At 62.4% G+C, this 114,997-nt stretch carries 95 protein-coding genes and 3 pseudogenes (1 of these 98 cut by a window edge); 68 read left to right on the plus strand and 30 right to left on the minus strand.

The window, feature by feature from the left end:
- The first annotated feature begins 137 nt into the window (after nt 1-137).
- Nucleotides 138-1,028: a DUF6402 family protein gene (locus tag AVHM3334_RS04330; protein WP_284409964.1), complete on the plus strand. Its 891-nt coding sequence runs from the start codon at nt 138-140 to the stop codon at nt 1,026-1,028.
- Complete coding sequence (locus tag AVHM3334_RS04335) at nt 1,025-1,402, plus strand: hypothetical protein (RefSeq protein ID WP_284409966.1); 378 nt, start codon at nt 1,025-1,027, stop codon at nt 1,400-1,402. The genes AVHM3334_RS04330 and AVHM3334_RS04335 overlap by 4 nt, the downstream gene beginning before the upstream one ends.
- A 19-nt stretch (nt 1,403-1,421) precedes the next feature.
- On the opposite strand, the gene AVHM3334_RS04340 is transcribed toward AVHM3334_RS04335, so the two are convergent.
- A complete protein-coding gene (locus tag AVHM3334_RS04340) occupies nt 1,422-2,369 on the minus strand; it encodes an IS481 family transposase (RefSeq protein ID WP_284409968.1) in 948 nt (315 codons plus the stop codon).
- A 114-nt stretch (nt 2,370-2,483) separates the two neighbouring features.
- Here AVHM3334_RS04340 and AVHM3334_RS04345 point away from each other — a divergent pair, with 114 nt between their 5' ends.
- From AVHM3334_RS04345 to AVHM3334_RS04380, 8 genes are all read left to right on the plus strand, one after another.
- Nucleotides 2,484-3,143 carry a porin gene (locus AVHM3334_RS04345; protein WP_284409970.1) on the plus strand — a complete coding sequence of 220 codons (660 nt, stop codon included), beginning with the start codon at nt 2,484-2,486 and terminating at the stop codon, nt 3,141-3,143.
- A 251-nt stretch (nt 3,144-3,394) separates the two neighbouring features.
- Nucleotides 3,395-4,975 carry an ABC transporter substrate-binding protein gene (locus tag AVHM3334_RS04350; RefSeq protein WP_284409972.1) on the plus strand — a complete coding sequence of 527 codons (1,581 nt, stop codon included), beginning with the start codon at nt 3,395-3,397 and terminating at the stop codon, nt 4,973-4,975.
- Between the two features lie 112 nt (nt 4,976-5,087).
- Entirely contained in the window at nt 5,088-6,068 is a 981-nt protein-coding gene (locus AVHM3334_RS04355; RefSeq protein WP_284409974.1) for an ABC transporter permease, read from the plus strand.
- Between the two features lie 3 nt (nt 6,069-6,071).
- On the plus strand, nt 6,072-7,292 hold the full coding sequence (locus AVHM3334_RS04360; RefSeq protein ID WP_284409976.1) for a M20 aminoacylase family protein: 1,221 nt from the start codon (nt 6,072-6,074) through the stop codon (nt 7,290-7,292).
- 58 nt (nt 7,293-7,350) lie between these two features.
- Nucleotides 7,351-8,922, plus strand: a complete 1,572-nt coding sequence (locus AVHM3334_RS04365) for an ABC transporter substrate-binding protein (protein WP_284409978.1) — start codon at nt 7,351-7,353, stop codon at nt 8,920-8,922.
- The gene (locus AVHM3334_RS04370) at nt 8,919-9,830 is read left to right on the plus strand and encodes an ABC transporter permease (RefSeq protein WP_284409980.1); all 912 of its coding nucleotides are present in this window, start codon (nt 8,919-8,921) and stop codon (nt 9,828-9,830) included. The genes AVHM3334_RS04365 and AVHM3334_RS04370 overlap by 4 nt, the downstream gene beginning before the upstream one ends.
- Before the next feature lie 181 nt (nt 9,831-10,011).
- Nucleotides 10,012-10,989, plus strand: a complete 978-nt coding sequence (locus AVHM3334_RS04375) for an ABC transporter ATP-binding protein (RefSeq protein WP_284409981.1) — start codon at nt 10,012-10,014, stop codon at nt 10,987-10,989.
- Nucleotides 10,986-12,050: an ABC transporter ATP-binding protein gene (locus AVHM3334_RS04380; protein ID WP_284409983.1), complete on the plus strand. Its 1,065-nt coding sequence runs from the start codon at nt 10,986-10,988 to the stop codon at nt 12,048-12,050. The genes AVHM3334_RS04375 and AVHM3334_RS04380 overlap by 4 nt, the downstream gene beginning before the upstream one ends.
- 106 nt (nt 12,051-12,156) lie before the next feature.
- On the opposite strand, the gene AVHM3334_RS04385 is transcribed toward AVHM3334_RS04380, so the two are convergent.
- Nucleotides 12,157-12,588, minus strand: coding sequence for a DoxX family protein (locus AVHM3334_RS04385; protein ID WP_284409984.1), 432 nt, complete (start codon nt 12,586-12,588; stop codon nt 12,157-12,159).
- A 233-nt stretch (nt 12,589-12,821) separates the two neighbouring features.
- On the opposite strand from AVHM3334_RS04385, the pseudogene AVHM3334_RS04390 reads away from it, so the two are divergent.
- Nucleotides 12,822-13,221 (plus strand): annotated as a pseudogene (locus AVHM3334_RS04390) (beta-ketoacyl-[acyl-carrier-protein] synthase II); the annotation flags it as partial.
- Nucleotides 13,222-13,307: 86 nt separating this feature from the next.
- Here the strand turns inward: AVHM3334_RS04390 and AVHM3334_RS04395 are convergent.
- A complete protein-coding gene (locus AVHM3334_RS04395) occupies nt 13,308-14,153 on the minus strand; it encodes a MurR/RpiR family transcriptional regulator (RefSeq protein WP_272551228.1) in 846 nt (281 codons plus the stop codon).
- 174 nt (nt 14,154-14,327) lie between these two features.
- Nucleotides 14,328-15,794, minus strand: a complete 1,467-nt coding sequence (gene zwf / locus AVHM3334_RS04400) for a glucose-6-phosphate dehydrogenase (protein WP_284409986.1) — start codon at nt 15,792-15,794, stop codon at nt 14,328-14,330.
- Nucleotides 15,795-15,973: 179 nt separating this feature from the next.
- Here zwf and tal point away from each other — a divergent pair, with 179 nt between their 5' ends.
- The 4 genes and pseudogenes from tal to AVHM3334_RS04420 all read left to right on the plus strand — a co-directional run.
- The gene (tal, locus tag AVHM3334_RS04405) at nt 15,974-16,921 is read left to right on the plus strand and encodes a transaldolase (protein ID WP_284409989.1); all 948 of its coding nucleotides are present in this window, start codon (nt 15,974-15,976) and stop codon (nt 16,919-16,921) included.
- A 3-nt stretch (nt 16,922-16,924) separates the two neighbouring features.
- Nucleotides 16,925-18,520, plus strand: a complete 1,596-nt coding sequence (pgi, locus tag AVHM3334_RS04410) for a glucose-6-phosphate isomerase (protein WP_284409991.1) — start codon at nt 16,925-16,927, stop codon at nt 18,518-18,520.
- Between the two features lie 221 nt (nt 18,521-18,741).
- Nucleotides 18,742-19,242 (plus strand): hypothetical protein, encoded by a 501-nt coding sequence (locus AVHM3334_RS04415; RefSeq protein WP_284409992.1) that lies wholly within the window; start codon nt 18,742-18,744, stop codon nt 19,240-19,242.
- A 471-nt stretch (nt 19,243-19,713) separates the two neighbouring features.
- Nucleotides 19,714-20,354: pseudogene (locus AVHM3334_RS04420) on the plus strand (methyl-accepting chemotaxis protein); the annotation flags it as partial.
- A gap of 48 nt (nt 20,355-20,402) precedes the next feature.
- Here AVHM3334_RS04420 and AVHM3334_RS04425 read toward each other — a convergent pair.
- From AVHM3334_RS04425 to AVHM3334_RS04435, 3 genes and pseudogenes are all read right to left on the minus strand, one after another.
- Nucleotides 20,403-20,591 carry a TniB family NTP-binding protein gene (locus tag AVHM3334_RS04425; RefSeq protein ID WP_349816608.1) on the minus strand — a complete coding sequence of 63 codons (189 nt, stop codon included), beginning with the start codon at nt 20,589-20,591 and terminating at the stop codon, nt 20,403-20,405.
- 57 nt (nt 20,592-20,648) lie between these two features.
- Nucleotides 20,649-21,435, minus strand: a pseudogene (locus AVHM3334_RS04430) (IS630 family transposase).
- 52 nt (nt 21,436-21,487) lie between these two features.
- Nucleotides 21,488-22,357, minus strand: a complete 870-nt coding sequence (locus AVHM3334_RS04435) for a TnsB C-terminal domain-containing protein (RefSeq protein WP_284409994.1) — start codon at nt 22,355-22,357, stop codon at nt 21,488-21,490.
- A 174-nt stretch (nt 22,358-22,531) separates the two neighbouring features.
- Between AVHM3334_RS04435 and AVHM3334_RS04440 the strand changes: the two genes are divergently transcribed.
- Nucleotides 22,532-23,113: a recombinase family protein gene (locus AVHM3334_RS04440; RefSeq protein ID WP_284409995.1), complete on the plus strand. Its 582-nt coding sequence runs from the start codon at nt 22,532-22,534 to the stop codon at nt 23,111-23,113.
- 43 nt (nt 23,114-23,156) lie between these two features.
- Here AVHM3334_RS04440 and AVHM3334_RS04445 read toward each other — a convergent pair whose 3' ends face one another.
- Complete coding sequence (locus AVHM3334_RS04445; RefSeq protein ID WP_284409997.1) at nt 23,157-23,453, minus strand: hypothetical protein; 297 nt, start codon at nt 23,451-23,453, stop codon at nt 23,157-23,159.
- A 14-nt stretch (nt 23,454-23,467) separates the two neighbouring features.
- Nucleotides 23,468-24,508, minus strand: a complete 1,041-nt coding sequence (xopAJ, locus tag AVHM3334_RS04450; RefSeq protein WP_284409998.1) for a XopAJ/AvrRxo1 family type III secretion system effector zeta toxin — start codon at nt 24,506-24,508, stop codon at nt 23,468-23,470.
- A 471-nt stretch (nt 24,509-24,979) separates the two neighbouring features.
- Here xopAJ and AVHM3334_RS24010 point away from each other — a divergent pair, with 471 nt between their 5' ends.
- The gene (locus AVHM3334_RS24010; RefSeq protein WP_502869852.1) at nt 24,980-25,276 is read left to right on the plus strand and encodes a hypothetical protein; all 297 of its coding nucleotides are present in this window, start codon (nt 24,980-24,982) and stop codon (nt 25,274-25,276) included.
- A 345-nt stretch (nt 25,277-25,621) separates the two neighbouring features.
- Here AVHM3334_RS24010 and groL read toward each other — a convergent pair whose 3' ends face one another.
- The gene (groL, locus tag AVHM3334_RS04460) at nt 25,622-27,274 is read right to left on the minus strand and encodes a chaperonin GroEL (RefSeq protein WP_092743388.1); all 1,653 of its coding nucleotides are present in this window, start codon (nt 27,272-27,274) and stop codon (nt 25,622-25,624) included.
- Between the two features lie 53 nt (nt 27,275-27,327).
- Complete coding sequence (locus AVHM3334_RS04465) at nt 27,328-27,618, minus strand: co-chaperone GroES (protein WP_284410001.1); 291 nt, start codon at nt 27,616-27,618, stop codon at nt 27,328-27,330.
- A 361-nt stretch (nt 27,619-27,979) separates the two neighbouring features.
- Between AVHM3334_RS04465 and AVHM3334_RS04470 the strand changes: the two genes are divergently transcribed.
- The 21 genes from AVHM3334_RS04470 to AVHM3334_RS04570 all read left to right on the plus strand — a co-directional run bounded on the left by AVHM3334_RS04470 (nt 27,980) and on the right by AVHM3334_RS04570 (nt 52,854).
- Nucleotides 27,980-28,351 carry a DUF2304 domain-containing protein gene (locus tag AVHM3334_RS04470; protein WP_284410002.1) on the plus strand — a complete coding sequence of 124 codons (372 nt, stop codon included), beginning with the start codon at nt 27,980-27,982 and terminating at the stop codon, nt 28,349-28,351.
- Between the two features lie 2 nt (nt 28,352-28,353).
- Complete coding sequence (locus AVHM3334_RS04475) at nt 28,354-29,832, plus strand: mannose-1-phosphate guanylyltransferase/mannose-6-phosphate isomerase (protein ID WP_284410207.1); 1,479 nt, start codon at nt 28,354-28,356, stop codon at nt 29,830-29,832.
- Between the two features lie 106 nt (nt 29,833-29,938).
- A complete protein-coding gene (locus tag AVHM3334_RS04480) occupies nt 29,939-31,234 on the plus strand; it encodes a nucleotide sugar dehydrogenase (protein ID WP_284410004.1) in 1,296 nt (431 codons plus the stop codon).
- 17 nt (nt 31,235-31,251) lie between these two features.
- Nucleotides 31,252-32,202 (plus strand): Gfo/Idh/MocA family oxidoreductase, encoded by a 951-nt coding sequence (locus AVHM3334_RS04485; RefSeq protein ID WP_284410006.1) that lies wholly within the window; start codon nt 31,252-31,254, stop codon nt 32,200-32,202.
- A 4-nt stretch (nt 32,203-32,206) separates the two neighbouring features.
- Nucleotides 32,207-33,022 carry an ABC transporter permease gene (locus AVHM3334_RS04490; RefSeq protein WP_284410009.1) on the plus strand — a complete coding sequence of 272 codons (816 nt, stop codon included), beginning with the start codon at nt 32,207-32,209 and terminating at the stop codon, nt 33,020-33,022.
- Between the two features lie 2 nt (nt 33,023-33,024).
- Nucleotides 33,025-33,774, plus strand: coding sequence for an ABC transporter ATP-binding protein (locus AVHM3334_RS04495; protein ID WP_092743589.1), 750 nt, complete (start codon nt 33,025-33,027; stop codon nt 33,772-33,774).
- Between the two features lie 21 nt (nt 33,775-33,795).
- Entirely contained in the window at nt 33,796-34,380 is a 585-nt protein-coding gene (locus tag AVHM3334_RS04500; RefSeq protein WP_284410011.1) for an acyltransferase, read from the plus strand.
- A 27-nt stretch (nt 34,381-34,407) separates the two neighbouring features.
- Nucleotides 34,408-35,496 carry a DegT/DnrJ/EryC1/StrS family aminotransferase gene (locus AVHM3334_RS04505; RefSeq protein WP_284410013.1) on the plus strand — a complete coding sequence of 363 codons (1,089 nt, stop codon included), beginning with the start codon at nt 34,408-34,410 and terminating at the stop codon, nt 35,494-35,496.
- On the plus strand, nt 35,493-36,587 hold the full coding sequence (gene wecB, locus AVHM3334_RS04510) for a non-hydrolyzing UDP-N-acetylglucosamine 2-epimerase (protein ID WP_284410015.1): 1,095 nt from the start codon (nt 35,493-35,495) through the stop codon (nt 36,585-36,587). The genes AVHM3334_RS04505 and wecB overlap by 4 nt, the downstream gene beginning before the upstream one ends.
- 20 nt (nt 36,588-36,607) lie before the next feature.
- Complete coding sequence (locus AVHM3334_RS04515) at nt 36,608-37,549, plus strand: NAD-dependent epimerase/dehydratase family protein (protein ID WP_284410017.1); 942 nt, start codon at nt 36,608-36,610, stop codon at nt 37,547-37,549.
- Nucleotides 37,550-37,595: 46 nt separating this feature from the next.
- Nucleotides 37,596-38,687 carry an acyltransferase family protein gene (locus tag AVHM3334_RS04520; protein ID WP_284410019.1) on the plus strand — a complete coding sequence of 364 codons (1,092 nt, stop codon included), beginning with the start codon at nt 37,596-37,598 and terminating at the stop codon, nt 38,685-38,687.
- A 30-nt stretch (nt 38,688-38,717) separates the two neighbouring features.
- The gene (locus AVHM3334_RS04525; RefSeq protein ID WP_284410020.1) at nt 38,718-39,650 is read left to right on the plus strand and encodes an NAD-dependent epimerase/dehydratase family protein; all 933 of its coding nucleotides are present in this window, start codon (nt 38,718-38,720) and stop codon (nt 39,648-39,650) included.
- 3 nt (nt 39,651-39,653) lie between these two features.
- The gene (locus AVHM3334_RS04530) at nt 39,654-40,712 is read left to right on the plus strand and encodes an NAD-dependent epimerase/dehydratase family protein (RefSeq protein ID WP_284410022.1); all 1,059 of its coding nucleotides are present in this window, start codon (nt 39,654-39,656) and stop codon (nt 40,710-40,712) included.
- 1 nt (nt 40,713) lies between these two features.
- A complete protein-coding gene (locus AVHM3334_RS04535; protein ID WP_284410024.1) occupies nt 40,714-41,676 on the plus strand; it encodes an NAD-dependent epimerase/dehydratase family protein in 963 nt (320 codons plus the stop codon).
- 39 nt (nt 41,677-41,715) lie between these two features.
- Nucleotides 41,716-44,430 (plus strand): glycosyltransferase, encoded by a 2,715-nt coding sequence (locus tag AVHM3334_RS04540; protein WP_284410026.1) that lies wholly within the window; start codon nt 41,716-41,718, stop codon nt 44,428-44,430.
- 2 nt (nt 44,431-44,432) lie between these two features.
- The gene (asnB, locus tag AVHM3334_RS04545; RefSeq protein WP_284410028.1) at nt 44,433-46,325 is read left to right on the plus strand and encodes an asparagine synthase (glutamine-hydrolyzing); all 1,893 of its coding nucleotides are present in this window, start codon (nt 44,433-44,435) and stop codon (nt 46,323-46,325) included.
- Complete coding sequence (locus AVHM3334_RS04550) at nt 46,322-47,578, plus strand: hypothetical protein (protein ID WP_284410030.1); 1,257 nt, start codon at nt 46,322-46,324, stop codon at nt 47,576-47,578. Before asnB (AVHM3334_RS04545) ends, AVHM3334_RS04550 begins: the two co-directional genes overlap by 4 nt.
- A 5-nt stretch (nt 47,579-47,583) precedes the next feature.
- A complete protein-coding gene (gene asnB, locus AVHM3334_RS04555; RefSeq protein WP_284410209.1) occupies nt 47,584-49,470 on the plus strand; it encodes an asparagine synthase (glutamine-hydrolyzing) in 1,887 nt (628 codons plus the stop codon).
- Between the two features lie 6 nt (nt 49,471-49,476).
- Nucleotides 49,477-50,631 (plus strand): glycosyltransferase, encoded by a 1,155-nt coding sequence (locus AVHM3334_RS04560; protein ID WP_284410031.1) that lies wholly within the window; start codon nt 49,477-49,479, stop codon nt 50,629-50,631.
- 331 nt (nt 50,632-50,962) lie between these two features.
- The gene (locus AVHM3334_RS04565; RefSeq protein WP_284410033.1) at nt 50,963-51,778 is read left to right on the plus strand and encodes a glycosyltransferase family protein; all 816 of its coding nucleotides are present in this window, start codon (nt 50,963-50,965) and stop codon (nt 51,776-51,778) included.
- On the plus strand, nt 51,775-52,854 hold the full coding sequence (locus AVHM3334_RS04570; RefSeq protein WP_284410035.1) for a glycosyltransferase: 1,080 nt from the start codon (nt 51,775-51,777) through the stop codon (nt 52,852-52,854). Before AVHM3334_RS04565 ends, AVHM3334_RS04570 begins: the two co-directional genes overlap by 4 nt.
- An 11-nt stretch (nt 52,855-52,865) precedes the next feature.
- On the opposite strand, the gene AVHM3334_RS04575 is transcribed toward AVHM3334_RS04570, so the two are convergent.
- From AVHM3334_RS04575 to AVHM3334_RS04585, 3 genes are all read right to left on the minus strand, one after another.
- Complete coding sequence (locus AVHM3334_RS04575; RefSeq protein ID WP_502869853.1) at nt 52,866-54,707, minus strand: glycosyltransferase; 1,842 nt, start codon at nt 54,705-54,707, stop codon at nt 52,866-52,868.
- A gap of 18 nt (nt 54,708-54,725) precedes the next feature.
- Entirely contained in the window at nt 54,726-56,723 is a 1,998-nt protein-coding gene (locus tag AVHM3334_RS04580; RefSeq protein WP_284410036.1) for a tetratricopeptide repeat protein, read from the minus strand.
- A gap of 174 nt (nt 56,724-56,897) precedes the next feature.
- A complete protein-coding gene (locus AVHM3334_RS04585; protein ID WP_284410037.1) occupies nt 56,898-57,641 on the minus strand; it encodes a TetR/AcrR family transcriptional regulator in 744 nt (247 codons plus the stop codon).
- Nucleotides 57,642-57,934: 293 nt separating this feature from the next.
- On the opposite strand from AVHM3334_RS04585, the gene AVHM3334_RS04590 reads away from it, so the two are divergent.
- From AVHM3334_RS04590 to AVHM3334_RS04620, 7 genes are all read left to right on the plus strand, one after another.
- Nucleotides 57,935-59,284, plus strand: a complete 1,350-nt coding sequence (locus AVHM3334_RS04590; protein ID WP_284410039.1) for an NAD(P)-dependent oxidoreductase — start codon at nt 57,935-57,937, stop codon at nt 59,282-59,284.
- A gap of 49 nt (nt 59,285-59,333) precedes the next feature.
- Nucleotides 59,334-60,671 (plus strand): NAD-dependent dihydropyrimidine dehydrogenase subunit PreA, encoded by a 1,338-nt coding sequence (gene preA / locus AVHM3334_RS04595; RefSeq protein WP_284410041.1) that lies wholly within the window; start codon nt 59,334-59,336, stop codon nt 60,669-60,671.
- A gap of 46 nt (nt 60,672-60,717) precedes the next feature.
- Complete coding sequence (locus AVHM3334_RS04600) at nt 60,718-62,172, plus strand: NCS1 family nucleobase:cation symporter-1 (protein ID WP_284410042.1); 1,455 nt, start codon at nt 60,718-60,720, stop codon at nt 62,170-62,172.
- Between the two features lie 34 nt (nt 62,173-62,206).
- On the plus strand, nt 62,207-63,664 hold the full coding sequence (hydA, locus tag AVHM3334_RS04605) for a dihydropyrimidinase (RefSeq protein ID WP_284410043.1): 1,458 nt from the start codon (nt 62,207-62,209) through the stop codon (nt 63,662-63,664).
- A gap of 23 nt (nt 63,665-63,687) precedes the next feature.
- Complete coding sequence (locus AVHM3334_RS04610; RefSeq protein ID WP_284410045.1) at nt 63,688-64,944, plus strand: Zn-dependent hydrolase; 1,257 nt, start codon at nt 63,688-63,690, stop codon at nt 64,942-64,944.
- Nucleotides 64,945-65,096: 152 nt separating this feature from the next.
- Nucleotides 65,097-66,224: a peptidoglycan-binding domain-containing protein gene (locus tag AVHM3334_RS04615; RefSeq protein WP_284410046.1), complete on the plus strand. Its 1,128-nt coding sequence runs from the start codon at nt 65,097-65,099 to the stop codon at nt 66,222-66,224.
- A 199-nt stretch (nt 66,225-66,423) separates the two neighbouring features.
- Nucleotides 66,424-67,986 (plus strand): methyl-accepting chemotaxis protein, encoded by a 1,563-nt coding sequence (locus tag AVHM3334_RS04620; protein WP_284410048.1) that lies wholly within the window; start codon nt 66,424-66,426, stop codon nt 67,984-67,986.
- Between the two features lie 118 nt (nt 67,987-68,104).
- On the opposite strand, the gene AVHM3334_RS04625 is transcribed toward AVHM3334_RS04620, so the two are convergent.
- The 6 genes from AVHM3334_RS04625 to AVHM3334_RS04650 all read right to left on the minus strand — a co-directional run bounded on the left by AVHM3334_RS04625 (nt 68,105) and on the right by AVHM3334_RS04650 (nt 75,152).
- Nucleotides 68,105-68,755: a DUF4276 family protein gene (locus tag AVHM3334_RS04625; RefSeq protein WP_284410049.1), complete on the minus strand. Its 651-nt coding sequence runs from the start codon at nt 68,753-68,755 to the stop codon at nt 68,105-68,107.
- Nucleotides 68,749-69,978, minus strand: coding sequence for an AAA family ATPase (locus AVHM3334_RS04630; RefSeq protein ID WP_284410051.1), 1,230 nt, complete (start codon nt 69,976-69,978; stop codon nt 68,749-68,751). The genes AVHM3334_RS04625 and AVHM3334_RS04630 overlap by 7 nt, the downstream gene beginning before the upstream one ends.
- Nucleotides 69,979-70,002: 24 nt before the next feature.
- Nucleotides 70,003-71,043 (minus strand): bifunctional nicotinamide-nucleotide adenylyltransferase/Nudix hydroxylase, encoded by a 1,041-nt coding sequence (locus tag AVHM3334_RS04635; RefSeq protein WP_284410054.1) that lies wholly within the window; start codon nt 71,041-71,043, stop codon nt 70,003-70,005.
- Between the two features lie 228 nt (nt 71,044-71,271).
- Nucleotides 71,272-72,975, minus strand: a complete 1,704-nt coding sequence (locus AVHM3334_RS04640; protein WP_284410056.1) for an NAD+ synthase — start codon at nt 72,973-72,975, stop codon at nt 71,272-71,274.
- A gap of 76 nt (nt 72,976-73,051) precedes the next feature.
- Entirely contained in the window at nt 73,052-74,242 is a 1,191-nt protein-coding gene (gene pncB, locus AVHM3334_RS04645; protein WP_284410058.1) for a nicotinate phosphoribosyltransferase, read from the minus strand.
- A gap of 46 nt (nt 74,243-74,288) precedes the next feature.
- On the minus strand, nt 74,289-75,152 hold the full coding sequence (locus AVHM3334_RS04650) for a cysteine hydrolase family protein (protein ID WP_284410061.1): 864 nt from the start codon (nt 75,150-75,152) through the stop codon (nt 74,289-74,291).
- A gap of 179 nt (nt 75,153-75,331) precedes the next feature.
- Here AVHM3334_RS04650 and AVHM3334_RS04655 point away from each other — a divergent pair, with 179 nt between their 5' ends.
- Nucleotides 75,332-76,015, plus strand: coding sequence for an NUDIX hydrolase (locus AVHM3334_RS04655; RefSeq protein ID WP_284410063.1), 684 nt, complete (start codon nt 75,332-75,334; stop codon nt 76,013-76,015).
- Nucleotides 76,016-76,060: 45 nt separating this feature from the next.
- On the opposite strand, the gene AVHM3334_RS04660 is transcribed toward AVHM3334_RS04655, so the two are convergent.
- From AVHM3334_RS04660 to metK, 4 genes are all read right to left on the minus strand, one after another.
- Nucleotides 76,061-76,507 carry a hemerythrin domain-containing protein gene (locus AVHM3334_RS04660; protein WP_284410065.1) on the minus strand — a complete coding sequence of 149 codons (447 nt, stop codon included), beginning with the start codon at nt 76,505-76,507 and terminating at the stop codon, nt 76,061-76,063.
- Between the two features lie 13 nt (nt 76,508-76,520).
- Nucleotides 76,521-76,706, minus strand: a complete 186-nt coding sequence (locus AVHM3334_RS04665; protein WP_092743319.1) for a DUF1328 family protein — start codon at nt 76,704-76,706, stop codon at nt 76,521-76,523.
- A gap of 158 nt (nt 76,707-76,864) precedes the next feature.
- Nucleotides 76,865-79,750: an ankyrin repeat domain-containing protein gene (locus AVHM3334_RS04670; RefSeq protein ID WP_284410068.1), complete on the minus strand. Its 2,886-nt coding sequence runs from the start codon at nt 79,748-79,750 to the stop codon at nt 76,865-76,867.
- 167 nt (nt 79,751-79,917) lie between these two features.
- Nucleotides 79,918-81,099, minus strand: coding sequence for a methionine adenosyltransferase (metK, locus tag AVHM3334_RS04675; RefSeq protein WP_284410070.1), 1,182 nt, complete (start codon nt 81,097-81,099; stop codon nt 79,918-79,920).
- A gap of 131 nt (nt 81,100-81,230) precedes the next feature.
- Here metK and AVHM3334_RS04680 point away from each other — a divergent pair, with 131 nt between their 5' ends.
- Both AVHM3334_RS04680 and AVHM3334_RS04685 read left to right on the plus strand, forming a co-directional pair.
- Complete coding sequence (locus AVHM3334_RS04680; RefSeq protein ID WP_284410072.1) at nt 81,231-82,085, plus strand: lysophospholipid acyltransferase family protein; 855 nt, start codon at nt 81,231-81,233, stop codon at nt 82,083-82,085.
- Nucleotides 82,082-82,954 (plus strand): lysophospholipid acyltransferase family protein, encoded by an 873-nt coding sequence (locus AVHM3334_RS04685; protein WP_284410074.1) that lies wholly within the window; start codon nt 82,082-82,084, stop codon nt 82,952-82,954. The genes AVHM3334_RS04680 and AVHM3334_RS04685 overlap by 4 nt, the downstream gene beginning before the upstream one ends.
- Before the next feature lie 56 nt (nt 82,955-83,010).
- Here AVHM3334_RS04685 and AVHM3334_RS04690 read toward each other — a convergent pair whose 3' ends face one another.
- Together AVHM3334_RS04690 and yihA are read right to left on the minus strand one after the other, a co-directional pair.
- Entirely contained in the window at nt 83,011-83,934 is a 924-nt protein-coding gene (locus tag AVHM3334_RS04690; protein ID WP_284410076.1) for an alpha/beta fold hydrolase, read from the minus strand.
- A gap of 50 nt (nt 83,935-83,984) precedes the next feature.
- Nucleotides 83,985-84,740: a ribosome biogenesis GTP-binding protein YihA/YsxC gene (gene yihA / locus AVHM3334_RS04695; protein WP_284410078.1), complete on the minus strand. Its 756-nt coding sequence runs from the start codon at nt 84,738-84,740 to the stop codon at nt 83,985-83,987.
- A gap of 84 nt (nt 84,741-84,824) precedes the next feature.
- On the opposite strand from yihA, the gene AVHM3334_RS04700 reads away from it, so the two are divergent.
- From AVHM3334_RS04700 to msrQ, 5 genes are all read left to right on the plus strand, one after another.
- Nucleotides 84,825-85,472 carry a c-type cytochrome gene (locus AVHM3334_RS04700; RefSeq protein WP_284410080.1) on the plus strand — a complete coding sequence of 216 codons (648 nt, stop codon included), beginning with the start codon at nt 84,825-84,827 and terminating at the stop codon, nt 85,470-85,472.
- 117 nt (nt 85,473-85,589) lie between these two features.
- Nucleotides 85,590-87,767 (plus strand): cytochrome c biogenesis protein ResB, encoded by a 2,178-nt coding sequence (locus AVHM3334_RS04705; RefSeq protein ID WP_284410081.1) that lies wholly within the window; start codon nt 85,590-85,592, stop codon nt 87,765-87,767.
- Nucleotides 87,764-89,125, plus strand: coding sequence for a c-type cytochrome biogenesis protein CcsB (gene ccsB / locus AVHM3334_RS04710; protein ID WP_284410083.1), 1,362 nt, complete (start codon nt 87,764-87,766; stop codon nt 89,123-89,125). Before AVHM3334_RS04705 ends, ccsB begins: the two co-directional genes overlap by 4 nt.
- A gap of 71 nt (nt 89,126-89,196) precedes the next feature.
- Nucleotides 89,197-90,192, plus strand: coding sequence for a protein-methionine-sulfoxide reductase catalytic subunit MsrP (gene msrP / locus AVHM3334_RS04715; protein WP_284410085.1), 996 nt, complete (start codon nt 89,197-89,199; stop codon nt 90,190-90,192).
- 85 nt (nt 90,193-90,277) lie between these two features.
- The gene (gene msrQ / locus AVHM3334_RS04720; protein WP_284410087.1) at nt 90,278-90,898 is read left to right on the plus strand and encodes a protein-methionine-sulfoxide reductase heme-binding subunit MsrQ; all 621 of its coding nucleotides are present in this window, start codon (nt 90,278-90,280) and stop codon (nt 90,896-90,898) included.
- A 67-nt stretch (nt 90,899-90,965) separates the two neighbouring features.
- On the opposite strand, the gene AVHM3334_RS04725 is transcribed toward msrQ, so the two are convergent.
- From AVHM3334_RS04725 to lptM, 3 genes are all read right to left on the minus strand, one after another.
- Nucleotides 90,966-91,808: an oxygen-binding di-iron domain-containing protein gene (locus tag AVHM3334_RS04725; RefSeq protein WP_284410089.1), complete on the minus strand. Its 843-nt coding sequence runs from the start codon at nt 91,806-91,808 to the stop codon at nt 90,966-90,968.
- 87 nt (nt 91,809-91,895) lie between these two features.
- A complete protein-coding gene (gene lysA, locus AVHM3334_RS04730; protein ID WP_284410093.1) occupies nt 91,896-93,179 on the minus strand; it encodes a diaminopimelate decarboxylase in 1,284 nt (427 codons plus the stop codon).
- Nucleotides 93,176-93,421, minus strand: a complete 246-nt coding sequence (gene lptM, locus AVHM3334_RS04735; RefSeq protein ID WP_284410095.1) for an LPS translocon maturation chaperone LptM — start codon at nt 93,419-93,421, stop codon at nt 93,176-93,178. The genes lysA and lptM overlap by 4 nt, the downstream gene beginning before the upstream one ends.
- A 12-nt stretch (nt 93,422-93,433) precedes the next feature.
- Here lptM and cyaY point away from each other — a divergent pair, with 12 nt between their 5' ends.
- Nucleotides 93,434-93,769, plus strand: a complete 336-nt coding sequence (cyaY, locus tag AVHM3334_RS04740; RefSeq protein WP_284410097.1) for an iron donor protein CyaY — start codon at nt 93,434-93,436, stop codon at nt 93,767-93,769.
- Between the two features lie 128 nt (nt 93,770-93,897).
- On the opposite strand, the gene AVHM3334_RS04745 is transcribed toward cyaY, so the two are convergent.
- Complete coding sequence (locus AVHM3334_RS04745; RefSeq protein WP_284410099.1) at nt 93,898-96,294, minus strand: penicillin-binding protein 1A; 2,397 nt, start codon at nt 96,292-96,294, stop codon at nt 93,898-93,900.
- 261 nt (nt 96,295-96,555) lie between these two features.
- Between AVHM3334_RS04745 and AVHM3334_RS04750 the strand changes: the two genes are divergently transcribed.
- The 14 genes from AVHM3334_RS04750 to AVHM3334_RS04815 form a co-directional block, all read left to right on the plus strand.
- Complete coding sequence (locus AVHM3334_RS04750; RefSeq protein ID WP_284410213.1) at nt 96,556-97,635, plus strand: pilus assembly protein PilM; 1,080 nt, start codon at nt 96,556-96,558, stop codon at nt 97,633-97,635.
- Nucleotides 97,632-98,258 (plus strand): PilN domain-containing protein, encoded by a 627-nt coding sequence (locus tag AVHM3334_RS04755; RefSeq protein WP_284410101.1) that lies wholly within the window; start codon nt 97,632-97,634, stop codon nt 98,256-98,258. The genes AVHM3334_RS04750 and AVHM3334_RS04755 overlap by 4 nt, the downstream gene beginning before the upstream one ends.
- 2 nt (nt 98,259-98,260) lie before the next feature.
- Complete coding sequence (locus tag AVHM3334_RS04760; RefSeq protein ID WP_284410103.1) at nt 98,261-98,932, plus strand: type IV pilus inner membrane component PilO; 672 nt, start codon at nt 98,261-98,263, stop codon at nt 98,930-98,932.
- Nucleotides 98,929-99,468: a pilus assembly protein PilP gene (locus AVHM3334_RS04765; protein ID WP_284410105.1), complete on the plus strand. Its 540-nt coding sequence runs from the start codon at nt 98,929-98,931 to the stop codon at nt 99,466-99,468. The genes AVHM3334_RS04760 and AVHM3334_RS04765 overlap by 4 nt, the downstream gene beginning before the upstream one ends.
- A complete protein-coding gene (locus AVHM3334_RS04770) occupies nt 99,465-101,606 on the plus strand; it encodes a type IV pilus secretin PilQ (protein ID WP_284410106.1) in 2,142 nt (713 codons plus the stop codon). The genes AVHM3334_RS04765 and AVHM3334_RS04770 overlap by 4 nt, the downstream gene beginning before the upstream one ends.
- Nucleotides 101,607-101,640: 34 nt before the next feature.
- Nucleotides 101,641-103,227 carry an Ig-like domain-containing protein gene (locus AVHM3334_RS04775; protein WP_284410107.1) on the plus strand — a complete coding sequence of 529 codons (1,587 nt, stop codon included), beginning with the start codon at nt 101,641-101,643 and terminating at the stop codon, nt 103,225-103,227.
- Between the two features lie 22 nt (nt 103,228-103,249).
- A complete protein-coding gene (locus AVHM3334_RS04780; protein WP_284410215.1) occupies nt 103,250-103,786 on the plus strand; it encodes a shikimate kinase in 537 nt (178 codons plus the stop codon).
- Nucleotides 103,787-104,032: 246 nt separating this feature from the next.
- Nucleotides 104,033-105,208: a 3-dehydroquinate synthase gene (aroB, locus tag AVHM3334_RS04785; RefSeq protein WP_502869854.1), complete on the plus strand. Its 1,176-nt coding sequence runs from the start codon at nt 104,033-104,035 to the stop codon at nt 105,206-105,208.
- A 57-nt stretch (nt 105,209-105,265) separates the two neighbouring features.
- Entirely contained in the window at nt 105,266-106,435 is a 1,170-nt protein-coding gene (locus AVHM3334_RS04790) for a deoxyguanosinetriphosphate triphosphohydrolase (protein ID WP_284410217.1), read from the plus strand.
- Between the two features lie 87 nt (nt 106,436-106,522).
- Complete coding sequence (locus tag AVHM3334_RS04795) at nt 106,523-107,146, plus strand: DUF1415 domain-containing protein (protein ID WP_284410111.1); 624 nt, start codon at nt 106,523-106,525, stop codon at nt 107,144-107,146.
- A gap of 53 nt (nt 107,147-107,199) precedes the next feature.
- A complete protein-coding gene (locus AVHM3334_RS04800) occupies nt 107,200-108,075 on the plus strand; it encodes a class I SAM-dependent methyltransferase (protein WP_284410219.1) in 876 nt (291 codons plus the stop codon).
- 210 nt (nt 108,076-108,285) lie between these two features.
- Nucleotides 108,286-108,987 (plus strand): transposase, encoded by a 702-nt coding sequence (locus AVHM3334_RS04805; protein ID WP_284410113.1) that lies wholly within the window; start codon nt 108,286-108,288, stop codon nt 108,985-108,987.
- Nucleotides 108,988-109,170: 183 nt separating this feature from the next.
- On the plus strand, nt 109,171-113,925 hold the full coding sequence (locus AVHM3334_RS04810; RefSeq protein WP_284410115.1) for a glutamate synthase-related protein: 4,755 nt from the start codon (nt 109,171-109,173) through the stop codon (nt 113,923-113,925).
- Nucleotides 113,926-113,975: 50 nt separating this feature from the next.
- A protein-coding gene (locus AVHM3334_RS04815) for a glutamate synthase subunit beta (RefSeq protein ID WP_284410116.1) crosses the window boundary here: on the plus strand, nt 113,976-114,997 show its 5' portion. The gene runs 457 nt beyond the window's last position; only the first 1,022 of its 1,479 coding nucleotides appear in the window; its start codon is at nt 113,976-113,978; its stop codon lies off the right edge, out of view.

Raw genomic sequence — 114,997 nt, forward strand, 5'->3', positions numbered from 1 at the left:
TTCTGCTGCACCAGGCTGGCCAACGTCACACGGTCTTCAGGCTGAAGTTGCTGGTAGTGTCTCGGGGAGCTTTGCATCTGCGGACCTTACAGGGTTGCAGGTGTTGCACTTCACTTTTGAATCCGCCGAGGGTATTCATGAGCGGCATGGTGAAAGTGGATCAGGAACGTCTGAAGGCGCAATTGGAGAAGAAATTGCCTTCGAAGATGCGCCTGTTTCAACTAGAAGATATACCGGGGGTGATGCGCTCGCGGATGGGGTGGCCTGTCGCGGCGGTTTTGATGGAGCGGTGGTTTAACGGGGCCGCTTTTCGCATGCCGGCAGAAATGAAAGAGAGCCGCTCTCCGCATCGTTTGAATCAACTCAGTTCTGTGCACCTGGAAGAAAGCATTGTCACGATGTCCTGGGCCCTTCGGTTCGCCCGTGTCCAGACCGCGATGGCCACACTGCAAAGCGGATGGGCGACCGCCAAAGGCATTAAAGAACTGAGGCAAAAAATCAAAGATCAGAGCTTTGGAAAAACGCTGAAGCTGTGGAGATTTGGCGATTTCAATCAGTCTGCGAAGGTGCTGGATGCCACTTGCCAAGTGAACTATTTGACGTTCGGGAAACTGAGTGACCCCATGGATGATTTCTACGGGGCGATGGGCGAAGCTCAATTAAAAGTGGCAGCGTCTGGGTTCGTTTCAACGGGAAGTAACGGCTCCAGCACTGTCGATATCGATGAGTTGGCTTTCTATCTGCGAGATTCCTATGACTTCAACGATAGCACCCCTTTCATGTCACAACCTTTAGGATTTTGGGGTGCAACGGGAGTGGAGCGCCATTTCCAACTTCGCAGAGATATACCAATTTCAGATCAATGGGTGCATACGGACGCGGCCGATGTCGCAGCGACGAAATACGAAGTGCAGAACAACGATTTCCGGCGTTGGAGTGCTCTGCAAGGTAGAGGTGGGGATTTCATGGTGCTTTCCGATGTCCACCGTGTCCGCCTTGCATTCCCTTTGAGGTTTGACCTTCAATGAAATCGCGCATCAGGGGCCATCAAAAACGGATTTTTTTCTGGACGCTGCTTTTTGCCTGCTTGGCCGGAGCAGGCTGGTTGCTTTCCAAGCCTGCATTTAAGGGAAGCGATTTCAGTCCTCGCCATGTGTACCGCGTGGACTACTACGACGCTTCGCTTTTCCAGCGCATGCTTCACCATGACCTGAAAATTCCCTCTTTCGTGCGTCTGTATCGCGTAGAGCCCGAAATTCTTCTGGGGGAGAGTGGAGTGGTTGATCTGTGGCTGAACGGGGATGCACGGTGGTACATGAATTCATCATCAACAGTAGCGGTTGGAATGGACATCGTCTTTGAGAATATTCCTCCTGAATGTGGCGCGCCTTGCCCGCGATAGGCTTTGTGGCTCGTGGACGCTAGGTGTGAACCGTCAAGAGGTTGTTTGCGGGGATGAGCCTGTCCATCGGGGCAATCGATCCGATGCCGCTGTGCGGTCGGTGCCAGTTGTAGTGGTGCTGCCAGCTCGCCAGGGCTTGGGTTCGCTGCGCTGAGTTCTGATACGTCCAGCCATAGGCCCACTCGCGCAGTGCCGACTGGATGAACCGCTCGGCCTTGCCATTGGTTTGCGGGCGGTACGGCCTGGTGAACTTGTGCTGAATCGCCAGAGCTTTGCAGGCTGCAGCGAACTCCTTTGATCGAAACGCTGCGCCGTTGTCCGTCAGTAGCCGTTTGATACCCACACCCAGGCCTGCGTAGTACGCCACGGCGCTGTGCAGGAACGCGACTGCCTCGTGCTTCTTCTCGTCTGGGTGCATGGCTGTGAAGGCGATGCGGGCGTGGTCATCTATGGCCACGAACAGCGTCTCCCAGCCAGCGCCATCGACCGAGTCGCGCCGGTTGCCCGTCACGCGATGGCTGGGTCTGACGATGCGCCCGAGCTTTTTGGTATCGATGTGCAGCAGGTCTCCAGGCGCGTCGTGCTCGTAGCGAAGCACGGGCTCTACGGGCTGCAAATCGCTGAGCCGGGACAAGTTGGCCCGTGCCAAGACTCTGCTGACGGTGGATGCCGAGACACCTGCGTCGCGAGCAATGCGCGACTGCAGCATCCGGCGTTTGCGCAGCTCCACAATGAGCAGGGCCTTGGACTCGTCGATGGCTTTTGGCGACCTTGCATGCCTGGAAGACGCATCGGCCAGGGCGGCTTCTCCGCCACTCAGATACCGGCCAAGCCACTTCCTGGCGGTCTGCGAAGTGACGCCATGAGCTTGGCCCGCTTGAGTCGTATTGAGGCCTTGCATGGTCATCTGTTTGACCATCTCGATTCGACGGGTGAAGGTGAGTCGGGCATGCTTATGGCTGTTCATCTGGTTGGGTGTCCTGAGCGGATTGGGTGTTTGGCGACTTCCAGTCTCTCAAACCCAATCCGGATGAACACCGGATACAACCTATTGAAACTTCACACCTAGATCGGTTTTGCGTTGGGTGCGCGGGCCGACACCATGCTGAAGTACATGGCCGAGGTCGGCCCCTGGAGGGGGGCGCTGCAGTATTCGTTCGATGAGAAGAGCCCCACTGGCGGCAAGACCGCAGGTGGCTATTTGCGTTACGCGGCCGGTGGTCTCGCGGCCGGCCTGGGTTACCAGAACTACGAATTCGCCTCCGGCAAGAAGGTCGACGCCTGGACGGTGGGCGGCTCCTACCGCATGGGCGACTGGTACTTCAATGCCGGCTATGGCCAGAACAAGGTGGACGATGGCCTGACCGCAGTGGATCGCGCGGTGCTCGGGGCCATGTGGCAGGGCACGATCAATGGCGGCTTCGGCGGTCCTGCGTTCCTTGCTGCCAACAAGCGCACCATCTACAAGATCGGCGCTGGTCACCAGATCACGCCTCAGCTGAACATCGGTGCGCACTATTTCCGTGCCGATCAAAAGGGCAACACACCTGCCGCCAAGGGCAAGCCCGACTTCTTCACCATGGCGTTCGACTATGCGTTTTCCAAGCGCACCGATGCCTACCTCGAACTCGATCACACCAAGCTGAAGGGCGACCAGATCAGCCTGAGCAATGCGGCGGGCCAGGTCAACGGCGCCAAGAGCCGCACGGGCTACACGATCGGCCTGCGCCATCGTTTCTGATCGCGCCATGCACTCGCCGCATACCTCATGCGGCGACATGACCACAGCCTCTCTCGGGAGGCTGTCGGTGTTGTGCGATGCGCCAGCATGCCGAGGCATTCCGTCCTTGCGGTATGCAACGGCTGGCACCTTCCTTGCATAGCTTCATCGTCCACGCCATCTCCTGGGCCGGCCAGACGCCGGCTTGTCAGTGGCTTCCGCAGTCCTCACGAAGGATGCGGCACGTTCCACGCTTTATCCAAGAGGTTTCCATGAAGTTCATCGCTTCCATTCTTTCGGGCGCTGCTGCCTGTGCGTTTCTCGCGTCGCCCGTGGCCCATGCCAAGCCTTTCAGGTGGGCCAGCCAAGGCGAAATCTCGACCTGGGACATTCACTCGCAAAACAATGCCTTGCAGAACGGCATCCATGCGAACGTGTACGAAAGCCTCACCTACTACAACAGCCGCACGTTCGAGGTCGAACCGGTTCTGGCAACCGCTTGGCGCGAGGTGAGCCCGACCCAGGTGCGTTTCACGCTCCGCCAGGGTGTCAAATTCCATGACGGCTCGGCATTCACGGCAGACGATGCGGTGTATTCGCTCACACGGGCCATGGCCAAGACATCCAACTACACGCCCTTCGTGCAAGGGTTCGACAGGATCGTCAAGGTGGACGGCCAGACGATCGATATCTTTTTGAAGGCTCCGAATCCCGTTCTGCTGCGCCAGCTGACCGAGCTGCGCATCATGAGCAAAGCCTGGGCCGAGAAGAACAAGTCCGTCGAGCCCAAGGACATCAAGGGCACCGATGAAAACTTCGCGCACCGCAACGCGATGGGCACGGGGCCGTACACCCTGGAGTCCTGGCAGCCGGACGTGCGCATGGTGTTCAAGCGCAATCCGAACTGGTGGGGGACGATGGAAGGCAACGTGACGGAGATCGTCTATACGCCGATCAAATCGGCATCCACGCGCGTGGCGGCACTGCTTTCCGGCGAGATCGACATGGTGCTCGATCCCTCGCCGCAGGACCTGGCGCGGCTGCGCTCCGGTGCCGACCTCAAGGTCATGGACGGCGTGGAAAACCGCACGATCTTTTTGGGCATGGACCAATTCCGCGACGAACTGGTGGGCTCCAGCGTGAAGGGCAAGAACCCGTTCAAGGACGTTCGCGTGCGCCGCGCGCTCTACCAGGCCATCGATGTGAACACGCTCACCCGCAGCATCATGCGCGGCCTGGGCAAGCCCACCGGCACGCTGGTGGCGCCACAGGTGGCGGGCTGGACCGAAGCGGTGGGCAAGCGCATGCCCTACGACGTCGATGCCGCCAAGAAGCTGATGGCCGACGCCGGCTATGCCGATGGGTTCGAGGTGGATTTCGCCTGCCCCAACAACCGCTACATCAACGACGAAGCCATCTGCCAGGCCGTGACGGCCATGTGGGCGCGCATCGGTGTGAAGGCCAAGCTGCGCACGCTGCCGCAAGTCACTTACTTCCCGATGATCCAGCGCAGCGAAGCCAGCATCTACATGCTCGGCTGGGGCGTGCCGACCTTCGATTCGCTCTACAGCCTGCAATCGCTGGTGCGCACCGTGGGTGCGGGCGGCGACGGCAACTACAACGTGGGCCGCTACAGCAACGAGCGCATGGACTATCTGGTGGACCGCATCAAGGCGGAGACGGATGCCCCCGTCCGCTCGCGCATGCTGACCGAGGCGCTTCAGCTCTCCAACGACACCGTGTCCCACATTCCGCTGTATGACCAGGTCATTCCCTGGGCCATGAAGAAGACCGTGGAAGTGGTGCACCGCGCCGACAACCGTGTGGACATGCGCACGGTCAAGATCAATTGATGCACCCGATGGGCCGGGGCCTGAGTCCCCGGGCTTTAAGTTGTCCTGGGGGGTATTGCGCGCAATGGCGCATCCCCCCTGCTAGCATGCCCGATTCACTCACGGTTCACTGATGCTTGCCTTTATTCTGCGACGCCTGATCCAGGCCGTCATCGTGATGATCGCGGTGGCTTTTATCTCCTTCATGCTGTTCCAGTATGTCGGCGATCCCGTCACCTTCCTGCTTGGCCAGGACGCCACGCCCGAACAGATTCGCGAGCTGCGGGCCGCGCTCGGTCTCGACAAGCCGTTCATCGTGCAGTTCTGGCATTTCCTGGTGAACGCGGCGCAGGGCGAGTTCGGGCTCAGCCTGCGGCAAGGCGCCAAAGTCTCGCGGCTGATCGCGGAACGCTTTCCGGCCACGCTGGAACTGGCGCTCGTGGCCGCCGTGCTCGCCTTGGTGATCGGCGTGCCCATGGGCGTGTATGCGGCCTTGCGGCGCGGCTCGTTCGCCAGCCAGCTGTTCATGACGCTGTCCCTGCTGGGCGTGTCGCTGCCCACCTTCCTCATCGGTATCTTGCTGATCCTCGTGTTCGCCGTTTACCTGGGCTGGTTCCCCAGCTTCGGGCGCGGCCCGGTCACCCAGATCGGCTGGTGGAGCACCGGGCTGCTCACGCCCAAGGGATGGCACCACATCACGTTGCCGGCGATCACGCTGGCGATCTTTCAGCTCACGCTGATCATGCGGCTCGTGCGGGCCGAGATGCTGGAGGTGCTGCGCACCGACTACATCAAGTTCGCGCGCGCCCGTGGGTTGTCCGACCGGGCCATCCATTTCGGCCACGCCCTCAAGAACACGCTGGTGCCGGTGATGACCATCACGGGCCTGCAGCTCGGCGGCCTCATCGCCTTCGCGATCATCACCGAGACGGTGTTCCAGTGGCCCGGCATGGGCCTGCTGTTCATTCAGGCGGTGACCTTCGCCGACATTCCCGTGATGGCCGCCTATCTGTGCCTGATCGCGCTCATCTTCGTCGTGATCAACCTGGTGGTCGATCTGCTGTACTTCGCCGTCGATCCGCGCCTGCGCGTGGGCAAGGCCGGAGGGCATTGAGCCATGGCACAGGCGCCTCGCTTCAAGGCCGGCGGACGGGCCTTCGCGCACATCGCGCAGTACCACCCCGAACTCACCGCATTCCGGCGCGACCTGCATGCGCACCCTGAACTGGGCTTCGAAGAGGTGTACACCGGGGCGCGCGTGAAGGAAGCGCTCAAGCTGTGCGGCGTGGACGAGATCCACGATGGCATCGGCCGCACCGGCGTGGTGGCGGTCATCCGGGGGCAGGGGCGCGGTAGCCGCAGCATGATCGGGCTGCGCGCCGACATGGATGCGCTGCCCATGACCGAGCAAAACGAGTTCACCTGGAAGTCCTGCAAGTCCGGCCTCATGCACGGCTGCGGGCACGACGGGCACACCGCCATGCTGGTGGGCGCCGCGCGCTATCTGGCCGCCACGCGCCAATTCGACGGCACCGCGGTGCTGATCTTCCAGCCGGGCGAAGAGGGCCTGGCCGGCGCGCGCGTGATGATGGAAGACGGCCTGTTCGAGCGGTTTCCCGTGCAGTCGGTGTACGCCATGCACAACTGGCCCGCCATGAAGCCGGGCACCATCGGCCTGAACTCCGGCGCCATGATGGCTGCCGCCGATCGCGTGACGATCGAGATCACCGGCCGCGGCGGCCATGGCGCGCATGCCTACCAGACCGTGGACGTGGTGCTCGTTGCGGCGCACATCATCACGGCCGTGCAGGGCATCGTCTCGCGCAACGTGCGGCCCATCGACAGCGCGGTGATCAGCCTGTGCGCCATCCAGGCGGGCGACCTGGGCGCCTTCAGCGTGCTGCCTGGAACTGCGACGCTGGTGGGCACGGTGCGCAGCTTCGATCCCGTGGTGCAGGACATGGTTGCGCGGCGCATCCAGGAGCTGTGCAGCGCGATCGCCCTGGGCTTCGGCGCCACCGCCAGCGTGCGCTACGAGCGCATCTATCCGGCCACCATCAACACCGAAAGCCATGCACAGTTCGCGGGCGACGTGGCCGAGTCGCTGGTGGGCGCCGAAAACGTGGTGCGCGACATGGACCCCAGCATGGGCGCGGAAGACTTCTCCTTCATGCTGCAGAGCAAGCCGGGGGCGTATCTGCGCATCGGCCAGGGCACGGGCCCTGGCAACAGCGCCTTGCACAACAACCGCTACGACTTCAACGACGAGATCCTGCCGCTGGGCGCCGCGTTGCATGCCAGCCTGGTCGAGCAGGCGATGCCGCTCGCGACGGCATGACGCCCATCAACGGCACCGCGTGCTGATTTCTCTCCCCTTTTCTTCCACAGGAGTCCCCATGAAATTCCCGACAAAAACGGCGCTGGCCCTGGCACTGATCGCCATGGTGTCCGCGGCGGGGGCGCAGACCATCCGCGTGGCCAACCAGGGCGATGCCTTGTCGATGGACCCGCACTCGCTGAACGAATCCCTGCAGTTGAGCGTGACCGGCAACGTGTACGAGCCGCTCGTCGGGCGCAACAAGGACCTGAGCCTCGCCCCGGCGCTGGCCACGGGCTGGAAGATGACGTCGCCCACCGTGTGGCGCTTCGAACTGCGGCGCGGCGTGCAGTTTCACGACGGCACGCCGTTCACTGCGGACGATGTGGTGTTCTCGCTCGGGCGCACGCAGGTCGAGGGCTCGGACATGAAGAGCTACACCAACGACTTCAAGGAAGTGCGCAAGATCGACGACTACACGGTCGAGATCGAAACCCGCTCTCCCTACCCGATCCTGCCCGACGTGCTCACGCTCGTGTACATCATGAGCAAGAAGTGGTGCGAGACCAACCAGGCCACCGCGCCGGTGGACCGCCGCAAGGGCATCGAGAACGCGGCGTCGTTCCGCGCCAACGGCACGGGCCCGTTCCACGTGCGCGAGCGCCAGCCCAACGTGCGCACCGTGTTCACGCGCAACGGCACCTATTGGGGCGCGATCGAAAGCAATGCCAGCGAGGTGATCTACACCCCCATCGGCAACGACGCCACCCGCGTGGCCGCACTGCTGTCGGGCGAGGTGGACGTGATGGAGCCCGTGCCGGTGCAGGACATCGAGCGCGTCAACACCAGCCCCAGCACCCGCGCCGTGACCGGCCCCGAGCTGCGCACCATCTTCCTGGGCATGGACCAGAAGCGCGACGAGCTGCTGTACTCCAGCGTGAAGGGCAAGAACCCCTTCAAGGACAAGCGCGTGCGCCAGGCGTTCTACCAGGCCATCGACATCGAAGGCATTCGCAAGACGGTGATGCGCGGCGCGGCCAACCCGTCCGCGCAGCTGGTCGGCCCCGGCATCAACGGCTTTCAGGCCGACATGAAGCGGCTGCCGTACGACGTGGACGCGGCCAAGAAGCTCATGGCCGAAGCGGGCTACGCCAGCGGTTTCGAGCTGACGATGAACTGCTCGAACGACCGCTACGTGAACGACGGCCGCATCTGCCAGGCGGTGGCTGCCAACCTCGCGCGCATCAACGTCAAGATCAACCTGCAGGCCGAAACCAAGGGCACCTACTTTCCGAAGGTGCTGCGGCGCGACACGAGCTTTTACCTGCTGGGCTGGTCGCCCCCGACGTACGACGCCCACAACGCGCTCAATGCCCTCATGGCCTGCGTGGACGACAAGGGCGCGGGCCAGTTCAACCTGGGCGCCTATTGCAATCCCAAGGTGGATGAGCTGACGAAGAAGGTGCAGTCCGAGACGGACAAGGCCCAGCGCAACGCCATGATCCGCGAGGCATTCGAGATCCACGCGGCCGACATCGGCCACCTGCCGCTGCACCAGCAGGCCCTGGCCTGGGGCGTGAGCAAGAAGGTCAAGCTCGTGCAGATGGCGGACAACTTCATGCCCTTCAAATGGATGAGCATCGTCCAATGAGAAAAACGCTTTTCCGTTGGTTCGACAGCGATGTCGGCCACAGCTTTCGCACCTCGCCCGTTGCCATCGGCGCGGCGGTGATCGCGCTGATCTGCGTGTTCTGCTCGTTCTTCGCGGGCTGGGTCGCGCCGCACAATCCGTTCGACCTCACCACGCTCGAACTGGGCGACGCGCGGCTGCCGCCCGCGTGGAGCCCCGAAGGCTCCACCAAATACCTGCTGGGCACGGACGACCAGGGCCGCGACATCCTGTCCGCGGTGATCTACGGTGCGCGCATCTCCCTCATCGTGGGCTTCGCTTCGGTGGTGCTGTCGGTGGTGGTGGGCGTGGCGCTCGGGTTGCTGGCGGGTTTTCGCGGCGGCTGGGTGGACGCGGTGCTCATGCGCCTGTGCGACGTGATGCTGTCGTTCCCGGCCATCCTGGTCGCGCTGCTGATCGCCGGCGTGGGCCGCGCGGTGTTTCCCAACGCGCACGAGTCGCTCGCGTTCGGGGTGCTGATCCTCTCGATCTCGCTCACCGGCTGGGTGCAATACGCGCGCACCGTGCGCGGCTCCACGCTGGTGGAGCGCAACAAGGAATACGTGCAGGCCGCGCGCGTGACGGGCGTCAACTCGCTGCGCATCATGCGCAAGCACGTGCTGCCCAACGTGATGGGCCCGGTCATGGTGCTGGCCACCATCCAGGTGGCGACGGCCATCATCACCGAGGCGACCCTGTCGTTCCTGGGCGTGGGCGCGCCGCCCACGTCGCCTTCGCTGGGCACGCTGATCCGCATCGGCAACGACTACCTGTTCTCGGGCGAATGGTGGATCACGGTGTTCCCCGGCGCCATGCTGGTGCTGATCGCGCTGTCGGTGAACCTGCTGGGCGACTGGCTGCGCGATGCGCTCAACCCCCGCCTTCGATAAGGATGGAGCACAACCCCCTGAGCGGCTGCGCCGCTTCCCCCTTCTCTCATCGCTGCGCGATGGGAAGGGGGACGCCGCCTTCACTGCGGGGCGGCCCTTGCTCGGCGGCCGCTGGCCCGGGCCGCGCCGGTTTCCCGCTTCACGCGCTATGCCGATTGCAACGGATAACGGATTGATTGCCATGTCCCTTCTCGAAGTCAAGAACCTCGTCGTCGAATTCCCCAGCCGCCGCGGCACGCTGCGGGCGCTGGACGACATTTCCTTTTCCATCGCGCCCGGCGAAATCCTGGGCGTGGTGGGCGAATCGGGTGCGGGCAAGTCGCTCACGGGCGCGGCCATCATCGGTTTGCTGGAGCCGCCGGGGCGCGTCGCCGGCGGCCAGATCGTGCTGGAGGGCCAGCGCATCGACAACCTGTCGTCGCGCGAGATGCGGCACATCCGCGGCCGGCGCATCGGCGCGATCTTCCAGGACCCGCTCACGTCGCTTAATCCGCTGTACACGGTGGGCCAGCAGCTCATCGAAACCATCCAGGCCCACCTGCCGGTGAACGCCGCCGAGGCGCGCCGCCGCGCCATCGACCTGCTCAAGGACACGGGCATTCCGGCCGCCGAGCAGCGCGTGGACCACTACCCCCACCAGTTCTCGGGCGGCATGCGCCAGCGCGTGGTGATCGCCCTGGCGCTGGCGGCGGAGCCGCAGCTCATCGTGGCGGACGAGCCCACCACGGCGCTGGACGTGTCGATCCAGGCGCAGATCATTCAGCTGCTGAAAAACATCTGCAAGTCGCGCGGCGCCGCCGTGATGCTCATCACCCACGACATGGGCGTGATCGCCGAGACCTGCGACCGCGTGGCCGTGCTGTACGCCGGGCGGGTGGCCGAGATCGGCCCCGTGCACGAGGTCATCAACCACCCGGCCCACCCCTATACCGCCGGGCTGATGGCGTCCATTCCCGACATGGAGCAGGAGCGCGAGCGCCTGAACCAGATCGACGGCGCCATGCCGCGCCTGAACGCCATTCCCCAGGGCTGCGCCTTCAATCCGCGCTGTCCCCACACCTTCGACCGCTGCAAGGTGGAGCGGCCCGACCTGCTGCAGGCCGGCGCCACCCGAGCCGCCTGCTGGCTGCACGGTCTGCCCAAGGAAGCCGTCGCATGAGCGCCCACATTCCCCCGACCCCTTCCGCCAGCTCCTCCCAGCCCCTGGTGCAGGCGCACGACCTGGCCAAGACCTTCGACGTCTCCGCGCCCTGGCTCAACCGCATGCTGGAGCGCAAGCCCCGCACGCTGCTGCACGCCGTCGATGGCGTGAGCTTCGAGATCGAACGCGGCAAGACGCTGGCACTCGTGGGCGAGTCCGGCTGCGGCAAGAGCACGGTGGCGCGGCTGCTCGTGGGGCTGTACGAGCCCACGCGCGGCGGCCTGACCTTCGACGGGCAGGACGCGCATGCCGCCTTCAAGGGCAAGGACGCGCAGGCCATGCGCCGCCGCATCCAGATGATCTTCCAGGACCCGTATGCCAGCCTGAACCCGCGCTGGCTGGTCGAGGACATCATCGGCGAGCCGCTGCGCGAGCACGGCCTCATCACCGACAAGGCCGAGCTGAAGAAGCGTGTGGGCGAATTGCTGCAGTCGGTGGGCCTGTCGCCGCTGGACATGGTCAAGTACCCGCACCAGTTCTCGGGCGGGCAGCGCCAGCGCATTTCGATCGCACGGGCCCTGGCCACCGAGCCGGAGTTCCTGGTGTGCGACGAGCCCACGTCGGCGCTCGACGTGTCGGTGCAGGCGCAGGTGCTCAACATCATGAAGGACCTGCAGCGCGAGCGGCAGCTGACCTATCTGTTCATCTCGCACAACCTCGCGGTGGTGCGGCATGTGAGCGACCAGGTCGGCGTGATGTACCTGGGCCGCCTGGTGGAGCTGGCCGACAAGCGCGAGCTGTTCGCCACGCCGCGCCATCCCTACACGCGCATGCTGCTCGATGCCATTCCCAAGATGCACGACACCGGCCGTTCGCGCACGCCGGTGCAGGGCGAAGTGCCCAACCCGCTCAATCCGCCGTCCGGCTGCGCTTTCAATCCACGGTGCCCGCACGCCAACGACCGGTGCCGCACCGAGCGCCCGCAACTGTTGAACCAGGGCGGCGCCAGGGTGGCCTGCCACGGCATCGAAGAAGGCCGCATTCCCCTCGTCGCCATGGCGGCGCCCGTGGCGATTTGAACCAAATCGGCCTGCAGCGCAATCAAAACGCCGGCATGAACTCCTGAATTGATAGCAAAGCACCGGCGAAAGCCGGTGCAGTCCTTTGCCGCGGTGCGGCAGGCGTTCAGTTGAACTTGCCGTTCACGCCGCCGACGCTGTAGCGGCCTGCGCCCAGCAGCATGACGCTCAAGGCGCCGAACAGGTACAGCCCCTGCAGCTCCAGCGCCCAGCCGCCCTGCTGGTTGAGCGCCACCAGGTCGGCCATGTGCACCAGGCCCAGCGCCACCAGCATGTTGAGCACCACGATGGCCGCGCCGGCCCGCGCGCCCAGGCCCACGATCATCAGCACCGGCGCCAGGATTTCACCGACGAACACCAGATAGCCCAGGGCCCCTGGCAGGCCGGCCTTTTCCAGCATGCCGCTGATGAAGCCCACGCCGTTCTGCAGCTTGAAAATGCCGTGCAGGAGCACCAGCACGCCGACGGATGCGCGCAGGACGAGTTTGCCGGCATCGTCGGATGGGGCGGCGGTGATGGTGCGGGTTGCGTTGCTCATGGGTTTCTCTCCTCTCGGGTTCAAAAATCGGAGTATGCGGGGGCGATGGATGCGCGTCAGTGCGTTTTCGCACAATGGGCCACGATGTTGCAGGTGGATTCACCCCCTGGCGCCAAGTGGGCGGCGTCGTGCCCTCCATCGGGGAAGACGCGCAAGGTGGCTGGAACCCGGGCGCGGTGTTGAGCACCAAGGACGCGCGCAAGATGGACCGATTCATTCCGTTCGCCCTCGGCGCGGCGCAGCAGGCCCTGGCGCAGGCCGGGCTGGAGCCGGCGCAGATCCAGCACCTCAACGCCCATGCCACGTCCACCTGCGTGGGCGACCGGGGCGAGCTGGCCGCGATCCGTGGCCTGTTCGGCGAAGGTGCCACGGTCGCGATCGCCTCCACCAAGGGGGCGACCGGGCATTTGCTGGGCGCCGCGGGCGCGGTGGCGTCGGTCTTCACGGTCCTGGCGCTGCGCGATCAGGTCGTGCCCGGCACGCTGAATCTGCACCGGCCCGATGAACTCGCCCAGGGCCTGGACCCTCGTGGCCCACCGGCCCCGCCCGATGGCGCTGGAGCACGCGCTGGTCAACGGCTTCGGCTTCGGCGGCGTCAACGCCTCGCTGGTGCTTCGCCGATGGGCGACCTGAGTTGCTATAAAAATCATAGCTACATGCCCTAGTGAATATTGCGGTGGAGGCCTGAAAGGCTTGTACCTTTTTGGCAGCTTGCCGGATCAGGTGTACCGCTTGGCGCGCAGGTTGTCCTTCATCTGCTGCAGGCGGGGCTGCAGCGGCTCGCCGATGCGCAGGGCCACGCAGGTGGCGAGCACGTCGATCACCAGCAGGTGCAGGAGCCGCGAGACCATCGGGCTGTAGCGGTCGTAGCCCTCGGGGTGGTCGGCGGCCAGATGGATGTGGCAGGCCAGGGCGAGGGGCGAGCCGCTCGCGGTGATGGCGATGGTCGTGGCGCCGTTCTTGCGCGCGATGTCGGCCGCATCCATCAGGTCGCGCGTGCGGCCGGAGTTGGAGACGATCACCGCGCAGTCGCCCGGCCCGAGCAGCGTGGCGCTCATGACCTGCATGTGGCCGTCGCTCGTGCTGATGCTGGTGATTCCCAGCCGAAAGAACTTGTGCTGCGCGTCCTGCGCGACGATGCCCGAATTGCCGGCGCCGTAGAACTCGATGCGCCGGCCGGTCTGCCAGGTGTCCGCGATGGCCTTGGCGGCGCGCTCGATGGCGCCCGTGCTGGCCGCGTTGCGGTACTGCAGGAAGGCTGCGGCGGCGTTGTCCACCACCTTCACCAGCACGTCGCCGGTCTTGTCGTCGGCATCCACGCTGCGGTGGATGAAGGGAACCCCTTCGCTCACGCTGCCGGCCAGCTTGAGCTTGAAGTCGGCCAGGCCGTCGTAGCCCATGCTGCGGCAAAACCGCACCACGGTGGGCTTGCTCACGCTGGCGCGGGCGGCCAGTTCGCGCACCGGCAGCCGGGCGAAGGCCCGCGCGTCGTCCAGCACGAGCTGCGCCACGCGCTGTTCGGCAGGGGCCAGCGAGGGCAGGGATGCGGTGATTCGTTCAAGCATGGCTGGGGGCCTTCATCGCCGGACAGCGCGCGCGCTGCAAGCCACCGACGCGGCCTTGACCGTCACAAGGCCGCAGAGCAGGCCACGCCAGCAGACGCCGTGGAACTGGCTTTGCCAGGCCACGGGCGTCGTCTCCCTCCGGGAGGGGGCGCCGCAGGCGGCACAGGGGGCGACTCAAGTCTCTTCCATCCAGCTGTGGCCGTCGCGCGCCACCATGGCGCTGGCGGCGCTGGGGCCCCAGCTGCCGGCGGCGTAGGGCCGAGGGCCGTCGTCGGAGTCGCGCCAGGCCTGCATGATGGGCTCCACCCAGCGCCAGGCGGCTTCCTGCTCGTCGGCGCGCACGAAGAGGTTCAGGCGCCCGCCGATGACGTCCAGCAGCAGGCGCTCGTAGGCACCGACGCGCTCGGCGCCGAAGCGCTGCTCGAAGTCGAGGTCCAGGTGCACTGGCACCAGCGCCTGTGCCTCCGACACCCGGCTGCCGCGTTTTTCCTGCCCCGCGGCGAACAGGTGCAGGGCCACCCCGTCGCGCGGCTGCAGATGGATCACCAGCCGGTTGGCCGCGCCCAGCGGCGAGCGGTAGATGGGGTGGGGCGTGGGGCGGAAGTTGATGGCGATGTGCGCCTCGTGCGAGGCCAGGCGTTTGCCCGTGCGCACATAGAACGGCACGCCGGCCCAGCGCCAGTTGGCGATTTCGGTGCGCAGCGCCACGAAGGTTTCGGTGCGGCTGCCCGGCGCCACGCCGTCTTCGTCGGCATAGCCCTTCACGCGTTCGCCGCTCAGGCTGCCCGCCGTGTACTGGCCGCGCACCACGTCGCGGGCCAGGGTGGCGGGCGTCCACGGCGCCAGCGAGCGCAGCACCTTGAGCTTTTCGTCGCGGATGGCGTCGGCGTGGGCGTTGATGGGCGGCTCCATGCCGATGGCGCACAGCAGCTGCAGCGCGTGGTTCTGGACCATGTCGCGCAGGGCGCCCGTGCCGTCGTAGAACGCGCCGCGCTTTTCCACGCCCAGCTTCTCGGCCATGGTGATCTCGATGCTGGCCACGGTCTCGCGGCGCCACAGGGGCTCGAACAGCGCGTTGCCGAATCGCAGCGCCAGCAGGTTCTGCACCGATGGCTTGCCCAGGTAGTGGTCGATGCGGAAGATCTGCCACTCGTTGAACACCGTGCGCACCGCCGCATTGATGGCGCGGTTGGATTCGAGGTCGTGGCCCAGGGGCTTTTCCAGCACCACGCGCGTGTTCGGCGTGGCGAGCCCGGCAGCGCCGAGCTGTTCGCAGGCGGTGGTGAACAGGCCCGGCGCGGTGGCGAGGTACATCACCACCGTGTCGGCTTTGCGCTCGCCCAGGCGCGCCGCCAGCCGCGCGTAGTCTTCGGGCTTGGACAGGTCCATGCGCTGGTATTGCAGCAGCGAGGCGAACTGTTCGAACTCCTCGGCACTGGGGCGCTTGTCGTCCACCACGGCGGCGAAGCGGCTGGCGATCAGTTCGCGGTAGGCGGCGTCGGTGAGGTCGTCGCGCGCCACGCCGATGATGCGGCCGCCTTCGGGCAGCGAGCCGTGGCGAAAGGCCTGTAAAAGCGCCGGCAGCAGCTTGCGCCATGCCAGATCCCCCGTGCCGCCGAACAGAACCAGATCGAAACTCATCGTTGTCGCATCCCCAGTAGATTGGTAAGTAAGCTGCCGGGCATGTTACCGAGTTTCATCATGAGGCGGCGACTGACAGGAACCCCGGTTACCGCGCAATACACTCTTCGGTTGCCGTGCCGCTCGGCCCTGCCTGAGCGCTTTCGCACGCCATCTCACGCCATCCCCGGGAGCATTGCATGAACCAACTCGACGCCCTCAAACAGGTCACCACCGTGGTGGCCGACACGGGCGACTTCCGCCAATTGAGCGCCTACCAGCCGCAGGATGCGACGACCAATCCTTCGCTCATCCTGAAGGCGGTGCAAAAACCCGATTACGCGCCGCTGCTGCAAGAGGCCGTGACCCGCTGGAAGGGCCATCCGGTGGAAGAGATCATGGACCGGCTGATCGTGCGGTTCGGCTGCGAAATCCTTTCCCTCATTCCCGGCCGCGTTTCCACCGAAGTGGATGCCCGCCTGTCGTTCGACACCATGGCCACCGTCACGCGGGGCGAACGCATCATCGAGCTGTACCAGGCCGAGGGCGTGGACACCGCCCGGGTGCTCATCAAGATCGCCGCGACCTGGGAAGGCATCGAGGCCGCCCGCATCCTGGAAGAGCGCGGCATCCACACCAATCTCACGCTGCTTTTCTCCCCCGTGCAGGCCGTGGCCTGCGGCCGCGCCAAGGTCAAGCTCATCTCGCCCTTCGTCGGCCGCATCTACGACTGGTACAAGAAGCAGGCGGGCGCCCAGTGGGACGAAGCCGCCATGGCCGGCCCCAACGACCCGGGCGTGCAGTCGGTGCGCCAGATCTACCAGTACTACAAGCACTTCGGCATTGCGACCGAAGTCATGGGCGCGAGCTTTCGCAACGTGGGGCAGATCACGGCGCTGGCCGGCTGCGACCTGCTCACCATTGCGCCCGACCTGCTGGCGCAGCTGGCAGCCAGCGAAGCGCCCCTGACCCGCGCGCTCGACCCCGATGCCGCAAAGGCGCTGGATCTGCCGGCCATCGAATACGACGAGCCTGCCTTTCGCTACGCCTTCAACGCCGACGCCATGGCCACCGAAAAGCTCGCCGAGGGCATCCGCGCCTTCGCGGCCGATGCGGCCAAGCTCGAACAGATGATGCAGGCCGCCTGACCCATGACCATTCCCCAACGCATCCGCTGCGACCACACCACCGCCTGGGCCGCGCTGCAGGCCCGCTACGACGAGAGCGGCCGCACCTTCGACGTGCGCCAGGCGTTCGCCAACGATCCGCTGCGCTTCGAGGCCTTCAGCCAGGAGGCGCCGCACCTTTTCGCCGACCTGTCCAAGAACCGCATCGACGGGCCGACCGAAGCGCTGCTCATGCAACTGGCGCGCGAATGCGGGCTGGAGGCCTACCGCGACGCCATGTTCGAGGGCGAGGCCATCAACCACACCGAGCAGCGCGCGGTGATGCACTGGTTGTTGCGAAATCCGGCTCCCGCCCTAGAGAATCATGCGGTGAGTGCTCCTGAATTAATAGCAAACAGCCTGCGCGACGTGCACACCACGCTCGATGCGATGCTGGCGCTGGCCGAGCGCGTGCGCGCCGACGCGGGCATCACCGACATCGTGAACATCGGCATCGGCGGCTCCGACCTGGGCCCGTCGATGGTGGTCAAGGCGCTGGAAGACCTGCGCCAGAGCGACAAGCACCTGCACTTCGTCTCCAACGTCGATGGGCAGGAACTGGGCACGCTGCTGCACACGCTGCGGCCCGAGAACACGCTGTTCCTCATCGCCTCCAAGACCTTCACCACGGCCGAAACCATGTCGAACGCGCACGCCGCGCGCGACTGGTTCCTGTCGCACGGGGGCAGCCCGCGGCAGGCGGGGCGCGTGTGCGTTTCGCGCCATTTCGTCGCGCTGACCACCAACGTCGAAGCCGCAGCGGAGTTCGGCATCGACACCACGCTGGGCTTCTGGGACTGGGTGGGCGGGCGCTACTCGCTGTGGTCGGCCATCGGCCTGCCCATCGCCATCGCCATCGGCGCGGCGCATTTCCGCGATCTGCTGGCCGGCGCCCACGCGATGGACGAGCACTTTCGCCATATGCCGCTGGAGCGCAATCTGCCGGTGCGGCTGGGGCTGCTGGACGTCTGGTACCGCAATTTCCACGGCTTTTCCAGCCGCTGCGTGGCACCCTACAGCCACGGCCTTCGCCGGCTGCCGGCCTACCTGCAGCAACTGGAGATGGAAAGCAACGGCAAGGGCGTCGATGGAAAGGGCCAGCCTCTGGCGGTGCAGACCTCTCCCGTGGTCTGGGGAGAGCCCGGCACCAATGGCCAGCACGCGTTCTTTCAGATGATCCACCAGGGACCGGACGTGATTCCGGTCGAATTCATCGCCCTGCGCAAGGGGGGGCGCGACCTGCCCCACCATCACTCGCGCCTGGTGGCGAACGCCCTGGCGCAGGCCAAGGCGCTGATGCTCGGCCGTCCGGACGAACCCGGGCACCGCCATTTCACCGGCAACCGGCCCAGCACGTTCCTGGTGATGGACCGCCTGGCGCCGGCCTCCCTCGGTGCGCTCATCGCGCTGTACGAGCACCGCGTGTTCGTGAGCGGTGCGATCTGGGGCATCAACAGCTTCGACCAGTGGGGGGTGGAACTGGGCAAGGTGCTGGCCAAGGAACTGGAACCTCGGCTGTCCTCGGGCGATGTGCAAGGGCTGGACCCCTCGACGGCTGGCCTGCTGCGGCAGTTGCTGTGATCCAGCAGCCCCGCAGAAATCTGGCGGGCGGCTGCTGGTCTGACCAGCGCGCCCGGATGGGGCAACTGGCATGCCGTCGCGCTGCAGCGGGAGAAGGGGCGGGTGGCGCCGGGGCGCCCTGATGTAACGCCGGGCAGATAAAGCCCAGCGGTACCGCGTCGGTGCCGATAACGGAGAGAAACCGCGCGTTTCTCTCTTTTATCTCCATCACGGGGCCGCCCATGATCCGTACCTCTTCCACCCAGACACGGTTCACACTGCTGATCTGCAGCTTCTTTCTGCTTTTGCTGCTGGGAACCTTCGCGGTCATCCAGCTGTCGGTCAAGCCGGACCTGTCCACCCTCGAAGGCCAATCCCGCAGCATCACCCAGACGGTGGCGTTGCTGGCCAGCGACCAGATCGACGTCCTGCAGCCCGGCCTGGTGGACCAGTACGGCGATCCCAACGTCTTCGGCGGCGGCATCTGGCCCTTGCCCAACAAGCGGGAGCAGGGCCGGGACAAGTTCAGCACGTTCTTCGCGCGCGATGCCAGCAACAAGCTGGTGGTGAACACCCACTGGAATTCGCCGGAATCGCTCAAGTACTGGGAGCAGCCCTGGTACGAAAACGGAAAGACGGCCGCCAAAGGCACCTGCAAATGGGCCAAGGCCTACCAGGACGCCGCCAGCCCGCAGCCGCGAACCAATTGCGCCATGCCCATCTACAAGGGCGACGAGCTGTAGGGCGTATCCACCATCGACGCGACGCTGGGCGTTTTCAATCGCCTGGTGGCGGACATGGAAAGCAAGGTCCAGGGCCAGATCCTGATCGTGGAGGGCGACGGCAAGATCGTCAGCAACTCCACCAAGATCTAGGGCAACGTCGTTCTCAAGAACGTGTCCGACATCGCCTCCACCTCCCCCATGGCGGCGGAAATCCAGAAAATGCTGCCGGCCCTGCAGGACACGGCTTCGGCCGAGAGCTCCTACCAGGACGGGCAGGGCACCCAGGTGTTGTTCCTCAAGCCCATTCCAGGAAGCCCCTGGTTCATTGCCACGGCCCTTCCCGCGTCTTTGCTGGCAGTCAACAGCCACGGCATCCTGACCAAGCTCGCCGCCGTGCAGGTGCCCATGGCCGTGGTGCTGCTGGGCCTGATGGTGATGGGCGTGCGCCTGTTCATGAAGCGCCTGGCGGTGCTGAAAGGCAATATCGACGCGCTCTCTGCCGGTGAAGCCGACCTCACGCGCCGCCTGCCGCAAACGGGCGGGGCGGAGTTCAGCGAAGTCGCCGCCAGCTTCAACGCCTTCATCGCGCGCCTGCAGGGCGTGGTGAGCCAGGTGGTCACGGGTGCCTCGTCGATCGGATCGGCCTCCGGCGAGATCTCCAGCGGCAACCACGATCTTTCGGTGCGCACCGAGGAGCAAGCCGCCTTCCTGCAGGAAACCGCCGGCTCGATGGAACAGATCACCAGCACCGTCAAGCAGAACGCCGAGAGCGCCAACCAGGCCAACCGCCTGGCCACCGATGCCTTTCAGGTGGCGTCCAGGTGGCGTCCAGGGGCGGCCAGGTGATCGGCAACGTGGTGGAAAACATGGACTCCATCAGCAGTTCGTCCAAGAAGGTCGTGGACATCATCGGCGTGATCGACGGCATCGCCTTCCAGGCCAACATCCTCGCGCTGAACGCCGCCGTGGAAGCGGCGCGTGCCGGCGAGCAGGGGCGCGGGTTCGCCGTGGCGGCCAGCGAAGTGCGCAGTCTGGCGCAGCGCTCGGCCGAAGCGGCGAAGGACATCAAGAACCTGATCGCGGATTCGGTCGCCAAGGTGGAGTCCGGCAGCGCTCTCGTGGTCCAGGCCTGTGACTTTCAGCGATAAATGGCGGGGAAATTCCAGCGCTATTTGTCGCTACGTGACGCCGATGACCAGTGTGCTGCGAGCGGCCTCCACAACATCCTCAGTAATCACCGTCAGGTCATTGATGCGTAGGATGCGGTCGATCTGCACGAACAAGCGATGTAGCAAACGGAAGTTTCCACCCGTGATCCGCGTGATCGCGGCAATCGCCTGGCTGTCAGTGAAATCCGCCTCGTCCATGGTGAGGCCGAGTCGCCGCCAATGCCGCGTCAACACGAAAGACAGTTCGTTGTTTACTCAAAAGTCAGAAATATAGGCGACAGATGGGTGTCTGAAGAATGACCTGACCTGATGAGTGCAGGATCTTCAGCCACCGACTGCAACTGCGCATCCACACGCTCCTTGAGCTTGTCTCCCTTTCGCAATGGACTGCGCGCCACCCCTGTGCGCTTGGCGTGGCTCCATACCAGCTCATCTGGATTGAGGTCTGGCGCATAGCCGGGCAGGAAGTGCAACGTCGATGCGCCTGCCGTGCTTGCCACGTATTGCTTGACGAGGGCTTTCTTGTGAGCCGGCAAGCCATCGATGACCAAGTGCACGGGTTTCTCACGCTCGGCCATCATGTTCTTGAGCAGTTGCACGAACAACTCGCCTGTAAGCGCTCCCTGGTAGGTCTCAAACCAGAACGCCCCTTTGGAGTTGACGGCTGAGGCCGCCGAGATCGACTGGCGCTGGCCCGGGCGCTCCACGACCGGGGTCTGGCCCTTGGCTCCCCAGGTCTTGCCATGCACGGCATCAGCGCGAAAGCCCGACGTGGGTTTTTGCCGTTGACCCAGCGAAAAACCTGGCGCTCCTGCACGGGTGTGAGGCTGCGCGGGCGGCCTGTGCCTTTGGTCGAGCGCAGCGCGCGCAGCCCATTTCCGCGCCCGCTGGCAGCGGCTTTGCACTTGTAGGCCCAGCCCCTGTGCATGCCCAAGGAAGCCGCCACCGCTGCTGGCGACTCTCCTTCGCGCATGCGCTGTACGGCCAGCATGCGCATTTCTTCCAACACATTGTGGGCCAGGGTGCGTCCGTCTCGTTTCATGCCGTCAATGAAAGCACCGATCGCCGCTCTGCGCAAGAGAGTGTTCTCTAAGTTACTGACTTATGAGTAACGTCCCGAATAGTCGCTCTACTTTGCCTCGACCTTGCGGCCGGCCGACAGTCGAGTACACGATTTGGAAGTGCAGGTCCGCTGCAACCTGGTCAAGGTGCGTGCTGGTGAAATCGCTGCCGTGATCGACGTAGAGCACATCGGGGATGCCGCCGACGGACCATTGCGAATCCGACTTTCGCCAGATCGCCTGCCGCAAAGCGAGCGACGTTTGTAACGAAGAAGGCGCGCCGAGAAAGACCGTGTAACCCGCGACAGCTCGCGAATGATCGTCAATGACGGTTGTCAGCCAAGGGCGGACCGGCCCAACGTTCGAGTCCAGAATCAGGATGTCGAATTCGGTATGGTCGGCCTGCCAGATCGCATTTGGACGCTCAGCGCGGTGCCGATAAATCATCTCGAACTGGTTACTATACGCGGCGTGCCCCTCGTGCGCGAGGGTGACAAGTGCGGGGTCCAGTGCAGCGACAATCGAATGGATGCTGCTGTAAGACGGCGGTGACCATCCTTGTTGTCGCGCGACGGTGACTATGCGGCGATGAAGTGTCGCCGTCGATGGTCGCGGGTTTTGCAAGGCCATGCCTTCGATCAGTTCGACGATCTCAGCGCTCAATTTCCGCAAGCCGCTATCAGACCGCGCCGACCGAGCAAGTCCCACCAGGCCCCCGTCCAGGTATCGTGCGAGCCAGCGCTCGGCGGTCCGGATCGAAACATCGGCGTCCGCCGCTGCTCGTGACAGGGGCACGCCATCTTCAAGATGCCGCTTGAGCACAGCGACTCGGGCCATTGCCTCTTCGATCCGATCGGTCGCTAATCCTGTCAGATCGGATTTCCCTCTGCCGCCTGAAGTCATGTCGCTCACTCCATGCTGAACCGTTCGCCGCCTTGCGTCAGTGTCCGTATGAGGATCGTTCAACGGACATCCAAATTTCGAAAACAGGGCAACGAAGGTATGCCGCTCTTCGCGTCTCATAGAGATGGTACGATATAAATCTCTTTCAAGGCCCCTTAATCGTACACCTTCCTCATGCCGAAGACACTCATTGGCTACGCGCGCTGTTCTACCGACAAGCAGGACCTGGCTGCTCAACAGGGTGCACTCGTTGAACTTGGCGTCGCGCCCGACCGGATTTACACCGATCATGGCTTGACTGGCACCCATCGATCCCGACCGGGACTGGATCAGGCGTTAGCTGCCGTTCGGCGCGGGGATACGCTTGTTGTGCCGAAGCTCGACCGGCTGGCGCGATCAGTTCCGGATGCGCGTGATATTGCGGATTCGCTCGTAGCACGCGGGGTAAAGCTTGCCCTTGGCTCAAGCGTGTACGATCCAACCGATCCGATGGGCAAGATGTTTTTCAACATCGTGGCGACCTTTGCTGAGTTCGAAGCTGACCTGATCCGTATGCGCACCCGCGAAGGGATGGCCATTGCGCGCGCAAGAGGAAAACTCCGAGGAAAGCAACCCAAGCTCTCCGTTAAGCAACAGAAAGAGTTGTGCCGGATGCACGACGGCGGCAAGCATTCGATCAGCGATCTGGCCGAGCTATTTTCGGTGTCGCGTCCCACCGTGTACCGGACGCTTGCACGGCATCCAGACACTACGTAGCCGTTTGGACAAGGCCAAGAACGCTTGGCTTCACAGTTTGGCACTAAGACCAGGACGCGAGCGTCGTCACAACCCGTGCGAATTCCTGCAACGTGCAAACATTTTTGTACTCGACGTAATACATGTACTCGTACGTGGCCTGCCGTTCCTTCACACCAGCAAGGCGGCCTGCTTGACTCGTATCGCAAAGGATCTCCAGTTTTTCGAGATCAAAACGCTCTTTGCCGTTCTTGTCCGCTAGTTCCTTGGCCGCATCAAGCTCCGCATTGCGTAAAACGGCATTGCGTTCCTTGAGTTTTTTATGCAAGAGGAGCGCATCTGCGCCTTTCAGGCCTGTCATAGTCTTTTCTCGGGTCAAGTCAGTGAACTGTGGGCCGCTAGAGCATCTGACCATGTCATGCCCGCGTAGCGCTCCAATGCGACGCGGGCATCGGTTGCACGCGCAGGGTCGTCGATACCCTTGGTCAGATGATCGATCAGCGCAGCGTCGATTACCTGGCCGCCGGTATGGCCCGCTGTGACGCCTTGGGGAACTGTAATACTCTCATATAGCTGAGGGTCATGGATGCTCAGCTCACCGTTGACGACGCTAGCAACCGTCACTTTGCTGCCGCTCTCAACGGTGCCGAATAGATGATAGCTCCCCAAGGCCGGGTTCGAGACAAACTTGTCGATGACATCCAATCGATTGCCCCGAACCGCCGAGAACCCGTTTGCAACTGCGACGTAGGGCGGTCGAGGAGCGTCACCTTCGGGCGTCCGCTGGAGAACGCCCATTAGCGATCGCTCGAGTGAAGCATCAATATCACACAACTCGACCTTGCGACCGGTCTCCTGGGCCAACTTGATGTAAGCATCGATTTCGTGCGCTCCTGCCAGTCGCTTGTCGACCAGCATGCTGGCCGTCGCGCCGCTCGCGGTCTTCTGCAACCGGAGTTCGTCTTCGAGCCGGTCGGCGAGTACACACGATTCGGCGTGTACCTGCGCCGAGCTGAGTTTCGCCTTCCCTGGAGTTTCGGCTAGCGAACGCTTGAAGAGGTCGGGATTAATACAGCCGACGCCACCACTCTCTTTGAGAGCATTGGCGAGCAAGGGAATTGTCTGCGTCGCCATGCGGGTCTTTCCCGTAGCAGTATTGCCTCGCAGCGCAAACAACGTCGGTTGGTGGCCGCCGCGCTCAATGACCTCGGCAAAAGTCTGGGCAGCAGCTTTCGCATCGCCGATCAGCCGGTCGTGTAATTGCTGACGCTCGGGACGCCAATTTTCCGGTTTGGCCAGATAGTCCCATCGGGCCGGGCCGGGAGCAGGAAGTTTCCCCAAACCGAAGATCTCGTCCGACGGTTTGGGTTCGGGCGGCAAACGTATCGTAAGTTCGTTGGCGGATGTCTCCAGCATCGACGCCCCCGTCGGCAGGGAGGTTCGACACGGTGAGAGCGATGACCTGTGCAAGCTCCGCGGCTGGGCCGGGAGGTCGTCTAGCAGCGTATGCACTGGACGAGACGTTCGGTGCGGTGGTGTTCCTTGCCGGTTTATCGACGGGGCGTCGCCAGCAATTGGAAGGGGCGTTGAATCTAGTGGGCTGAGATTTCTGATGCTGTCTGTCATTGAGGGGCACCATCCCGATTTTCTAGCTATGCGCGACGTTGTTAAACGAACCTTGAGGTCAACCCGGCTCGACGGAATGACTCATCTATCGAAGGGCTAGGGAGCCACAGCTAAGTCACCCTCAAATTTATGCGCTTTGCAGCCCCGCCCCGAGCCACACACGAAAACAGTGACTACGGAGCGACATTCAGGCTTGCGTCAAATAACCGTAAAAAACACCGTCATTTATCGCTGAAAGTCACAGTCCAGGCCGGCACCACCATGAGCGAAATCATCGCCACCAACACCAACACCAACACCAACACCAACACCAACACCAACACCAACACCAACACCAACACCAACACCAACACCAGCGTCGCGTCCATCATGGGCGAAATCATGGCGGCCAGCGGCGAGCAGAGCCGTGACATCGAACGCGTGAACCAGGCCATCGCCCAACTCGACACCACGACCCAGCAGAATGCGGCCTGGGTGGAAGAGGTGTCCGCTGCCGCACGCTCCATGCAGGAGCAGACCGACCTGCTGCGGCAGGTGGTGGGCGCCTTCAAGGTGTGATGGGTTTGGGGCTTGAGGGTCCAGGCGGGGGCAGTTGGCGCTGGTGCTGACGCTGACGCTGACGCTCAGAATCGGTTGCACCCTCAAGAACCCCCGCCAGTCTGCGGCTGGCGGGGGTTTCTTATTTTGTGCGTTGGTCGGATGGTTGCGTGCCGTGCTTTTCAGTGGCGCAAGCGGTCTCTCCGTGAGGGAATGCGGCCATTCCCCAATCCCTCCTCATGGAGCCTTGGCGAATGAATCGCACCGGAAGGCCCACAAAGAAAAACCCCGCAGGCTTCGCAGCCTGCGGGGTTTTTATGGAGGCGCCGGGCAGAAGAGTCTTCAGCCCGGCACGGCCATCGGCAATTACATGCCCATGCCGCCCATGCCACCCATGCCGCCCATGTCAGGCATGCCGCCGCCAGCAGGCGCGTCATCCTTGGGGGCTTCGGCGATCATGCATTCCGTCGTCAGCAGCAGGGAAGCCACCGAAGCTGCGTTCTGCAGGGCCGTGCGGGTGACCTTCGTGGGGTCCAGAATGCCCAGTTCGAGCATGTCGCCGTACGTGTCGTTGGCAGCGTTGAAACCGTAGTTGCCCTTGCCAGCCAGCACGGCGTTCACCACCACCGAGGCTTCGCCGCCGGCGTTGTTAACGATTTCGCGCAGAGGGGCTTCGATGGCCTTCAGCACCAGCTTGATGCCGGCGTCCTGATCGGCGTTGTCGCCCTTGATCGAGGAACCCACGGCTTGCTTGGCACGCAGCAGGGCCACGCCACCACCAGCCACAACGCCTTCTTCCACCGCTGCGCGCGTGGCGTGCAGGGCGTCTTCCACGCGGGCCTTCTTTTCCTTCATTTCGACTTCGGTGGCAGCGCCGACCTTGATCACTGCAACGCCGCCAGCCAGCTTGGCCACGCGCTCTTGCAGCTTTTCACGGTCGTAGTCGGACGTGGCTTCTTCGATCTGCACGCGCACTTGCTTCACGCGGGCTTCGATGTCTTCGGCAGCGCCGGCGCCGTCGATGATGATCGTGTTTTCCTTGCCCACTTCGATGCGCTTGGCTTGGCCCAGATCGGCCAGCGTGACCTTCTCGAGCGTCAGGCCCACTTCCTCAGCGATGACCTTGCCGCCCGTCAGGATGGCGATGTCTTCCAGCATGGCTTTGCGGCGGTCGCCGAAGCCAGGGGCCTTCACTGCCACAACCTTCAGGATGCCGCGGATCGTGTTCACCACCAGCGTCGCCAGGGCTTCGCCTTCGACTTCTTCGGCAATGATCAGCAGGGGACGGCCGGCCTTGGCGACTTGCTCCAGCGTCGGCAGCAGGTCACGGATGTTGCTGATCTTCTTGTCGAACAGCAGCACGAAGGGGTTGTCCAGAATCGCGGATTGCTTTTCGGGGTTGTTGATGAAGTAGGGCGACAGGTAGCCGCGGTCGAACTGCATGCCTTCCACGACGTCCAGCTCGGACTCGAGGGACTTGCCGTCTTCCACGGTGATCACGCCTTCCTTGCCGACCTTGTCCATGGCGTCAGCGATCAGCTTGCCGATGGTTTCGTCGGAGTTGGCGGATATCGAGCCCACTTGAGCGATTTCCTTGGAGGTCGTGGTGGCCTTGGAAGCCTTCTTCAGCTCTTCCACCAGAGCCGTCACGGCCTTGTCGATACCGCGCTTCAGGTCCATCGGGTTGATGCCTGCGGCCACGTACTTGAAGCCTTCGCGCACGATGGCCTGTGCCAGCACCGTGGCGGTCGTCGTACCGTCACCAGCGTTGTCGGACGTCTTGGAAGCCACTTCCTTCACGAGCTGGGCGCCCATGTTCTGCAGCTTGTCCTTCAGTTCGATTTCCTTGGCCACGGACACACCGTCCTTGGTCACGGTGGGGGCGCCGAACGAGCGCTCGAGCACCACGTTGCGACCCTTGGGGCCCAGGGTGACCTTGACCGCGTTGGCCAGGATGTTCACGCCTTCGACCATGCGGGCGCGGGCTTCGCCGCCGAAAACTACGTCTTTTGCTGCCATTTGATTTCTCCGGATTCAGTAAACAGGATGTTCAGGAAAAGGGCCTTGAGGGCTTACTTTTCGACGACTGCGAACAGATCGTCTTCCTTCATCACCAGCAATTCGTCGCCATTGACCTTGACGGTCTGGCCAGAGTACTTGCCGAACAGAACGCGGTCGCCGACCTTCATGTTCAAGGCGATCAGGTCGCCCTTGTCATTCTTCTTGCCGGGACCGACGGCCAGCACTTCACCTTGATCGGGCTTTTCAGCAGCGTTGTCGGGGATCACGATGCCGGAAGCGGTCGTGGTTTCGCTTTCAATACGCTTGACGATCACGCGATCGTGCAGGGGGCGAAGGTTCATTGCATCTCTCCTGGTTCAAAAAAGGATTTCGACATCAACAACGTGCCCGCAAGAGCGGGCGCTTTCTGACTTGAGCGGCTGGTGCCGGCGTTGCTAGCACTCGGTCGCATCGAGTGCTAATGATACGGGCATTCTTTCGCATTTCAAGAGGGGCGGTTGCTGTAAGAAGGCAGCTTCCTGTGGCGAAGGTGGTCGGCTGGAGCATGGACGGGGCATGCACCTACAATACCGACCTCCGTGAGGCCGGAGGTGATCCGGCGCCTGATGCCAGTCTGCAGTGCCAGGCAGGCAAGGCGCCGTCTCGGCGGTGCTCTCAATCAAACGTCCGGGTGGCGGGCAGCTCAATCGATTCGGGAGTCTGATGGCGTCTTTGCAAGCAACCACCGCGCTGATGGGCATCGGCCTTGCGGTGCTCATCCTCTACCTGATCCGCAGGGACCACCTGTATCTGATGCATGGCCTGTTCTGGGTCGTGGTGGCGGCTGCGGCCGCCATGCTGGGGGCATGGCCGGGTCTGATCGATCGCCTGGCCAGGCTGCTGGGCATCAGCTACCCCCCCGCGCTGCTGCTGCTTCTGGCGAGCATGGTGCTTTTGGTGAAGTCGTTGCATACCGACATGGTGAACACCCGCATCGAAAGAGATGTCCGCCGGCTGAACCAGCGGCTGGCCCTGCTGCAGGCCGATAACGAAAGCCTGCGCGCGCGCGTGATGGGCGAGGGCCCCCAGCCATGACCATGGCGCAGCCGTTATTGCCGGTGATCCTGTGCGGCGGGTCGGGCACGCGCCTGTGGCCCCTGTCGCGGGAGGCGTATCCCAAGCAATTTCTGGCTCTGGCCGGGGCCATGACCATGCTGCAGGACACGGCGCTGAGGCTGCAGGGGTGGGCGCCCGAGGTAGGCGTCGCCACCGATCCCATCCTTGTCTGCAATACCGAGCACCGCTTCGTGGCCGCCAGCCAGTTGCTGGCCGTCGGCATCCGCAAGGCACGCGTCCTGCTGGAGCCGGTCGGACGCAACACGGCGCCAGCGCTGACCCTGGCTGCCCTGCAAGCAGGTGCCGAAGGGCACGATCCCGTCATGCTGGCCATGCCGGCCGATCATGTCGTGCAGGATCTGCTGGCATTTCATGCAGCGGTCCGGCGGGCTTTCTCCATCGCCGAAGCCGGCGGACTGGTAACGTTCGGCATCGTGCCGGACCGGCCCGAAACGGGCTACGGCTACATTCAATGCCACCCGGCGGGCGAGCAAGGCCAAGGCATCCATCGGATCGCCAGCTTTGCGGAAAAGCCCGACGCGCCGACCGCGCAGCGTTATCTGGACGCAGGCGACTATTTCTGGAACAGCGGTCTTTTCATGGTGCGCGCCAGCCAGTGGCTTGCCGCCATCCGCGCATGCCGGCCCGATATTCTCTCGGCTTGCGAAGCCGCCATGCAAGGTGCTCAGCGAGACCTCGACTTCATTCGGCCCGACGCTTCCGCCTTCGAGGCCTGCCCCCCCGACTCGATCGATTACGCCGTCATGGAGCGGCTGCCCCTGATGCCGGAACTGGGTATTCCCACCTTCGCGGTCGCCATGCAGGCCGGCTGGTCGGATCTCGGAGCCTGGGACGCCTTGTGGAACGTGCTGGAGCGAGACGGCAATGGCAACGCAACGGTGGGCGATGCACTCTTGGAAAACAGCGAAAACACGCTGCTGATGTCCACGCACCGGCTTGTGGCAGGCGTGGGGCTCGACCACATCGTCGTCGTCGAAACACCCGATGCGGTGCTGGTGGCCGACAAGCGGCGGACTCAGGACGTCAAGCACATCGTGGCCCGGCTGAAACAAGAAGGGCATGCCCTGGCCCACCACCACCGCAAGGTCCATCGGCCCTGGGGCTGGTACGACGCCATCGACAGCGGCGAACGCTTTCAGGTCAAGCGCATCGTGGTCAACCCGGGCGCCCGCCTGAGCATGCAAATGCATTACCACCGTGCCGAGCACTGGGTGGTGGTGCGAGGCACGGCAGAAATCACCAATGGCGATGACACCTACCTGCTGGCGCAAAACGAATCCACATTCATTCCCGTCGGTCGGCGCCACCGTCTGGCCAATCCGGGAAAAACGCCCCTCGAGATCATCGAAGTCCAGTCCGGAGACTATCTGGGCGAGGACGATATCGTCCGGTTCGACGACATCTATGGGCGGTCCACCAGTGCTGAGGGCCTTTCGTGATGAGCCGCCGTTTCGTCTGCTTGAGCGCTCAGCCAGCCTATCTCGAACGTGACTGCCCAGGTTTCGTCTGCGCCTGATCAGGCTCTATTTTTTCCGACATAAAAACATGAATCTAGAACAAGCAAGCATTGCCGTGATCGGTCTTGGCTACGTTGGATTGCCCCTGGCAGTGGAGTTTGGCAAGCAGCGCCAGGTCATCGGCTTCGACATCAATGCGGCGCGCATCGCCGAGCTGCAGTCCGGCAAGGACAGCACCCTGGAGGTGAGCCCGGAGGATCTGCATGTGGCTCGTCATCTGCAGTACAGCGCCAACCCTGAAGACCTGCGCCATTGCAAAGTTTTCATCGTCACGGTGCCCACGCCCGTGGACAAGGCCAATCGCCCGGACATGTCGCCACTGGTCAAGGCCAGCGAAACCGTCGGCAAAGTCATGCCGGAAGGCGCCGTGGTCATTTATGAATCCACCGTGTACCCCGGTGCCACCGAAGAGGTGTGCGTGCCGGTACTCGAACGGTTCAGCGGCAAGACATTCAACGTGGGCTTCTTTTGCGGCTACAGCCCAGAGCGCATCAACCCGGGCGACCGGGTCAATACGCTGACCAAGATCAAGAAGATCACCAGCGGCAGCACTCCCGAGGTGGCCGATGCGGTGGATGCTTTGTACGGCAGCATCATCACCGCCGGAACCCACAAGGCCAGCAGCCTGAAAGTGGCCGAGGCCGCCAAGGTCATCGAAAACACGCAGCGCGACCTGAACATCGCGCTGGTGAACGAGCTGTCGGTCATATTCGAGCGGCTGGGCATCGACACGCTCGACGTGCTGGAGGCGGCGGGCAGCAAGTGGAACTTCCTGCCCTTCCGGCCGGGGCTCGTGGGTGGGCACTGCATCGGTGTGGACCCCTACTACCTGACCCACAAGGCTGAGGAAGTGGGCTATCACCCCCAGGTCATCCTGGCCGGGCGTCGCATCAACGACAACATGGCCCGGTATGTGGCCCGCAACACCATCCGCCTGATGCTCAAGAATGGCATGGACGTGCCGCGCTGCCGCATCGGCATCCTGGGCATCACGTTCAAGGAAAACTGTCCCGACATTCGCAATAGCAAGGTGGTGGACATGGTGCGGGAGTTTCTCGCCTGGGGCGCCGACGTCGTCATTGCCGACCCCTGGGCCAGCGCCGAAGAGGTAGATCACGAGTACAGCCTGCCTTTGGGGCGCGTCGATGCAGACCACCCCGTGGATGCCTTGGTGGTCGCGGTGGGCCACAACGAATACCGGCAGGCAACGCCCGCCGAACTGCGCACGTACTGCCGTGGTGCGCAGCCGGTGCTGGCCGACGTCAAGAGCCTCTACAACCGCCAGCATGCCGCAGAGGCTGGCTTTACCGTTTTTCGCCTGTAATTCTTTTCGGATCCGATATGAAAAATTTCGCCCTCATCGGCGCTGCCGGCTATATCGCGCCGCGCCACATGCGCGCCATACAGGACACCGGCAACCACCTGGCCGTGGCGTATGACATCAACGATTCGGTCGGCATCATCGACAGCATTTCTCCGCAGAGCGACTTCTTCACGGAGTTCGAGCGCTTCGCGGAGCATGCGCATCAGCTCCAGCGCAACGCGGCTACCGCGCTGGACTACGTGTCCATCTGCTCGCCCAACTACCTGCATCATGCCCATATCGCGGCAGGCCTGCGCCTGGGCTGTGACGTCATCTGCGAAAAACCGCTGGTCCCCACGCCCCAGTTGATGGACGAACTGGCCCAGGTCGAGCAGGAAACGGGAAAGCGTGTTTTCAACATCCTGCAATTGCGCCACCATGACGCAATCTTGAAGCTGCGGGAAAAAGTGGCCGCAGCCCCGACAGACACCAAGTTCGACGTCGAGCTGACCTACATCACCTCGCGCGGTAAGTGGTACCTGGAAAGCTGGAAGGGCGACCCCCGCAAGTCATTCGGCGTGGCTACCAACATCGGAGTGCACTTCTTCGACATGCTGCATTTCATCTTCGGCAAGCTTCAGGACAACCGGATTCATCTGAGCGAGGAAACAAAGGCCGCCGGCTATCTGGAATACGAACGCGCCCGGGTGCGATGGTTTTTGTCCATCGATGCCAACGATCTCCCGGACGAAGTCAAAGGCAAGAAGCCCACCTATCGCAACATCGATGTGAGCGGTGAGCAGCTCGAGTTTTCCGAAGGGTTTACCGATCTGCACACCACCAGCTACCGCGAGATCCTGGCGGGCCGGGGGTATGGGCTGGTGGATGCAAGGCACTGCATCGAAACGGTGGATGTGATTCGCAGCGCTTCCATTGCCCAAGATACGGATGAGCGCGTGCATCCCTTTGTGCGTCAGAAGGGGTATTGAGAGCATGCAAGCGTCTGGTCTGAAGCCGCTTTCTCAATTGCAGTTGCTGCTGTCTGATGTGCAGGGTGCGTTGAAGCTATGGCGTTTCTGGTTGCACTTGGGGCTTGAAGATATTCTCAAGCAGTACCGAAGGTCCTTTCTTGGACCGGTATGGATATCGATCAACACCGCGATTTTTATCGGTGCGTTCGGCTTGATCGGCTCGCAGGTTTTCAAGATCGACGTGCAGACTTACCTGCCGTTTTTCTGCGTCAGCCATGTTCTGTTTTTGTTTATTTCACAGTCTATTTCAGACAGTTGCCATACGTTCACTTCTGCCGGCGCTTTCCTGAAGCAAACGCCTTATCCCAAGTCTGCCTTTGGTCTTCGGGTGATATGGCGCAACCTGCTTATGCTCGGGCATAACATTCCCATCGCCATCGTCGTATTGCTTGTATTTGGTGGTTTGGGAAAAGTTCAGGTGCTGCCTTTTTTGTTGGGACTAGTGTTTACCGTAATCTGCGCGGTATTGGTGGCATGCGTTCTGGGGTCGCTATGTGCTCGATTCAGAGACATTCCCATGATCGTCACTAGTTTTATGCAGGTAGCGATGTTTCTTACCCCGGTGATGTGGCAACCCTCGCAACTCAGCGAGCGAGCCAAGCTGATCGTGCACATCAATCCGCTCGCGGCTTTTCTGGACTTGATCCGAGCTCCAGTCTTGGGGCAGGCAGTCGATCCTCACAGCTATTTGATGGCGGGGCTGACCTTCATCGCGCTGGTGGCCGCATTTTTCACCATTTTTCTTAAGAGCCGCCGCAGGCTCGTGTATTGGCTCTGAACATGGCAAGTATCGAACTCGACCAAGTGAGCGTCGATTTCCCATTGTTTTCTTCACGCTCGCGTGGCCTTCTCAATACCTTGCTGGGCAAGGCCCAAGGACACAGAGGCCGAATCGAAGATATCGGCGGTGGCGCGATTGCAGTAAGGGCGCTGCGAAACGTGACTTTGTCGTTCAAGGATGGGGATCGTGTGGGGCTGATCGGGCGCAATGGTGCGGGTAAGTCCACCATGTTGCGGGTGTTATCCAGCGTCTATGAGCCTACCTCTGGCGTTATGCGCTCTTCCGGGCACATCTCCTCGTTGATCGACCTGATGCTGGGTATGGATCCCGAGGCAAGCGGGTATGAGTTCATTGCGACGCGGTGCGTCGTCATGGGCATCAATAGCAAGGATGCGAAAGCACTGGTGCTGGACATTGAGGAGTTCACGGAACTTGGCGATTACCTGCATCTGCCAGTGCGCACCTACTCTTCGGGAATGATGCTGCGACTTGCCTTCGCTGTGTCCACTGCGGTGGCGCCCGACATTCTTTTAATGGATGAAATGATCGGTGTAGGGGACGCGCAGTTCATCGACAAAGCCCGGATTCGCCTGGAGAACATGATGAGCCGCGTCAAGATATTGGTGTTGGCATCTCACAGCGATCCTATTCTCAAGACCTTCTGCAACCAAGGCATCTGGCTGAATGAAGGGCAAATTCGCATGCACGGCAACATTGATGACTGCCTTGCGGCATATCACGCCAGCTAGCGAAACATCAGGAGCAATGGCATGAGCGAGCCTATATATACAGCCCATCCAACAGCCATCATCGACCGGGGCGCGCAAATCGGGGCCGGAACTCGCGTGTGGCACTGGGCACATATTTGTGCCGGCGCGCGCATTGGAGAAGGATGCTCATTCGGGCAGAACGTTTACGTGGGCAACGATGTGGTCATTGGCAATAACGTCAAGGTCCAAAACAATGTCAGCGTCTACGACGCTGTCACTTTGGAAGACGACGTCTTTTGTGGCCCGAGTGTCGTTTTCACGAACGTCTATAACCCCAGAAGCAGTGTCAAGCGCAAGCATGAGTACCGTGCAACCCTCGTTCAGCGTGGCGCAACCTTAGGTGCCAATGCCACCATCGTGTGCGGAAGCACCGTAGGCGCACATGCTTTCATTGCAGCAGGTGCGGTGGTCAATCGCGACGTCAAACCATATGCCTTGATGGCTGGCGTTCCCGCTCGTCAAATTGGCTGGATGAGCGAGCACGGCGAACGACTGGATTTGCCCCTGGACGGTGACGGTGACGCGGCCTGTCCCGATACCGGTTTGTACTACTCCTTGCGAGATGGCCAGCTCCAGCGCGCGTGACTCCTGTAAACACAAAAAAGTCCACACATGGAATTCACAGACCTCAAGACCCAATATCAAAAGCTTCGACCTGATATCGACGCCCGCATTCAGAAGGTGCTGGAACACGGTCAGTACATCCTGGGCCCTGAAGTCCATGAACTGGAAGAGCGGTTGGCTGCGTACACCGGCGCGAAATATTGCATCACAGTGGCCAATGGCACGGACGCGCTACAGATCGCTCAGATGGCCCTGGGCATCGGTCCAGGGGATGAAGTCATCACGCCTGGTTTCACATACATTGCCACGGCGGAAACCGTTGCCTTGCTCGGTGCACGGCCCGTCTATGTGGATGTCCGGCCTGACACCTACAACCTTGATGCGTCTAAGCTTGAAGCAGCGATCACGCCGAAGACCAAGGCCATCATTCCAGTCAGCCTGTATGGTCAATGCGCGGATTTCGACGCGATCAATGCGGTTGCTGCTCGCCATGGCATCCCCGTCATCGAAGATGCAGCCCAAAGCTTTGGCGCGACCTACCATGGCCGAAAAAGCTGCAATCTCACAACGGTGGCGTGTGCAAGCTTTTTCCCAAGCAAACCTCTAGGCTGCTACGGCGATGGTGGCGCCATTTTCACCAACGATGAAGCGCTCGCGCGAGTGATGCGCCAGATTGCCCGCCATGGGCAAGATCGGCGATATCACCACGTACGGGTTGGGGTGAACAGCCGTCTGGACACCTTGCAAGCCGCTGTGCTTCTGGCCAAGCTGGATAGTTTTGACGAAGAAATAAAGTTGCGCCAACAAGTGGCGGACCGTTATCACCAATTGCTGAAGTCAGCGGGTATTTCCACCATCCCGCTCATCGCAGCCAATCAGCAGAGTGCCTGGGCTCAGTACACCGTTCGTGCGCAAGGGCGTGATCGCGTCCAAGCCTTGCTGAGCGAGGCAGGTGTGCCTACCGCCATTCATTACCCACTTCCTTTGAATAAGCAGCCTGCTGTGGCAGACCCGGATGTGCAGTTACCCGTGGGTGATCGTTTGGCTCAAGAGGTGCTGAGTCTGCCCATGGGCCCCTTCCTGACCATTTCCGACCAGGATCGGGTAATCAGTGCATTGACGAAAGCCATGGAATGACCAGACGCAAGATTCTCACGATCGTGGGTGCCCGACCCCAGTTCATCAAAGCAGCCGCAGTGTCGCGGACCATCCAGTCTGGTTTTGCCGATCAATTGGAAGAACTGATCGTTCATACGGGCCAGCACTTTGACGACAACATGTCGAAGGTGTTTTTCGACGAGTTGGAGATTCCTGCACCCCATGTGCACTTAGCGATATCCGGAGGCAACCATGGTGCGATGACCGGCCGCATGCTGGAGGCAATAGAGGCGGTACTGCTAAAGGAGCGGCCAGATTGGGTGCTGGTCTACGGTGATACCAATTCGACACTGGCCGGCGCATTGGCGGCGGCCAAGTTGAACATTCCCGTGGCGCATGTGGAAGCGGGCTTGCGATCATTCAACATGCGCATGCCGGAAGAAATCAACCGGATTTTGACGGACCGTGTTTCGACACTGTTGTTGTGTCCTACGTCTACCGCCGTTGGGCATCTTGCCAACGAAGGCCTTACCCGCGGGGTTCATTTGGTGGGGGACGTCATGTACGACGCATCGCTGTTTTATGGCAGCCTTGCCCTGCAGCGGAGTTCCATCCTTGACCAGCTGCAACTGTCTCAGCGCGGCTATGTGCTTGCAACATGCCACCGCGCCGAAAACACAGACGACTCCTCACGTCTTACGCAGATCGTCGAAGCGTTGGTAGAAGTCGCGCAGGACATGCCCGTTGTGCTCCCTTTGCATCCGCGCACAAGACGCCTTATCGAGGCAACGGGCTTGCAAGCCAGCTTGGCGAAGTTGCATGTGGTTGAACCGCTCTCATATCTCGATATGGTGGCGCTGGAGCAAGCGGCAGCAGTCATCATGACGGACTCTGGCGGTGTTCAAAAAGAAGCCTATTTCTACAGGGTTCCCTGCATCACCCTCCGCGATGAGACGGAGTGGGTTGAAACTGTCACGCTGGGTTGGAACCGCCTGACAGGGGCGACGAAAGATCGCATTCTCTTGGCTTATCGGGACGTCGTAGCTTCGCCCCCTCCTGCGGCCGGTAACGAAAATCCCTACGGAAATGGCGATGCATCCGCGCGCCTGCTGCAATTCCTCGCTTCATAACTCTTCACTGGAAAAATCACATGAAAGTTTTTGTCACTGGTGGCCTCGGCCAAATTGGCTCTCACGTCGTTGAAATGCTGCTTGCTCGCGGCGACGACGTGCTAACGATCGATAACCTTGCCACTGGCAGGCGTGAGCATTTGGATGAGCATCCACAATTGAAGGTTGTGATTGGCTCTATCGCAGACAAGCCACTGGTGGACCAACTGCTGGGTGAGTTTCGCCCGGACGCGGTGGTCCACACCGCAGCCTCTTACAAGGACCCCGATGACTGGTACAACGACACGCTGACGAACTGCGTTGGAGGTTCGAACGTCATCGACGCAGCGAAGCGCAACGGAGTGAAGCGGTTTGTATATTTTCAAACCGCTCTTTGCTACGGCCTGCGCCCGCAACAGCATCCCATCCGCCTGGACCATCCGCGCTTGCCGGGTGGCAGCAGTTATGCCATCAGCAAAACCGCAAACGAGTTGTACCTCGAGCTGTCCGGGCTGGACTTCGTAACGTTCCGCCTAGCGAACGTGGTGGGGCCGCGCAACGTGGCTGGTCCGCTGCCCATTTTTTATCAGCGACTCAAGGATGGAAAACGTTGCTTCGTCACCAAGGCACGGCGCGATTTCGTCTTTGTCGAAGATCTGGCTCGGGTCGTCCTCAAGGCATGCGATGGCATCGGACATGGGACATACCATTTTTCATCCGGCACGGATATCGCGATTGAAGAGTTGTACAACGCGGTGGTCACTGCGATGGGCTTCACCGACAAGCCAGAAGCCGAGGCCAAAGAACTGGGCCCGGACGACGTCGCCTCGATCCTGCTGGACCCTTCTAGGACGTTCGAAGACTTTGGTCAGCTGACTTTTACACCGCTCCAGCATACGGTCGATGCGGCAATCAATTATTACAAGCAACACGGAACGCTTGGTGAGTACACGCATTTAAGAATTGAACATGGTAAGAAATAACAGTTCAATAACTCCTGCTTGGTTTATTTTTTATTGAACATTTTTAATGATTCTAAATCCGCCAAAAATTAGTGGACGTTCAGAGGGCATAGATTTGATGCGTGGAGTGTGCGCTCTCGCCGTTTTGCTTTTTGCCCATCTTGTTTTTTGGTCGGATTTGGCTCATAAGGATGTCCCTTCTAGCCTTTTAGTGGTTGGAAGGGCTTTAATATTTGTCTTCCAAAAACATGGCGAACTTAACCCTTTTGTCCTGGCATTTATTGTTCTTAGTGGGTATTGCATTCATCGCAATGGTTTACGGTCTAGCTCGGGATTAAAAGTATTTTTAATTCGAAGATTTTTCAGAATTGTCCCTGTATTTTTTCTGGCGACAATTCTTGGAGTATATTTATTTGGAGTTTCTTCGAATATTAACGGAGGATTGGCTTCTGCTTTGACTGGAACTTCTGAAATCAAAGGTGAGTGCTTGGCTGCAAAACTCCTTTTAATTCCTGCGCTATTTCCTATTGCTCATCCTTGCGACTTTTTAGGAAATGCTCCCTCATTGACGGTAATGGTGGAGTTGGCTCTTTATATTTTTTATGCTTTAGTTTTTTGGAAAATTCCAGAATATTGGCTTAGAGTATTGCTGGTGATTTCTATTGTAGTGGGAATTTTTGTGGCTTCAAATAATACAAAATATCCCACTGCCTATAATTGGTGGCAAAATAGTTCGGCGTTGGCTTTTTTGCCGTACTGGTGGGTTGGGGCGGTCTCAATTGTTCCGAATTATAGAAAACTGTTTAAGGCTCGGTGGGCTCTGGTTTTTTGTTCTTGGCTAATTCTATCGGTATTTTCAGTATTTTATGAAAGTGCTGTTGCTGCAGAATTGCGCAAGCTGGTTTTTGCTATATTGATTGCTTCAGTTGTAATTAAGTTGGATGAGGCGGTAGTATGGAAAAATCCGCTATCGATGCTTGGGAGGGCAGGATACAGCCTCTATGCAATTCACGCTCCAGTTAGTGTGTTTTTTTTAGTGTCTGGATATGGGTGGTTACAAACACTGCTCCTGACAATATTGTGCGGAATAGGTTGTTATTTTATTTTGGAACGACCGGTCGATATTTTTGGAAAACGTCTGGCTTTTAATTCGGCTTAAAATATTAAGATGTGAGACAAGGAAAATAGTATGCGTATTTTGATTACAGGAGGAGCCGGCTGTTTAGGCTCCAACCTTATTGAACATTGGTTGCCAAAGGGGCACCAAATCGCCGTGCTGGACAATTTCGCCACGGGCAAGCGGGAAGTTGTGCCGACGGTCGAAGGTCTTCAAGTGCATGAAGGCCATATCGCTGATGCGGCCTGGGTGGACAAGACATTCGACGCGTTTGCGCCAGAGATCGTCATTCACGCCGCTGCTGCGTACAAAGATCCTGAGGACTGGCGAGAGGACGCGAACACCAACGTCAATGGCAGCATTGCCGTGGCGCGCGCCAGTGAACGTCATCAAGTCAAACGGCTTGTGAATTTTCAGACTGCGCTTTGCTACGGCCGCCCTACATCATTGCCCATCTCGACGCAGGAGCGTTGCGCGCCCTTTACCAGCTATGGCATCAGCAAAACGGCCGGCGAGCAGTTCATGCTGATGAGCAAGGTGCCTTCGCTGTCTCTTCGCATTGCGAATGTGACTGGCCCTCGCCTCGCGATCGGCCCCATCCCTACCTTTTATAAAAGGCTCAAGGCTGGGCAGAAGTGCTTTTGCTCAGATACCGCCAGGGATTTTCTGGACATGCAGGATTTCCTGCGATTCATGGACTTGGCCATTCAGCAAGATGCCCCGGTCGGTGTCTACAACGTGTCGAGCGGCGAAGCGCACACGATCTTGGAGATCTTCCGCGCAGTAGAGCGTTATTTGGGACTTGATCCGACAGAAGTGCCTGTGGTGGCACCGTTGGCAGACGATGTTCCTGTGGTTTGCCTTGACGCGAGCAAAACAGAAGCGGACTTTGGTTGGAAGTGCCAGCTCGACTTTGAGCAAACCATTCAGCGGCAACTGCAGTGGTATGACCAGCATGGAGTCAACGACGTCTTTAGCCACCTCAAACCGCCCACCGCTGCTTAAATCATGAATGTGAATTCCGCTACGTTTTCTGGTCAACGCGTGCTGATCGTTGGGGGCGCAGGCTTCGTGGGCAGTAATCTGACCCACGCAATCCTGCAACAAGATCCACGAGAAATCATCGTCGTGGACAACTTGCTTTCATCAGAGGCAAGCAATATTCCAGCCGACCCTCGCGTGCGCTTTGTATTTGGGTCGATTACCGACGATCAGATCCTGTCATCGTTGCCCGAGAACCTTGATTACGCATTCCACTTGGCTTGCTATCACGGTAACCAATCTTCCATCGCCAATCCGTTGGCAGACCACGAAAACAATACGCTGACCAGTTTGAAGCTGTTTCAGCGCTTGTCTGCCATCAAAGCGCTGAAGAAAGTGGTTTACGCAGCCGCAGCTTGTGCGGTCGCAGAAAAGACTTATGACGTCGCTTCTGCCACGACGGAAGATCAACCTGTCACGCTCTACCATGACAGCCCCTATTCGATCTCCAAGATCATTGGTGAGTTGTATGGAAACTATTTTTTCCAACGAGCAGAATTGCCGTTCGTGAAAGCTCGATTTTCCAATGTGTATGGGCCAAGAGAAATCTTGGGCGCTGGTCAATGGCGTGGCACTGCCCATACCGTATGGCGCAACGTAGCCCCCACGTTTGTGTGGCGGTCGTTGCAACAAGAGGCATTGCCTTTGGACAATGGCGGCAACGCTAGTCGTGACTTTATATTCGTGGAAGACATGGCGCGCGGATTGATGGCATGCGCTCTCAACGGACAGAAGGGTGAAATTTATAACCTGGCTACCGGTCGTGAAACCACGATTCTCGAACTAGCTACTTGGATTAATGAATTCACAGGCAATAAAACACCTCTTGATTTACGGCCTGCCAGAGATTGGGATCGATCCGGTAAACGTTTTGCCTCAACGGACAAAGCCCGCGAACATTTGGGTTTCGAAGCCCAAGTGGACATACGAGAAGGTCTTCGCCGCACGGTCGAATGGACGCAAAACAATGCCGAAATGATCAAGCTTTGCATGGCGAAGCACCAAAAAATGATTAGCCAACACTGACATGTCACTGCCAATAAAAGGCCACTCGTTCCTCGTGATTGGTGGTGCTGGGTTTATAGGTTCTCATCTGGTAGAGCAGTTACTCAGCGCCGGAGCTGCACACGTCAGGATTTATGACAACCTGTCCAGGGGGCGCCTTTCGAATCTTGATGAAGCTTTGAAGGATCCTCGTTGTGAAATATTCCCCAGTGGAGGGGATATTTTGCATCGGGATACTTTAAATGCTGCAATGCGTGGTATTGATGGAGTATTCCATTTGGCAGCGTTATGGCTGTTGCACTGTAATGAATATCCACGTTCTGCGTTTGAAGTCAATGTTGGTGGCACGATGAATGTTGCCGAAGCCTGCATTTCAAATGGAATTCGCCGGCTGGTTTATTCTTCTTCAGCGTCGGTATATGGGGATGCAGTTTTTGAACCGATGGATGAAAGTCATCCGTTTAATTGCGAAGAATTCTACGGCGCAACTAAAGTGTGTGGTGAGTATCTTCTGAAGGCTTTATATCGCCGTCCTGCCAGCCGTGATAAAAACTTGAGTTATGTTGGGCTCAGGTATATGAACGTATATGGGCCGCGCCAAGATGATAAGGGTGCCTATATTGGCGTAGTCACGCGGATGATCAATTCTTTAAAAGAGGGGGAGGCACCTGTTATTCATGGTGACGGCTCTCAATCTTACGATTTTGTGGATGTGCGTGATTGCGCGCGCGCTAATATTCTCGCGATGCAAGCTGAGGCTGGAATGCGCTGTTATAACGTCGGGACCGGCATTAAGACAAGCATTAAAGAGTTGAATCTTATGCTACAAGGTGTCTTCCCGTATGCCCCACCTGCGATTTTCCAAAATGTAAACCGCCCATTCGTTAAAAATCGAATCGGGTCCACTGATAAAGCTAAGCAAGATCTAAATTTTGAGGCGTCGATTCCCTTGCATCGGGGATTAATAAACCTTTGCCAGCTTTGATTTGAATGAATGGGATTCGTCCCAAGAAAATGAGGGGGGATGATGATTGAACAGCCTGGTTTTATATTTGACCAACGGAAAAAAAATAAGAAGAAGTTTCTGTTGGTTTGTTATTATGATCCAGCAGGTATTTCTACGGTGCCTGAAATAATTGCATATATTCAAAAGCTATCTGCTTTTCCGGTTGTTGTTGCCAATATATTTGAGTGCAGGGATCCGGCGGGCATTAATTCCCTTCCCTCAAATATTAATTTGTCTGAGTTTTCTGGAATTATCATTCATAATTCCATTTCTTATGATGTCGTAAATTTGCGCGTGCTGGATGCCAGATTGTCAATAAAGCTCAAAGACTTTAACGGCTTAAAAATTTTATTAAAGCAGGACGAAAATCATAAATTTCGTGAACTTGCAGAATATGTGGGGCAGACAAGGTTTGACCTGATTCTGACATGTCTACCATCCTCAGAAATTGAAAAGATTTATCCTAAAGACGTTGTTGGAGAAGTTAAATTTCAACGAATGTTCACTGGCTATGTGACGCCAACTTTGCGAGCTATCAATGCGAAACCTCTCAATCAGCGGGAAATAACTATAGGGTATCGAGGCTCAATTCAACCACTCTCATTCGGAAGGTTGGCATATGAAAAGCGATCTATCGGTGAAAAAGTTATATGTGATTTGAATGGGGTTGCAAATATTCGATTGGATATTTCGAGCAAATGGGAAGATCGATTAGGAACTGATGCTTGGTTTGATTTTTTAGGAAATTGCAAGGCTACTTTAGGTGCTGAATCTGGGGCAAGTGTTTTTGATATAGATGGATCTCTGAAAAGTAAATGTACTTTAGCGGAGCAAACACTAGGCGTTTTTCGAGAAGACGCTGATTATGCGGAAAGTTATCTAAAATATATTGTCGACCTTGAGGGGACGGTAAATTACAATCAAATTTCACCTAGGCATTTCGAGGCGGCTGCCACCAGAACACTTCAATTGCTATACCCAGGTGAGTATTCCGGAATATTTTTACCTGGAATCCATTATTTAGAATTGGCGCGAGACCATTCTAATATATTAGAAGTTATTTCATTCCTGCAGAACGATGCTGCAGTTATGGAAATTACAGAGCAAGCGCATAAAGATATTGTGATGAATCCATCCTTCTGGATAGAGGGATTCGTTGCAATGCTGGATAAGTGCATAGAGGAATTGCTTTCAGTCGAGGCTGATATCTCTCAGCTATCAGTATCTGAAAATGAGAAAAAGCAGGTGATGCTGCTTTGTAGTCATCCAGCTCAAATTGACCCTCGTATCGACTGGGTAGAAAAATATGCGCCTGATAACATGTTAATTCATGTTGTCGATATATTGAGGGACGGGGAGTTAAACTTCTCAGTCGTTACTCACGAAGATGGATCCAAGAAAATATCTACTCCAAGGATCAAGTTCACATCTCAGTTGTTCTTAAAATGGCAACGTCTTCTGTCAGGAAGCAGTGCAGGTACTAATGCGCTGTTTCAAATGACACGAATTGAAAAATTGGCTAGCTCTTCTGATTCTGAGTTAGCCAAGTTTATGGGAATGCCTGATAATGCAAAAAGACTTAACGATTTCAGATGGTATTTGAGATTTGTATTAGAAATTAATACTGGTTTGTTAGAGTCGTGTTTGGCTACCAGCAATGTGCAATGTCTAATTGCTACAGACTTGGTAACCTTGCCCGCTGCAGTGCTTTATGGCGCCATTGAAAATATTCCAGTTCACTATGATGCTCATGAATATTGGCCTGCTTCTGACACTAGGCAATTTCAAAGTGAGCAAGAGTTTTGGTTGGATTTGGAAAAGAACTTAATCAAATACACTACGGATCGTTCTACAGTTTCCCCAGGTTTAAAAGAAGTATTTGAAAAAAGTTACGGCTTGAATTTTCGTGTGGTTCCTAATTGCGAGCCGTTGAAAAACTCTTCTGATCAGAAATTTCGGGCAAAAATAATCGGTAATGAGATTTGCAACTTCTTATTTCAAGGATCTTTTGCGCCACACAGAGGTTTAGAAGAGTTAATTAGTATTTGGGTGGAAACTGACCCCAGCGCTAATTTAATTCTTCGTGGACCAGCTAACAGTTTCAAAACTGAGATGATTAATCTGGCAAAAAGTACAGGGCTTTTTGAAAGCCGAATTTTTTTCCCGGATGCAGTTTCAGAAGGCCAACTGGTAGAAATGGCAAGTGCCGCTGATGTAGGAATTATTCCGTATAAGGCACACGGATATAACTATGCCCATTGCTGTCCAAATAAGCTTTCTCAATATATGGCGGCAGAAATTCCTATTTTGGCAAATAACACATCTTTTGTTGCGAATGTTATTCGAGAGGCTAAATCGGGATTGGTTGTCGATTTTTCTAATAAAAAATCTTTATTGAACGCAATTGCTGAATTTGGATCGGACGGTGTTGCTCGTCGGGAAATGGGAAAAGCTGGAAAATTGTTTCACGAAAAGAAATTCAATTGGCAGAACGCTTCTGCTAATTTGTATGAGGCGCTTGACAATTTAATTCTAAAGCCGACAAAGCGAGTTGAAATTTTTACAGCTTCCCTAAGCGGGTCAATTGAAGAGTCAAATAAGGTGAAATGTGTTCAAGCTGTTGAGGTATTGGAAAGAAAATTTTTACGCAGCTTAATGCCTTTCTGGTTGGCATTGCCATTACGTGTTCGTGATCCAGTTGCTCCCATATTGAAAAGAATTTTAGGTGTTTAGCTATGTGTGGAATTTTTGGCGTCCTGCAAAAGCAGGCTTCTACTAGTCAGCTGATTTCCGACGTGGAAATAGGGCTAGAGAGAATTAGACATCGCGGTCCTGACGGGAGTGGAGTCTGGGCTTCAACGTCTGGAAAGGCAGGTTTAGGACACGTCCGTCTCTCTATCATTGATGTTGAAGCGGGTGCTCAACCGATGCATAGTAGAGATGGGCGCTTTACCATAGTATTCAACGGCGAGATATACAACTATATAGAACTCCGCGAAGAACTTGGAACAGATTGCTTTTCAACGCACTCTGATACTGAAGTTATTTTAGAAGCATATAGGAAATGGGGCATAGCATGTACCACTCGTCTGCGTGGCATGTTTGCTTTCGCAATTTGGGATGCAAAAGATAAAAAATTATTTATAGCTCGGGATCGTTTTGGTATAAAACCGTTGTATTGGACTCAACAAGGCGATAAGTTCTTATTTGCGTCTGAGGCAAAAGCTTTATTGCCTTTTATTTCACGTCGAGAATTATCTTCTTCTGCGATATCTGATTATTTCACATTTCAATTTTGTTTGGGTGAAAAGACTTTAATATCTGGTGTATATCAAGTGCCGGCTGCTCATTCGGCCATATTGACTCCTGGTCTACCTCCTGTATTCGAAAGGTACTGGGAAGTGCAATATGAGATCGATTATGATCATACAGCTAAATGGTTTGAAGCTAAACTGCGAGATTTGCTCGAGGACTCCGTAAAAATTCATCTAAGAGCTGATGTTGAAATTGGGAGTTATGTTAGTGGTGGAGTTGACTCAAGTTTACTAGCGGCGATGGCCAGGAAATTCAGTTCCCAAAAGAATTTTTCAGCCTTTAATGGTCGTTTCCTTGAAGGAAATCGATTTGATGAGTCAGAGTATGCTAGCGCACTAGCTGCTGAGCAAAATATGCAATTGCATATTGCGGATATTGGAGAAATGGATTTCGTCAAAAACATTTCCAATGTGATATGGCATTTGGATCAGCCTGTTGCCGGACCCGGGGCATTTCCTCAATACATGGTTTCCAAAAAGGTGGCAGAACATGTAAAGGTGGTGCTGGGCGGTCAAGGAGGGGACGAGATTTTTGGTGGCTATGCTCGATATCTCATTGCTTATTTTGAGCAATGCATTAAGGGCGCTATCGAAGGTACCTTGCACGATGGGAATTTTGTCGTTACCTATGAATCGATAATTCCTAGTCTGCAAACATTGCGGCAATATCAGCCAATGATGCAGGAATTTTTGGCTGAAGGTCTTTTTGGCGAACGGGATGCTCGATACTGGCGACTTGTCAATCGGTCAAATACGTTTGGTTCGATATTATCTCCAGGGGTGATCGATCACGCTGCTACTTACTCTGAATTTGCGCAGATATTTAAGGGGGAAAATGTCGGGAGTGGTTCATATTTCGATGCGATGACACACTTCGACTTTAAAACTTTGTTGCCAGCGCTACTGCAAGTCGAGGATCGCATGAGTATGGCGCATGGTGTCGAAGCACGTGTTCCATTCTTGGACCATCCACTGGTTGAGTTCGCCGCGACCATCCCTGCAGATGTTAAATTTCGCGATGGGGAGCTGAAGCGCCTACTGAAATCTGTTTTCTCTGACTTACTTCCGTCCGAGATAAAAAATCGTAAAGATAAAATGGGATTTCCTGTTCCATTGAATCTATGGCTTTCAAAAGGTGGGCCGGCTCGAGATTATATTGGTGATGTGTTGGGGAGCGCACGTGCGCGCCAGCGTTCGTATTTAAACGATGGATTCACTGTTGATCAGGTTCTCAACTCTCAATCTGTTTATGGGCGGAACTTGTGGGCGTTACTAAGCTTGGAGCTTTGGCAAAATCAATTCATTGACGCATGAATGTTCTGATTATTTACGACCACTTTGAAACCTATACCAATACGGTTTTTGAACATCTTTGCGCCTTTAAAAAATACTCGAAAAACAATCATTTTTACATGCACGCGGGATTGCACGATGTGCAATTTGACTTTGCTGTTTTTGAAATAATTTTGATTCATTACAGCGCGAGGGTGGCTTTTGGGCATATCTCAGCTGCGCTCAGGTTAAAAATTTCGAAGCATTCAGGGCAAAAAATATTATTTGCTCAAGATGAGTATGATCTGACATCTAATGTTTGGGGAACTATTGATGAATTAGGTGTTTCAATAGTTTTTACTTGCGTTCCGCCCTTGCACAGGGAAGAAATTTACCCATCCGCACGTTTTCCCAATGTCCGCTTTGTCACCACGTTGACCGGTTATTGTCCTGAGCAGATTCAAGAGACATCCTCACCTCCCTCAGCAATAAATAGGCCCATTACCATTGGTTATAGAGGACGGGCATTGCCGTATTTTTACGGGGATCTTGGTCAAGAAAAGCTGGAGATTGCAAAGGGTATGCAACTCGACTGCAAAAATCGCGGTATTCCTTGCGACATCGAATGGGATGAAGAAAAGCGTATCTATGGCAGCGATTGGCCTCGTTTCCTGATGAATTGCAAAGCCACTCTGGGGACTGAGAGTGGTGCCAATCGATTTGATTTTGACGGCAGCCTGCGTAAAGCAGTTAACGAGGCACTCGCTGAAAATCCGGAATTGAGTTACGGGGAGTTCAAGCAGCGGATGGGTTGGGGGGACGAACAACCCATCATGAATCAAATTTCTCCCCGTTTTTTTGAAGCAATCGCTTTCCGCACGGCATTGATTCTCTTTGAGGGAAGGTATTCCGGAATCTTGCAACCATGGGTCCACTACATCCCTTTGCGCAAAGATTTTTCCAATGTTGACGAAGTAATAGTTGCTGTGTCCGACGACGCTTTGCTGGACCGATTGACAGACAAAGCCTACTTTGATGTTGTTCAGTCCGGCCGTTATACCTATCAGAAGTTCATCGCTGAGTACGATGCATTGATCCAGTCATGCGAGCCTGCTCAGCGCAGCGGCTCGCCTTCTGGGTTGCCCGCAGAAATCACCGAACATCCTGTGAGGAAATCCCGGCTGCCTCCGGCGCCGGGACCTTTGCTGGCCGTATGGCATTCGATCCCGTGGGCCTTGCGCCGCCCTTTCAATGACGGTGTCAACCGGCTTTGGGCAAAGCTGCATTCAAAGTAATCTTTATGTGCGGTATTGCTGGACTGATTTCCCATCGCCCTGCGGCAGCGCTACAGAGCCATTTGGCGCCCGCCTTGGCTTGCCTTCGCAGGCGTGGTCCCGACGATCAGGGCGTTGAAATCTGGCAGGGCCCTAATCACGGCGTGGTGTTGGGTCACACGCGCCTGAGTGTCATTGATCTGACGGAGGCTGCCCACCAACCCATGACCAGTTCAGATGGTCGGTTTCTGCTGGTCTTCAACGGTGAAATCTACAACTACCGGGAGCTGCGCCAAGCGTTGGAAGCTCTGGGTCGCCAGTTCCGTTCAGCGTCTGACACCGAGGTGTTGCTTCAGGCTTGGATTGAATGGGGCGAGGCAGCATTGCCGCGCTTTGTGGGCATGTTTGCCTTCGTACTTCTGGATCGACGCACAGGCGATCTGCATGGCGCACGCGATGCTTTTGGAATCAAGCCGCTGTATTACCGCGCAGATGGTGAAGGATTGGCGTTTGCCTCGGAAGTGCCCGCTTTGCTGGCCATGCTTCCTCATCCCGCTGAGCTCGACTGGCAGACTTCCTACGATTATTTAGTTCATGGCCGTTACGAAACCGGTGAGCGAACTTTTTTCCGGGACGTTTTGGCTTTACCTCCCGGTCAATGTTTTCGTTATTCGTTTGAGTCGCGACAAATGACGCTTCGCACATGGTGGCGACCCACCATCGCAGTAGCGCCGCGTTTGTCATTCGATGACGCGGCGGAAGCTCTAAGAAACCGGCTTCTCGATAGCGTACGGCTGCATCTGCGCAGCGATGTGCCGCTGGGGGCCGCTCTATCTGGGGGCGTGGATTCGTCCGCCATCGTCGGTTGCATGCGCCACCTGGAGCCCGATGCGCCGATCCACACGTTCAGCTTCATCGCTTCGGGCAGCGCGGTCTCTGAAGAGCAATGGGTGGATCAGGTGAACACTGAAACAGGTGCTACTGCCCACAAGGTGTTCATTCAGCCCAGCGAGTTGGTTGCCGACCTGGATGACATGATTGCCACCCAAGGCGAACCCTTCGGCAGTACCAGCATTTATGCCCAATACCGGGTGTTTCAATTGGCACGAGAGCATGGTGTGACCGTGACACTCGATGGCCAAGGGGCTGATGAACTGTGCGGAGGCTACGTGGGCTATCCAGGTCCGCGTGTGCACAGCCTGCTGGATGATGGCCAGTGGGCAGGTGCCGCCGCATTCTTGCGTGAGTGGGGGCGCTGGCCGGGCAGGGCAGGGCTCGAAGGCTTGAAAGCGGCAGTGGCTGAATACACCAGCGATTCCGCCTACCAAGCGCTGCGCCGCATAAACGGTGCCGATGCTTGTCCGCCCTGGCTGGACGGTCGCGTGTTGGGCGACGCCGATGTGGCGCTGCGTTTTCCACGCGAAGTACCCACCCAGACTGCCCCAGGCCGTCGGCTGGTGGCAGAGTTGGCTCGCTCGCTGCATGGCGTCGGCCTGCCTGGACTGCTTCGCCACGGCGACCGCAATTCCATGCGTTTCTCGGTAGAAAGCCGCGTGCCTTTTCTGACGACGGAGCTGGCCGACTTTTTACTGACGCTGCCTGAGGAATATTTGGTGTCGCCTCAGGGCGAAACCAAGCACCTGCTGCGCCGCGCCATGCGTGGTCTCGTGCCGGACGAGATTCTCGATCGCCGCGACAAAATCGGTTTTGCCACGCCCGAGCAAGCATGGCTTCTGCAGATGGCGCCACAGGTGCGGGAGTGGTTAAGGTATCCGTTGAATTTGCCGTTCTTCCGCCAGGACGAAGTGCTGAAGGCGTTCGATCAGGTCGTTGCAGGGCAGCGTCCGTTCAGTTGGCAAGTGTGGCGCTGGATCAACTTCACACGCTGGCACGCGCAGCATTTCGCAGGTTGATTCGCTGTGGCCCGCCTGCTGTTGTTGTCGCTTTCGCCCATTGCCTCCGATCCCCGCGTAATGCGCCAGTACGAGGCGCTGGAAGAGGCGCATGAAGTCCATGTGATGGGCTTTGGCGCATGCCCGCCCGGAGTCCGGCATTTCATCCCCGTGGATCAGCCGCGTGCGGGCCCCGTGGTGGTTTTGCGCAATGCGCTCCGTTTGCTTTTTCGGCGCTACGACGCCTATTACTGGCAGCACCCTCAGATCCGAGGGCTGGAGAGGGCTGCGGCGCAACTCCCCTTTCGATTCGACTTGGTACTGGCCAACGATGTGATGGCCTTGCCGATAGCGCTGCGGCTTGCGGGCAATGCGCCTGTGTGGCTCGACGCGCACGAATACGCCCCCCGCGAATTCGAGGACCTTTGGGCATGGCGCATGTTGCTGGGACCTTTCTTCGATGCTACTTGCCGTGACGCGCTGCCACGCGTGGCGCGCATGAGCACTGTGTGCGCAGGCATCGCGCGCGAGTACGAGCGGTGCTACGGCGTGCCCGTGTCCGTCATGCCCAATTGCCCGGAGCCCCAGGCTTTGCCCGTGCAGCCGACGCGCGCAGACCGCATTCGGCTGATCCACCATGGTGCCGCCATTGCCTCCCGCAAGATCGAGGTGATGATCGATCTCATGGACCATCTGGACGATCGTTTCAGCCTCGACCTGATGCTGATGGAGCAAGATCCGGCATACCTCGCCACCTTAAGGCAACGGGCTGCCCGGCATGCGCGCATCCGTTTCATTCCGCCCGTGCCCATGCGCGATATTGCGGCGCACACCAACAGCTATGACGTCGGCCTGTTCCTGTTGCCGCCCACCAATTTCAATTACCTGCACGCGTTGCCCAACAAGTTCTTTGAATTCATGCAGGCACGCCTGGCCATTGCCATCGGACCTTCGCCCGAAATGCAGGCCCTGGTGACGGAATTGGGCTGTGGCGTGGTCAGCCGCAGTTTCGAAGCGGCAGACCTGGCTGCTCATCTGTCGCGACTCACCCCTCAGGACATCGATGCCATGAAGCGCGCTTCGGACGCTGCCAGCCATCGCTTCAATGCAGCGGCCACCCGCCAATGGCTTCGTGATGAGGTCAGCAGCTTGCTGGCTTGCCGCTCCGCCACGGTCCACTGACGCCATGCGTGCTCTGGTTTTAGGCACCCAGTCGTTCATTGACGGCGGCACCAAGGTAGGTTCGCAGCATTTGGCGCAAGCGTTGGCGGCGGCGGGTTGGTCGGTGGACTATGTGCCCACGCTCTCGTCCCCCGTTGACGTGGTGGGCCGCCAGCGCCATGCCAGGTTGGGCCGGGCGTGGAGGCATGGGTTGAGGCAGCGCTCGGCGCGCATTTCTTCGGGCCTTACCGAATGGAGTCTGCAGTCGATGTTTCCTGCGCATCGGCTTTTTTTGCGCTGGCCCTGGCAGTTGGCGGCGTACGGGCAACGGTGTCCGGCGCCCCTGCGCGATGTGACTTTCGACGCCTGCATTGCCGATGTGGCCCCCAACATGTTGCTGATGCACCAGATCACGGCCCGCGCCAAGGTCTGCCGGCTCAACGACTGGCCGCAAGGGTTCGCTCACGATCTGCATCCGGTGGTCATCCAGGCACTCGAATCCATGGTGGGCGGCCCCGGTTTCGATGAAGTGTGGGCCGTCTCTGAACCCCTGGCCGAATATGCGCGTGCGCTGAATCCGCCGGGTGAGGTGGTGCACCTCCCCAATGGAGTGGAGGCCCGGCTTTTGATGCCTGACACCCACCGCCCTGTAGCGCGGCAGCCGCGCAGCGCGGTCTATGTTGGCGGGCTGACGGCTTGGCTGGATATCGGCTTGTTGTGTCAGGCCGCAAGGTTGCTGCCCGATTGGACGTTCTCGGTGTATTCACCCGGCGTGCCGACTCGGCAGGAATGGCCCGCCAATCTTCGATGGCGTGGCACTGTGGGCCGAGCAGAGCTGCCCTCAGTTCTGCAAAGCCATGAAGTCGGCCTGATCCCCTTTTGCGAGGCCGATGGACGCATGCGCTATGTCGAGCGCCCGTTGAAGTTCTATGAGTACATTGCAGCCGGATTGGGCGTAGCCAGCACCGACCTGGGCGCGCTGCGTCATGGAATGGGCGATCTGGCCTGCTATGGCAGTGATGCGGTGACATTCGCCCGTGCCATCGTTCAAGCCCGTGAGCAGGCGCAGGCCCGCACTGCGGACTTCGCGAAAGACTTCGTGCAAGCCCACGACTGGAATGCTCGGGCACAAACGATGCTGGCCCGGTTAGAGGTGCTGCTCGCGTGAAGAACTACCTTCTCTACGATTTCATGCAGGTGGCGGGAGGTGCGGAGCGCGTCACGCTCACGCTGGCCGAGGGCTTCCCGGACTTTCAGACGCTGGTCAGCCGTTGCTACCCAGACGCCCAACCGCTGCTGGATAGCTCCACTGCCGAAGTGCAGGAACTGCGGGGTGGTTGGTCCACTTGCCTTCCGCGCATCCTGGAAAGCATGTGGTGCTTCCGGTTCCGGGCCGGGCGGTTGCACGATGCACAAACCGTGCTCTACAGCGGCTTCTATGCGCCCTTGGCGGTTTACCACCAGCGATCCGGCCGGCGCCTCTACTATTGCCACACGATTCCCCGTTTCGCCTACGACCTGTACGACAGCACACTGGCGGGCTTTCCGTTCTGGCTCCGCCCGTTCTACGCGGTATTCGTGCGCTGGTTCCGAAAGCAGTACGAAGCGGCAATTGGCCGGATGGACCGGATTTTCGTGAACTCGGAAAACGTGCGTGAACGGCTTCGACGTCACACGGGGTTGGACGCAGAGGTGATCTACCCCCCGGTGGCGACACAGCATTTTCGATGGCTGGGCGACGACGGCTATTACCTCTCCACAGCCCGGCTGGTGCCCAATAAGCGTGTGGATGTGATCGTGCAGGCGTTTCTGAAGATGCCGACCCGCTCGCTGGTGGTGTTGTCGGGCGGCCCTGAGCTGGAACGGTTGAAAGCAATCGCGGCAGATGCGCCCAATATCCGCTTCACTGGCTGGCAGACCGATGAGTCGCTGCGGCGTTGGGTGGGCAATGCCCGCTGTGTGATCTATCTGCCAGTGGATGAGGACTTCGGCATGTCGCCGGTGGAGGCCATGGCTGCAGGCAAACCGGTGATCGGCGTGGCCGAGGGGGGACTTTTGGAGACGGTGGTGCCCGGAAATACCGGCGTGCTCCTTGCACCCAGCCCCACCCCGGATGCTGTGGTGGAAGCCGTGACGCAGATCGAGCAGATGCACGGCGCACCTTTGTCGGCGCTATGCCTGCAGCGCGCTCAGCAATTCACGGAAGAGGCTTTCATCGCTCGGATGGCATCCGTCCTGCGATAGGAAGCTGTGGGTCACTCCGTCGAGCGGTGGCCGCGCCAGTGGGCGATGCACAGCAGCGATGACACCGCCACGTAGCGCAGGGCGTTGGCCCACGACTGGAAAATCTTCGAGCGGTCCAATTTTGCGGTGTGCATGGGCAAGACGATTTCCTTGATGCGAAGGCCCTGGCGCCGCATCAGCAACAAGGTGCCGATGTCCTGATAGTCCAGCAAGGTCGCTTCGGTAGAGGCAGCCACTTCAAGGGCCTTGTGGTTGTAGAGCCGAAAGCCCGACACGAAATCGTGCAGTGCAAAACCCGTCAGAAACCGGAACCATCTCCAGGCCAGTCGGCGGGCCCAACTGGTCCGTGTGGAAAAATGGCTCACCACCACATCGCCTTCCTGGCGTCGGGACAGCAGGCTTGGAATCTCTTCCACCTCGTAACGGCCTTCCGCATCGATGGTGATCACCGCGTCGTACCCGCGCGCCAGCCCGTAGCGAAGCCCTGTCTGCAGGCTGCCCCAGGTGGTCATTGCCAGCAGCGGGCGCAGCACGGTGGCGCCCGTGCTCTCTGCCAGATGGCAGGTGCCATCGGTGCTGCGGTTGTCCACCACCAGCACGTCGGCGCCCACCAGCGACCGCACGCGCTGGATGAGGTGCTGGATGCCAGCCGCGTGATTGCGTGTGGAAATCACCACCAGCACGCGCGGGTTGGGCGCGGCCGGCGTGCTGCCAAGGGCCAGGTATTGGTACTGGTGCGCCAAGGCACGCTCGCACTGCGCAATGTCGAAATACTTGAGCAACGCCTGGTGGCCCGCCTCGCCGAACTGGGCTCGCAGACGGGTGTCGTGCTGCAGGCGGGCAAGGGTGCTGCGCCAGCTCTCCACGTCTTCGATGGGCACATGCAGTCCGGCATGGGCATGCGCGACGACCCAAGGCATTCCGGAACCGGGCAGGTCCGTCACCACGCAAGGGCGCTTGTGCATCATGGCTTCGAGCAACACGATGCCGAAGGCCTCCGTGCGCTCTCGCGATGCGAGGCAGAAGACGTCGCAGCGTTCCAGCAGTGCGTGTTTTTCGGCATCCAGCACCGACCCGACCAGGCGCACGGCGGGCTCGCGGCCTGCAGGCGTGGTGTCGCGAATGAGCGATTCCAATGGGGCCCGCAATTCGCCTTCGCCGGCGATCACCAGCTCGACGCCGGGCATCGCTTGCACCGCCTTGATCAGCGTCTCGAATCCTTTGTAATAGGTCAGGCGCCCGATGGACAGCAGCCGCAACTGGGTGTCCGGCCGCCATTGCAACTCGCTGCGCAAGGCCGCTGGCGGCGGCGGTTGGCGCAGGTTGATGCCCAGGGGAATGACCTCGCACTTGCTGCGCCAGGGCTGCAAAGCTCTGCTGGCTTCCAAATACGGGGGCGAGGTGGCAAAAATCAGCTGGGCCCGGTCGAGCACGGCATGCTCGAAGGGGCGGTACAGAAAATAAGCCAGCGCCACGGACAGTTTGATGTCCGACACCACGATGTCCGAATGCCAATGCACCACGCACGGCACCTTGCGCGCGGCAGGCAGCGTCAGTGCCCACAGCGCTGAATTGTTCGGCAGATGCAGGTGCAGCACATCGGGCTGAAAGCGGCGGATGGCGCGCCCGAGCGCCGAGCGAAAACCCAGCGCGATCGGGGCGTACACCAGGTTGAACTGCACCGGCACCCGCTCCAGCCAGGGCGGGTCGTCCGGCAGGGGCGTGCCGTGTACCAAAGCCGATGCATCGATGCCTTGCGCCCGCTGCGCCTCGATCAGATCGGCCAGAAACACTTCCATGCCGCCCAGGTAGGGCGGAAAGAATTTGCCGATATGCAGAACGCGCAGTGCCACGGTGGTCTCGCTGCCCGCTTATTTCTTCGCGGCGGCGATTTGCGCCCGCACCTGCGGATATTGCGGATTGCGCGGGTCCAGCGCAATGGCTCGGTCCATGTCTTTCAGGCTGTCGTCCAGGCGGCCGGCGGCGCGGTGGGCCATGGCCCGTCCGTAGTACGCCGGCGCCGCATTGGGGGTGCGCGCAATGATCTGATCGAACAGCGTTATGGCGGCCTTCGTGTCGCCCTTGCCCACCTGTGCCATCCCCAGCCCCAGCATCAGGCGCTGGTTGTTGGGGGTGGCTTTCAGCAGGGTGCTGAAGTCGCTGATGGCGTCGTCGTACCGCTGCGCGCCGATGGCGGCTTCTGCACGGCGCATGCGCATGGCTTCCCGCATGCGCTCGACTTCCTTGTCGGTAACGCCTTCGGCAGCGCGCGTCATGCCCTGGGTGAAGCTGTCGTACGCCATGGCGAATTGGCCCAGGGCGAAGGCGGATTCGCCTCGGTGGTAATACAGCGGCAGGTCGGTAAAGCCCTGCTTTTCGGCCTCCGCGAATGCGGTCAGCGCTTCGGCATGTTTCTTTTGCTGTTGCAGCGCCACGCCGATGTTGAACCGCGCCGAGCCCTGCAGCGATCCGAGCGCTTCGGCGGTGGCAAAGCTCTTCTGCGCCTCGGCCACCGAGCCGCGGTCCAGGTGGTAGGCGCCCAGGTTCAAAAACGGCCGCCAGCGGCCGACCGCGCTCGGAGAGGCTTGCAGGTCGATCTTTTCGGCGGCGTCGCCCCAGGCTGAGTAGTCATCTCGCAGCGACTGCACGCGCTCGAAGGCCAGCAGGCCGAAGACGATTCCCACGATGCAGCCCAGCACATAGATGGCCTTCGGCTTGAACCCCGTCAGCACGATGGCGAGCAGCATTGGCACTGCAATGGCCCAGAGGTAGCTGCGATACAGAACGAACGGATCCTGCACCCAGACGGTGGCGAACTCGGTCACGTACAGCATCAAAGGGAACATCAGCGCCACGCCCACCAGGCTCAAAGCCCCGCGCCGGCGCAGCACCGCCCAAAGGGCGCCTGCCCAAAGAGCCACGTAGCCGACGACGCCCAGAATCTGCGGGAAGGCCAGGTACGACAGCGGAAACGCCGGCCGCAAGTCCACCGACATCCACATCACGTTCGGGACGAACCAGAGGAAGCCGTAGGCGAAGAAGAGCGCCGCTTCGTTCAGGATGCTGAGCGGGTACATGCGCTGCGTGATGCCGGGACTCAGGCGCTCCAGCTGTTGGGCGAAGTCCAGCGAGCGCTGGTCGAACAGCTTGCCGATGAATTCGCCATAGATGCCGAAGAAGATCACGGCGGCCACCGCGATCATCGCGGCCGATGCGCCTGCCAGCGTGGCGACCGTTTTCCAGCTGGGGCGGCGCACATGGATGTACAGCGGTACGCTCATCGCGGCGATCATGACCGCATGCTCCTTGGACAGCACGGCCGCCACGTAGCTCAGCAGGGCCAGGCCATACCAGAGCACGCCACGACCTGAGAGGCCCCGCACGAAGCACCAGCAGGCCAGCACCGCGAACAGTGTGGCCATGACGATCGAGCGCTGCACCAGATAGCCCACGGCATAGACCGCCATGGGATTGACGGCAAACAGCGCCACCCCGACCCGCACCGCGGCCAGGCGCGACAGGCCGAAATGCGGCTGCGATTCGAATTCTTCCGGAAAGCGCGTGCGCGCCAGCAGGTCGCGCACCAGGGCGTACAGCGCCGCCACGGTGGCCAGATGCATCGCGATGTTGACAAGCCGCTGCTTGCCCCAGCCGGCCCCCGCCAGCGAATCCACCCAGATGAAGCTGCCGTATGACAGCATCCGCTGCTTGAAGGTCAGCAGGCTGCCGTAGCTGCCGAAGATCGCGCCGTCCGTCAGCCGCAAATCGTCGAACAGCAACGCATGGTTCCAGCCGGGCAGGTAGATGGCCAGCACGGCCGTAAGGACGGCCGCGCCGAAAACAGCAAGGGATAGAGACGGTTTGGCCATGGGCGGGTAGGGGCAGGTGGACAGGTGCGGCGGCTGGCGGTGCGCGCAAACAGCCCGGAAGTCTAAGCGATGGAATTTTCGCACCGGCATGCACCGCCAGTGGCCGCCCCTCTGTGCCGATCGCTGCCTGGCAAGGCCTGCTGCAATGTCGGCAGCGGCCCGGCAACCCTGGGATCAGGCCACCGACGGCGCGTCTTGCGCGGGCTCGAGCCCGCGCATCACCAGGTGGCAGAGCAGTTCTTCCGCCTTGTCATAGTCCCGCTCGGTCAGCGCCGGTTTGCCCAGCAGCAGGGCGAACTGGGTCTGCTGGTCGGCATAGGCCTGGGTCACGGACCAGATGATGAACATGAGGTGGGTGAAATTCACCTTGGCGATGCGGCCCTCGCGTGCCCAGCGCTCGAAGGTTCGCACGTCGTTCTTTAGCACCGGCCCCACGCGCTGGGCGATCACCTGCGCATAGCGGGGCGCGCCAGCGATGACTTCCTTGGCGAACACCTTCGCGGCATTCGGCCGCTCCAGCGAGGAACGCAGCTTGGCGCGGATGTAGCGGCGCAGCGCTTCGTGCGGATCGTCGCCGTGGGACATTTCCTCCATGCCAGCCAGCCATTGATTGAGCACGTCGTCCAGCACGCGAAGGTAAAGCGATTCCTTGCTGGGAAAGTAATACAGCAGGTTGTGCCGGCTGAGGCCGATGGCCGCGGCGATGCTCTCCAGCGAGGCGCCCTCGAAACCGAACTGCGCGAACTGCGTCTCCGCCTCGGAAAGGATCGCCTGCTCTTTCCTGAGGCGCGATGCGCTGGGCGGTCGGGACGGCTCCGCAGGGTCGGTGGGGTCGGGGGGCACTGCCGGTGTCTTGGCGGTGCGTGCGCGCACTGGTGCGGGGCGGGAATGCGAGGCGGAAGAACTCATTTGCACCATTGTGGAACGACTGCGGGGTGCTGGGGCTGGCACGGTGTTTGCACTACGGGATTTTACCGATTGGTAAATTTTTACCGATTGGTAAATTGGAAAAAACGACAGGATCCGGCGCCGCCGAGGACACCTGCCCACGACAGCGAGGCCCCCGATGAAACCTCTGCAGACTGTACCGATGTGCGACCGCCCTGTCGCCTGCGCCCGGCCCCTCCAGCGGCGCCGAAGGCATGCCCACGCGCCTCACCGCGTGCGCACCCCCGCCTCCCACCCCTGACCCTCTGCCGCAAGGACCTCCGATGGAAACGACCGCAAGCCGCGCGTGCGGCATTCATGCCGCACGCCTGAACCTGGCCGATTACGCCGTGAACTTCGGCGACGCGCACCCGCCGCTGACGCGCCCGCAGGCGCTCGTCGAGGCCGAGCGCTGCTATTACTGCTTCGATGCGCCCTGCGCCACGGCATGCCCCACGGGCATCGACATCCCCTCTTTCATTCACCGCATCGCCCAGGGCAACGACCGCGGCGCGGCGCGCGCCATCCTGGAGGCGAACCCGCTGGGCGGCATGTGTGCCCGCGTCTGCCCGACGGAAGTGCTGTGCGAGCAGGCCTGTGTGCGCAACGCCCATGACGACAAGCCCGTGGAAATCGGCGCGCTGCAGCGCCACGCCACCGATGCGTACTTCGCCGACCCCGGTACCCCCTTGTTCACACGCGCCGCGCCCACGGGCCGCCGCGTGGCCGTGGTGGGTGCCGGGCCTGCGGGACTGGCCTGCGCCCACGGCCTGGCCGTGCGGGGGCACGACGTGGTGCTGTTCGACGCCCGGCCCAAGCTGGGCGGGCTGAACGAATACGGCCTGGCCAGCTACAAGACCACGGGCGGCTTCGCACAGAAAGAGGTCGAGTGGCTGCTGTCCATCGGCGGTATCGAGGTGCGGTGCAACCAGGTGCTGGGCCGCGACATCACCGTCGACAGCCTGCTGCAGGGGTACGACGCCGTCTTCCTGGGCCTGGGGCTGGCCGGCGTGAACGCGCTGGGCATCCCCGAGCCGCAGGTCGAGGGGCTGCGCAATGCGGTCGATTTCATTGCCGACGTGCGCCAGGCACCGGACCTGTCCACCGTTCCCGTGGGTCGCCGCGTGGTGGTGATCGGCGGCGGCATGACGGCGGTGGACGCTGCGGTGCAGGCTCGCAAGCTGGGCGCCGAAGAGGTGACCATCGTCTATCGCCGCGGCGCCGACGGCATGTCTGCCTCCACCGTGGAGCAGCAATGGGCGCAGACGAACGGCGTCGCCATCCGCCACTGGTCGTCTCCGAAGGAACTGCTGAGCGAAAACGGGACGGTGCGCGGCATGCGGTTCGCGGCCACCGCCCAGCAAGGCGGGCGGCTCGTGGAAATCGGCGAAACCTTCGTTCTGGAAGCGGACATGGTGCTCAAGGCCATCGGCCAGAGCTACCTGCCCGAATACGCCGGCACCGCCATGGCCTTGCAGGCCGGCCGCATCGCCACCGACGACGCGGGCCGCACGAGCGTGGCGCGGGTCTGGGCCGGCGGCGATTGCCGCGCCGGCGGGCGCGATCTCACGGTGGAGGCGGTCGAGCACGGCAAGGTCGCGGCCATCTCCATCAGCGAAGCCCTGCGCGGTTGACGGCCGCAGCTCCTCCTTCCGAACACCCCGCACCTACGGAGTTATTCCCATGGCAGACATCCGCAGCCGCTTTCTCGGCATCCAGAGCCCCAATCCCTTCTGGCTGGCTTCCGCGCCCCCCACCGACAAAGAGATCAACGTCACCCGCGCGTTCGAAGCCGGCTGGGGCGGCGTGGTCTGGAAGACGCTGGGCGAAGATCCGCACGTGGTCAACGTGAACGGGCCGCGCTACGGCACGCTGATGTCGCAGGACCGCCGCGTGATCGGGCTCAACAACATCGAGCTCATCACCGACCGCCCGCTGCAGACCAACCTGGACGAGATCCGCCGCGTCAAACGCAACTGGCCCGACCGCGCCATGATCGTCTCGCTCATGGTGCCCTGCGTGGAAGAAAGCTGGAAGCGCATCCTGCCCATGGTCGAAGACGTGGGCGCCGATGGCATCGAACTGAACTTCGGCTGCCCGCACGGCATGAGCGAGCGCGGCATGGGTGCTGCGGTGGGCCAGGTGCCGGAATACATCCAGATGGTGACCGCCTGGTGCAAGCACTACAGCCGCCTGCCGGTGATCGTGAAGCTCACGCCCAACATCACCGATGTGCGGCAGCCCGCGCGGGCTGCCAAGGCGGGCGGGGCCGATGCGGTGTCGCTCATCAACACCATCAACTCCATCATGGGGGTGGACCTGGAGCGCATGGCCATGAGCCCGAACACGGGCGGCCTGGGTTCGCACGGCGGATACTGCGGCCCAGCCGTCAAACCCATCGCGCTCAACATGGTGGCCGAGATCGCCCGCGACGCGCAGACCGCTGGCCTGCCCATCAGCGGCATCGGCGGCATCTCCACCTGGCGCGATGCGGCCGAATACATCGCACTGGGCTGCGGGACGGTACAGGTATGCACTGCCGCCATGGTGTACGGGTTCAAGATCGTGCAGGACATGTGCGACGGCCTGTCCAACTTCATGGATGCGCATGGCTACCGCACGCTGGAAGACTTCCGAGGGCAGGCCGTGCCCACCGTCAAGGACTGGAGGCAGCTCAACCTCAACCACATCGACAAGGCCGTGATCGACCAGGATTCGTGCATCCAGTGCGGCCGCTGCCACGTGGTGTGCGAAGACACCTCGCACCAGGCCATCACCTTCACCAAGGAAGGCGGCGTGCGGTTGTTCGAAGTGAACGAGGCCGAATGCGTGGGCTGCAACCTGTGCGTGTCGATCTGCCCGGTGCCGGAATGCATCACGCTGCGCAGCCTCGCGCCCGGCGAGGTCGATGCGCGCACCGGCAAGTTGGTGACCGGCGAGCATGCCGACTGGACGACGCACCCCAATAATCCCCAACGCGCGCAGCCCGTGGCGGCCCCGGCGCTGGCCGCCGCAGTCTGACGGATTCGATCCCGGGCACCCCCCGTTTGCACACAGGAGAGATGACATGACCCATCCTTGCGGCGCCGCCACCGCGCCCGGCCACGCCACGGCAGGCGCCGTGAATCCGCTGGCCAACGAAGACCTGCTGCCCACCACCGCCGCCCAGCGGCATTGGGGCTGGAAGGACTACGCGGCGCTGTGGGTCGGCATGGTCGTCTGCGTGCCCACCTACACCATGGCGAGTTCCATGCTGGACCAGGGCTTTTCCTGGCAGATGGCGGTGTGGCTGGTGTTCCTGGCCAATTGCATCGTGCTCGTGCCCATGCTGCTCATCGGGCGGGTGGGGCCGAAATACGGGGTGCCGTTTCCGGTGCTGGCCCGCGCGTCGTTCGGCGTCAAGGGGGCCAACCTGCCGGCGGTGCTGCGCGGCCTGGTGGCCTGCGGATGGTTTTCCATCAACTGCTATTTCGGGGCGCTCGCGCTGCACGGGTTCTTCAACATCCTCGGCTTTCAGCTCGCAGGGCCGGCCGACGGGCAGACCATCAGCACCTCGCAGCTCGTGTGCTTTCTGGCGTTCTGGGTCGTGCACATCTGGTTCATCTGGAAAGGCCCCGAGTCGATCCGCAAGCTGGAGGTGATCGCCGCGCCGCTGATGATCGCCGCCTCGGTGTTGCTGGTCGTGGTGCTGCTGATGCGCGTGCCGCCCGCCCAGCTTTTCAATCTACCGGCCAAGGTGGTGGAGGGCGGCCCCAAGACGTGGGCCGCGCTCACGGGGCTGGTGGGCTTTTGGGCGACGCTCGCGCTCAACATTCCCGATTTCACCCGTTTCGCCCGTTCGCAAAAGGATCAGGTGCTGGGCCAGGCCATCGGCCTGCCGATCCCGATGGCGCTGTTTTCGATGGTGGGGGTCATCGGGTTCTCCGCCTCGGCCATCCTCTACGGCAAGGCGCAGCTGTTTCCCGACGGGCTGCTCACGCAGATGGGCAGCGTGGCCTCGGGGCTGGGGCTGCTGGTCATCCTGCTGGCCAACCTGACCACCAACGTGGCCGCCAATCTGGTGTCGCCGTCGTACGACTTCAGCCAGATCGCGCCATCGAAGGTGAGCTTTCGCATGGGCGGGCTGATCGCCGCGCTGATCGGCCTGGTGTTCATGCCCTGGAAGCTGCTGGCCACCTCGGGCGGCTACCTGTTCACGTGGCTGGGGGGCTACGGCACGCTGCTGGGCGCCATCGCGGGCATTCTGCTGGTGGACTACTACCTGGTGCGAAAGACCGTGCTGAAGGTGGACGACCTCTATCGCCGCGGCGGTGAATACGAATACACCAACGGCTGGAACCTGCACGCGCTCGTCGCCTTCCTGCTCGGTGTGCTGCCCTGCCTGCCGGGCTATCTGGCCGTGTCGGGCGTGCTGGACAAGGCCACCATGCCCGGCGTGTGGCTGGCGCTTTTCGACGCGGGCTGGTTCTTCAGCCTGGCTGTCGCCGGTACGTATTACTTTCTGACGGCCAAGCGGCGCTGACCTGCCGCATCCGGCCTACTTTCAAGGAGATTCCATGAGCCAAGCCCTTCTGATCCGCGGCGGTACGGTGGTGAATGCCGACCGCGAGCAACGCGCCGATGTGCTGTGCGTGGACGGCCGCATCGCCGCCGTGGGCGACGACCTGGCCGCGCAGGTGCCCGCAGGCGCGCAGGTGCTGGATGCCGGCGGGCAATACGTGATGCCCGGTGGCATCGACCCGCACACGCACATGCAGCTGCCGTTCATGGGCACCGTCACCATGGACGACTTCTTCACCGGCACCGCCGCCGGCCTGGCGGGGGGGACCACCAGCATCATCGACTTCGTCATTCCCGACCCGCAGGAGCCGATGATGGATGCCTACCGCAAGTGGCGCGGCTGGGCTGAAAAGTCGGCGTCCGACTACGGCTTTCACGTGGCCGTCACCTGGTGGAGCGAGCAGGTGCGGGCCGACATGGGCACGCTGGTGCAGGAAGAGGGGATCAACAGCTTCAAGCACTTCATGGCCTACAAGAACGCCATCATGTGCGACGACGAAACCCTGGTGAACAGCTTCAAGCGGGCGCTGGAGCTGGGCGCCATGCCCACCGTGCATGCCGAGAACGGCGAGCTGGTGTACCTGCTGCAGCAGGAGGTGGCCAAGATGGGCATCACCGGCCCCGAGGGCCACCCGCTCGCCCGCCCGCCCATGGTGGAGGCCGAGGCCGCCAACCGCGCCATCGCCATCGCCGATGTGCTGGGCGTGCCCATCTACGTGGTCCACGTGAGCTGCGCCGAAGCGGCGCAAGCCATCGCCCGCGCCCGTGCCCGGGGCCAGCGCGTGTTCGGCGAAGTGCTGGCCGGCCACCTGCTGCTCGATGACAGCGTGTACCGCGACCCCGACTTCGCCACGGCGGCGGCCCATGTGATGAGCCCGCCGTTCCGGCCCCGTTCGGGCGGCCACCAGGAGGCGCTGTGGCGCGGCCTGCAGTCGGGCCAGCTGCACACCACGGCCACCGACCACTGCACCTTCTGCGCCGAGCAAAAGGCCATGGGCCGCGACAACTTCGCCAAGATCCCGAACGGCACGGGCGGCGTGGAAGAGCGCATGGCCGCCATCTGGGATAGCGGCGTGAACACCGGCCGGCTCACCCCTTCGGAGTTCGTCGCCATCACCTCCGCCAACGCCGCCAAGCTGTTCAATCTGTACCCGCGCAAAGGCCTCGTGGGCGCCGGGGGCGATGCCGACCTGGTGCTGTGGGACCCCGAGGGCACCAAGACGTTTTCGGCCAGGACGCAGCACAGCAAGGGCGACTTCAACATCTTCGAGGGCCGCACCGTGCGCGGCATTCCGAGCCACACCGTCAGCCAGGGCCGCGTGGTGTATGCCCGCGGCGACCTGCGCGCCGAGCCCGGCGCGGGCCGCTACGTGCCCCGGCCCGCGTTCGGCGCCAATTTCCAGGCCGTGCAGCGGCGCGCACACGACCTGGCCCCCACGGCGGTCGCCCGCTGATTCCCCTTTTGCAGGAGCCCACCATGGACACGAAAGCCAAGACCGACATCCGCCAACTGCGCATCAACGGCGAGCGCCTGTGGGATTCGCTCATGGAGCTGGCGCAGATCGGCGCCACGCCCAAGGGCGGCGTCTGCCGCCTCACGCTCACCGACCTGGACAAGCAGGGCCGCGACCTCGTCACCCGCTGGGCACGCGAGGCCGGCATGACGGTCACCATCGACCAGATCGGCAACGGCTTCATGCGCCGCGCGGGGCGCGACAACAGCCTGCCGCCCATCATGACCGGCAGCCACATCGACACCCAGCCGACCGGCGGCAAGTTCGACGGCAACTACGGCGTGCTGGCCGGCATCGAGGTCGTGCGCACGCTGAACGACCACGGCATCGAGACCGAGGCCCCGATCGAAGTCGCTTTCTGGACCAACGAAGAGGGCTCGCGGTTCGTGCCGGTGATGATGGGCTCGGGCGTGTTCGCCAAGGCCTTCACCCTGGAACACGCCTATGCCGCCGCCGACACCGAGGGCAAGACGGTGAAGGGTGAACTCGAGCGCATCGGCTACGTGGGCGACCAGGTGCCGGGCGACCACCCCATCGGCGCGTATTTCGAAACCCACATCGAGCAGGGCCCGGTGCTGGAGGACAACGACAAGACCATCGGCGTGGTGACCGGCGTGCTCGGCATCCGCTGGTACGACTGCACCGTGACCGGCATGGAAGCCCACGCCGGCCCCACGCCCATGGCCCTGCGCAAGGACGCGCTTCAGGTCGCCACCCACCTCATGCAGGAGGTGGTGGCCTGCGCCCATCGCCACCCGCCGCACGGGCGCGGCACGGTGGGCATGGTGCAGGTGCACCCCAACAGCCGCAACGTGATTCCGGGGCAGGTCAAGTTCAGCATCGACCTGCGCAACGCCACCGATGCCGATTGCGAAAGCATGGACCGGGACATCCGCGACGTGGCGGCCCGCCTCAGTGTCGAGACCGGCCTGCCGATCCAGATCGACCTGGTGTCCAGCTATCCCGCGCAGGTGTTCCATCCCGACTGCGTGGAGGCGGTCGGCCGGGCCGCCGCCAGCCTGGGCTACAGCCACATGCCCGCGGTGTCCGGCGCCGGGCACGATGCGGTGTACATGGCGCGCCTGGCGCCGGCCGGCATGGTGTTCATTCCCTGCAAGGACGGCATCAGCCACAACGAGATCGAAGACGCCAAGCCCGAGCACATCACGGCCGGCTGCAACGTGCTGTTGCACGCCATGCTGGAGCGCGCGGGCACCTGAGTGGCACTGAGTGGCACTGAATGGCACTGAATGGCAGCGTCTGCCGGGCGCGCAGGGCCTGCGGCGCTGTTACAGCAACCCTCCCGCGGTAGGGTTGTGGCACTGCGGCGGCGCGCATAACGTCCATCGCTTTGCTCCAAGCGATGCCTTCCATGACGACACCGACCCTGCACGCCCGCCACGCAGCCCCCGCGCCCATCCCTGCTTTCCCTGCAGCCCGCCTTTCCCTCCTGGCCGCCACGGTGGCCGCCGCCCTGGCACTGGCCGGCTGCGAAACCACCAACATGCGCATGGGCAGCCCCGACGCCAAGACCGTGGCCACGGGCAGCGCTGCCGGCGGCGCCACGCAAGGTGCCAGCAGCGAACTGGAACGCTGCGACGCGCCGCTGGGCACCGTCTCGCTCATCGAAAACCAGCAGGCCGGCTGGTACACCATTCTGCGCAACGAATACCGCCTGCCGCCGACGGCCAACCTGCTGCGCCTGCTGGTGCAACAGTCCAACTGCTTCGTGGTGATCGAGCGCGGCGCGGCCGGCATGACGGCCATGGACCGCGAGCGCGCCATCATGCAATCGGGCGAAATGCGCGGCGGCAGCAACTTCGGCAAGGGCCAGATGGTCGCCTCCGACTACGGCATGTCGCCCGAGATCGTGTTCAACAACGACAACGCGGGGGGCGCCTCCGCGTCCCTCGGCGGCCTGGTGGGCGGACGGGCGGGCGGCCTGCTGGCTGCGCTGGGCGGCAGCTTGAACACCAAGGAAGCGAGCGCGATGCTCACCCTCATCGACAACCGCTCCGGCGTTCAGGTGGCGGCGTCCGAGGGCAGCGCCTCCAAGACCGACTTCGGCGCGATGGGCCAGTTGTTCGGCGGGTCGGGTGGCGCGCGCCTGGGCGGCTACAGCAACACGGCCGAAGGCAAGGTGATCTCCGCGGCCTTCATGGACGCTTTCAACCAGATGGTGCGGTCGCTGCGCAGCTACAAGGCGCAATCGGTGAAGGGCCAGGGCCTGGGCGGCGGCGGGCGCCTGGGCGTGGATGGCGGCGCGGCGCCCTCGCAGACCTCGGCACCTCGGGCGCAGGCCGCAGCAGCTGCTGCTGCTGGCGGAATGTCGCTGCGCGATGCGCAGGCCAAGCTGAACGCGCTGGGGCACGACACCGGCACGCCGGATGGCGCCATGGGCGCCAAGACCGCGGCAGCCCTGCGCGCCTTCCAGAAAGAGCGCGGCCTGCCCGTGACCGGCCGGCTCGACGCCGCCACTGCGGCACAGCTCAGCCAGTGACGGTTTTCCGGGCGCGCCTTGACGGGGCGCGCCCGGTGGCCGAGCCGCTCGGCGCCGTCGCTGCGCCGCGGCAATAGGCCCTTGCCGCCCGTTGCGCGCACGCATCAAGGCACACGGAAACCGGGCTTTTACCCCCGCTCATCCATGGACGTTTCCCGTATCGTTGTTTCTTTTTGTAAACGATCTTCGGAGAAATGCCATGAAATTGCGCACGCGCATCCTGCTGCTGTGCGGGGCCACCCTGCTGGGGCTGGTCGTGTTGTCGGCGGTGGCCCTGACCACCTTGCGCCAGTCGATGATGACCGAGCGGACCAACCAGCTGTCCACGCTGGTGGTGCTGGCCCATGCGGCCGCGCAGAAGGCCTATGACCTGGAAAAGGCCGGCCAGCTGTCCCATGAAGACGCCTTGAAGGAGGCCAAGCGCGCCATCGGCAGCTTTCACAAGGGTGACCAGTATTTCTTCGTGCGCGGTTTCACCGACGACGTGAACTACGTGCACCCCAACCCCAAGCGCGTCGGCATCGTCGATGCCAAGGTGGGCAAGGAAGCCGGCGTGCGCTACCGCGCCGCGTTGCAAGGCAAGACCATCGGCACGGTGATCGCCAACGGCACGCGCCCCGGGGCCAAGGAAGAGGTCGAGAAGCTCTACGCCATCATCCATTTCGAGCCTTTCGACTGGATCATCGGCTTCGGCGACTACATCGACGACATCGACCAGGCCTTCTGGCGCAACACGGCCATCCTGCTGTCCATCGGCGGCGTGCTGATGCTCGTGCTGGTGGCGCTGGCGTGGGACATGCTGCGCACCCTGGTGCGCCAACTGGGCGGCGAGCCGCAATACGCCGCAGAAGTGGTCCGCCAGATCGCCGACGGCAACCTCGCCGTGGACGTGCACACCCGGCCCGGCGACAGCACCAGCATCCTGCATGCCATCCGCGCCATGCGCGACAACCTCGCGCGGTTGGTGCAACAGGTGCGCGACAGCACCGGCTCGATCACCACCGCATCGGCCGAGATCGCCTCCGGCAACGGCGACCTGTCGTCCCGCACCGAGTCGCAGGCCAGCGCCTTGCAGCAGACCGCCGCGTCGATGGAGGAGCTGACCTCCACCGTGCAGCAGAACGCCGACAACGCGCGCCGCGCCAACGAACTGGCCATGTCCGCCTCGGGCGTGGCCGTGCGCGGCGGCGCTGTGGTCGATCAGGTGGTGGACACCATGGGCTCGATCGATGCCTCGTCGCGCAAGATCGTGGACATCATCGGCGTGATCGACGGCATCGCCTTCCAGACCAACATCCTGGCGCTCAATGCCGCCGTGGAAGCCGCCCGCGCGGGCGAGCAGGGCCGGGGCTTCGCCGTGGTCGCCTCCGAGGTGCGCAGCCTGGCCCAGCGCAGCGCGGCCGCCGCGAAAGAGATCAAGGGGCTGATCGACGACTCGGTCGCCAAGGTCGGCGTGGGCACCCAGCTGGTCAAGCAGGCCGGTGCCACCATGCGCGAGATCGTGGAGGGCGTGCAGCGCGTCACCTCCATGGTGGGCGAGATCAGCGCGGCCAGCGCCGAGCAGAGCGCCGGCATCGCCCAGGTGAACCAGGCCGTCTCGCAGATGGACCAGGGCACGCAGCAGAACGCCGCGCTGGTCGAAGAGGCCCTGGCGGCGGCGCAATCGCTCAGCCACCAGGCCCAGGCGCTGGCCCATACCGTGGACCAGTTCCGCGTGGCGCAGGACGTGGGGAGCGTGACCAGTCGGCAATTGCTGCTCTAGTGCTTCGCCCGCTGCGCTAGTAACCAGTTGCTCGGCCGGCTGTGAAAACCGTTGCTGGGTGCTCACGCCCACGCAAAGCCATGCCATGCCTTGGGTCCATGTCGGCTGAAAGCAGCCTTTATGGCTTGCGCTTGCGCAATTCGTCGAGAAAGCGCTTTGCCCAGGGCGAGCTTTGCTCCACTGAATTCGGATCGATCAGCCCCAGTAGCTTGAAGGAATGGGCTCCTTTCCCATAAGGGAGCTTTGTCCGGCAGGAGGCTGTGGCACTCTGCAGTGCCGCATAGACAATCGCCTTGCTGGTGGATTCGCACGTGGACGCGGGTTTGGCCTGCGCCTTGAATCCGTGCCCGAAAAATGCAGCCACTGTGTTCCAGTCGGCCAGAAACCAGCTTTCCATGCATTGCGCCATCAAATGGGCATCTTGATCGGTGGCTTGAGCGGGAACGCTCCAACCCGCCTGATCCGACAGATGGCTCCACGGTCTGAAGGCGGGGCTGTGCGGAGGCTGATGCTGCGCTTTTAGCGGCTCTTCACTGTCCACCAGCAGCATGGCGTTCCGTCCTTGTTGTATAGCCGTTCGGAAGCTGTCGAATGCCTGCTCCCTGCCGCCGCAAGCGACGACGCGAGGGCGGCGAGTGTTACCTAGGTCTGTCTTGGCGAAAAAGGCAGCGAAAGCCTTGCGCAACTCTTTGTTCAGTGATTCGCTGTGGGCCCCGCTTCCACCGCCTTCGGCATAAACATAAAGATCGTCTTTGGTGCGCTTTACCATCTCGTTCCCCCTATCTGGCCCCGCATCCACAGATCCCCCAGGCGGTATTTTTCAAGCCAGGGAGCCATGTCTGTCGCATCCAGCCGCTCGATGCGCGAACCGCTCGCCCCCCTTGCCCCAACGGGCTCTGCTGATTCACTTGGTTCGCGGGTGCCGCCCGGGTCTCGCTCGCACACCAGGATGTTTTCCGGGCGTTCTGAAAAAGCGTCCACAAAAGCCGGGGCGTGGGTGGTCACGATCCACTGGGCGCGTGTACTGGCCTCTGACAACAGATGGGCCAGTTGGGGAAGGATGTCTGGATGCAGCCCCAGCTCAGGCTCTTCCAACACTATCAGCGGAGGCGGCGCCGGGTCGCATAAAACCGTGAGCAGGGCGAGGTATCGCAAAGTGCCATCGGACAGGCGCGTAGCGGGTATGGGTCCTGAGGTTTCAATCAGGAAGATTTGCGCATTGCCGCCGTCGTTGATCTGGACATGCATGTCTTCGATGCCCTCATAAACCAGCCGCAGCCCTTCCATGAATTGTTTCCAGGCGGGGCGGTGCATTTTGAGGCGATTGATCACCAGTGCCAGGTTCGAGTAGTCCTGTTCCAGCCGATCGCTTGGTAAATCGGTCCGCTGCTGCAGCCGGGGCGTCGCATAACGCCCGAACGTCCATTCCCTGTACAGCCGGATAGCGTCGAACTGATCGGCCAGCCAAGTCATTTCCGGATACAGGTCCGCATCGCGCTTTTGCGCCAGGATGGATTGGTCGGGTTTGATGGTCTCACGCACCAGCTTGCGTTCACCGATGCCGCGCGTGTTCAGTACAGGCCGGCCCTCGTTCCAACGGTAATAGAAATAGGGGTCCTCCCTGCCGGGGGCGGCCTGCTCGTTTTCCAGGAACTCGTCCCGCACGGCAAGGCGGCCACCCTCCTGGTTCAAGGCCAAGCCATAACGGAAGTCGTTGTTTCCCTGGGGGTTGGCGATCAGGGCCTCGATGCGCGCATCGCGACGGGCCGCCGACGATTCCGATTTGTAGAGCCAGTCCTGGATGCCGCCACCGTCGCGAATGGGCTTGGTGAGCTGCCCCGGCGCGGCCTGGAGTATGGAGAGCGCCTCCAGAAAGTTGGACTTCCCCGATCCGTTGGGTCCGATGAGGATGTTTAACGGGCCCAGGGGGACGGCTTCGCTTTCCGGGCCGTAGCTCAGAAAGCTGGTGAGTTTCAGGCTTTTGATCAGCATGGCGATGCTTGTGGCTGACGGTGCTTACGCGGCGCTATCGGTGATTTTCAAGAAGTGGTCCAGCATGTGGAAGTGGTCTTCGAAGAAGGCCTCTTCCATGGCCGCCAGTTCGGCGATGGGCGTCCATTGCACCTGCATGGCGTCGTCGTCGGCCTGCACGGCGGGGAAGGGCGCATCGCCCAGATCGAAGTAGTGGGCGTGCGTGATGGTGCGCCCGCGCTGGCTGCGGTCGGGGTGGTCGAAGACGGCGGTGTCGCGCAGGGCGCGGCGCAGGATGGCGGCGGGCACGTCGCAATGCGTTTCCTCGGCCAGTTCGCGCAGGCACGACTGCCACAGCGTCTCGCGCTGCTCGATGAACCCGCCCGGCATGGCCAGCTGGCCTTTGCCCGGGGCGTGCGCGCGGCGGATGATGAGCACGTGGTCCTGGCAGCGCAGCACGGCGTCCACGGTGACGAACACCGGCGCATAGGGCGCCTGCGCCCAGGATTCGCGGTAGCGGCGCAGCACGCGCCATTCTTCCTGCAGGGCCGCGTAGTGCGGCTGCTGCGCGAACACGTCCAGAAATTCGAGCGTGCTCGCCGGTACCTGGTCGGCCAGCGGCCCCAGCGCCGTGAGCACCCCCTGCGGCGACGCGCCGAAGTAGGCTTCGCGGATGGCCGTGGCATCGATGGTGCCCTGGCGTTCCATCGGAATGAGCGACCAGCCCGGGAAGGCATCCAGATAGCTGCTGGTCGCGTCCTTGAAGTGCCCCACCAGGCCGATGCGCGCATCGGGCAGCACATGCAGCGACACGGCACGCAGCACGGCGGCGACCCACAGGGCCTCGTTGTAGTAGTCGCGCACGGGCAGCACGGTCAGCCGGGCGCGGTCGGCCTCGGGCAGGGCGTTGCGCAGCATGGATTCGCGTTCGGCCCAGGTGAACGGGTTCTTGGGCGAGCGGGCCTGCCAGGCCGAACCCATGACCACGATCACGTTGTTGGCGCTGTCCAGCGCGCGCTGCAAAAGGGCCAGGTGGCCGTTGTGGACGGGCTCGAAGCGGCCGATGTAGATGGCGGTGTCGTACATGTGTGTTCCGGTTGGGCTCCCCGTGCCGTGAGCGGCGCCGTCGGGGCTGCTGGGAATGTAGCCGGCATGGCCGGGGCGGGCGGCCAGCCCTGCCAGAAACCCCGCTGCGGCCTGCTGGACGCATGTAAAAGCGTTTGCTATAAAAATAATAGCTATATGCCGTAGTATTTATTGTGCTGGAGGCCTTTTTGATGCATGGCCTTCAGGGCTGGCAGGGCACGCGCCCGTTCACACGTACCGCGCGGCGATGGGCATCTGCCGTCCCGTACCGAACGCCTTGGCGCGCACGCGCACGATCGGCGGGGCCTGGCGCCGCTTGTATTCGCTGCGCGCCACCATCATGCGCACCCGGTGGGCCAGCGCCCGGCCTTCCTCGCTGGTGCTCAGCTGGGCGGCGAACGCGTGGGCCGATGCGTACTCGGCGCGCGACAGGCCTTCTCCTTCGATCAGCAGCTTGAGAATCTCGTCCAGCACCGGGTAGGGCGGCAGGCTGTCGGCGTCTTTCTGGCCGGGCGCGAGTTCGGCCGACGGGGGCTTGTCGATGATGGCCTGCGGGATGAGTTCGCGCCCCGCGTTCTCGTTGACGTGTCGCGACAGCTCGAAGATCTCCGTCTTGTAGAGGTCGCCCAGCAGCCCCAGGCCGCCGTTGGTGTCGCCGTACAGCGTGCAGTAGCCCACCGAGATCTCCGACTTGTTGCCGGTGGTCAGCAGCAGGTGCCCGAAGGCGTTGGAATATTCCATCAGCGTCGTGCCGCGGATGCGCGCCTGCACGTTCTCCAGCGGCAGCCCGCGCAGCGGCTGGCCGAAGCTGGCCTCGAACTGCTTCGAAAAACCCGTCACCAGTTCCGCGATGGGGTGCGTGTGCAGCACCACGCCCAGGTTGCGGCACAGCTGCACGGAATCGTCCACCGAGCCGCTCGACGAAAAGTGCGAAGGCATGGTGATGCCCACCACGTTCTCCGGACCGAGCGCCTCGGCCGCCAGCGCCAGGGTGAGCGCGCTGTCGATGCCGCCCGAGCTGCCCACCACCGCCTGGGTGAAGCCGCAGCGGCGCGCATAGTCCCGCAGGCCCAGCACGATCTGCTGGCGGTAGAACGCCATCGTGGGCAGGCCTTGGCGCGGCACGGGGGGCAGGTCGGAGCCGTCCAGCCGGGCGAAATGCCCGTTGTCCAGCAGTTGCACGGTGGACACGTCTTCTTCGAAGCGGCGCGCCTCGAACACCACGCCGTCCTCCGGCTCGACCGCGAAGGATGCGCCGTCATACACCACCTGGTCGTGCCCGCCGACCTGGTTCACGTAAACGATCGGCAGGCCGTGCCGGCGCGCCGCATCGCCGAACACCTGGTGGCGCACCTCGCGCTTGCCGATGTGGCTCGGGCTCGCGTTGATGCTCACCACCAGGTCGGGTGCGGCATCGGCCATGCGCTGGAAGGGATTGGTCAGGTAGTCGGCGCCGGCATCGTTCCAGCCGTCCTCGCAGACGAGAAAGCCCACTTGCGACGTGCCGATGCGCAGCACCTTCGCCACGTCGGGCCCCGGCTCGAAATGGCGGCGCTCGTCGAAGATGTTGTAGGTGGGCAGAAGTTGCTTGGCGTACGACAGCCGCACCTCGCCGGCCCGCAGCACGCGCAGCGCGTTGTGCAGCCGCTTGCCCGGTCCGGGCGTGCGAATCGGCATGCCGACCACCCAGTGCAGCGCGGGCATGCCAGCAGAGGCCTGGCACAGCCGCGCCAGGCCCGCGTCCAGCCGTTCGAGAAAGGCGGGTTCGTCCAGCATGTCGCCGGGGTAGTACCCGCACAGCGAAAGTTCGGAGAACACCACCAGGTCGGACTGCGCGGCCGCGGCCTGCTGCGCGGCGGCGATCATGCGTTCGACGTTGCCTTCGATGTCGCCCACGGTGAGGTTGAGCTGGGCCAGGGTGATGCGGAGCATGGTTCGTTTCCTTCGGGTTCTTGCGTCGGGGTCGTGTGGGATGCGCGTCGGTCGCTTCAAGGCGCTGCGCGGCCTGTCATTCGGGGCGCACGTTGAACACCTGCCGCAGATAGGCCAGGTAGGTTTCGTCGTCGCACATCGTCTTACCGGGGCTGTCCGACAGCTTGGCGACCGGCTGGCCGTTGGCGCGGGTGATCTTCATCACGATGTTGAGCGGCGCCACGCCCATGTCGTTGGTGAGCTGCGTGCCGATGCCGAAACCCAGCGGTACCCGATCGCTGAAATGCCGGTACAGCGCCAGCGCCTTGTCCACGTTCAGCCCGTCGGAGAACACGAGCCGCTTGGTGTGCGCGTCGATGCGCAGGCGGGCATAGTGCGCCAGCGCCTTTTCGCCCCAGGCCACCGGGTCGCCCGAGTCGTGGCGCAGGCCGTCGAACAGCTTGGCGAAGTACAGGTCGAAGTCGGCCAGGAAGGCGTCCATGCCCACCGTGTCGGTCAGCGCGATCCCGAGGTCGCCCCGGTACTCCTGCACCCAGTCCTCCAGCGCGGCCTTCTGGAAATCTCGCAGCCGCACGCCCAGCGCCTGATAGGTCTGCAGGTATTCGTGCGCCATGGTGCCGATGGGCACCAGGTTCAGGTCGCGCGCCAGCAGCACGTTGGACGTCCCCTTGAACCACCGTGGCGCGTGCTGGGCGAACGCCTGCACCACCTCGCGCTGCCACGCGCCGCTGTAGCGCCGGCGCAGGCCGAAGTCGAACATCTCGAACGGGTGCGCCCGCTCGGGCTCGCCCGCCAGCGCCTGCACGTGCGCGATCTTTTCCGCCAGCCGGCGCCGGCCCTCGGCCAGCGCCGCCGCGGGGTCGAAGCGGCGAAAGTACAGCTCGTTCACGATTGCCAGCACGAAGATCTCGAAGCCCATCACATGCACCTGCGGGCCGCGCGCCACGATGTGCAGGTCTTCGCCCTCGGCCCGCGCTTCGATGAACGCGCGCTGGAACTGAAAGAGCCGCAGAAAGTCCACGAAGTCACTCTTGATGAATCGCAGCCCGGCCAGGTATTCCAGGTCGGCCGCCGAGAACCGCAGCGCGCACAGCCCGTCGAGCGCCTGGTTCACCTCGTCCAGCAGTTCGGCGAGCGGGTAGGCCGGCCGGTTGCGGCACACGTAGCGGTACTCCGCCTGCGTCTGCGGATGGCTGTGCAGCAATGCCTGCCACATCGTGAACTTGTAGAGGTCGGTATCGAGCAGGCTGGTGATGACGGGTTGCATGGCGTTTGCTATGGTTTTAGGAGTCGATGCCGGGATGGAATATGCGCTAGAGGCTGATTTCGTCGCTGCGGGCCAGCTGCGCCCCCTGGGCGCGCATGGCATCGAGAAAATCCTGCTGCTGCGCCTCGAAGCCGGCCACGGGGCTCATGCAATCGGTCAGCAGCACGACGCGGCTGGCCTGCCAGCCGGGCTGCAGGCGCGGCAGGTGCAGCACGATGTGCTCTGCGGTGGCGCGCACGCAGTGGCTGCCGGCCTCGCCCGCGATGACCAGGCGGTCCGCCGTGCCCAGCGCGTGCAGCAGCCGGGTGTTCAGCGCGGTGGAGGGGTCGTCGGCATCGGGCACCTCGGCCTCGATGGCGCTGTAGTGCTCGGTCCACGGATTGGTGCCCTTGAACACGTTGCACACCGCGCGCTGGCGCTGCGCCTGCCACGCGCCGCAGGCGGCCAGCACGTCGGCATGCACGCCGTGGCCCCAGCTGCCGATCTCGCAGTGCACGGGCCACACCATCAGCGTGTAGCGGCCCTGTGCCTCCAGCGCGTCCAGATAGGCGAGCACGCGGGCCATCGCGCCGCCGTCGCGCGGCACGAAGGCACCGGCACGCACCTGCGCCGCCGTGATGGGCGTGAACGGGGCGACCTCGCCGCCGTCTCCCCGGCGCCAGAACGTGGGGTGGGCCACGTCGTAGCGCTGGTGCGAATCGAGCGTGACCGTGACGCCGTCCAGCCCCTGGCCCACGCGGCGGATGAAGGCCGCCAGGCGCTGCATGTCGGCATGGGCGCCCGCCACGGGGAGGGTGGGCGCCACCGGCTGGCCGGTGAGCGGGCCGGCTGGCTGCCACGTTGCGGGCAGGTCGCAAAAATCGTTCTGCGGGTCGATCACCAACAGCTGGGTCGTCGAAGGGCGGGTCATGGTGGCAAAGTCCTTGATGCGATGGGCGAAGTCTATTCCTCTTAGTTTGATTTTGCAACTAAGTGGGTGTGACGACGTGTTCGTCGCTTTCCAACCGATGGAAACCGGGGGCGAAGGCCTGCCAGCCGCTTCGGGGTGATAGGCTTGTTCGTCCATTCCTGCACATAACTGCGATTCCGATGACCGCCCACGACCCGCCAGCCATCATCTGCACCGTCGACACCGTGCTGCTCACGCTGCGGGCCGGCACGCTCCACGTGCTGCTGGTGCGCCGCGACAAGGCGCCTTATGCCGGCGCCTGGGCATTGCCCGGCGGCTACATCCATGCGCAGGACGACGCCGATGCACAGGCCAGCGCCGCCCGCGTGCTGCGCGACAAGGCCGGGCTGCAAAGCCCCTATCTGGAGCAGCTCTCCACCTTCTCGGGCCTGGCGCGCGACCCGCGCGGCTGGTCGATCGCCGTGGCCTATTGCGCGCTGGTGCCCGCCGAGGCGCTCGACGGGTTGCCGCCCCGCCAGGGCGTGAAACTGGTGCCGGTGGATGCGTTGCCGCCGCTGCCGTTCGACCACCGCGCGATGGTGGACGCCGCCCTGGCCCGCGTGCGCAGCAAAAGCCTCTATTCCTCGCTGCCCGTGCACCTGTGCGGCGAGGCGTTCACGCTGCCGCAGCTCCAGGCGGTGTACGAGGCGGTGCTCGGCGAGGCGATCAACAAGGTGAGTTTTCGCCGCAAGATGGACGAGCTGGGCATGCTGGAGCCCGTGCCCGGAGGCATGGTGCAGGGTGGCGCCCACCGGCCCGCGCAGCTCTATCGCCTGCGGCCGGCGTTTCGCCGCACCCTGGCGCTGTCGGCCCGCGGGCTCTGACGTGAAAAAGCCCCTTGCGGGGCGTCGGAGGAGCAAGCGGGGCGTTCAGGCCGGCACGGCCTTGGTCTCTTCGTAGGTCTGCAGGTACTGTCTGGCCAGCTCGGTTTTCTGCCTTTCGGTGAGCAGCTTGCCGGCCATCTGGAAGAAGCGGTGCTCCTCTTCCTCCAGGTGGTGATGCACCTTCTCGCCCAGCTTCTTGGCAATGGCCAGCCAGGCGGAACTGCTCGGGTCGGCGGCCTCCAGGTCTTCGACCAGTTCGTCGAGGGCGTGGTGTTCGGCGATGGCGTGGCGCGACAGGTCGATGCCCGCATCGTGCTCCATGAGCGGGCGGTAGAAGTGGCGGTCTTCCGCCAGCTCGTGGGCGGCCAGCTCGCGCTTGAGCTCGGCGAAGCGCTCATGCCGCTGCGGCGTATCGCCGCTGGTGGCTTCCACCAGGCGGACCATCTCGCGCTGGCGTTCGTGGCTCTCGCGCAGGGCTTCGAAAATGTTCATGCGCCGTACCGCCTTATTTCAGCGCCTTGCGGGCTGCGCCGATGCCGAGAACGGCCAGCACGACGAACACCACGGCGATGACCAGGAAGATGAAGAACAGGATCTTCGCGATACCGGCGGCGCCTGCCGCGACCCCGGTGAAACCCAGCGCGCCAGCGATGAGGGAAATGATGGCGAAGATGATGGCGTACTTCAGCATGGTGAGAGCTCCGTTGAGTAGGGGGGTGGAGCGATCATTCCAGCGCGGCCTGCCCACTGGCGTCAGCAGACCCGGAGTGCGCCTGTAGGAAAGGCGCGCAGACGGCGTCCAGGTCTCCGCCCGGCGGCCGGCGGCCGCCGGGCGGAGGGCTCAGGCGTTCAATCCGAACGCGAAGGACCGGCCTTTGTCAAAGCGTTTCGGGCTTCGACCAGCAGATGCAGCACCTTCGGGTGGCCCTTTGATTTCGCCAACCGCTCGGCTCGCGCCAGGCTGCCATGCGCTCCTGCGTCCAGCAGCAGCTTCACCACGTCCGCATGTCCATGGGCTGCCGCCTGGGTGAGTGCCGTCTCGGAGGACTCGCCCGACCGCATCTCCAGGTTGCCGGCCATGCCGTGGCGCAGCAGCAGCGAGACGACGTCGGCATGGCCGTTCATCGCCGCCAGCATGGTGGCGTTCTCCCCGTAGAACTTGGTGGCTTGCACGTCGCCGGCGGCTTCTTTCTTCAGCAAGGTTTCCATGACCTGCGCATGTCCATTGCTGGCGGCCAGCATGAAGGGCGTCAGCCCGTCTCTGTCCTTGGATGTCGAATCCACCTTTGCGTCCAAAAGCAGTTCCACGGCGGCGGTGTGGCCATTTTTCGTGGCCGCGAGGAGGGCGGAGTACCGAAACTCGGTGCGTTGGTCGGCCACCGCGCCCGCTTTCAGCAGCAGGGCCATCATCTCGACGTTGCCGGTTTCCGCCGATCGCATCAGCGGCGTGGTTCCATCGGGCGTGTCGCGGTGAACGCTCGCCTTGGCTGCGACCAGCAGCTTGGCGGCCCGCACATTCTGTTGCCCGACCGCCCGCATGAGCGCGCATTCCCCGCGCCAGTCGCGCTGGTCCAGGTGGCTGCGGCTCGATAGCATGGCCGCCATTTCGTAGTGGCCGTTATCGAGCGCCTCCATCAGCGGTGTCACGCCACCGTGCAGAAAGCCTGTGTAGGCGTTGGGCTTGGCGCCCGCCTGCAGCAGCACCCGCGCGACCCCCATGCGGCCTTGGCGTGCGGCCTCGTGCAGCGCCGTCCTGCCGTCATGGCTCGTTGCGTCCACGCGCGCTCCGGCGCCGTGCAGCATTTGCACGAGCAGCTCGTTGCCCGCGGCCGCGGCCACCATGAGGGGCGTTCTGCCCGCGCTGGATGACTGCTCCAGCATGCCGCGGTTTTTCGCGCCCTTGAGGGATGCCTGCACGAGGATGCCCACGGAAGCCACATCGCCTGCCTGGACGGCCAGGTACAGGGCCGTTTCTCCATTCTTGTTGCGGGCATCGGTCACCGCGCTGGCTCTCAGCAGCTCGCTCACCATGGCGGTCTGGCCATAGCGCGCCGCATGCATCAAGGGCGTGTCGCCCCGTTTGTTGACCGCCTGCAGTGCCTCAGGGGACATGAGCAGGGTGGCGACCGAGCCGGCGCCCGCAGCGGCGGCGTGGTGCAGCAGGGTGTTCTGATTCCGGTCCTTCCAGCCCGATGGCATCGGCAGCGTCACCAGCAGGCTGGCGAGCGCCAGGTCGCCGGCCATCAGGCTTTGCGCCACGGCACCGGGCCGTTCCTGCTCCGGGAGCTTGTCGACCTCTTCGGCAGCCTGGTTCAGCAGGAGGAATTCCGCTTCCCGGGAGGCTTGCCGGTAGCGCTTCATGGCGGGGTGCATCAGGGCGGCGAGCCAGGCGGCGTGCGGGGCGTCTGGCGAAGCGTTTTGCGAGGTGCCCGGCAAGGTGCCGGGCGAGGTGGAGGTGCCGTTGCGGACCATGCTCCAGACCTTGGCCGGATCGAGGCTGCGCAGCTCCTCGGAATCTTTCGTGGACTGGAAGGCGCTCATGAGCAGCGCCGCAGGCCATTCCATCGCCGCAGAGAGGTCGGAAAGCCGCAGGCTCCGGTAGCCGGTTCCGCCAGCCGCATCCCGCTCCTTGATGTAGAAATCTCCGTCACCGATGCGCTTGATTTTGCGGTCGCCCTCGGCCGTCGACATGCTATCGACGACCTCGAACTTCTCCTTGTCGATCAGCCCCTGCTTTTGCATGTTCTTGGCGATGACGCGCATGAGCAGCGCAGGATTTTCAAGGATGGAATAGGGTGCGTCCTCTTCGCCGGTGGGCTCGTGTTCCGTGATGACGACCCAGGCAGGGATCGCTCCGAACCGCCCTTGCAGTCCAGCTTCCAGAGAATCCCCGTACTCCTTGTGCAACTGCCCCGCGGTTTCCAGCGTCAGCGGCCGCCCCAGGTGTTGCCTGAAGCGCTCATGCACTTCGCTCAGGCATTCCTGCGCCAGGTGCCGTACCAGCTCGACCGTGTTCACGCGGGCCTCCGCGAAGGCCGCCGCCTCCTGGACGTGGGCACTGACGGTCTGCACATCGACGAAGCTGTCGCTGCGTTCCGCGACGCCAAACCGTTCCGCCAGGAAATTGCGGTAGCCGTTCACATAGTGGATCTCGTTGCCCTCGTAGTTGGCAAGTCCCTTGTGCCTTGCGTGGCTGAAGTCGCGCAGCGCCTGGTCCAGCATGTCCTCCCATACCCTGTTGGCATAGGTGTGCAGGCCCTTGGTCAGGTTCAGGTCCTGCGTGGCCATGATCAGGTTGGTCGTGGTGCCTTCGGAGCAAACCAGCAGCCCCGATGCCAGGTTCTCGATGATGTCCATGCGTGTGGACAGCGGGATCGCGTGGTCGGCCACGGCCATGCACAGGGTGTCCAGCGACGCCTTGCCTTCGTCGTAGAGGCGCGATATCTGGGTGGAATAGTGTCCTGTCGAGCCGCCTTCGACCCGGCTTTTGAAAATATCCAGCGCCGTGATGGACTGCTGGGATTTGGCGGAGGGGTGTTCTTCCAGAAAGGTTTTCAGCTTGCCGATGCCGGCCCGGTACTGCGTCATCAGCTGTTTGCCGCGTCCCGATTTTTCGAAAGCCTTTATCGAAGTTCCGTCGCGGCTCGGCTCGTAGCGCACGGCTTCCTGCCCGGCGTAAGGCTGCGCCGCCGTCGTTGCGCGGGGCGGATTGTGGAAGTGTTTCGTGATCTGCATGGACGGCCTTGGAGATGCCGGGACCATAGGGGGACGGCGCGCGTGGACAGTGCGCGCATCCGAAGCGATTGCCGGGTGGCCGCTGCCGCCAGGCCCCTATTGCTTTCGCGGCAGGGGCCTGCGTGAATGCGTGAAGGCGCGTGCACCACGCCGGTCGCGTGGCGGGCTTAGAGCCCTGCGGCTGCGCGCAGCGCTGCTGCCTTGTCGGTCTTTTCCCAGGTGAACTCGGGCTCTTCGCGGCCGAAGTGGCCGTAGGCCGCGGTCTTTTCGTAGATCGGGCGCAGCAGGTCCAGCATCTGGATGATGCCCTTGGGCCGCAGGTCGAAATGCTCCTGCACCAGCTTGGCGATCTGGTCGTCCGGGATCACGCCCGTGCCCTCGGTGTACACGGTGACGTTCATCGGGCGGGCCACGCCGATGGCGTAGGCCACCTGGATCTGGCACTGGCGCGCCAGGCCGGCTGCCACGATGTTCTTGGCCACGTAGCGCGCGGCGTAGGCGGCCGAGCGGTCCACCTTGGTCGGGTCTTTGCCGCTGAAGGCGCCGCCACCGTGCGGGCAGGCGCCGCCGTAGGTGTCCACGATGATCTTGCGGCCTGTCAGGCCGCAATCGCCTTGCGGGCCGCCGATGACGAAGCGGCCGGTGGGGTTGATCAGGTACTTGGTGTCCTTCAGCCACTCGCTGGGCAGCACGGGCTTGATGATCTCTTCGATGACGGCTTCGGTGAAGCTGGCCTTCATCCTGGTGGACGTCTCGCTCTGGTCGGGGTGGTGCTGCGTGGAGAGCACCACGGTGTCGATGCTGTGGGGCTTGCCGTCCACGTAGCGCATCGTCACCTGGCTCTTGGCGTCGGGCCGCAGGAAGGGCAGGCGCCCGTCCTTGCGCAACTGAGCCTGGCGTTCGACCAGGCGGTGCGCGTAGTAGATGGGCGCGGGCATCAGCTCGGGCGTCTCGTCGCAGGCGTAGCCGAACATCAGGCCCTGGTCGCCGGCGCCGGTGTTCAGGTGGTCGTCGCTGGCCTGGTCCACGCCCTGGGCGATGTCGTTGCTCTGCTTGTCGTAGGCCACGAGCACGGCGCAACCCTTGTAGTCGATGCCGTAGTCGGTGTTGTCGTAGCCGATGCGCTTGATGGTGTCGCGCGCGACCTGGATGTAATCCACGTGCGCGTTGGTGGTGATCTCGCCCGCTAGCACCACGAGCCCGGTGTTGGTGAGGGTCTCGGCCGCCACGCGGCTGCGGGGGTCTTGCTTGAAGATCGCATCGAGAATCGCGTCGGAAATCTGGTCGGCCACCTTGTCGGGGTGGCCTTCAGAGACGGATTCGGAGGTGAAAAGGAAATCGTTCGCCATTTGAATAAACTCCTGTGTTCCGGCATTTTGGGCGTTGCCCTCAGCCTTGGGAGCTTTGGCGAACGCTTTAGCAGATTTGTTTTACGTCGCCCTGCAAGTTGCTCATTTAACTCAGCGACCGCGCCATTTTAATGCCAACCCTTTTTCGCTTTCTTTCGGGGCTTCCCCTCTGGCTCGCGCACGCCCTTGGCGCAGCGGCGGGCTGGCTGGTGTTTTTCGCCTCGCCCACCTATCGGCGGCGCTTTCGCGAGAACGCGGCGCGCGCCGGCTATTCGTTCGGCCAGGTGCGTGCCGCCGTGGGCCATGCAGGCCGCATGGCGGCCGAACTGCCGCGCCTGTGGCTGCGCGAACAGATGCCGTGCCGCATCGAAAACGCCGCCGCAGTCGAGCGGGCCTGGAGTGCCGGCAAGGGCCTCGTCTTTCTGACGCCGCACATCGGGTGCTTCGAGCTGTCGGTGCAGGCCGCAGCGCAGCGCTGGAGCGCCGAGCACGGTCCCATCACCATCCTGTACCGCCCCGCGCGCCAGCCCTGGCTGGCCGAGGTGATGTCCACCGCGCGCAATCGGCCCGGCATCCGCGCGGTGCCCACGGCGCTGACGGGGGTGCGCCAGATGATCAAGGCGCTGCGCCGCGGCGAGGCCGTGGGTTTGCTGCCCGATCAGGTGCCGCCCCAGGGGCAGGGCGTCTGGTCGCCGTTTTTCGGCCGCGATGCCTACACCATGACCCTGGCCGCGCGGCTGGCGCAGCAGACCGGCGCGGCCGTGGTGCTGGCGCGCTGCGAGCGCCTGGGCGCGGGGCGCGGCTATGTCTTGCATTTCGAGGAGTTGTCCGTGCCCCTGTCCGAAGACCTCGACGAGGCCGTGCTGCAGATCAATCAGGCCATGGAGCGCACCATCCGCCAGAGCCCCGGCCAATACCTGTGGGGCTATGCCCGCTACAAGCAGCCCCGCGCCGAGCCCCACGCCTCCGCCGGGGGCGCGGCATGAGCGGGCGCCTGAACGTCTGGCTCATGGGCGTGCTGGCGCGGCTGCCGTTGCCGGTGCTTCGCGCCCTGGGCTGGCTCATCGGCCAGGTGCTTTATCTGCTGGCCGCGCCGCGCCGCAAGGTGGCGCTGCGCAACCTGGAGCTGTGCTTTCCCGACGCTTCGCCGGCCCAGCGGCGTGCCTGGGCGCGCGAGACCTTCGTGCGCTTTTGCCAGACCTGGCTGGACCGCAGCTGGCTGTGGATGGCGCCGCGCGCGGTGGTCGAGAAACGGCTCACCATCCACGGCGCGCTGCACGAGCTGGAGGGCGATGCGCCCACCATCATCTTCGCGCCGCATTTCCTGGGCATGGACGCGGCGGGCACCGCGCTCACCCTGCAGACCGACCGGGCCTTCACCTCGATCTTCACGCCGCACCCGGACCCGGCCGTGGACGCCTGGCTGTTCGCGGGCCGCCAGCGCTTCGGCAACGTGCGCATGCTCAACCGGGGCGACGGCGTCAAGCCGATCCTGAGCGGGCTGCGCAAGGGCGGGCTGCTGTACCTGCTGCCGGACATGGACTTCGGCCCGAGCGAGTCGGTCTTCGTGCCGTTCTACGGCGTGCAGGCGGCAACGATCCCATCGCTGTCGCGCTTCGCGCGCCTGGGCCGCGCCAAGGTCGTGCCGCTGGTGGGGCGGCTCACGCCGACGGGTTACAGCGCGGAGATGATGCCGGCCTGGGAGAACTTTCCCACCGACGACGCCGAAGCCGACACCGCGCGCATGAACCGCGAACTGCAGCAGTGGATCGACACCATGCCGGGCCAGTACTACTGGGTGCACAAGCGCTTCAAGTCGCGCCCGGACGGCGAGCCTTCGGTGTACAAAAAATAAACGCAAATTTCAGCCAAATCGGTGCCATGCCGGCGGTTTTATTGTCTGCGATGCTATTAATTTTGTAGCGTTCTGTGCGACAGGCTGTCGGTGATGGCCTGGATCACCGCCCCGGGCTGCTCATGCACGATCCAGTGCGAGGCGCCCGGCACCTCGGTGCGGGTGAGCGACGGCACCCATTGCTCCAGCCCCTGCAGGAGCCCCGGCAGCAGGGCCGGGTCGTCCAGGCCCCAGACCACGCGGGTGGGCACGTTCACGGTGAGCATCGAATCCGGCAAGGTGAGCGCGCCGGCGGCGGCATCGCCCTCGCGCGGCGGGCGCAGGGGGCTGGCGCGGTAGTAGTTGCACGGGCCGGTGAGGCCGCCGCTCCAGGTGTCGCGGTACTGGGCGCGCACCTCGGGCGTGAGCCAGTCGGGCGCGGTGCCGTCCGGCCGGTCGAAGAAGCCGAACAGGCGCCGGAAGCCGTCCGCCGCCAGCAACGCCTCGGCGTCCGGGCGGCAAAGAAAGTGCATGTACTGGCTGGCCGCCTGCTGGGCCGGGTTGGTTTGCAGTTCGCGCAGAAAGGTGCCGGGGTGCGGCGAATTGACGATCACCAGCCGCTGCATCAGGTGGGGCCGCTGGTTGGCCAGGTTCCAGGCCACCGCGCCGCCCCAGTCGTGGGCGATCAATGCGGCCAGCGATCCGTCGTCGCCGCATTCCGCAGCGATCAGGGCGGTGATGTCCTGCACCAGGTGCTTGGCGCGGTACGCCTCGGCTTCGGGCGGGTGGCTCGACGGCGCAAAACCGCGCAGCCAGGGCGCCACGCAGCGGTAGCCGCCATCATGGGCCGGGTCGGCGAAATGCTCCAGCAGCGCATCCCAGATGAACGCGCCTTCGGGAAAGCCGTGCAGGAACAGCAGCACCGGACGGCCGCGCTCGCCGCGGGTGCGGCACTGCAGCGTGATGCCATGGGGCAGGGAGTGCGCGATGGTGTCGATCATGGTGCTCCGCTTTTGATAGCATTCAGCGCATGACCTGTCTGCGCTGGAGGCTATTCTTGCTCTGAATCCTCGTCGGCGTCCGGGGTGCCGGCGTCCGCCGCATCCGCCGCATCCGCCGCTTCTGGCGAGGGGCCGGCCACCGGGTGGGACCACTGCCACAGCAGTTGCGCCACTTCGTCCACCCCTTGCTTCTTGAGGGCCGAGAATATCTTGACCTCGCCGCCGCCGGCCTGCAGTCGCGTGATGGACAGCGCCTTGGCCTGCTCGGCGCGGGTGAGCTTGTCGGCCTTGGTCAGCAGCACCAGGAATTTCAGGCCCGATTCGACGCGCGGGCGCACGGCCTCCAGCAGCGCTTCGTCCAGCTCGGTCAGGCCCAGGCGCGGGTCGCACAGCAGCACGATGCCGGTCAGGCTTTGGCGCGTGACCAGGTAGCTCAGCATCACCTGCTGCCAGCGGATCTTGTCCGAGCGCGACACGGCGGCGTAGCCGTAGCCCGGCAGGTCGGCCAGCACCGCATCGGTCACGCCCTGCTTGCCCAGCGAGAACAGGTTGATGTGCTGGGTGCGCCCGGGCTTCTTGGAGGCGAAGGCCAGCTGCTTTTGCTGCGTGAGCGTGTTGATGCAGGTGGACTTGCCGGCATTGGAGCGGCCGACGAACGCGATCTCGGGCACGTCGATGGGGGGCAGATGGTGCAGCTGCGCGGCCGTGGTCAGGAATCGCGTGGTGTGCAGCCAGCCCATGGCGACTTTGGCGTCAGGTGCGGGCGGGAGGGAGCCAGCAACTGGCGCATGTGATGTAGTCGTCATAACGGGGGTTACCAAGGATAGAGGGCCGGGGGGTCGCATTGTAGAATCGCGCCGTTTTGCGCCCATAACACAAGAACCCTCGATATGAAGAAATTGCTTGCTCCCATGCTGATGGCTGCCGTGCTGGCAGTTCCTGCTTTTCCAGCTTTTTCTCAGGGCCACGCTCCCGCGGCAGCGGCGCAAAAACCCGCCAAGCCGGACCTCGCCAAGGGCGAAGCCACCTACACCGCCGTGTGCGTGGCCTGCCATGCGGCCGATGGCAACTCCGCCATCGCCGCCAATCCGAAGCTGGCCCAGCAGCACCCCGAATACCTCGTCAAGCAGCTGCAGGAGTTCAAGTCCGGCAAGCGCAACAACCCCATCATGAAGGGCTTCGCCTCGGCCCTGTCGGACGACGACATGCGCAACATCGCGTGGTGGGTGACCTCCAAGCAGGCCAAGCCCGGCTTCGCCAAGGACAAGGAACTGGTCGCCCTGGGCGAGCGCATCTACCGCGGCGGCATCGCCGACCGCAACATCGCCGCCTGCGCCGGCTGCCACAGCCCCAACGGTGCCGGCATTCCGGTGCAATACCCGCGCCTGTCGGGCCAGCATGCCGACTACACCGCCGCGCAGCTCACCGCCTTTCGCGACGGCGTGCGCAGCAACAGCCTGCAGATGACGCAGGTGGCCGCCAAGCTCAACGACCGCGAGATCAAGGCCGTCGCCGATTACATCGCTGGCCTGCGTTGATCTGGGTCAATCCGCCCGGTGGGCGGCCCAGCCGCACCCCGGAACCTACCGCCGATAATCACACCCAAGACGGGCGGGCGCATCTGAACGGATGGCCCGCCCTTTTGTCTTTCTCCCATGTCTGAAACCACCCACGGCATCCGCCTCCATACCCGTTCGCAGGCCGTGCGCGCGGGCGTGGAGCTGCTGTCGTCCATGCGATTCGCGATCTCGCTGCTGACGGTGATCTGCATCGCTTCGGTGATCGGCACGGTGCTCAAGCAGCACGAGCCTTCGGCCAATTACGTGAACCAGTTCGGGCCGTTCTGGGCCGAGCTGTTCATGGCGCTCAAGCTCAACGCCGTGTACAGCGCCTGGTGGTTTCTGCTGATCCTCGCGTTTCTGGTGGCGAGCACCTCGCTGTGCATCGCGCGCAACGGCCCGCGCTACCTGGGCGACCTGCGCAATTACAAGGAAAACATCCGCGAGCAAAGCCTGCAGGCCTTCGGGCTGCGGGCCCGAGGGCCGTTGCCGGGCGAAACGCCCGAGACGGCCGCGCGCCGCATCGGCGACATGCTGGCCGGCGGCGGCTGGAAGGTGCGGCTGCAGCAGCGCACGACGCCGGCCGGGCCCGGCACCGGCTGGATGGTCGCGGCCAAGGCGGGCGCGGCCAACAAGATCGGCTACATCGCCGCGCACAGCGCCATCGTGCTGGTGTGCGTGGGGGGCCTGCTGGACGGCGACATGATCGTGCGCGCGCAGATGTGGCTGGGGGGCAAGACGCCCTACAACGGCGGCGGGTTGATCTCCGAGGTCAAGCCCGAACACCGGCTGTCCGAGCGCAACCCCACCTTCCGCGGCAACCTGCTGGTGGCCGAGGGCACGCAATCGAGCACGGCCATCCTGACCCAGTCCGACGGCGTGCTGCTGCAAGACCTGCCGTTCGCCATCGAGCTGAAGAAGTTCATCGTCGAGCACTACTCCACCGGCATGCCCAAGCTCTTCGCGAGCGAGATCGTCATCCACGACAAGGCCACGGGCGAGGCCGTGCCCGCGCGGGTCGAGGTGAACCACCCGGCCAGCTACCGCGGCATCGAGATCTACCAGTCGAGCTTCGACGACGGCGGCTCGCGCCTGCAATTGCGTGCCGTGCCGCTGGCGCCCGGCATCCAGCCGTTCGACATCGAGGGCACGGTGGGCGGCTCCACGCCGCTTGCGGCCGGCGCCGCGGGCCAGCCGTACACGCTGGAGTTCACCGCGCTGCGCACCATCAACGTCGAGAATTTCACCGATACCGGCGCCGTCACTTCGGGGGCGGACGTGCGCAAGGTGGACCTGCGCCAGGCCATCGAGTCGCGCCTGGGCGCCGGCAACAAGACCGTGACCCGCAAGGAGCTGCGCAACATCGGCCCGAGCGTGAGCTACAAGCTGCGCGACGCTGCCGGGCAGGCGCGCGAGTTCCACAACTACATGCTGCCGATGGATGCCGGCGACGGGCAGCCCGTGTTCCTGTTCGGCGTGCGCGAGACGCCTTCCGAGCCCTTCCGCTTCCTGCGCATTCCCGTGGATGACCAGGGTGGCATGCAGGGCTTTTTGCGCATGCGCCTCGCGCTGGCCGACCCCGCACTGCGCGAGCAGGCGGTGCGCCGCTATGTGGCGAAGGCGGTCGATCCGTCGCGCCCCGAACTGGGCGAGCAGCTCGCGCAATCGACCGTGCGCGCCCTCACGCTGTTTGCCGGCAGCGCCACCGGCGCTTCGGGCGCTGCCAGCCCGGGAACACCCGGTGCGATGCCCCGGGGCGGGCTGCAGGCGATCTCGGACTTCATGGAAGAGAACGTGCCGCCGGCCGAACGCGAGCGCGCGGGCGAGGTGCTGATCCGCATCCTGAACGGCGCCCTGTTCGAGCTGGCCCAGCTGACCCGCGAGCGCGTGGGCCTCAAGCCCCTGGAGCAGAGCGATGCCACCCAGGCGTTCATGACGCAGGCGGTGCTGTCGCTCAGCGATGCGCAGGCGTATCCGGTGCCCGTGGCGTTCGAGCTCAAGGATTTCACGCAGGTACAGGCCAGCGTCTTCCAGGTGGCGCGCGCGCCGGGCAAGAACATCGTCTATCTCGGCTGCGCGCTGCTGATCATCGGGGTGTTCTCGATGCTGTATGTGCGCGAGCGGCGCCTGTGGGTGTGGCTGGTGCCGCACGACGGCGGCGCCCAGGCCACCATGGCGCTGTCGAGCAATCGCAAGACCCTGGACGGCGACCGCGAGTTCGCCCGGCTCACCGACAAACTCATCGGGGCCCGCCCCCATGGAGACACCGCATGAACACCGCCGCCACGGACGCCGCCCGAAGCAGTGCCGACCGCACCATCACGCTGAACGAGGGATTCCTCGCGCGGCGCAACGTGTTCGACTGGGTTTTCGCGGCGCTCGTCGCGGCGGGCGGGCTCTACGCGCTGCAGCGCTACGGCGCGTTCATGGACGTGTACGAAAAAGGCATTTTGCTGGGCGCCATTCCCTGCACGGTGTGGCTGGGCTGGTTCTGGCGGCCGCTGCGCGTGCTGATGGTGGTGGTGGCCGCGTTCGCCCTGCTGGCCATCGGCCTGTACCAGCAGGACGGCGCCGGCAGCCTGGCGCGCGCCGACACGGTGTTCGGCCTCAAATACTTCCTGTCCAGCCAGTCGGCCATCCTGTGGATGAGCATGCTGTTCTTCATGAGCACGGCGTTCTACTGGATCGGCATGTTCTCGCGCGGCGAGGGCCGCACGCTCTCGCTGCTGGGTTCGCGCCTGGCGTGGGTGGGCATCGGCATGGCGCTGATCGGCACGCTGGTGCGCTGGTACGAAAGCTATCTCATCGGTGCCGACGTGGGCCACATCCCGGTCAGCAACCTGTACGAAGTGTTCGTGCTGTTTTGCTGGATGACCGCGGCGTTCTACCTGTACTACGAAGCCCAGTATGAAACGCGCGCCCTGGGCGGTTTCGTCATGCTGGTGGTGAGCGCGGCGGTGGGCTTTTTGCTCTGGTACACCGTGGTGCGCGAGGCGCACGAGATCCAGCCGCTGGTGCCGGCCCTGAAAAGCTGGTGGATGAAGCTGCACGTGCCCGCCAACTTCATCGGCTACGGCACCTTCGCGCTGTCGGCCATGGTGGCGTTCGCCTACCTCATCAAGCAGCAGGCCGGCGAGACGCGCTGGTACAAGCTCGCGCCGCTGTGGCTGCTGGGCGTGGTGCTGTGCTTCGAGCCCATCGTGTTCCGCCAGGGCGCCACCGAGAACGGCGGCAGCTACTGGATGGTGTATTTCGGCGTGTCGGCGCTCATCGTGGCGGGCATTCTGCTCGGACGCCGCCGCATCGCGGCCCGGCTGCCGTCGTTCGAGGTGCTGGACGACGTCATGTACAAGGCCATCGCCGTGGGTTTTGCCTTCTTCACCATCGCCACCGTGCTGGGCGCGCTCTGGGCGGCCGAGGCCTGGGGCGGCTACTGGAGCTGGGACCCGAAGGAGACCTGGGCCCTGATCGTCTGGCTCAACTACGCCGCCTGGCTGCACATGCGCCTGATGAAGGGGCTGCGCGGCACCCTGTCCGCGTGGTGGGCCCTGGTGGGCCTGGGCGTGACCACGTTCGCCTTCCTGGGCGTGAACATGTGGCTGTCCGGCCTGCACAGTTACGGCACGTTGTGATGAAAATGTGAATCCTTGCGGGGCCAGCGCGCGTATAACGGGCGTTGCCCCCCGACACACAAGGATTCCCCATGCTGATCAAACGGAACGACGACGGATTCGTCCACGGCACCGGTAGCGAAATCACCCCCCGCGCCATCTACGAAGGCCGGCGCGACCTCATCAAGCTCATGGCCGGCGGCGCTGCCGGGGCCGCCCTGGCCACCTGGGCCGCGCGCGATGCCCACGCCCAGGCCGCGCGCCCGAACAAGCTGGCGGCACTGCCCGGCGGGAAATCCCCCGTGGCCGGTGCCAACACCATGGAAAAGGTGACCGACTACAAGGACGCCAGCACCTACAACAACTACTACGAGTTCGGCGTGGACAAGGCCGATCCGGCCCGCAACGCCCACACCCTGAAGACCACGCCGTGGACGGTCGAGGTGGAGGGAATGGTCAACAAGCCGGGCAAGTTCGGCATCGAAGACCTGATCAAGCTCAGCGCGCAGGAAGAACGCATCTACCGCCTGCGCTGCGTCGAAGGCTGGTCCATGGTGATTCCGTGGGTGGGCTACTCGCTGGCCGAACTGCTCAAGCGCGTGGAGCCGCAGGGCAGCGCCAAATACGTCGAGTTCGTGACCCTGGCCGACAAGAAGACCATGCCGTTCGTGGGCTCCGCCGTGCTCGACTGGCCCTATACCGAGGGGCTGCGCATGGATGAGGCCATGCACCCGCTCACGCTGCTCACCTTCGGCATGTACGGCGAGGTGCTGCCCAACCAGAACGGGGCGCCGGTGCGGCTCGTGGTGCCCTGGAAGTACGGGTTCAAGAGCGCCAAGAGCATCGTCAAGATCCGCCTGACCGACAAGGAGCCGGGCACGGCCTGGAACAAGGCCGCCAAGCAGGAATACGGCTTTTACTCCAACGTGAACCCCAACGTGGACCACCCGCGCTGGAGCCAGGCCACCGAGCGCCGCATCGGCGAGGACGGCCTGTTCGCCAAGAAGCGCAAGACGCTCATGTTCAACGGCTACGAGGCCCAGGTGGCGTCGCTTTATGCCGGCATGGACCTCAAGAAGTTCTACTGACCACGCCGCGCGCCCTTCGCCTGGATCGCCATCCAGCCCTTACCCGCCACCGCCACGCCATCGCCTTCCTGCCAGGTCCGCCGCCATGAAAAAACTGCTGATGCATCCCGCCGCCAAGCCGGTGGTGTTCGCGCTGTGCCTGTTGCCGCTGGCCTGGCTGGTGTTCGGCGCCATGACCGACCGCCTCGGCCCCAATCCCGCCGAGACGCTGATCCGGTCCAGTGGCGACTGGACGCTGCGGGCCCTGTGCCTGGCGCTGGCGGTGACGCCGCTGCGCGTCATCACCGGCACACCGGCCCTGGCGCGCTTTCGGCGCATGCTGGGGCTGTTCGTGTATTTCTACGCGGTGCTGCACCTCATGGCCTACGCCTGGCTGGACATGGGCTTCGACTGGCCCGAGATCGTGTACGACATCGGCAAGCGGCCGTTCATTCTGGTGGGCACGCTGGCCATCGTGCTGCTCACCCTGCTGGCAGCCACGTCGTTCAACCGCGCCATCCGCTGGATCGGCGCCAAGCGCTGGCAGGCCCTGCACCGGATCGTCTATCTGGTCGCAGGGCTGGCGTTGCTGCATTTTTTCTGGATGCGCGCGGGCAAGAACAACTTCGCCGAGGTCGCCGTGTACGCCGCCATCATCGGCGTGTTGCTGGGCTGGCGGGTGTGGAAGCGCGTCGCCCGGCGCGTGCCGCCGGCCCGCACGGCCTGATGGTCATTTTGCTATTGATTTAATAGCAATATGCCCTAGTACTTATTGCGGTGGAGGCCTTTTTGGCTTAAAAACGCCCCTGCACGGCATGCAGCGCCGGCCGCACCTGCCGCGTGGCCGGGTCGATGAGGGCCGTAGGGAACTGGTAGGCACGGTCGTCGAACAGGTCGATGCCGCACATCAGGTTCTCGATCCAGTCGAAGAAATCGCCGATCGCCTTCGGTCCCATGATCGGTGCGCCGTGCTGGGGCACCAGCATGGCGATGTCCATCTGGCGCACCATGCGCACCCACAGCCGCAGGATCTTGTTGGACACCATGTAGCGGCGGTGAAAGCCCTCCATGCGCGGAATGTGCGGCGCCAGATCGGTCACCGGCTCGCGCGCTTCGGCGCCCGAGGTCATCGACACGCCCAGGTCCCCCGTGAAGAGGATGCGGCTCACCGGGTCGTAGAAGTGGAAGTTGCCCTCGGAATGCATGAAGTGCGCCGGCAGCAGCACCAGTTCGTGCCGCCCCAGCGGCAGGTGTCCGCCGCCGTCCGGCACGCCGATCACCCGGTTTTCCGTCTTGCCGACCTTGGTGAAATGCGGTGCGAAGCGCTCCCACACGCGCGAGATCACCAGCGTGGCCCGGGTGCTGGTCATCCAGCGGTCCAGCGAGGCGATGATGTCCGGGTCGGCGTGCGAGGCGATCAGGTACGACAGCTTGTGCGGCGGGAAATGCTTGGACATTCCCATGAACAGCTCGTTGAAGGCGAGGTTGCCGCCCGGGTCGATGATGGCGCCCGTGTCGCCGTCCACGATCAGGAATTGATTGGCCTGAACGGCCTGTCCGTCCTCTTCGATGAGGTCGGAAAACATCAGGCAGGCGTGGTGCTTGTCTCGGTACAGTTCCAGCGGTTCCAGGGCCATGGCATGGGCATTCTTTGAAAAATGCCAATGTAGGCCGCCCTCCGCGACGGGGGCTTGATGCGAATCAAGCCCCGGCCAGTCAGCGGGTCAGTCCACCAGTTTTTCGTGGCGGAAGGTGTCGGCGGCGGATTCCCGCGCGCGGATCAGGTGCGCCTTGGCACCATCCACCATCACTTCGGCGGGCCGGGCGCGGGTGTTGTAGTTGCTGCCCATCGAGCTGCAATACGCGCCTGCCGACAGCACGGCCAGGTGGTCGCCGGGCTGCACGGCCAGCGTGCGGTCGCGGCCGATCCAGTCGCCGCTCTCGCACACGGGGCCGACCACGTCGTACACATCGGCCGACGCGGCGGCTGCCGCCGCCTGCACAGGCACGATGGCGTGGAAAGCCTGGTACATCGCGGGGCGGGGCAGGTCGTTCATGGCCGCATCGACGATGCAGAAATTCTTCTGCTCGCCCGGCTTCACGTAGAGCACTTCGGTCACGCAGACACCGGCATTGCCCACCAGCGAGCGGCCGGGCTCGATCATGAACTGGCGGTCGCCGAAGCCGCGGGCATCGAGCTTGGCCAGCAGCTTGGCCCACAGCGCATCGGCGGCCGGGGGCGTGTCGCCGTTGTAGTCGATGCCCAGGCCACCGCCGAAGTCGATGTGGTGGATCGGAATGCCGGCCGCCTCGATGTCCTGGATCAGGTCGATCAGGCGGTCGGTGGCGTCGAGATAGGGCGTTTCGTCGGTGATCTGCGAGCCGATGTGAAAGTCGATGCCCGCCACCTGCAGGCCCGGCAGCGACGCGGCGTGCTGGTAGGCCGCGACGATGCGCTCGTGCGCCACGCCGAACTTGTTGCCCTTGAGCCCGGTGGAAATGTAGGGGTGCGTCTTCGGGTCCACGTTCGGATTGACGCGGATGCTGATCGGCGCCTTCCTGCCGCAGGCCACGGCCACCTCGCTCAGCACGTCCAGTTCGGACTCGCTCTCCACATTGAAGCAGCCGATGCCCACGTCCAGGGCCTGCCGCATCTCGGCGCGGGTCTTGCCGACGCCCGAGAAAATGATCTTCCTGGGGTCGCCGCCGGCTGCCAGCGCACGTTCGAGTTCGCCACCGGAGACGATGTCGAATCCGCAGCCGTGGCGCGCGAACAGTTGCAGCACCGCCAGCGACGAATTGGCCTTCATGGCATAGCAGATCTGCACCTTGCGGCCCGCAAAGCCGCGCTGGTAGGCGGCCAGCGCGTCCAGCATCGACGCCTGCGAATAGACGTACAGCGGCGTGCCATGCGCGCGCGCCAGATCGGCCAGTGGCTTTTGCTCGATGAACAGCGCGTGGTCGCGGTAGGCAATGTGGGGGTGGCCGGGCAGGGTGGGCAAGGTCATGGAGTCGGGGACGAAGCGGAGCGGGAGGGGGAAGGGGCGGGAGGGGCGGGAGGGGCCGGGACGATCGGCGTCGGCACGGGCGTGTCGCGCATCGGGTCCAGCGTTTGGGGCAGGGTGGCCCGCTGGCTGGCGGCGGGATCGGAGGGAAGGTACAGGGGGCCGCGCTGGCCGCAACCCGCGAAGGCCGCCGCACTTGCAGCAAGGGCAAGCGTCCTGACTAGAATTTGCGATGCTCTCAACATCCGCCGATTCTAATGACTGACCTCGAATTCCTGGACCACGCGGAAAAGCTCTTGCTCGCCGTCGAACAAGGCTGCGATCGCATCAACGACACCTCGGACGCCGATCTGGACGCGCAGCGCTCCGGGGGCATGGTCACCATCGCCTTCCAGAACGGCAGCCAGATCGTCATCAACCTGCAAAAGCCGCTGCACGAAATCTGGCTGGCTGCACAGTCCGGCGGCTACCACTACCGGTTCGACGGCCAGCGGTGGATGGACACCAAAGGCGCCGGCGAATTCTTCGAGGCGCTGGACCGCGCCGCCAGCCAGCAATCGGGATGGCCCCTGTCTTTCAGCGCCAAGCCATAGCGGCGTTGGCGGCCTGCAAAATCCGGCGGTGACAAAAAAGCCCTTGCCGCGATGAACGCGCAAGGGCTTTTCTTTCGATCCGGCGGGCTGGCCCGCCGGACTCCGGCGCAGATCGATCTGCCGATGGATCAGTTGCGGAACAGATCCAGGATGCGGTTGCGCTCTTCGGTAGGTGGTGGCGCCTGGGGGGGCGATCCGGGTACCGCGGCAGCCGCTGCTGCTGCATCTTCCATCCCGACGCTGGCAACCCCTGCGTTGCGGGCGAACTCTTCGTAGAACCATTCACCGCCCACGTTGACCACGCCCGGCGGCACGGTCGGCTCCGCCACCGGAACGCCCTTGAGGGCGCGTTCCATGAAGCTGATCCAGATCGGCAGGCTCAACCCCCCGCCGGTTTCGCGGCTGCCCAGGTTGCGGGGCGTGTCGTAGCCGATCCACGTGACCGCGGCCACGGTGGGCTGAAAGCCGGCGAACCATGCATCGACGGCGTCGTTGGTCGTGCCGGTCTTTCCGTACAGGTCGGGACGCTTGAGCGTCGCCTGCGCACGGGCCGCCGTGCCGGAACGGGTGACTTCCTGCAGCAGGCTGTCCATCACGAACGCATTGCGCGCGTCGATCGCACGCGGGTTGTCGGATGTGGCGGGCGGCTGGAAGTCCGACAGGATGCGGCCCTTGTGGTCGGTGACGCGGCTGATCAAGTAGGGATTCACACGGTAGCCGCCATTGGCGAACACCGAATATGCCGACACCATCTGCATGGGCGTGACCGAACCCGCACCCAGGGCCATGGTCAGGTAGGGCGGGTGCTTTTCGGCATCGAATCCGAACTTCGTCACCCACTCCTGGCCGTTCTTGGGGCCCACCGCCTGCAGGATGCGAATCGAGACGACGTTCTTGGACCGGGCCAGCGCCGTGCGCAGGGTCATCGGGCCGTCGTACTTGCCGTCATAGTTCTTCGGCTCCCAGGGTTGGCCGCCCGTCACGCCGGCGCTGAAGAAGAGCGGAGCGTCGTTCACCACCGTGGCGGGGGTGAAGCCCTTTTCGAGAGCCGCCGAGTAAATGAAGGGTTTGAAGCTCGAACCCGGCTGGCGCCATGCCTGCGTCACATGGTTGAACTTGTTTTTGTCGAAATCGAAGCCGCCCACCAGGGCCTTGATGCCCCCGGTGCGGGGATCGACCGCCACCAGGGCGCCCTCGACTTCGGGCAGCTGCGTGATGTCCCAGGTCTTCTTGGGGGTCTGAATGATGCGGATGACCGCGCCCCGGCGGATCTTGACGTTCGGCGGTGCCTTGTCGCTCAATCCGGACAGGGCGGGCTTCAGCCCCTCGCCCGTGATTTCGATGGGTTCTCCGCTCGCGCGCGCCGCCACGATCTTCTTGGGCGTGGCCTCCAGCACCACTGCCGACATCACGTCACCGTTGTCCGGGTGCAGCGCCAGGGTGTCGTCGATCACGTCTTCGGCTTCCTGCGCATTGGTCGGAAGCGCCACGAACTTCTCGGGACCGCGGTAGTGCTGGCGGCGCTCGTAATCCATGATGCCCTTGCGCAGCGCCACGTAAGCCGCTTCCTGGTCGCCGGCATTGAGGGTCGTGTAGACGTTCAGTCCGCGCGTGTAGGCCTCGTTGCCGTATTGCGCGAAGATGAGCTGGCGGGCCATTTCAGCCACGTACTCGGCATGGATGCGGGTCGTGTCGGGGCCGGAGCGGATCTTCAGGTCTTCCTGCTTGGCCGCTGCCGCCTCTTGCGCCGTGATGAAACCGTTCTCCAGCATGCGGTCGATGATGTGCAGCTGGCGGATGCGAGCGCGCTTTGGATTGCTGATGGGGTTGTACGCCGAAGGGGCCTTCGGCAGGCCGGCCAGCATGGCCGCTTCGGCCACGGAAATACTTTGTAGCGGCTTTCCAAAATAAGCTTCGGACGCTGCCGCAAAACCGTAAGCCCTGTTCCCGAGATAAATCTGATTCATGTAGATCTCGAGAATCTGGTTTTTGGAGAGCAGATGCTCCAATTTAAACGTTAGTAATATTTCGTAAATTTTTCGAGTGAATGTTTTTTCAGACGACAAATAAACATTGCGGGCCACCTGCATCGTGATGGTCGAAGCGCCCTGGCTCTTCACCCTGCCCAGGTTGGCCAGCGCAGCGCGCACCACCCCCTTGTAGTCAACGCCCCCGTGCTGGAAGAACCGCGCATCCTCGATGGCCAGAACCGCGTTGGTCATGACCTTGGGAATGTCCTGAATCGGCGTGAGATTGCGGCGCTCTTCACCGAATTCACCCAGCAAGGCGCCCTCGACGGAGTACACCCGCATCGGCAGCTTCGGGCGGTAGTCCGCCAGGTCGGAAATGTCAGGCAGGTTCGGGTAAGCCACCGCCAGCGCCACCGCAATCGTGAGCGCGACCCCGATGGCGCCAGCCGCTGCCAGCCCCAGCAACCAGGCGGCGCTGCGGACGATCCAGCGCCACCATGCCGGCCTTTTCGGCGGGTTCTGATTGGGGGTCTTGTCGGTAGGTGATGACGGCATAGCGTTCCAGGAGAGAGCAACCGGCCATTATAAAAATATGGATCTCAGCCGTCTGCCAAATAGCTCGTGAGGGTGGAGCGCCTATACCACAGAGGTATGAATATCGGTATCGGAACGGACGGCAAATGAGCGTCTGCTTTTGACAACGAAAGTTCCGTAACAGCGCCGTAAAACTCTTGGCTGGCCTGCAACCTTGCTGATAGCATTCATGCGAAGTGTTAAGTTTTGTTGCGTCAAATCGGCAAGTTACGGGGGCTAATTTTGATCTCTTTGGGGTCTTTGTTCAGTCGCCAGTCCGCGCCACTGCTGGGTATCGACATCAGTTCTTCAAGCGTCAAGCTGGTTGAGTTGGGGCGCGACAAGGCAGGAGGGCTGGTACTGGAGCGATGTGCGATCGAGCAGTTGGAGCGCGGTTGGATCACCGACGGCAACATCGAGAAATTCGATGAAGTCGCGGAGGCTCTGCGCCGGCTGGTCAAGAAGAGTGGAACGCGCACCAAAAACGTGGCGCTGGCGTTGCCGCCATCCGCCGTCATCACCAAGCGCATCACCTTGCCGGGCGGTATGTCCGAGCAAGAGCTTGAAGTGCAGGTCGAATCCGAAGCCAATCAGTACATTCCGTTCTCCCTCGACGAGGTGAGTTTGGATTTTTGCGTGGTCGGCCCGAGCAAGAATTCGCCGGGCGATGTCGATGTATTGATCGCGGCCTCGCGCCGTGAAAAAGTGCAGGACCGTCAAGGTCTGGCTGAAGCAGCCGGGCTCAAGCCCGTGATCATCGACATCGAATCGCACGCTTCCCGCATGGCTGCGGGACGCCTCATCGAAGCGCTGCCCAGCCACGGCAACGACGCCTTGGTGGCGTTGTTCGAAGTCGGCGCTTTGACCACCAGCATGCAGGTCATCCGCAACGACGAAGTGCTGTATGACCGAGACCAGGCCTTTGGTGGGGCGCAGCTCACGCAGTTGATCGTGCGCCAGTACGGCTTCTCTCTGGAAGAGGCCGAGGGCAAGAAGCGCAGCGGGGATTTGCCGGAAGACTATCAGTCCGCCGTGCTGCGCCCGTTCGTGGAAAGCATGGCCCAGGAAATTGGCCGTGCGCTGCAGTTCTTCTTCACCAGCACTCCCCATAACCGCGTCGATCACATCATGCTGGCAGGGGGCTCGGCCCCGTTGCCCGGTTTGACGGAGGCCGTCACTCAGCACTCGGGCTGTGCCTGCACTGCCATCAATCCGTTCGAAGGCATGGAGATCGGAAGTGCAGTGCGTTTGAAGAAGATGGTTCGCGAGGCGCCTTCCTACCTCACGTCATGTGGCTTGGCTATGCGGAGGTTCCTGCAGTGATTCTCATCAACCTGCTGCCTCATCGCGAGGCTGCCAGAAAGCGCCGCAAGGAAGCCTTCCAAGCAACGATGTTCGCGTCGTTCCTGGTCGGTCTCGCCATTGCCGGTGGCATTTATTGGTGGTACCAGATGGTGATCACCGGTCAGCAAGACAAAAATTTGTTCTTGCAAAGTGAAATCAAGGTCCTTGAAGGCCAGATCAAGGAAATCGCCTCGATCGAAGAGGAAATTGCGGCCCTGCGCGCTCGCCAGAAGGCGGTGGAAGATCTCCAGTCCGATCGCAACCTGCCGGTGCATTTGCTCAACGAGTTGGTTCAGCAGTTGCCAGATGGGGTTTACGTTACCAATCTCAAGCAGGTCGATCAGGTCATCACCATGCAAGGGATGGCGCAGTCGAACGAACGCGTGTCGGAGATGCTTCGCAATCTGGCCGACAACACGCCATGGTTTTCGAAGCCTGAGCTCGTGGAAATCGTCGCCGCGAACATTGCGTTGAATCCCCGCGAGCAGCGCCGTGTGGCTTCGTTCAACCTCCGGTTCCGACTGATGCGCACGAGCGAAGCGCAGAAAACCATGGACGCTGCCAGTGCGCCAGCCACTGCGCCCAAGGCGGCTGGGAAGTGAACATGGCAACGAAAAAAGCATCCTCCATCGATTTTTCGGCCGTGCAATCCGGCTTGCAGCGACAGTTTCGCAATCTCGATCCCAAAGATCCGTCACTGTGGCCCGCATTGCCCCGGGCGCTGCTCTGCATCGCCATTGCCGTCGGCATCGCAACCTTGTTGTGGTTCTTCAAGCTCAACGAGTACGAGGCTGAACTGGAAGCCGAGCAAGCCAAGGAAGTGACCTTGCGCGCCGACTATGAAAAGAAGCTCGTCAAGGCGGTGAGCCTCGAAGCACTCAAGAAGCAGCGGGAACAGGTCCAGCAATATGTGATTCAGCTGGAAAAGCAATTGCCCAGCAAAGCGGAAATGTCAGCCCTTTTGTCCGATATCAATCAGGCAGGCTTGGGCCGCAGTTTGCAATTCGAATCTTTCAAGCCAGGTCAGATCGTTGTACGCGACTATTACGCCGAGTTGCCGATTTCCATCAGAGTGACAGGCAAGTACCACGACATCGGGGCATTTGCGGCAGATATTGCCAATCTTTCCCGGATCGTGACGCTCAATAATATTTCGATCACGCCCGGTAAAGACGCTGGCAGCCTCACGATGGATGCGACGGCAAGAACGTTCCGCTATTTGGACACTGAAGAAATTCAGGCGCAGCGCCAAGCCGCAAGTGGAGCGAAGAAATGAGAACCTGGCAAATCGCATGCTTCGCCTTGTGCGCCATGTTGGCGGGTTGTGGCTCTTCTGGTGAAGACGAACTCCGGCAGTGGATGACGGAGTTGCGGGCCAACACGAAGCCGCGCATCACCCCGTTGACGGAACCGAAGCAATTTAAACCGCAGAACTACAACGCCGAGGCCGCTACGGACCCGTTCAACTCCATCAAGTTGACCCAGGCTCTGCGTCGGGATTCGACTCAACTGGCCGCCAACGCCACTTTGATTGCTCCTGAGATGGCTCGCCGCAAGGAGCCTCTGGAAGCCTATCCCTTGGACACCATGGCCATGGTTGGCAGTTTGAATAAAACAGGTAATCCGACCGCGTTGCTCAAGGTCGACAACCTGTTGTACCAGGTGCGGGTTGGAAATTATCTTGGTCAAAATTATGGAAGGATTACCCAGATCACTGAAACAGCCATTCAGTTGAGGGAAGTCGTTCAGGATGCAACGGGTGACTGGATAGAGCGTCAAACCACGCTTGATCTCCAAGAGGGGAAGAAATGATTCAGAAAAACAGTTTTGGTGCACGCTATCGAGCGTTGTTGTTGGCTGCGGTTGCGTCGTTTGGCAGTACCTGGGCTTGCGCACAGACAGCCATCGAGGCCGTCCAAGGGGTCATGCAGGGCGGGACCGAATTGGTGCGCATCGATTTGTCGCAGCCGCTTTCTTCCCTGCCGACCGGTTTTGCCATTCAGGCCCCGGCCAGGATCGCACTCGATTTTCCTGCGACGACCAATGGCACTGGCAAGTCGCTGGTGGAGGTCAATCAGGGCAATCTGAAATCGGTGAACATCGTGCAGGCGGGGGACCGGTCCCGCGTCGTTCTGAACCTCAAGCAACCGACGTCCTACCGCGCTGAAATTCAAGGCAAGTCGTTGATGGTGTCGCTGGAGCCCGTGTCGAACACGGCGGCGGCACAACCGACTCCAGTGGCAGTCTTCGCCGAAGACCGCAACAGCGATGTGCTGCCTTTGCGTGACCTCGACTTCCGACGCGGTAGCGATGGCGCCGGTCGCGTGATCGTGGGGCTGGCCAACAATCAGGTTGGAGTGGATCTGCGCCAGCAAGGCAAGGGCCTGGTGGTTGAGTTCCTGAAATCGTCGCTGCCGGAAGGTTTGCGCCGCCGCCTGGATGTGACCGACTTCGGCACCCCGGTGCAGATCGTCACGACTTCGCAGCAAGGCGAGCGCGTCCGGATGACCATCGACCCGATCGGGGAGTGGGAGCACAGCGCCTATCAGAGCGACAACCAGTTTGTGGTGGAAATTCGCCAGAAGAAAGTGGACCTGAGCAAGCTGACACAGGGCCCCGGTTTCAGCGGCGAAAAGTTGTCGCTGAATTTCCAGAACATCGAAGTGCGCTCGCTGCTGCAAGTGATTGCGGACTTCACGAACTTCAACATCGTCACGTCCGATACGGTGACGGGCGCGCTGACGCTGCGGTTGAAGGACGTGCCGTGGGACCAGGCCTTGCAAATCATCATGGATGCCAAGGGCCTGGGCATGCGCAAATCCGGCACCGTCCTCTGGATTGCGCCCAAGGATGAGATCGACTCCCGTACCAAGAAGGACTATGAGGCGGCGCTTGCGATTCAGAAGCTCGAGCCGCTGCGCACGCAGGCATTCCAGCTGAACTATGCCAAGGCTGCCGACATGGTGACCCAATTGGCAACCAGCACCAGCAGCGGCGGTAGCAGCGGTGTTTCCACGCGCTTTTTGTCCGAGCGGGGCAGTGCGATCTCCGAACCGCGTACCAACCAGCTTTTTGTGACGGACACGCCGAGCAAGCTGGAGGAAGTGCGGCAACTGCTGTCCACGCTGGACGTGGCTGTGCGTCAGGTGATGATCGAAGCGCGGATAGTCGAGGCGCGAGACACCTTTGGCCGGTCGCTTGGGGTCAAATTGGGCGCATCCGATTTGAGGGCCAGCCGCGGTGGTGATGGCGGTTACGGCATCGGTGGCAGCAACCGTGTCGCTTTCGGTACGAGTTACAACAATGCGGTGTCCACCAGTGGCGCGAGTGCTACGGCCACCGATGCGGGAGGCACATTCGTGAATTTGCCAGCCCAGCTTTCCACTACCCCTGCCGTGGGTTCCTTCGCCCTGTCCATCTTCAATTCGGCAGCCAATCGTTTCCTGACGCTCGAGTTGTCGGCCATGGAGGCTGACGGCCAAGGCAAGATCGTCTCCAGCCCCCGTTTGATCACGGCAGACCAGACCAAGGCCTTGATCGAGCAGGGCACGGAATACCCGTACTCCGTGACGGCTCCCAACGGCGCTACGACCATTGCCTTCAAGAAGGCGGTGCTCAAGCTGGAAGTGACGCCACAGATCACTCCAGAAGGCAACATCATTCTTGACCTGGATGTGAACAAGGACAGCCGCGGCGAGAGCACCACGCAAGGCGTGGCCATCGATACCAAGCACATCAAGACCCAAGTGCTGATCGAAAATGGCGGGACCGTGGTGATCGGCGGTATCTTCGAGATGGAAGAAACCAATCAAGAAAATAAAATCCCACTGCTTGGCGACGTGCCAGTGGTCGGCAATCTTTTCAAGAGTCGCACTAAAGAATCCACCAAGCGCGAAATGCTGGTCTTTATCACCCCGAAGGTGATCTCTGACCGCGGACCTGTGCGTTGATGGTGATTCAGCAATATTTTTATCAGGGGAATAGATGAAGTTCTTAAAAAAAATCCTCATGGTCTCGGTGGCCGTGACTTTGGTAGCCTGTGGCGGCGGTGGCGGCAATCCTGGGACGACCCCCGGCTCGGGCACTGGTACCAGGGATATTGCCAATTTCGAGTACCAACTCGATAAGAATACGGTGACGAACTCCGGTACCGACCAGGCTGTGCTCACGATCACGGCACTTGATAGCAACAACAACCCGGTTACCGGGGTTCCATTGGCCGTGGTCGTCGATTCTGGTATCTACACGCCGGTAGTGGCCACGACGGACACCAGTGGCAAGGCGTCCGGGAATATCACCATCGGAAGCGCGAAATCCAATCGCAGCATCAAATTCACGATGACTGTCGGTACCAAAACGAAGTCTGATGTGCTGGCGGTAACCGGCAGCCAAGTGACTTTGGGTGCCGTGCCTGCAGCCCCAGCGCCTAGCGCACCTGTTTCTGTTTCCGTCAAAGTTGCAGATGTGAACGGCACGGGGATCGCCAATACGGACGTATCGCTGACGGGAACCTTGGGTTTCAGCCAAACACTGAAAACGGACGCGAGCGGCAATGCCGTGGCGAATATTGCAGCGGCTCCTGCCGCTCCTGGTAATTACACCGTTCAGGCGGTTGCTGCAGGTGTTACGGTATCCCGCGATGTGCAAGTTGCCAGCGCCAGCGGTGGTATTCCTAATGCAGTTGGCGTGATCAGTGCTGCCAGTTTGGCCATTACGCCCAATACCATCGCGCCCAATACGTCGGGCTCTGTCACGAATCGTGCAGGTTTGCGCGCCATCTTCCTCAATTCTGCGAATCAGGCGATCAGGAACGTGCGAGTGCGCTTCGAAATCCTGCCGCCCGGCCTGGGCAGTGGAGAACAACTCTCTTCCGGCTCCGCAGTTGTCTACACGGACGTGAATGGCGTGGCTACCGCAGATTACATTGCCGGCACACGTGCCAGCCCAACCAACGGTGTTTCGATTCGCGCTTGCTTCGGTAATACCGATGCTGACGTGGCCAACGGAGCTTGCGCCAACTCGCGCACTGCCACCATGACCGTGGCTAGCGAACCTCTGTCGATCACTCTTGGCGACAACAACGAGTTGCAAAAGGGCGCTGACAATCTGACTTACATCAAAAAATTCGATGTTGCCGTGGCGGATGCTGCAGGCAATGCAATTTCCAATGCTCAGATTTCGGCCAGCGTGGATCTGGTCACCTATCTCAAGGGCCCTTATGTCGGTCCTCGGACTGCTTGTCTCAATGAAGACAGGAATCGCAATGGCCAGTTGGATGTTGGTGAGGATTTGGATGGGGATGGTATTTTGACGCCCCGTAAGGCAGACGTCATCATTTCGTACGTAGGCTCTCGCACCACGGGGACGAACGGCCGGGCGACCATTCAGGTGGAGTATCCACAGAACGTGGCCACGTGGCTTCAATACGCTGTGAAGGTCACCACCAGCGTGGCAGGCTCAGAAGGCACGGTTGAAAAGTCTTATGTGACAAGATTTGTTGAGGGCGATGACACGAACGGGTCGTTCTTGACCCCCCCATACGGCTTTAACGGTTGCTCTACCCCTAAGTAAAGCGGATGACCGCTGGCTTGTGATCCCGATTGTTTTATTGGGCCTCCCAGGCTCCGGGAAATCCACCGTCGGGCGTCAACTCGCCCGGCGGTTGGGGATTCCCTTCATCGATTCGGACCACGTGATCGAACAGCGCATCGGCTGTTCGATCCGTGGTTTTTTCGATCGTGAGGGTGAAGCTGCCTTTCGCGATATCGAAGAGCAGGTGATCCGCGAACTGACTTCTGGCGATGGATCGAGCCATGTGCCAGCCCAGGTGCTGGCGACCGGTGGCGGTGCCGTGCTGCGTGCTCCCAACCGGGACCGGCTGAAGGCGCACGGCAAAGTGGTGTACCTCGACGCATCGCCAGAGGACATCGTTCGCCACCTGCGGCACGACACGTCCCGTCCCTTGCTGCAAGGGGCAGACCCTCTCGGACGCTTGAAGGAGCTGCACCGGCAGCGCGACCCGTTGTACCGCGCGACCGCGCACTACGTCGTGCCGACCGGGCGCGGCAAGACCGTGGCCGCTTTGGTGAGCCACATCGCCATGCAGTTGGAGCTCACTGCTGCCGGCTGACGGGCCATGCCGTGCGTGAATCGCGGTACTGCAGGCTGCGCAGGCTTGCATAGGCTGCATAGGCATGCAGGCATGTGGCAAAGACGGCCAGAACTCTCTCGGCCCAATATTCTCGCGGTGCGAACCTGCAAAGATCCGAGGCAGTGGTTTTTTTGCAGATTGCCGCACGCTTTCAGTCCCGTGCTGCTTCGCTGCCATTGGCTGCGTTCAGCCGTATCCGTGAGTGGGCCCGCTAGACTCTCGCCCATGGATCACGACACGTCTTTGGCTCCCCAGGCTTCGGCCGCTTCCACCGTACACCCCCATGCTGATGCGCATATTGGCTGCGTCCCTGCATCAGTGAACATTGCGCTCGGCGATCGCAGCTACCCCATCGTCATCGGCGAAGGATTGCTGGGCCAGCCGGCTACTTACCAAAACCTGCCAGCCGCCGCATCGGCATTGATCGTCACGAATTCGACGGTCGCTCCGCTTTACGCGCAGCGTTTGCACGATGCACTGGCGGCGCGCTACCCCCGCGTGCTGCAGGTGGTGCTGCCTGACGGCGAGGAGCACAAGACCTGGCAGACGCTCAACCTCATCTTCGACGCGCTGCTGTCCAACGGCTGCGATCGCAAGACCGTGATGTTCGCATTGGGCGGTGGGGTGGTGGGCGACATGACGGGGTTCGCAGCAGCCAGCTACATGCGGGGCGTGCCTTTCGTACAGGTGCCCACCACGCTGCTGGCGCAGGTGGATTCGTCGGTGGGCGGGAAGACCGCCATCAACCACCCGCTCGGCAAGAACATGATCGGCGCGTTCTACCAGCCGCAGTTGGTGGTGTGCGACCTGGCCACGCTGGACACCTTGCCGCCCCGCGAACGGAGCGCGGGATTGGCCGAAGTGCTCAAGTACGGTCCCATCGCCGACATGGCGTTCCTCGACTGGCTCGAAACCTCCATCGACGCATTGCGCGCGGGCGACCATGCGGCTTTGGCGCATGCCGTGCGGCGCAGTTGCGAGATCAAGGCGTTCGTGGTCGGGCAGGACGAGCGGGAAGCCGGCCTGCGCGCGATCCTCAACTTCGGCCACACCTTTGGCCACGCCATCGAGGCGGGCATGGGCTATGGCGTCTGGCTGCATGGCGAAGGTGTGGCGGCAGGAATGGTGATGGCGGCAGAGCTGTCGCGCCGTCTGGGGCTGGTGGATGCGGCGTTCGTGCAGCGCCTGCGCCAGCTGATCGAGCGGGCCGGGCTGCCGGTGCGCGGCCCGGTGATCGATGCCGGCGACAACGCCGGGCGCTATCTGGAGCTGATGCGGGTGGACAAGAAATCCGAGGGCGGCGAGATTCGTTTCGTCGTGATCGACGGTCCGGGGCGTGCCGCGGTTCGCCCGGCGCCGGACGCCATGGTGCGTGAAGTCATCGACGCCTGTTGTGCATGATTGCTATGGAAATCATAGCTATATGCCGAATCAGATAATGCGCTGGAGGCCATTTTGATACAGCAAGCCGGGCTTGCGCCCTATGCCTGCGACCCCGCTCAGAGCCGGGGCCGGCGCCACGCCCAGCCCGCCGCGCCCACGCGCTCCGAATACCAGCGCGATCGGGACCGCATCGTGCATTGCACGGCCTTTCGCCGGCTGGTCTATAAGACGCAGGTGTTCCTGAACCACGAAGGCGACCTGTTTCGCACGCGGCTTACGCATTCCCTCGAAGTGGCGCAACTGGGCCGCTCGATCGCGCGGTCGCTGCGCATCAACGAAGACTTGGTGGAGGCCATCTCGCTGGCGCATGACCTGGGGCACACCCCGTTCGGCCACGCGGGGCAGGACGCGCTGCACGACTGCATGGCCCGGCATGGCGGCTTCGAGCACAACCTGCAGAGCCTGCGCGTGGTGGACGAGCTGGAAGAGCGCTATCCCGACTACGACGGCCTGAACCTGACCTTCGAGGCGCGCGAGGGCATCCTCAAGCACTGCTCGCGGGCCAATGCCGAGCGCATGGAAGCCCTGGAGCCCGGCGGGATCGGCCAGCGGTTCCTGAAGCGCGAGCAACCCAGCCTGGAGGCGCAGCTTTGCAACCTGGCCGACGAGATCGCCTACAACGCGCACGACATCGATGACGGCGTGCGTTCCGGCCTCATCACCATGGCGCAACTGAGCGAGGTGCCTTTGTTCGAGCACTACCGCGCCGAGGCGGAGCGCGACCACCCCCATCTGGCGGAGCCTGCGGGCCAGCGCCACCTGTTGAACGAAGCGATCCGGCGCATGCTCAGCGCGCAGGTGTACGACGTGATCGATGCCACGAGCGCGGCCATCGCCCAGGCTGCGCCGTCCCATGTGGACGACGTGCGCCGGGCACCGCCGCTGGTGTCGTTCAGTGCGGAAATGCGCGCACAGTCGCAGGCCTTGAAGCGGTTCCTGTTCCAGAACCTCTACCGCCACCCCCAGGTCATGGAAACCACCGGCCGGGCCCAGCAAGTGGTGCGCGACCTGTTCGACGCCTACTCGCGCTCGCCCGAGGCCATGAAGCCGCGTTTCGCCGCACGCGCCGCGGCAGCGGCCGAGGCGCAGCGGTTGCGGACGGTGGCGGACTTCATCGCCGGCATGACCGACCGGTTCGCGGTGCGTGAGCATGAGCGGCTGACAGGCCAGCGGCTGCTGGCCTGAAGACCCGGGGGTCTTGGTGCAGGCGTGCGCCGTTCGGCGGTCGGCGGTCGGCCGATAAAATGGGCGCCCCCGCTGAAAGCCCTTTCCATGACCGAAACCCTCCCCACGCCAACGCCTGCTTCTTTCCCGCACGACACCGTGAAAGAGGACATGGTGCGCTGGCTGGAGCGTGCGGTGATCGGGCTTAACCTGTGTCCGTTCGCCAAGGCGGTGCATGTGAAGGAGCAGATCCATTACGTCGTGAGCGAGGCCACCGATGGCCGGGCCCTGCTGGAAGACCTGCAGCGCGAACTGGAGGCGCTGGCTGAAATCTCTTCGGAGCGGCGCGACACCACGCTGTTGATGGCGCCGGCTTGCATGGAAGATTTTCTGGATTTCAACGATTTCCTCGCGCTGGCCGACGATCTGGTAGAGGCCATGGACTTAGGGGGCATCCTTCAGGTGGCTTCGTTCCATCCCCAATTTCAGTTCGAGGGTACGGACGTGGACGACGTGACCAACAGCACCAACCGCGCGCCGTACCCCACGCTGCACCTGCTGCGCGAGGACAGCATCGACCGGGCGGTGGAGGCCTTCCCCGAAGCCGAGGCGATTTTCGAGCGCAACATCGAAGTGCTGGAGGACCTGGGCGCGGACGGCTGGAAAGCGCTGGACGTGGGGCCGCGTTGCCCTGTCGCCGCGCGCCCCGCGAGCGCACGGGAGGGTGCATGAAGCGCCAGAAAGACACCGCTCGGCAGGGCGGCGCTTCTTCCGCGCAGGCCAAGATGTCGCCCGAGGATCAGGTCCTGCAGGAACTGCGGCCGGGCCAGTCCATTGAACTGTTGAAGGCGCTGCACATCCTCACGCGGGAAGGGCGGCTCAACCAGGACTCGCGGCGCAAGCTCAAGCAGGTCTATCACCTGTTCCAGTTCATCGAGCCGCTGCTGCAGGAGCTGTCGCAGGACGGCCATGCGGCCACGCTCGCGGACCACGGTGCTGGCAAGTCGTACCTCGGCTTCATCCTGTACGACCTGTTTTTCAAGGCGCTGGGGCGTGGCCACATCTACGGCATCGAGACCCGGGCCGAACTGGTGGAGCATTCGCGTGCGCTGGCCGAGCGGCTGGCGTTCGAGCGCATGTCGTTCCTGAACCTGTCGGTGGCGGAGTCCACCGATGCCTCGGCGCTGCCGCAGCGGATCGACGTGGTCACGGCCCTTCACGCCTGCGACACGGCCACGGACGACGCCATCGCCTTCGGGCTGGCCAAGCAGGCCCGCGCGATGGTGCTGGTGCCTTGCTGCCAGGCCGAAGTGGCCGCTTGCCTGCGCCAGGGCAAGGCGCTGCAGTTGTCGCGCACGCCGCTGGCCGAGCTGTGGCGCCATCCGCTGCACACGCGCGAGATGGGCAGCCAGATCACCAACGTGCTGCGCTGCCTGCACCTGGAAGCCAGTGGCTACCAGGTGACGGTGACCGAGCTGGTGGGCTGGGAACACAGCATGAAGAACGAGTTGATCGTGGCCCGCTACACCGGCCAGAGAAAGCGCAGCGCGGCCGAGCGGCTGCGGGCCATCCTGGCGGAGTTCGGGCTGGAGCAGACGCTGGCTGCGCGGTTCGGCCTGCATGTCGAAGCCGCCGCCGAGGCGCCGTCCGCATCGGACTGAAGCGCGGGCCCGGCGGCCAGGGCTGTAGAAGGCGAGCCGAGGATTCAGTCTTTTCGGACTCGCGCCGTGATGTTTATTGTCTGTTTTGCTACATAAAGCATAGCAAACCATTCTGGTGTCTGGGCTGAGACCGAAGCGCCTTGGAGCCCTAACCGGTGCTGGATTCTCATTACCATGGCGCCAGCTTCACTCTGTGCGAACCTTCACGCCATGGCCCGACTGCCCCGCCTGACCCTTGCCGGCTACCCGCACCATGTGATCCAGCGCGGCAACAACCGCCAGGCCATTTTCGCGGACCGGCCAGACCACGAGACGATGCTGGCCCTGCTGACCGAGCAGGCGCGCCGCTGCAGCGTGGCGGTGCATGCCTATGTGCTCATGGGCAACCATTTCCACCTGCTGGCCACGCCCCAATCGGCCGATGGCCTGCCGCTGATGATGCAGGCGGTGGGTCGCAGCTATGTGCGCTATTTCAACAACCGGCACACCCGCTCTGGCACGCTGTGGGAGGGGCGCTACCGCTCCACCGTGCTGCAACCCGAGCGCTACCTGCTGGCCTGCATGGCCTATATCGATCTGAATCCGGTGCGCCACGGGCTGGTCACCCAGGCGGTGGACTATCCGTGGTCGAGCCACGCCCATTGCCTGGGGCTGCGCAGCGACCGGCTCATCACGCCCCATGCGCTGTTCTGGGCGCTGGGCAATACGCCCTTCGCCCGCGAGGTGGCGTATGCCGCGCTGGTTCAGGCCGGGGTGAGCGGCCTTCAGCAGCAGGCACTGACCGATTCGGCATTGTCCGGATGGGCTTTGGGCGAGCCTGCATTCGTTGAGGATTTACAGCGCCGAACCGAGCGGCGAGTCGTCAAGGCCAAAGCGGGGCGCCCGTCAGCGGCGCCCAAGATCAGCGCCTGATCACCGAAATGCGCAGATATCCATTGGGATTGTTGCTACTTTTTTTGATATGTCCCCAATTTAAATAAATGCGATAAATTCTCATCGATAATTTGTATCCGACCCCAATTAAAGTGCTTGCCCGACCTTGCTGCAATGCACTAACCTTGCTCTCCCTGCGACCCATTTCCCGAGGAGAGCGCCATGACGACGGCTGCCGAAATCCAACACCTGCAACAGCACGGCCTGTATTCATCCAGCAATGAGCACGATGCGTGCGGCCTGGGCTTCGTGGCCCATATCAAGGGGGTGAAGCGCCACGACATCGTGACGCAGGCGCTCAAGATCCTCGAAAACATCGACCACCGCGGTGCGGTCGGTGCCGACAAGCTCATGGGCGATGGCGCGGGCATCCTGATCCAGATTCCCGACGCGCTCTACCGCGAAGAAATGGCCCGGGCCGGCACGGCGCCCGATGGTTCCACCGGCGTCAAGCTGCCCCCGGCGGGCGAGTACGGCGTCGGCATGATCTTCCTGCCCAAGGAGCACGCCTCCCGCCTGGCGTGCGAGCAGGAGATGGAGCGCGCCATCAAGGCCGAAGGCCAGGTGCTGCTCGGCTGGCGCGACGTGCCCGTCAACCGCGACATGCCCATGTCGCCCACCGTGCGCAAGAAGGAGCCCATCCTGCGCCAGGTCTTCATCGGCCGCGGCAACGACGTGATCGTGCAGGACGCGCTGGAGCGCAAGCTGTACGTGATCCGCAAGACGGCCAGCGCCGCCATCCAGAACCTCAAGCTCAAGCACAGCAAAGAGTATTACGTGCCCAGCATGTCCAGCCGCACGGTGGTCTACAAGGGTCTGCTGCTGGCCGACCAGGTGGGCACCTACTACCTGGACCTGCAGGACGAGCGCTGCGTCTCGGCCGTGGGCCTGGTGCACCAGCGCTTTTCGACCAATACGTTCCCCGAATGGCCGCTGGCCCACCCGTACCGCTACGTGGCGCACAACGGCGAGATCAACACCGTCAAGGGCAACTACAACTGGATGAAGGCGCGCGAAGGCGTGATGGCCTCGCCCGTGCTCGCGGCCGACCTGAAGAAGCTCTACCCCATCAGCTTCGCCGACCAGTCCGATACCGCCACGTTCGACAACTGCCTCGAACTGCTGACCATGGCCGGCTACCCCATCAGCCAGGCCGTGATGATGATGATCCCCGAGCCGTGGGAGCAGCACACCACCATGGACGAGCGCCGCCGCGCCTTCTACGAATACCACGCCGCGATGATGGAGCCCTGGGACGGCCCGGCCTCCATCGTGTTCACCGACGGCCGCCAGATCGGCGCCACGCTGGACCGCAACGGCCTGCGCCCCTCGCGCTACTGCATCACCGATGACGACCTGGTGGTGATGGCGTCCGAGTCGGGCGTGCTGCCGATCCCCGAGAACAAGATCGTGCGCAAGTGGCGCCTGCAGCCCGGCAAGATGTTCCTGATCGATCTGGAACAGGGCCGCATGATCGACGACGACGAGCTCAAGGCCAACATCGTCAACACCAAGCCCTACAAGCAGTGGATCGAGAACCTGCGCATCAAGCTCGACAGCGTGGGCGGCGAGGCGCCGGCCGGCCCGCTGCCGGCGAAGCTGCCCCTGCTGGACCGCCAGCAGGCCTTCGGCTACACGCAGGAAGACATCAAGTTCCTGATGGCGCCCATGGCCAGGAACGGCGAAGAGGGCATCGGCTCCATGGGCAACGACAGCCCGCTGGCCGTGCTTTCGGGCAAGAACAAGCCGCTGTACAACTACTTCAAGCAACTGTTCGCCCAGGTGACCAACCCGCCGATCGACCCGATCCGCGAGGCCATCGTGATGTCGCTCAACAGCTTCATCGGCCCCAAGCCCAACCTGCTCGATATCAACCAGGTCAACCCGCCGATGCGGCTCGAAGTGAGCCAGCCCATCCTGGACTTCGCCGGCATGGACAAGCTGCATGCCATCGAAAAGCACACGCAGGGCAAGTTCAAGAGCGCGACCATCGACATCACCTACCCGCTGGACTGGGGCCGCGAAGGCGTCGAGGCCAAGCTGGCGTCGCTGTGCGCGCAGGCGGTCGATGCCATCAAGGGCGGCGCCAACATCCTCATCATCAGCGACCGCGCGGTGACCGCCACGCAGGTGGCCATCCCCGCGCTGCTGGCGCTGTCGGCCATTCACCAGCATCTGGTGCGCGAGGGGCTGCGCACCACGGCCGGCCTGGTCGTGGAGACCGGCACGGCGCGCGAAGTGCACCACTTCGCCGTGCTGGCCGGCTACGGCGCCGAGGCCGTGCATCCGTACCTCGCCATGGAAACGCTGGCCGAGATGCATGCCGGCATGCCGGGCGACCTGTCGCCCGAAAAAGCCATCTACAACTACGTGAAGGCCATCGGCAAGGGCCTGTCCAAGATCATGTCCAAGATGGGCGTGTCCACGTACATGAGCTACTGCGGCGCGCAGCTGTTCGAGGCCATCGGCCTGAACACCGACACCGTGGGCAAGTACTTCACCGGCACGGCCAGCCGCGTGGAAGGCATTGGCGTGTTCGAGATCGCCGAGGAAGCCATCCGCATGCACAAGGCCGCCTTCGGCGACGACCCGGTGCTGGAAACCATGCTCGACGCCGGTGGCGAATACGCCTGGCGTGCCCGTGGCGAAGAGCACATGTGGAGCCCAGACGCCATCGCCAAGCTGCAGCATTCCACGCGTGCCAACAACTGGAACACCTACAAGGAATACGCCCAGCTCATCAACGACCAGAGCCGCCGCCACATGACGCTGCGCGGCCTGTTCGAGTTCAAGTTCGACCCCGCCAAGGCCATTCCCGTGGACGAGGTCGAGTCGGCCAAGGAAATCGTCAAGCGCTTCGCCACGGGCGCCATGTCGCTGGGGTCGATTTCCACCGAGGCGCATGCCACGCTGGCCGTGGCCATGAACCGCATCGGCGGCAAGAGCAACACGGGCGAGGGCGGCGAGGACGCTGCGCGCTATCGCCAGGAACTGAAGGGCATTCCGATCAAGCAGGGCGACACGCTCAAGAGCGTGATCGGCGCCGAGAACGTCGAGGTCGATCTGACGCTGCAGGACGGCGATTCGCTGCGCAGCCGCATCAAGCAGGTGGCGTCGGGCCGGTTCGGCGTCACGGCCGAATACCTGTCGTCGGCCGACCAGATCCAGATCAAGATGGCCCAGGGCGCCAAGCCGGGCGAGGGCGGCCAGCTGCCCGGCGGCAAGGTCACCAACTACATCGGCAAGCTGCGCCACAGCGTGCCCGGCGTGGGCCTGATCTCGCCCCCGCCGCACCACGACATCTACTCCATCGAAGACCTGGCCCAGTTGATCCACGATCTGAAGAACGTGGCGCCGCACGCATCGATTTCCACCAAGCTGGTGTCCGAAGTGGGCGTGGGCACCATCGCCGCGGGCGTGACCAAGTGCAAGAGCGACCATTTGGTGATCGCCGGGCACGACGGCGGCACGGGCGCATCGCCCTGGTCGTCCATCAAGCACGCGGGCGGTCCGTGGGAAATCGGCCTGGCCGAAACCCAGCAGACCCTGGTGCTGAACCGCCTGCGCGGCCGTGTGCGCGTGCAGGCCGACGGCCAGATGAAAACCGGCCGCGACGTCGCCATCGGCGCGCTGCTGGGTGCGGACGAGTTCGGCTTCGCCACCGCGCCGCTGGTGGTCGAGGGCTGCATCATGATGCGCAAGTGCCACCTGAACACCTGCCCCGTGGGCGTGGCCACGCAGGACCCCGAGCTGCGCAAGAAGTTCTCGGGCAAGCCCGAGCACGTGGTGAACTATTTCTTCTTCATCGCCGAAGAAGTGCGCCAGATCATGGCCCAGCTGGGCGTGCGCAAATTCGACGACCTCATCGGGCGCACCGACCTGCTGGACATCCGCGCCGGCATCGCCCACTGGAAGGCGCGCGGCCTGGACTTCAGCCGCCTGTTCGCCCAGCCGAACGTGCCGGCCGACGTGCCGCGCTACCACGTGGACGTGCAGGACCACAACATCGAAAAGACGCTGGACCGCAAGCTCATCGAACGCAGCCAGCCCGCCATCGAAAAGGGCGAGCGCGTGCAGTTCATCGAAGTGGCGCGCAACGTGAACCGCTCGGTGGGCGCGATGCTCTCGGGCGCCGTCACCCGCGCACACCCCGAAGGGCTGCCCGACGACACCATCCGCATCCAGCTGGAAGGCACGGGCGGGCAATCGTTCGGCGCGTTCCTCACGCGCGGCATCACGCTGTACCTGATCGGCGATGCCAACGACTACACCGGCAAGGGCCTGTCGGGCGGCCGGGTCATCGTGCGTCCGTCGATCGACTTCCGCGGCGACACCACGCGCAACACCATCGTGGGCAACACGGTGATGTACGGCGCGACCAGTGGCGAATCGTTCTTCGGCGGCGTGGCAGGCGAGCGCTTCGCGGTGCGCCTGTCCGGAGCGTCCACCGTGGTGGAAGGCACCGGCGACCATGGCTGCGAATACATGACGGGCGGCACGGTGGCGGTGCTCGGCAAGACGGGCCGCAATTTCGCGGCCGGCATGAGTGGCGGCGTGGCCTACGTGTACGACGAGGACGGCCTGTTCGACACCCGCTGCAACCTGTCCATGGTGACGCTGGAGCGCATCCTGCCCGGCGACGAGCAGACCGCCAGCATCTCGCGCGGCATCTGGCACCGCGACCAGACCGACGAAGCCCAGCTCAAGAAGATGCTGGAGGACCACAACCGCTGGACCGGCAGCAAGCGTGCGCGCGAACTGCTGGACAACTGGGCGGCCTCGCGTGCCAAGTTCGTCAAGGTGTTCCCGACCGAATACAAGCGCGCGCTGTCCGAAATCCATGAACGCAAGGTGCTGGAGGACCCCGCGACCCCCGCGGTCGCCAATCCTCCGAAGGAAACGGTGCCGGCCAGGTAAGGCCCGCCCGATCGACCCGCACCGCATTCAACGATTCAAGGACAGACATCATGGGAAAGACCACCGGCTTCATGGAATACGGGCGCATCGAAGAGGGCTACCGCCCCGCCTCCGAGCGCTTGAAGCACTACAAGGAATTCGTCATCGGCCTCGATGACGCGCAGGCCAAGATCCAGGGCGCGCGCTGCATGGACTGCGGCACGCCGTTCTGCAACAACGGCTGCCCGGTCAACAACATCATTCCGGACTTCAACGACCTGGTGTACCAGCAGGACTGGAAGAGCGCCATCGCGGTGCTGCACAGCACCAACAACTTTCCCGAGTTCACCGGCCGCATCTGCCCCGCGCCCTGCGAGGCGGCCTGCGTGCTCAACGTGAACGACGACCCGGTGGGCATCAAGTCCATCGAGCACGCCATCATCGACCGTGCCTGGGCCGAGGGCTGGGTCAAGCCGCTGCCCCCGAAGCACAAGACCGGCAAAAAGGTCGCCGTGGTCGGCTCCGGCCCGGCCGGCATGGCGGCGGCGCAGCAACTGGCGCGCGCTGGCCATGACGTGACGCTGTTCGAGAAGAACGACCGCATCGGCGGCCTGCTGCGCTACGGCATTCCCGACTTCAAGATGGAGAAGTCGCACATCGACCGGCGCGCCGAGCAGATGGCTGCCGAGGGCGTCACCCTCCGCACCGGCGTGTTCATCGGTGCGGTGAAGGACGGCCTGGGCAAGGGCTCCAAGGTCACCAACTGGGCCAAGGAAACCATCACGCCCGAGCAGCTGCAAAAGGACTTCGATGCCGTGCTGCTGACCGGCGGCGCCGAGCAGTCGCGCGACCTGCCCGTGCCCGGCCGCGACCTGGACGGCGTGCACTTCGCGATGGAGTTCCTGCCCCAGCAGAACAAGGTCAACGCGGGCGACAAGCTCAAGGGCCAGCTGCGCGCCGACGGCAAGCACGTCATCGTGATCGGCGGCGGCGACACCGGCAGCGACTGCGTGGGCACCAGCAACCGCCACGGCGCCGTGAGCGTCACGCAGTTCGAACTGATGCCCCAGCCGCCCGAGGTGGAAAACCGCCC

The sequence above is a fragment of the Acidovorax sp. SUPP3334 genome, from assembly GCF_030159055.1.
Lineage (GTDB): Bacteria > Pseudomonadota > Gammaproteobacteria > Burkholderiales > Burkholderiaceae_C > Paracidovorax.

Excerpts from the sequence above, each read along its gene's own strand:
- metK (WP_284410070.1), bottom strand. The coding sequence starts at position 81,099 with ATGGCGAACGATTTCCTTTTCACCTCCGAATCCGTCTCTGAAGGCCAC.
- AVHM3334_RS04335 (WP_284409966.1), top strand. The coding sequence starts at position 1,025 with ATGAAATCGCGCATCAGGGGCCATCAAAAACGGATTTTTTTCTGGACG.
- pgi (WP_284409991.1), top strand. The coding sequence starts at position 16,925 with ATGACCATTCCCCAACGCATCCGCTGCGACCACACCACCGCCTGGGCC.
- AVHM3334_RS04760 (WP_284410103.1), top strand. The coding sequence starts at position 98,261 with ATGGCAACGAAAAAAGCATCCTCCATCGATTTTTCGGCCGTGCAATCC.
- AVHM3334_RS04415 (WP_284409992.1), top strand. The coding sequence starts at position 18,742 with ATGATCCGTACCTCTTCCACCCAGACACGGTTCACACTGCTGATCTGC.
- AVHM3334_RS04370 (WP_284409980.1), top strand. The coding sequence starts at position 8,919 with ATGAGAAAAACGCTTTTCCGTTGGTTCGACAGCGATGTCGGCCACAGC.
- ccsB (WP_284410083.1), top strand. The coding sequence starts at position 87,764 with ATGAACACCGCCGCCACGGACGCCGCCCGAAGCAGTGCCGACCGCACC.
- AVHM3334_RS04435 (WP_284409994.1), bottom strand. The coding sequence starts at position 22,357 with ATGACTTCAGGCGGCAGAGGGAAATCCGATCTGACAGGATTAGCGACC.
- AVHM3334_RS04600 (WP_284410042.1), top strand. The coding sequence starts at position 60,718 with ATGACCCATCCTTGCGGCGCCGCCACCGCGCCCGGCCACGCCACGGCA.
- AVHM3334_RS04800 (WP_284410219.1), top strand. The coding sequence starts at position 107,200 with ATGTCGCCCGAGGATCAGGTCCTGCAGGAACTGCGGCCGGGCCAGTCC.
- AVHM3334_RS04385 (WP_284409984.1), bottom strand. The coding sequence starts at position 12,588 with ATGAGCAACGCAACCCGCACCATCACCGCCGCCCCATCCGACGATGCC.
- AVHM3334_RS04550 (WP_284410030.1), top strand. The coding sequence starts at position 46,322 with ATGAATGTTCTGATTATTTACGACCACTTTGAAACCTATACCAATACG.
- AVHM3334_RS04725 (WP_284410089.1), bottom strand. The coding sequence starts at position 91,808 with ATGGCCCTGGAACCGCTGGAACTGTACCGAGACAAGCACCACGCCTGC.
- AVHM3334_RS04665 (WP_092743319.1), bottom strand. The coding sequence starts at position 76,706 with ATGCTGAAGTACGCCATCATCTTCGCCATCATTTCCCTCATCGCTGGC.
- AVHM3334_RS04810 (WP_284410115.1), top strand. The coding sequence starts at position 109,171 with ATGACGACGGCTGCCGAAATCCAACACCTGCAACAGCACGGCCTGTAT.
- AVHM3334_RS04775 (WP_284410107.1), top strand. The coding sequence starts at position 101,641 with ATGAAGTTCTTAAAAAAAATCCTCATGGTCTCGGTGGCCGTGACTTTG.
- AVHM3334_RS24010 (WP_502869852.1), top strand. The coding sequence starts at position 24,980 with ATGAGCGAAATCATCGCCACCAACACCAACACCAACACCAACACCAAC.
- AVHM3334_RS04520 (WP_284410019.1), top strand. The coding sequence starts at position 37,596 with ATGATTCTAAATCCGCCAAAAATTAGTGGACGTTCAGAGGGCATAGAT.
- AVHM3334_RS04365 (WP_284409978.1), top strand. The coding sequence starts at position 7,351 with ATGAAATTCCCGACAAAAACGGCGCTGGCCCTGGCACTGATCGCCATG.
- asnB (WP_284410028.1), top strand. The coding sequence starts at position 44,433 with ATGTGTGGAATTTTTGGCGTCCTGCAAAAGCAGGCTTCTACTAGTCAG.
- AVHM3334_RS04535 (WP_284410024.1), top strand. The coding sequence starts at position 40,714 with ATGTCACTGCCAATAAAAGGCCACTCGTTCCTCGTGATTGGTGGTGCT.
- AVHM3334_RS04590 (WP_284410039.1), top strand. The coding sequence starts at position 57,935 with ATGGAAACGACCGCAAGCCGCGCGTGCGGCATTCATGCCGCACGCCTG.
- asnB (WP_284410209.1), top strand. The coding sequence starts at position 47,584 with ATGTGCGGTATTGCTGGACTGATTTCCCATCGCCCTGCGGCAGCGCTA.
- AVHM3334_RS04635 (WP_284410054.1), bottom strand. The coding sequence starts at position 71,043 with ATGTACGACACCGCCATCTACATCGGCCGCTTCGAGCCCGTCCACAAC.
- hydA (WP_284410043.1), top strand. The coding sequence starts at position 62,207 with ATGAGCCAAGCCCTTCTGATCCGCGGCGGTACGGTGGTGAATGCCGAC.
- AVHM3334_RS04470 (WP_284410002.1), top strand. The coding sequence starts at position 27,980 with ATGGCGTCTTTGCAAGCAACCACCGCGCTGATGGGCATCGGCCTTGCG.
- AVHM3334_RS04650 (WP_284410061.1), bottom strand. The coding sequence starts at position 75,152 with ATGACCCGCCCTTCGACGACCCAGCTGTTGGTGATCGACCCGCAGAAC.
- AVHM3334_RS04340 (WP_284409968.1), bottom strand. The coding sequence starts at position 2,369 with ATGAACAGCCATAAGCATGCCCGACTCACCTTCACCCGTCGAATCGAG.
- AVHM3334_RS04465 (WP_284410001.1), bottom strand. The coding sequence starts at position 27,618 with ATGAACCTTCGCCCCCTGCACGATCGCGTGATCGTCAAGCGTATTGAA.
- AVHM3334_RS04395 (WP_272551228.1), bottom strand. The coding sequence starts at position 14,153 with ATGCTTGAACGAATCACCGCATCCCTGCCCTCGCTGGCCCCTGCCGAA.
- xopAJ (WP_284409998.1), bottom strand. The coding sequence starts at position 24,508 with ATGCTGGAGACATCCGCCAACGAACTTACGATACGTTTGCCGCCCGAA.
- AVHM3334_RS04615 (WP_284410046.1), top strand. The coding sequence starts at position 65,097 with ATGACGACACCGACCCTGCACGCCCGCCACGCAGCCCCCGCGCCCATC.
- AVHM3334_RS04475 (WP_284410207.1), top strand. The coding sequence starts at position 28,354 with ATGGCGCAGCCGTTATTGCCGGTGATCCTGTGCGGCGGGTCGGGCACG.
- msrP (WP_284410085.1), top strand. The coding sequence starts at position 89,197 with ATGCTGATCAAACGGAACGACGACGGATTCGTCCACGGCACCGGTAGC.
- preA (WP_284410041.1), top strand. The coding sequence starts at position 59,334 with ATGGCAGACATCCGCAGCCGCTTTCTCGGCATCCAGAGCCCCAATCCC.
- AVHM3334_RS04580 (WP_284410036.1), bottom strand. The coding sequence starts at position 56,723 with ATGGCCAAACCGTCTCTATCCCTTGCTGTTTTCGGCGCGGCCGTCCTT.
- AVHM3334_RS04670 (WP_284410068.1), bottom strand. The coding sequence starts at position 79,750 with ATGCAGATCACGAAACACTTCCACAATCCGCCCCGCGCAACGACGGCG.
- AVHM3334_RS04330 (WP_284409964.1), top strand. The coding sequence starts at position 138 with ATGAGCGGCATGGTGAAAGTGGATCAGGAACGTCTGAAGGCGCAATTG.
- AVHM3334_RS04640 (WP_284410056.1), bottom strand. The coding sequence starts at position 72,975 with ATGCTCCGCATCACCCTGGCCCAGCTCAACCTCACCGTGGGCGACATC.
- AVHM3334_RS04680 (WP_284410072.1), top strand. The coding sequence starts at position 81,231 with ATGCCAACCCTTTTTCGCTTTCTTTCGGGGCTTCCCCTCTGGCTCGCG.
- AVHM3334_RS04490 (WP_284410009.1), top strand. The coding sequence starts at position 32,207 with ATGCAAGCGTCTGGTCTGAAGCCGCTTTCTCAATTGCAGTTGCTGCTG.
- AVHM3334_RS04655 (WP_284410063.1), top strand. The coding sequence starts at position 75,332 with ATGACCGCCCACGACCCGCCAGCCATCATCTGCACCGTCGACACCGTG.
- lysA (WP_284410093.1), bottom strand. The coding sequence starts at position 93,179 with ATGACCTTGCCCACCCTGCCCGGCCACCCCCACATTGCCTACCGCGAC.
- AVHM3334_RS04585 (WP_284410037.1), bottom strand. The coding sequence starts at position 57,641 with ATGGTGCAAATGAGTTCTTCCGCCTCGCATTCCCGCCCCGCACCAGTG.
- AVHM3334_RS04685 (WP_284410074.1), top strand. The coding sequence starts at position 82,082 with ATGAGCGGGCGCCTGAACGTCTGGCTCATGGGCGTGCTGGCGCGGCTG.
- AVHM3334_RS04515 (WP_284410017.1), top strand. The coding sequence starts at position 36,608 with ATGAAAGTTTTTGTCACTGGTGGCCTCGGCCAAATTGGCTCTCACGTC.
- groL (WP_092743388.1), bottom strand. The coding sequence starts at position 27,274 with ATGGCAGCAAAAGACGTAGTTTTCGGCGGCGAAGCCCGCGCCCGCATG.
- AVHM3334_RS04350 (WP_284409972.1), top strand. The coding sequence starts at position 3,395 with ATGAAGTTCATCGCTTCCATTCTTTCGGGCGCTGCTGCCTGTGCGTTT.
- AVHM3334_RS04700 (WP_284410080.1), top strand. The coding sequence starts at position 84,825 with ATGAAGAAATTGCTTGCTCCCATGCTGATGGCTGCCGTGCTGGCAGTT.
- AVHM3334_RS04620 (WP_284410048.1), top strand. The coding sequence starts at position 66,424 with ATGAAATTGCGCACGCGCATCCTGCTGCTGTGCGGGGCCACCCTGCTG.
- AVHM3334_RS04745 (WP_284410099.1), bottom strand. The coding sequence starts at position 96,294 with ATGCCGTCATCACCTACCGACAAGACCCCCAATCAGAACCCGCCGAAA.
- AVHM3334_RS04375 (WP_284409981.1), top strand. The coding sequence starts at position 10,012 with ATGTCCCTTCTCGAAGTCAAGAACCTCGTCGTCGAATTCCCCAGCCGC.
- AVHM3334_RS04795 (WP_284410111.1), top strand. The coding sequence starts at position 106,523 with ATGACCGAAACCCTCCCCACGCCAACGCCTGCTTCTTTCCCGCACGAC.
- AVHM3334_RS04500 (WP_284410011.1), top strand. The coding sequence starts at position 33,796 with ATGAGCGAGCCTATATATACAGCCCATCCAACAGCCATCATCGACCGG.
- AVHM3334_RS04525 (WP_284410020.1), top strand. The coding sequence starts at position 38,718 with ATGCGTATTTTGATTACAGGAGGAGCCGGCTGTTTAGGCTCCAACCTT.
- AVHM3334_RS04660 (WP_284410065.1), bottom strand. The coding sequence starts at position 76,507 with ATGAACATTTTCGAAGCCCTGCGCGAGAGCCACGAACGCCAGCGCGAG.
- AVHM3334_RS04770 (WP_284410106.1), top strand. The coding sequence starts at position 99,465 with ATGATTCAGAAAAACAGTTTTGGTGCACGCTATCGAGCGTTGTTGTTG.
- AVHM3334_RS04805 (WP_284410113.1), top strand. The coding sequence starts at position 108,286 with ATGGCCCGACTGCCCCGCCTGACCCTTGCCGGCTACCCGCACCATGTG.
- AVHM3334_RS04480 (WP_284410004.1), top strand. The coding sequence starts at position 29,939 with ATGAATCTAGAACAAGCAAGCATTGCCGTGATCGGTCTTGGCTACGTT.
- AVHM3334_RS04425 (WP_349816608.1), bottom strand. The coding sequence starts at position 20,591 with ATGGACGAGGCGGATTTCACTGACAGCCAGGCGATTGCCGCGATCACG.
- AVHM3334_RS04495 (WP_092743589.1), top strand. The coding sequence starts at position 33,025 with ATGGCAAGTATCGAACTCGACCAAGTGAGCGTCGATTTCCCATTGTTT.
- AVHM3334_RS04505 (WP_284410013.1), top strand. The coding sequence starts at position 34,408 with ATGGAATTCACAGACCTCAAGACCCAATATCAAAAGCTTCGACCTGAT.
- msrQ (WP_284410087.1), top strand. The coding sequence starts at position 90,278 with ATGAAAAAACTGCTGATGCATCCCGCCGCCAAGCCGGTGGTGTTCGCG.
- AVHM3334_RS04765 (WP_284410105.1), top strand. The coding sequence starts at position 98,929 with ATGAGAACCTGGCAAATCGCATGCTTCGCCTTGTGCGCCATGTTGGCG.
- AVHM3334_RS04610 (WP_284410045.1), top strand. The coding sequence starts at position 63,688 with ATGGACACGAAAGCCAAGACCGACATCCGCCAACTGCGCATCAACGGC.
- cyaY (WP_284410097.1), top strand. The coding sequence starts at position 93,434 with ATGACTGACCTCGAATTCCTGGACCACGCGGAAAAGCTCTTGCTCGCC.
- AVHM3334_RS04445 (WP_284409997.1), bottom strand. The coding sequence starts at position 23,453 with ATGACAGGCCTGAAAGGCGCAGATGCGCTCCTCTTGCATAAAAAACTC.
- zwf (WP_284409986.1), bottom strand. The coding sequence starts at position 15,794 with ATGAGTTTCGATCTGGTTCTGTTCGGCGGCACGGGGGATCTGGCATGG.
- AVHM3334_RS04380 (WP_284409983.1), top strand. The coding sequence starts at position 10,986 with ATGAGCGCCCACATTCCCCCGACCCCTTCCGCCAGCTCCTCCCAGCCC.
- AVHM3334_RS04540 (WP_284410026.1), top strand. The coding sequence starts at position 41,716 with ATGATGATTGAACAGCCTGGTTTTATATTTGACCAACGGAAAAAAAAT.
- AVHM3334_RS04360 (WP_284409976.1), top strand. The coding sequence starts at position 6,072 with ATGGCACAGGCGCCTCGCTTCAAGGCCGGCGGACGGGCCTTCGCGCAC.
- AVHM3334_RS04440 (WP_284409995.1), top strand. The coding sequence starts at position 22,532 with ATGCCGAAGACACTCATTGGCTACGCGCGCTGTTCTACCGACAAGCAG.
- aroB (WP_502869854.1), top strand. The coding sequence starts at position 104,033 with ATGGATCACGACACGTCTTTGGCTCCCCAGGCTTCGGCCGCTTCCACC.
- tal (WP_284409989.1), top strand. The coding sequence starts at position 15,974 with ATGAACCAACTCGACGCCCTCAAACAGGTCACCACCGTGGTGGCCGAC.
- AVHM3334_RS04625 (WP_284410049.1), bottom strand. The coding sequence starts at position 68,755 with ATGGTAAAGCGCACCAAAGACGATCTTTATGTTTATGCCGAAGGCGGT.
- wecB (WP_284410015.1), top strand. The coding sequence starts at position 35,493 with ATGACCAGACGCAAGATTCTCACGATCGTGGGTGCCCGACCCCAGTTC.
- AVHM3334_RS04355 (WP_284409974.1), top strand. The coding sequence starts at position 5,088 with ATGCTTGCCTTTATTCTGCGACGCCTGATCCAGGCCGTCATCGTGATG.
- yihA (WP_284410078.1), bottom strand. The coding sequence starts at position 84,740 with ATGACGACTACATCACATGCGCCAGTTGCTGGCTCCCTCCCGCCCGCA.
- AVHM3334_RS04485 (WP_284410006.1), top strand. The coding sequence starts at position 31,252 with ATGAAAAATTTCGCCCTCATCGGCGCTGCCGGCTATATCGCGCCGCGC.
- AVHM3334_RS04705 (WP_284410081.1), top strand. The coding sequence starts at position 85,590 with ATGTCTGAAACCACCCACGGCATCCGCCTCCATACCCGTTCGCAGGCC.
- AVHM3334_RS04530 (WP_284410022.1), top strand. The coding sequence starts at position 39,654 with ATGAATGTGAATTCCGCTACGTTTTCTGGTCAACGCGTGCTGATCGTT.
- AVHM3334_RS04630 (WP_284410051.1), bottom strand. The coding sequence starts at position 69,978 with ATGCTGATCAAAAGCCTGAAACTCACCAGCTTTCTGAGCTACGGCCCG.
- AVHM3334_RS04690 (WP_284410076.1), bottom strand. The coding sequence starts at position 83,934 with ATGATCGACACCATCGCGCACTCCCTGCCCCATGGCATCACGCTGCAG.
- pncB (WP_284410058.1), bottom strand. The coding sequence starts at position 74,242 with ATGCAACCCGTCATCACCAGCCTGCTCGATACCGACCTCTACAAGTTC.
- lptM (WP_284410095.1), bottom strand. The coding sequence starts at position 93,421 with ATGTTGAGAGCATCGCAAATTCTAGTCAGGACGCTTGCCCTTGCTGCA.